This window comes from Brevibacillus sp. RS1.1 (assembly GCF_013284365.1).
Taxonomy (GTDB): Bacteria; Bacillota; Bacilli; order Brevibacillales; family Brevibacillaceae; genus Brevibacillus; species Brevibacillus brevis_D.
The window spans coordinates 1-115,343 of sequence record NZ_JABSVA010000005.1 but is presented as its reverse complement, the minus strand read 5'-3'; the positions used below and the strand labels follow the sequence as shown (position 1 = coordinate 115,343).

Here is a 115,343-nt window from a genome sequence, read left to right as displayed (position 1 = left end):
GGAAAGCGTCATGAACTCATCCTTGCAACAAAAGGTGGCCTTACACTTGTCGGCAATGATGTTACCATGGATAATTCACCTGCTTATTTAAAACAAGCCGTTGAAGATAGTTTGAAAAGGCTACAAACAGATTACATAGATTTATTTTATATTCATGCGCCAGATCAGGATACACCAAAAGATGAGGCGGTTGGAGTCTTAAAACGGCTAAAGGACGAAGGTAAAATCAGAGCAATTGGCGTTTCTAACTTCTCACTGGAACAATTGAAAGAAGCGAATAAGGATGGATATGTCGATGTAATACAGGGAAACTACAATTTGCTGCAGCGTGAAGCGGAACAAGAGTTCTTTCCATATACGACAGAAAATAGCATCTCGTTCATTCCATACTTTCCACTAGCATCAGGCTTGCTTGCCGGTAAATACAAGAAGGATATGACATTCAATGATCTACGCAAAAATATGCCGCACTTCCAGGGCGAAAAATTCAAAAAAAATCTAGAAAAGGTAGAGCAGCTCCGTAAAATGGCAAATAAAAAGAATGCCGAAGTTGCCCATGTAGTCCTTGCTTGGTATTTCACACATGATTCAATGGATGTTGTCATTCCCGGAGCGCAAAGAGCAGAGCAAATGCTGGATAATTTAAAAACAGTAGACGTCCACCTGACAGAAGAAGAAATCAACGAAATTGATCGTATTTTTCAATAGGTCTCTGTGGCGAATCTTCGTACTACTGCCCTTTCGTATTAGGAGGTTAGCCAGTTGTTACTGGTTGACCTCCTTAGTTACACAACTTTACCGTTACTTGTGATACGGTTCACCGTACTATTGGCCCCGTTACTTCAACGATCAATTTGGAAAGGTTGACTCAGAAAGTAAGTCTGGTTCAAGCTTCCAAATATTCATTCCCTTTTTCGTCTCAACAAACGACCATTTCGAGTCCATATAATAATTATTGAACGCAAGATTTGACGGGCATGCGGAGAATATCGGGTAACCAATTTGTGATAGTAGATATTTCATGAGATTCTTATGACGATACTGTTCCTCTACGGCAAACTGATAAAGAGAGATTGTGCCGTTTTTCTTTAGGTAGATTCTAGCTGCTGCGATAATGATGTCTTCTCTATTCATAACAACAACAGATCGTCTTTTTACGGCCGCTCGAAGTCCTAATGGGCAAAGAAACTCCTCATTGTACACAGCCTTATTCTCGCGAGTGATATGTTTTGAAAAAAATGACTCAAGTTGTTTCATATCCTCAACCACGGCAAATCTTACGTTCAATTTTTAACCACTTCCCCGAACAGCTTACTTTCCAATCCATACGAAAACATCTCCATCAGGAATTTCCATTACAGCAACATGCTTGGATTTCCCAATCGTTTCCGAGGGCATGGATGAGAGTTTACGTAGAAGTACGCACCATTTCCGATGTAAGATAACATGTATTCTTCCCTCTTTCTAAAAATAATCGTTTTCATATTATAGACTTCGGCGAACCTCTTTTTCTGACAGCTCATATTTGATTTGTTGTTGAAATCTAAAAAAAGAGGTGATTTATACTGCTAACGCCTTCCATCCTACTAATCTGCCCGTTAGCGCAGATCGGCTGCCGATCTATACCAGCAGCCGCGCTTTAGATATTTATTAAACAATTGCCCCTGTTAGTTGAATCCCTTTCATTTGATTTTGCATTGATTTCCGTTAAAAAGTTCATGCATCCCGGAGCGTGAACGCGGTATTTAGTAATGTATATTTCAGTTAAGTCTTCTTTTAAACGTCACTTATTTATTACCGAGCTCTTCCGCCAAACCGATTAGAAGTCCTTCAATTCCACGAATGTAGCAGAGCCGATACGAGTCTTGGTACTGAACCACTTCTCCGACGAGCTGAGCGCCATACTTAGTGAGTCTGGATACCATTTCGTCAATGTCTTCAACGGTGAACATGACGCGCAGATAACCGAGGGCATTTACAGGAGCAGTTCGGTGATCGGATATAGTAGGTGGGGTGAGAAATCGCGAAAGTTCAAGTCGACTGTGGCCATCTGGGGTAACCATCATAGCAATCTCTACACATTGTGAACCCAGCCCGGTTACGCGACCAGCCCATTCACCTTCGACAGTAGCCCGCCCTTCGAGCTTCAAGCCAATCTCCTCGAAGAAAGAGATTGCGTCATCAAGGGATTCTACAACGATGCCAACATTGTCCAATCTTAGTAATTTGTTATTTGCCATTAGTTTTATCTCCTTATGTGTACAAATTTATTCCCTGATCATCTTCATATTTATTCTATCAAGGATTACCAATTACCCCCAAACGATTAACATTACGACGCCTCGTCAGTGAGATTTTTTGAAGCACAATCAGCACAACCTAGCGATTCATTGCTTACGTATAGTAGAATGATACAAAAAAGGGAACAGAAGGTGTAAGCGATGTGCCGAAACATCAAAACCTTATTCAACTTCGACCCACCCGCGACAGAAGATGAGATTCAAGCAGCAGCCCTGCAATTCGTGCGAAAGCTCTCGGGCTTCAACACGCCTTCGAAGGCCAATGAAGAGGCTTTTCATCGTGCGGTCCAAGAGGTCTCCATTGTTGCGAAAAATCTCCTGGATTCGCTCGTGACGAATGCAGACCCACGCAATCGAGAAGTCGAAATCGAGCGAGCTCGCGCAAGAAACGCCAAACGGTTTGGCATGACAGAGTAGTGAGACGATAAAGATGAACAGTCTAGTTAACGGGCAGGCCTTCAGGGTAACTGCCTATTTTTGTTTACTATATCAGAAATTTCAGTATCTTATCATCTCCTTATGAGACGATTTATCATTTCGTTACTATGTCTCTCTCCTGCAAATTATATTATCGTAGAGTGCAAAGGGGAGAGGATCATCATGGAAAAGGTGAACGTCGCACAACATTTATCACGCTTGCAAGATTCCTGGAGCTCTCTGGTTGTCGGAGAGATGAATGATACGTCTATTAAGCTAGAGAAGCTGCAAGGTGAGTATCCTTGGCAACAAAATGACCAAAAAGATGAACTGCTGTTTGTCGTCAAAGGCAGACTGCTGCTGATGTATCACGAGCGTAATATATGGGTGGAAGCCGGAGAGTTTATCGTTGTGCCAAAGGGAGTGTCCTACAAGCTGTTTATCCCGAATGGCGATTGTCATCTACTGGCGATTGAACCGAAAAAATTTGCTGCTCTCAAGCACTGCTCCTAAGACGATCAACATAGAAAATCGAGCGCTATTCGTTTGTGGATAGCGATGATATAGAGCTGTCAATCGACCGGTCACTTTCGTTGGCTGGACATTTGGCGGCTTTTTTGCTATTAATATATGTTCAGAAAAGTGTTGACTTATGCGTAATTTGTACTGTAATAAATACTGATGATAGCTCCAACTCTTTTCGAGGTGATGAATGTTGGACGACGGCATATATGTATTGATTAAAAAGGGAGACCCCGAACAGCTTCAAAAGCGTCAGTTTCTACATAAGGAAGAGTGTACGATTGGGAGACGGGGCAATCAATTACAACCAGACATTGCTTTTTCCAGTCCGTATATATCCAGAAGGCATGCAGTGATAAGGAAAATCAATAACCAATATTCGATTTCTGATTTGCAAAGCAAGCATGGGACAGAAGTAAACGGAATGCCGATACAGCAAGCACCCCATTTTCTTTATCATGGTGATCATATTACGCTGGCCAAAGGCGTGGTCGAAATGATATTTTTCGCAGAGGGTAGCGAGATGGATGTGACGCGGGAGTTCTCATTCCCTTTGATGAATCCAAAAGAAACCACCTCCACTTCCGGCTTGGTCATCAATCTGGAACGCAGGGAAATCCGTCTCGATGGCGCAAGAATCCATTTGACCGGAAAAGATATGGACTTGCTCATGCTTTTGTACCAACGTGCGAATCAGGCGGTCAGCTATGAGGAAATCATGGTACTCGTCTGGCCAGAGCGGTTGCTGAATACGGTAAGCAGCGTTCCCGATGTTGGACGAGCCGAGATCAACGCGCTCGTTTATCGCTTGCGTAAGCGGCTGGGCAGATATGGCGAGAATGTCACCACGATCCCGCGCTTTGGTTACATGTGGGAAGAATAGTAGGCAGTACGGCAGACACAGGATTCATTTCCTGTGTTTTTTTGCATTTGATGTAACTATCTGACACTTATCATCGTACTATGAGAATAGTCTCATCCTGCCATCATCTTTTTTCCATATATTATGGTATCTGACTGTAATATCGTGTGGTAGGGAAGGTGAATGACTAGTGAAAAAGACATGGATAGTATTTTGGGCGGTTTTTGTCGTTGTTCTTTCGGGGTTTTTCTATCTTTTCTGGGACTTTTGGAAGGACACCACGCAGTCGGATGGTGAGAGGGCAAAGGCCGCATTCACAGCGTATACGACAAAATGGAAAGAACAGAAGTTCTCTGACATGTACGAGCAGCTTTCTTTACATACAAAAAAGACTATCAGCAAAGAAGAATTCGTTTCCCGTTACCAAAACATTTACGGAGGAGTAGAGGCCAAAGCGATTGTGGTCGAGCCGATGTACAATGGCGACGTCATGCCAGGTGAGGATGGACAGATCAACTTTCATTATCGGCTGACGATGGAAACCTTCGTCGAACCGATTTCTTTTACAGGGAAAGCAACGCTTGTCAAAGAAACGCAGAACGACTTGGAGGACTGGTACATTCATTGGAATCCTACTTTTATTTTTCCCGAAATGAAAGAAGGGGACAAAGTAAGAGCCAATACGGTGTATCCCAGACGAGGTGAAATCACGGATCGGGCAGGGCGTCCCTTGGCAACAGAGCGTGTCGTGATAGATATCGGGATAAATCCGGGAGAATGGAACCAGACGTCACAAACCGGGAAAATGGTGGTCAGCAAGCTCTTGCAAATTCCGTTGGATGACCTCACCTCGAAGGTCCAGGCTACGACAAGCAAGTCGGCCAAGTTTATCCGGATCGCTACGCTGCCGCAGGACGATGCACGCATCAAACAATTAGAAAAAACAGAAGGGCTCCAATTGCACAAAAAGAAAGTCCGCTACTATCCCTATCAGGACGCGACGGCCCATCTGGTTGGCTATGTAGGAGCGATCAACCAGGAAGAGTACGAGAAGCGAAAGGATCAGGGCTATAAAACGTCCGATGTGATTGGAAAATCAGGACTGGAACAGATTTTTGAGGAGAAGCTAAGAGGGAGTGCAGGTGGGCGTATCGTCATTACGGATGCAGATGGAACGGAAAAAAAGACCGTGGTGGAACGCTTGGCCAAGCATGGACAGCCACTGGCATTAACCATAGATGCAGAAGTACAGCAGACAATTTACCAGGAGCTGAAAAACGAAGCAGGGACGGCTACGGCCATCTCACCAAAGACAGGAGAAATACTGGCCCTCGTCAATTCCCCGTCCTTTGATCCGAATCCGTTTGTGCTTGGGATGTCGGCTACAGAATGGAAGCAACTGAATGAAAACCCGCAAAAGCCGCTTCTCAATCGATTCGCGCGCGGGTTTGCGCCGGGCTCCACCTTCAAACCGATTACGGCAGCGATTGGCCTTGGGACAGGAGCCATTACCCCTGCGGATAGTATCCACCTCCGCGGACTGCATTGGCAAAAGGATGTGTCCTGGGGTGGATACGAGGTAACGCGGGTCAGCGATTACGGGGGACCTGTCAATTTGGAAAAAGCATTGGTTTACTCCGACAATATTTATTTTGCGAAAGCGGCGCTCTCCATTGGGGAGGAGCCATTCGTGAAAAAGAGCGAGTTGTTTGGATTCCATGAAGCACTTCCGATTCCATATCCACTAGAAAAGTCGAAGCTGTATAACGACGGTTTCAAAAACGAGATTCAATTGGCAGACTCCGGTTACGGTCAGGGCGAGGTAACGATGACGCCGCTTCACCTCGCGTTGGTGTACAGCGCTTTTGCAAATGACGGGAATATCGTGAATCCATCTCTGTTGCAGGGAGACAAAAAAGATGGGTATTGGAAGACGAATGTCATACCTGCCGATGTGGCGAGCACGGTGAAGCAGCATTTGATACAGGTTATGGAAGACCCGCGCGGTACCGGTCGAGGAGCACGCGTGCCTGGTATTCGCATGGCGGGTAAGACTGGAACAGCTGAGCTGAAACAGAAAAAAGGCGAGCTAGGGTTGGAAAACGGATGGTTCGCCGTTTTTAATGTAGATGATCCGCGTTTGCTGGTTACCATGATGATAGAGGATGTCCGTGGTCGGGGTGGCAGTCATGTACTCGATGCCCGTATCAAACGGATCTTCACGAAGGCACTGAAAAATTAGGGAGAGCAAGTATGAAAGAAGCAAAAAACGATCGTGTGAAACGACTGCAAATCGTATATATCGTTGTATTTCTGATGTTTGTGGGTATCATTTTGAGATTGGCGCAAATTCAAATCCAGCAAGGGAGCATTTATGCAAATGAGCTGGCAGACAGATCGTACAAAAAAGATTACATTCCCGCTATGCGAGGAAACATTTATGACCGCAACGGATATGTCATTGCCGAAAGTCGGCCTTCTCATCTCGCCGTCTTTCGTGAACAAGAGATCATGGAGAAAAAAGCGTACTTTGACCTGGTGGAAAAGCTGGAGAAAATACTGAGTCTCGAAAAGGCCACACTGTTAAAAAAGATGGATGTCGGCTATGCCTATGAGAATGGCAAGTACGTGGAAGCGGCACGACAATTGCCGCGCTATTTGGAGAAAGAGCTGAAGGTGGATTTGACGGCTAAAGAAATCGCGGTACTCGGTGAGCATCGTGGCGATCTGCCGGGGATTGAGGTAGTGACAAAACCGATCCGAAAATACGATCCGAAGCAAATCTCTGTACAGGCGGTTGGATATGTCCGGCCCTTTCATATTGCTGAAAATGTGAAGCTCGCCTCCTACAAGGATGAGAGTACGCGGTATTTGCCGAACCAGTTAGTCGGGCTCGATGGGATTGAGCTGTCTTACGAAAACGAGCTTCGCGGGAGCAACGGTTACCGGATGTATGAGGTCGCAGCAAATCAGACGGTTGTGAAGCAAGTGGAGGAAGTTCCATCCGTCCCGGGCAATCATGTGTATCTCACCATTGATCAGCGGGTACAGCTAGGTATCCGGGATTCGATCCGAGAGTTTCTTCCGAAGCTGCGTGCAACCATCCCTGAGGCGAGGGGGGCAAAGGGAGCATATGTCGTGGCAGTCGAGGTTAAGACAGGCAAGGTCGTCGCGATGGTCAGCTATCCTGAATACGATCCAAACGTATGGATTGAGGGACCGGATCAAAAAATGTATGACCAAATTAAGCTTGCGGTGACGAATGGAACCATTCGGGAAGCCCCATACAATACAGCGCCATTAAAGGGCGAGGCGGCCATCGAGGAGGGCTACAAGCACCCGGGTTCAATTGTGCCATCTGGGTCTGTCATCAAGCCGATTACGGTATTGCTCGGTTTGCAGGAAGGCATTATTACTCCCTCCGATCGTTGGAATGATGGAGGTGTGTATCACTATGGACGTGGTACGGATCGGATTAAGAATGACAGTTCCAAAGCGCATGGCATGATTACCCCAGCGATTTCCCTGCAAAAGTCATCGAATACATATATGGCGAGAATCGGAGAGGAGCTGTCCCGTCGAAAAGGAAAAGAGTCAGCGTCCGTCCTGCAATCGTACTATCATGCGTTCGGATTAGGCGTTCAGACTGGTGTAGATTTGCCGAATGAAAACAAGGGGAAAGAAGACTATTTAGTGATGAATGAAAACTACGGTCCACTAGCATCGATGGTGCAGGCTTCCTTCGGACAGCAAGTTCGGGCGACGACGATGCAATTGGCACAGTATGCGGCTACACTTGCGAATAAAGGTGTACGTTTGCAGCCGCAGATGGTAGATAAGATCACAGACGCAAAAGGAAACCTGGTGAAAACGTACACGTCAAAAACCATGAGCACCTTTCCTCACCCAGATAAATATTGGGATGTCTTGGAGCAAGGCATGGTGATGGTGACGAAACCGGGGGGAACAGCAGTCCGCGCGTATGCGGGAATGCCGTTTCAGGTAGCAGCAAAAACAGGTACATCTGAACAAGACATTTATGTACCAGTGACGGTGACAGATGAGAAAACAGGACAGAAAAAGACAAAGTGGAAAATGCACGCCCGCATTACGAATGGTGTCAGCATTTCGTATGGGCCTGTCGACGATCCGGTCCTGGCAGTAGCCGTAATCGTTCCTGAGGGTGGTTATGGGGGAAGATCGGCCGCGATCATTTCACGTTCCGTGTACGAAGTGTATGACAAGCATATCGGATTGAAATAGCAAGTTGTTCGAAGTGATTCTGCCGAGGATCTACTTCGGACAGCTTCGTTTAGCCATTTGACAGATTAGGGGGATGATTATGGCAGGGGTGGAGATAAACGATTTATTAAGATTCGTTATGATTACTTTTATCATAAGTTTAGTCGTTATTTCCGTTGCTTTATTGCTTCAAAAGAAAAAAGGTAATCTTGTCAATGGATTCACACTGAGCATGATTTCAGCAATTTCAGTAACCGTTTCTGGAACGAATCTTATGATGATGGGTTATATAGCTGATGAATTGAACCTAGGTGGAGACGATATGTCTACCTATATGTTTTTCATCATTGTAGGGTTAAACATCCTTAATTTCCTTCTTTACTTAAAAAAAGAATGAGAGGTTCGGAAAAACTCGCATCGTAGGTGATACGAAGTTTTTCCGTTTTTTTTATTTCGACTCTGCTTTTTGCAAAAAGCGGCGGATGACTTGCACGTATTCGTCTGTCTCTTCCAGATAGCCGACATGCGAGCTGTTTTCAAAGACATGGAGCTCGGCGTTTGGCACCAGAGACTGATAATAACCAGTCGATTCAGGCGTCGCTTCATCATAGCGGCCGCAAACGAACAGGGAAGGGATGTTGATTTGATGCAGCTGGGGTGTGTAGTCGAATGTTTTCAGATTCCCTGTTGGGCAAAACTCAGACGGTCCCCACATCGTCATGTACACTTCTTTATTCGCTTTTGGACGGCTTTCTGTCATAACGGTTGGCATTGGATCAAGGCGGCACACATGGCGCTTGTAGTATTCCTTCATAGCATCCTGATATTCTTGTGAATCAGTTGTACCCTGCTCCTCGTGTGTGGCGATGGTTTGTTGCACATCTACTGGCAATTGCTCGATTAAACGATCTGCGTCCTGTTTCCAACGCTCTGCGCTCAGGCATGGACTGGAGAAGATGATGCTCTGTACCCCCTCCGGCTTGGCATCCACCAAATAAGCTGCTGCCAGCATCGTGCCCCACGAATGCCCCAGGATGTGTACCTCTTTTAAGTCAAGGGCTTGTCTGATGCAAGCGAGCTCCTCCACAAAGCGTTCGGTTTTCCAAAGAGTCAGATCTGTCGGGCGATCGGAATTGCCTGACCCCAGCTGATCGTAGAAAATGACGGGTCTGTCGTCGCCTAAGACATGAAGCGTTGATTTGAGCGGATCATGCGTATTGCCAGGTCCGCCATGAAGGACGATCAGAGGTGTTTTCTCCCCTTCGCCGACACGACTGTACCATACTCTGCCGCCAGGAACTTCAATATAGCCTTCTTGCATACTCATCGATAATGCCTCCACTTCAGGTTCATACTGATCTCTCTTCCTTTCAATATAGCATATGGAATTGTTTTTACACTTTTTTTAGAATTGGTTTAGAGCATGTTTAGACCCACTATTTATCATCACTGGTATAGGAAGCGATGACAGTTGCTTTCGATGAGACTAGGAGGGATCAGCATGCGAAAAAAATGGTTGGGTATCGGCTTGTCTGTTGGGATCACAGGAGCATTGATTTGGGGATACGGGGCTTCAGCGAGTGCGGATAGCACGACGATGAGCGTGTATAAATCAGCCCTGCAACAAACGAAGGAAGCGAAGAGCATGACGGCCCACGCGCAGCTAGCACTCACAGACAACGGAACGAAGCTGCTCACACTCGAGGGAGTTGCAAAGATCGATCATAACCAGCACATCGGGAATGTCGATGCGACTATTACAGACACACTGGGCGAGAAAAGCGTGCAAGCCTTTCTGGAAAAGGATCAAGTTGTGGTTAAAAAAGGGGATAGTAACATTTATCGGGTCATGGAAAAAATGGATAGAAGACCCCAATCAGAAAATGACGCCAATAACAAACGCGGAGCAATGATGCATAAGCTGCTTACTACGGTATTCGGCGATCTCGGAAAAAACGCGACCGTTGAAAATCTACCGGATGGAGGCAAGCGTACGTCGCTTCAGCTCTCCGAAGAGCAAATTCCGGCATTTATCCAGGCAGCCGGACCTATTCTTTACGATAAGCTCGTCGAACATAGTCAAGAAGCGTCTTCCTCTGAGAACGGGCTATCTGTGAAGCTTCCCCGCTTGCAAGAGGATTTCCAAGTGGACCAAGTATTGCTGAACGCCAAGATCGATGGGAAAAATCAAATCGAGAAGCAATCTGCGGTGGTACACCTTTCGGGAACGGACGCGTCTGGAAAAGAGCACAAGCTCCAGCTTTCTTTGGATATCCGCCTGTCCGATTTGGGTACGACCACACCTGATCGCATCGATCTTACCGGCAAGCAAGTCGAGAAGGTTTCCCGCGAGGACATGAAGAACAAATGGAGAAAAGACTGGACGAAGCATTCCGATTCCGAGTAAACCATGACTGCAAGGGGGTAATGAAACATGTCGATCAAAACAAGACTTTTGCTCTCCTATATTGCCATGATAATCATCCCCCTTGTTTTGTTTGGATTGGTGGCATCGGGATTGGCGAATTACTTTTGGGGGGAACGAGAAGCAGGCAAACCGTTCCTTCGTGATTCGCTCAATAAACGAGACGAGTTGTTTGCTGGCGTCACATTCATGGCTAAATACGCGCCCAATCAATTGACGAACCAGAAGCTGCTAACAGAGACGGATGCGGAGCTACAAGCAGTTGGCGGAGCATTGATTCTGACCAAGGACGAGCATGTGCTATTTGTTTCCCCGTCGATTGATAGCGCTGACGTGCCTGATTATTTGCAGGATCAGCCGGATCAGGGGCGCATGCATAGCTGGAAGCAGTTTAAACAGGACGGCTACACGTTTGATACGTACGAGTTCACTTTTGCTGATCAGAGGAAAGGAAAGCTCTACTTCCTTGCGAATTCTTTCCCCTTTATGCAGACAGGCATTTATTTTTTTAGCGCATTGATTCTCAGTCTTCTAACGATTGTGGCGCTGACGAACGGTGTATTAACGTTTCTTGTTTCACGCAGTATCATTCGACCTTTGTACGCTTTAAAGCAGGCAGCGAACGAAATCAAAGAAGGCAATCTGGAGCGTCCTGTTCAACTCCATCGCAAAGATGAGCTGGGAGAGCTGGGAGAAGCATTTGAAGAGATGCGCAGTAGATTGTATGATTCTATCCATTTGCAGCTTCAGTATGAAGAAAATCGTAAACAATTGATTTCGAGTATCTCCCATGATCTGAAAACACCCATCACAGGAATTAAAGCATGTGTGGAAGCGGTGCAGGAAGGGATTGCGGATACGGAAGCGAAGCGAGAAAAATATATGAAGATGATTGCTATCAAATCAGAGCAGATGGACCGTCTGATTGATGAGCTGTTTTTATTCTCGAGACTGGATTTGAATAAGCTTCCCTTTCACTTTGAAGAAGTCGATATGCGAGCCTATATGGCACAGTTTGCCGAAGAGCTACGACTAGACCCGCGAATGCACGGCGTATCTATTCGCTATGACGAGCATAATGAAAGTCCAATTCCAGTCATGGCTGATCGGGAAAAACTCCATCGCGTGCTCATGAATATCGTGGACAATAGCTTGAAGTACTTGAACAAGGACGAGAAGCTGATTCGATTGGAAGTGGAGGAAGCCAGCGGTGAAGTGCTCGTTGTGATCTCCGACAATGGAACAGGGATTGCAAAAGAAGCAATGCCCCATATTTTTGACCGCTTTTATCGGGCGGACCCTGCACGTAATTCGGCCATGGGAGGCAGCGGTCTTGGACTCGCCATCGTCAAACAAATTGTGGAGGGGCACGGTGGTCGTGTATGGGTGGAGAGTGAGAGCGGACGGGGAACCCGTATTTGTTTTACCTTGCCAGATATCAAGAGAGTCGGGGGTAACACGGAATGAAGCACATTTTAATCATTGAAGATGACACGGTGATTGCAGAGGTGCAAAAGGATTACTTGGAGGCAAACGGCTACTCGGTCGATGTTGCTACTTCCGGCGATTGGGGTTTGCAAAAGGCATTGCAAGAGGAGTATGACCTCCTGATTCTAGACCTGATGCTCCCCATCGTGGATGGCTTCGAAATCTGCAAGCAAGTCCGGAAAGTCAAAAATATTCCGATCCTGCTCGTCTCTGCGAAAAAGGAAGACATCGACAAGATACGTGGCCTGGGTCTAGGCGCCGACGATCATATCAGCAAGCCTTTTAGTTTGGGAGAACTGGTAGCGAGGGTCAAAGCCCATTTGGCCCGTTACGACCGTCTTGTTTCCGATTCCAAACCGCATACGGCAAAAGAGGAGATCAGGCTTCGTGGGATTCGCATCGACAAGCTGGCGAGGAGAGTTTATATCAATGGAAATGAAGTAGCTTTCACTTCCAAGGAATACGACCTCCTGCTCTTTTTGATAACCCACCCCAACTGGGTATTTAGCAAAACGGAGCTGTTTGAAAAAATTTGGGGTCTCGATTCGTATGGGGATATCGCGACGGTGACCGTGCATATTAGCAAGCTGCGGGAAAAAATAGAAAGTGATCCGGCTAAGCCGCAATACATCGAGACGGTGTGGGGTGTCGGTTATCGCTTTTTACTATAGTGGGAGAAGAAATGAGGCATACATAAACACTTGGGTATTTCGTACCAAGTGTTTATTCTGTTTCCCATAAATCGACAAACTTAGGTAAAATAAATGGCAGATGTCGAATAGTGTGTAGGAATGCGAGCTAAGGGAGACACAGAGTATGGAGAGAAAAATCAAAATCCTCGGAACAGGGAAATACTTGCCGACTCGGCGAGTGACAGCAGCAGAACTGGAAGAAAAGCTGGGACTTGCGGCTGGATGGGTAGAGAAAAAATCCGGGGTAAGCGTCAGACATTTTGTGACGAATGAAACGGCAGCACAGATGGGAGCCATCGCTGCTAGGCGTGCTATGGAAGCGGCGGGACTTTCCCTTCACGAGATCGATTGTATCGTGTGTGCAAGCGGGACGGCGCAGCAGGAAATCCCATGCACGGCTGCTTTGATTCAAGAAGAGCTTCAACTAAGCAAATCAGGCATTCCCTGCTTTGATATAAATGCGACATGCCTCAGCTTCGTCACTGCGCTGGATGTAATGTCGTGCCAGATGGCGGTTGGTATTTACGAGCGAGTCTTGATCATTTCATCAGAGATATCCTCCGCAGGTTTGAATTGGGAGCAAAAAGAGAGCTGTGTGCTGTTCGGAGATGGGGCGGCGGCTGTTGTCATCGGCAGGACGCCAGAAACAGAAAGCTCCCGCATCTTGGGTTCAAGCATGAAAACCTACAGTGAAGGCGCGCACTATTCCGAAATAAGGGGTGGCGGCACGCTGATCCACCCGAGACAATTTGCACAAGGAAGAGAAGCAGACTTTGCATTTGATATGGACGGACGGAAAATTTTTCGCCTGACCTCGCAGTTAATTACCGGATTCGTGGATCGTTTGCTGTCGTCAGCCTCCGTAACCAAGGAGCAAATCCGTACTGTCATTCCTCATCAGGCCAGTGGGATGGCGATGCGGATCATGGCAGGCAAGCTCGGATTTAGCGACCAGCAAATGGTGAACATTCTGGCGGATCATGGAAATGTCATCGCAGCTTCGATTCCGATGGCGCTGCATGAAGCGATTGGGCAAAATCGGGTACAGCGAGGAGATCACCTGATGCTGTTGGGCACATCTGCTGGCTTGTCTCTCGGAGGAATTGTGCTTGAATACTAAACAATCAGTCTTGCTGACAGGAGGACGAGCTCCAGCTACGTTAGAGCTGGCGCGCTTGCTGGGTTCTGCGGGACATCGAGTGATTGTAGCGGAGAGTGCGCGGCGACATCTTTGCCAGCACTCTCGTTATGTAGAGCGCTCCTACCAAGTGCCTCCACCCCGACAGCAGCCCGATGCTTATATCGAAAAGCTGTGTGAAATCATGCAGCGTGAGGGTATCGATCTGTTGATCCCGACTTGCGAGGAGATCTTTTACGTATCGCAGGGGCGGGATCAATTGCTTGACTATGGTGAAGTGCTAGTGGAAGGAATCGAGGTATTGCGTTCGTTGCACGACAAATGGCTTTTTTCCGAAATGGCGCGCGAGGTGGGAGCACTGGTCCCACATACGGTTCGGGTACAATCTTCGGCTCAATTGCGGGAGGCCATGCTGCAAGCAGGAGGACCTGTGGTGCTGAAGCCCGTCTATTCTCGCTTCGCAGCTCATGTACAAATCGTGGCTGACCCGTTATCTGCGGCAGGACAGTCCTCACTGCCCGAACCGACAGTTGGGCAACCATGGCTAGTCCAACAGTTTATAAAAGGGAAACAAGTGTGCAGCTACGCGGTTGCTCTGGATGGACAGCTCACTTTGTACGCCGATTACGAAACAACACATACAGCAGGGCAGGGTGCCTCGATTTACTTTGCCTATTCAGACCATCCACAGGTAAGAGATTTTGTTAGTCGCTTTGTGCAACGGCATACGTTTCGTGGACAAATCGCATTTGATTTCATTGAGAATGAGCAGGGAGAACTGTATGTAATTGAGTGCAATCCACGCCTGACAAGCGGTGTGCATTTGTTTACAGGACAGCACGACGCGGCTACTGCCTATTTTTCTGATCGGGGAAAAACCGTTTTTCCTGCTGGAAAACAAGTTTGCATGCTAGGGATGGCGATGCTGACATACGGCCTTGCTGGCATGACGAATGGAGAGAAGGCAAAACGTTGGGTGAGCGACCTGCTTTCTGCAAGGGATGTTCTGTTTAGGTGGGATGATCCACGACCTTTTTTTGATCAGTTCTCCATGCTGGCAGATTTGGCTTGGCAGAGCTTTCGAACGGGAAAAAGCATGATTGCTTGCAGTACGAGCGATATCGAATGGAACGGAGAAGAGGCGTAAGGACGTGAGGAAGAAATGAACAAGCGAGTTCTAGTAACAGGGGCGACGGGGTTTCTCGGACAGAAGCTGGCTACACGACTGCATGAGATGGGCTATGACGTAACAGCGCAAGGACGAGACGAGCGAATCGGCCAGCTATTGCAGGAGCGAGGCATTCGATTCCTTCGGACAGACCTAAGAGACAGAGAAGCCATGGTGAAGGCTTGCCGCGATCAGGATATCGTGCATCACGCTGCTGCTTTTTCCTCCCCGTGGGGAACGTACCGTGACATGTACGAGACGAATGTGACAGGAACCATTCATGTCATCGAGGGCTGCAAGCTGCACGGCATCCAGCGTCTTGTCCATGTATCGACGCCAAGTATTTATTTTGCTTTTGACGACAAGCTGGGAATCCGCGAAGATGAACCGATGCCCGTTCGGTTTGCCAATACATACGCACAAACGAAATACCAGGCGGAGCTGGAAGTCGACAAGGCGTTTCTTGCAGGACTACCGACGATCACGATTCGTCCGCGGGCCTTGTTTGGCCCAGGAGACAATGCAATCCTTCCCAGGTTGATCCGCGCCAATGAAAAGAAATTCGTTCCGCTGATCGACGGAGGCAAGGCGATCATTGATTTGACGTATGTGGAAAATGTCGTGGACGCGCTGATCTTGTGTATGGATTCTCCAGCGCACACATTGGGACAGGCTTACAACATTACAAATGGGGAGCCCGTGACGATGATCGAGGTGTTGTCAGATGTATTTCGGCGCTTGGGGGTTCCGCTGAAAACGCGCGAGCTGCCATATTGGAAGGCGTATGCCGCGGCTTGGGTGCTGGAGACACTCTCCAAGACCGTTTTGGGCTATCGCGAGCCGGTTTTGACACGTTACTCGGTCGGTGTGCTCGCCAAATCACAAACCTTGGATATCTCAAAGGCGAAGCGCGATCTGGGCTATGAACCGCGGGTGAGCATTGCCCAAGGCATCGAGACCTTTACAGAATGGTGGAGGACACAGGATGGACGTTAAACTGACGCTGATGGACACGGGCTACTGCCAGCAGCTCGAAATGTTTTCACGAAAGGGCGGCCGGATGAAAAACATTCCGTTTCACGCCATCGCAGGGCTTATCGAGCATCCCGTCCACGGCTTGCTGCTCTTTGATACGGGCTATTCACAGCGCTTTTTTGAAGCCACGAGCAAGCTTCCTTATTCGCTGTACGGCAAAATAACGCCCGTATTCTCAAAGGCACATGAGAGTATTGCTGAGCAGCTCGCAGCACGCGGAATCCGAACGACAGACATAGCGGGTATTCTCATTTCCCATTTTCATGCGGATCATATCGGCGGTTTGCGTGATTTTCCGCATGCGCGACTATACTGCTTCGAGAGTGCCTACAATCACGTGAAGGGAAAGACGGGTTGGACGGCGCTGCGGGAGGCGTACTTGCCTGATTTGATGCCTGACGATTTCGAAGAACGGGTGACTTTCATTGATCGAGGAGAGCTTGTGGCATTGCCTGAAGCTTACGCGCCATACACGGAAGGCTACGATTTGTTTGCCGATCAGAGTCTGTACATCGTCGATCTGAACGGACATGCAATCGGGCAATTTGGTGTGTTCCTGCGTGATCGGGATCATGGGGATGTATTTTTGTGCGCGGATGCTGCCTGGTCGAGTGAGGCCTATCGCGGCAACCTGTTGCCTCATCCGCTGGCTATGTTGATCATGGCGGATCGACAGGCGTATCGCGAGCATTTGCACAGGCTGCATGTGCTATCCCGCCAACGTCCCGACCTGAATATCATGCCGACACACTGCGGGGAAGTCTGGCAGGCCAGCAGAGGAGCGTTCACATGGAGATCATGACGATCTTGAAGCAGTATGCAAAAACGAAGTGGCTTGCTCGTCGGTTTTCCTCGCGTGAGCAGCTGGTGAAATGGCAAGAAGCGCAGGTCAGAGCAATGTTGACGCGCATTTTGCCAGCCTCTCCTTTTTACCGAAAGAGATTGGGAACGCCAGAACGCTGGAGACAGATGGAGCCAATCGATAAAAAGAGCATGATGGACCATTTTGACGAGCTGAATACGTATGGGATCAAGAAGGAAGAAGCATTTGCGATTGCACTGAAAGCAGAAACGACACGCGATTTCACTCCCCAATTAAATGGCGTGACCGTAGGCTTGTCTTCTGGGACATCTGGCAATCGCGGGCTTTTTCTCGTGGGACCGCAGGAGCAGGCGAAATGGGCAGGGGTGATTTTGGCGAAAGCATTGCCTGGTCAGCTATGGTCGACGCATCGGATTGCTTTTTTCTTGCGAGCGAATAGCAACCTGTATACAGCGGTCAACAGGCGTCGCATTCAATTCTCGTTCTTCGATTTGCAAATACCGCTCGATCAGCACCTTGAACATCTGAATCAGTATCAGCCGACGGTGTTGGTTGCGCCAGCCTCGATGTTGAGAATGCTCGCGACTGCCCAGCGTCAGGGGAAATTGCGGATATCTCCAATCAAGGTAATCTCGGTGGCAGAAGTGCTGGACCCGTTGGATCAAACGTACATCGCAGAAGTGTTCGGGCAAATCGTGCATCAAATTTATCAATGCACAGAAGGTCTGCTTGCGGCGAGCTGCTCACACGGGACGTTGCATGTCAATGAAGACCTCGTGGTGGTGGAAAAGGAATATCTCGATGAGAAAAAGGAGCGATTCTTTCCGATCATCACAGACTTTTCCCGGATGACACAGCCGATTATCCGTTATCGATTGAACGACATTTTGACGGAAAAGCGCACACCATGTCCATGCGGCTCGGTGTTTATGGCGCTGGAATCGATTGAGGGCAGGGCAGATGATTTGTTTGTTTTTCGCCATGAAAACGAAGCGCGTTGGATATCGGTCTTCCCTGATTTCATCCGGCGTGCCGTCATTACCTCGTCTGATGCGATTGAAGAGTATACGGTACGGCAGCTAAGCTACGAGCAAGTTGAGGTAGCACTGCTCATGAAGGATGGGGAAGGTCCTTCCATGCGTGAGCAGGAACGAGTACGCCAAAGTCTTGAGCGAATCATTGCCGATCAGCAAGGACAATTGCCTGCGATTGTGTTTGCACCGTACGAGTTGAATCTTGGTACGAAAAAATTGCGGCGGGTAGAGAGGATGTTTGTTCCAGGTGAGCAGGCCATTGATTGAATGGTATGAAGGGACTTCGGCGGGGCAAATCCCTTGGGAACAAGCGCAGGATGCCGACTACATCAAAAGCTACTTGTTGCCCATGATGACGGAACAACCATCCCGCTATGTACAAAATGTACAGACGCGGATGGATGCACTCCGTGTAGGTGATCGGATCATGCCCATAACGGTGAACGATAACGAGTACGACAATTCGTATGTCAGTTCGGTGTTTACCCATTACGTGACGTATGCGAAGGAAGAGCTAGGCATGCTCGATTCAGCGGTGCTGAGGCAGGCACTGTCGACTGTACTTACAGGGCTTGGACGCTGGATGAAAAAAAGCCAATGCAACAAAATGGTTATCGTCAACAACTGGCTGTTATCGACGAATCTGTATCATGATGTGCGTGCAGATGAAGTGAAGGACATTACGGAAAGCTGCATCCAAAAGTTCCCTAGTCACATCATCGCGTTTCGATCTGTTTGCCGCAGGCTGTACCCGGATTTTCACAAGGGGCTCGTAGAGAAGGGCTATCTCATGGTCCCCAGCCGCTACGTCTACCTCTTTCATCCCGACTGGCCCGCACAGGGCAAGTGGCGGGTCCGCAATACGCTCAACCGCGATCGAAAAATGCTTGCCAAATCCGGCTACCGCATTCTACATCATGAGGAGCTGGGAGAACAGCATGTCGAGCGAATCGTTGCTTTATACAACGCGCTGTATCTGGATAAATACTCCCAGCATAATCCACAGTTTTCAGTGGAGTTCGTCCGATTGGCGATGCAAAAGAGGACATTGACCCTCATCGGCTTGGAAAAAGACGGACAGCTGGACGGCATTCTTGGCTATTTTGAACGAAATGGTGTGATGACGACACCGCTATTCGGCTATGATACGACGCTCCCCAAAGAGACCGGGCTGTATCGGATGCTGTCGTGCCTCTTGGTACAAGAAGCACAGAGCAAGGGCATTCTGCTCCATCAAAGTGCGGGTGTAGGTGCATTCAAAGCGGACAGGGGAGCCGAGGGAGAACCGGAATTTACAGCGGTGTATGTCAAGCATTTGCCGTTTTATCGTCGAGCGGTCTGGAAGGTGCTCGCTGTCTTGCTGAATCAAATCGGGATCAAGCTGGTGGAGAAGTACAGACTGTAAATCTTTTGCACACTTCGATCCTCATCGAACTAACCGTCAGGTACACTGCATGTAAGAAGAAGCAAGTAGCTTGCCTGAAACGGGGGAACAACGCCATGAATCGAATTTTGTTCGGGATACTTGTCGTCGTGACGACATCATTGATGGGTTCGTCTTTTGCGGTAGGAAAGATTGGATTGACCTATTTTTCACCATTGCTGCTGGTAGGACTGCGTTTTACGCTGGCAGGACTGATCATGGGAGCGTGGGTATGGAAAAAGCCGCTCCCGAAGTCGGCGGGTGACTGGTGGAAGCTGTGTTTGATCGGATTTTTGCAGACAGCTGCCGTCATGGGATGTATCTTTTTGAGTCTGCGTACGATCACAGCGGGTGAATCCTCGATCCTGACGTTTATGAACCCACTGCTTGTGGTCATATGGGGCACGTTGTTTCTCGGAATATCCTATCGACTGACGCAATGGATGGGGGTTCTGGTTGGACTGGTAGGGGTGTTCATCACGCTTGGCTTCCATCTGCAATGGGAGACGGGAACGCTGTTTGGGATCGGGTCCGCTCTTGCGTGGTCAATGGCTACGATTCTCGTTAAAAGGTGGGGAGTCCGCTTCAATGTGTGGGTGCTGACAGCTTATCAGATGCTGTTCGGAGGAATTCTACTCCTCGTGATGGGGGTCACGCTGGAAACGCCGAAGCTGATTGTGACGCCGACCGCTGTGTTCGTCGTCGTATGGCTTGCGATCATGGCTTCCATTGTGCAGTTCGCGACGTGGTTTTACTTGCTGAATCACGGAGACCCGGGCCGGACGAGTGCTTTTTTGTTCCTCGCTCCGTTCTTCGGTGTTTTGTCAGGGTGGGTGTTGCTGGGTGAGGTCGTGCAATGGCATGTGTATGTGGGAGGGTTGTTGATTTTCGCAGGGATTTTCCTGGTGAACTGGACGTTTGCCCCACGCAGGCAAGTCAGTGAAAAAGCACAGCTGGCAGAGTAGCTAGCTGTGCTTTTTGCATTCATCTACTTGCAGTCCGAACTCGGTCATAAAACCAGAGCTGCCTAACGGCGTGACACGGACGGCCCTCCCTCCTGGCACTCGCTCGATCCAGCCAAGCTCAAAAAATCGGTTGGTGAGTGAGGCTCCGAGGCTACCTGCCAAGTGATGGCGACGCTCGCTCCAATCCAAACACGGACGGGCAAAGCGACGTCTGCTCTTTGGCTTGACCACAAGGTCTACGCCGAGTGATTGCAGCTTGGTTTTTCCCGCTTCACTGAGCACGTAGTCTTGATCGGATGCCTCGATCAACTGCATCTCCAGCATTTTCTGCGTCAGGGCAACGCCTACTTCACCAGCGAGATGGTCGTAGCAGGTACGCGCATAGCGGATGGCTCGCAATTGGTCAGACTCGCGCAAGGAACGAACCGGCTTTGGTGCTGCGATCGTCATTAACGATTCCAGAGCATGGGCGACATCAGGGCTGGCTAGGCGATAGTAGCGATGTCGACCGTGTGACTCGCTGACCAAAAGACCGCCTTCCACCAGCTTTGCCAAATGCGTGCTTGCCGTTTGGGGGGTAACCTTTGCGTTTCGTGCGAGTTCACTGGCGGGGAGTGCCTTGCCGTTCATTAGGCTGATCAGGATGGAGACGCGGGATGGTTCTCCTATGAGGGACGCGACCTCTATAATATTTGGGCTGGTACTCATCAGACAGCGGACCTCCTCCATCATTTTTTATCTTCTATCAATGACTCTAGCAGAATCTTACAGCTAAAAAAACTAAAGATGTTCGCATAAAGCTATTGTAAAATGTATCCAAACATGAAATGGGGGAGAGCCACATGGAGACTAAGCAATGGCGAGTAGGAATTTTTTTGTTTGACGATGTGGAGGTATTGGATTTTGCAGGTCCGTTTGAAGTATTCTCGGTGACATCTATGGAAAATGACAGCCATACACCTTTTCGTGTAGAAACGGTATCGGAAAAGGGGAACATGATTCAAGCGCTGAATGGTCTGAAGGTTCAACCAGATTACAGCTTTGCCAATATGCCTGCTTTTGATATTCTCATCATTCCTGGTGGAATAGGTGCGAGGGAGCGAGAAGTACATAATGAGCAGGTGATCCAATGGATTCGTCAGCAAATGCAGCAGGTGGAGCTGATGGCCTCTGTCTGCACAGGAGCCTTTTTGCTTGCAAAAGCAGGCTTATTATCGGGCAAAAAGGCAACGACTCATTGGGCCAGTCTCGATCGAATGGAAAAGGAATTTCCAGAAGTCGTTGTGCAAAAAGGAGTAAAATTCGTGGATGAAGGAAATATCGTGACATCTGCTGGGATCTCAGCGGGTATCAATATGTCCTTTCACATTATCAAACGATTAGTAGGTGCGGAAGTGGCAGAACAGACTGCCAAGATAATGGAATATGATATTGTCCTCTAAAAGGAAGCGGCAGTCCATCCCTTTTGATACAGACAAAGGATGGACTGCTGCTGTCTAACAGCTATACGATTTACTTCGCGGTAATGCTTTCACCTTGACGCGGATTCCATCCGTTCTCCCACTGCACGCGAATGGATTTGCTCTGGAACAAATCTTTGCCGTCAGAGACCTGATAATGCAGATGAGGCTCGCTGGAATTGCCAGAGTTGCCGCATAGCCCAAGCAAATCCCCTTTCTCCACACGATCGCCAACCTTTACCTTTGCGGAGCCTTCCTTCAAATGGGCGAAGTAGCTGAATTCCCCATTGCCATGATCGAGGATGACGACGTTGCCAGCGGGCTCTTGTGCGTTCATCGTTCCGACAGGGATATTATCCTTGAGATCATGGACGACATGTACGACAGTTCCTGCCTGCGGTGCGTGTATTTCTTGCCCGAATGCGAAATAGCTCTCGTTTTTCGCAGGGTCCCCCTTGTAGGATAATCCGTCTTTGACCTGAATCAGATCGTATGCATAGCGTTGGCTCTCCACCTCGTAGTGATAGTTTGAAAGGACATTCTGACCTCCCCAAAACACATACCACTCACCTGTAAACGGTGCGCTATACGCCAGCTTTGTCAAAGCATTGTCGGTGTCAGGGTAGCTTTGCAGCGGCTTTAATAAAACACCCGTAATGATCCCTTTTTCATCCGTCGTAAGGACAAGGCCCCGTTTGGCGTCCTGATCCACCCAGGTACCATAATAGCTGCCGTTTACGGACGTGTGGGAATGCTGATTCCACGACTTCACCCCCGAGCTAAAAGCAGTATACCCTTCTACAAACTGTGTTTTTGAAACCTGCTGTTTGAATGACGGGCTTGTTTGCTCATATACCTCCCCTATTTTTCCGTGAAGGAGAGCTTGCACAATCGGCTCAGCTTGATCCGTCATCGTCTTTGCACCTTCTTTTTTCTTTGTGAGGGATTCAGTAGTAGAGGGGATTGCGGTTGCCTCTGATTGCGCAGCACATCCTGTCAAAAGAATTGCTCCTACAAGTGAAATCCAAACTTTTTTCATGTCGCCACTCCTCTCTTGTTCTAAGCGCTCGTTTCATTATAGAAAGCCACTCTTATCGGACATGAAACGCTGGCTTACAGGATGCTTAAATCTGTCGCGGCAAAATTATGATTCCGTTAAGGTTGTTGCGGACGCGCGCCGACACTACGCATGATAAAATGGAGGATAACGCAAAAGCGCAAAAGGAGCGAAGTGATCGTGAAAGATGCAGCTATCCTTCTTGTGGACGATGAGCAAGCGATTCTCCAATTGCTTGAGACCGTACTTCACAAAGAAGGATTCCACTCGATCGACAAGGTGAAAACATCCGAGGAGGCGCTTTGTGCATGCGAACGAAAAAGCTATGACCTGATCGTTCTGGACGTAACACTTCCGAACATGAGTGGCATAGAAGCTTGCCCATTCATCCGCCGTCTGACGGATGCGCCGATTCTGTTCTTGAGTGCGAGAGATACCGATTTTGACAAGCTAACCGGATTTGCCGTTGGCGGGGATGATTACGTGACGAAGCCGTTTAACCCGATGGAAATCGTTGCACGCATCAAGGCATTGCTTCGCCGTACACGCAAAACGAACGCGGCCGTACCGACAGCACCCGTTCAAGGGGTCTATGATTTTGGGCGGTTTCAAGTCCATGAAGCAGCAGGGGAGCTCTGTGTGGAAGGGAAAGTCATTCCTTGTCCGTCCCTTGTTTTTCAACTGTTGCTATTTTTGTGCAAAAATCCGAATCGGATATTTTCGAAAAGTGAGCTGTACGAACGAGTATGGGGCGTGAATAGCTTACGTGACGACAACACCATCATGGTACATATCCATCGGATTCGGGAGCGCATCGAGCCCGATCCAGCGCAGCCAGAGTTTTTGGTGAACGTCAGGGGACTCGGGTACAAAATGGTGAAAAAGGGCCTTCCTTATGAATATTAAGAGCAGAATTGCGCTCCATCTGGTCATGTGGTTGGTGCTGGTTGGTCTCATTCTCTTTGTGCTAGCCGGGTTTACGTTATATTGGACGCTTGAAGAAATGTCAAAAGTACAGTCCACACGTGAATTTGAGAGCGTCGGCTTGCAGAGGCTGATTCAGACCATAGAAGTAGAGGGAGAGGATATCCGCTTTGACCCGAAGCTGTTGGAGAAGGTGCGAGATAGCGGAGGGTGGCTTCAGCGGATTGATGAAAAGGGGTATGTCACCGATTCTTTTTTTACCCCGCCTGACGTACCCAGCTACTACGGTCCTGGCCAATTAACGGCTTATTGGCTCCGGAAAAGCCCGTTCCCCTATCGGTTATCGTTATGGATACAGGAAAAAGACGGCGTGGTTCACACCTTGCTGTATGGGATGACGAACCGCGATGATGACTTCTTGCAACAGGTGATCGAGGAGGCTGCTCATAAAAATAACGAGATCCTGCTTCCTCCAAGCATCCAAAATCAATTGAAGAGGAAAGCGGGCTGGGTACAGCTCCTAGATCCGAAAGGGGGAGAGCTGGCTTCCTTTAATAAGCCTGCAAAAGCAATCAAGGATTTCACCGTGGAAGAACTGGCGCTGCGCTCGATATACCCGGATCGCTACGGAGCAACAATCGTATCGCATTATGATCAAAAAAGCGGCCAAACCTGGGTACTCAGTTATCCGTTGCCAGGAACGACTCCCGGGGAAGAACCGCTTTTGACACCGGAAAGTAAGGCCCTATTTATCGGGATGGGCATGTTGCTCTTGTCGGCGATGCTCGTCTTCGGGATTGTGTCCTACTTGTTCGGACAGCGATTTGGCGCACCGATTGTTCACGTATTACGGTGGTTGACCTTTCTGCGTGGGGGGCAGTACGAGGAGCCTGCCAATGCGGATGGTGTTCCGCTCAGCCAAGACAAGCGAGGGAAGAGAAAGCGCAAATACCGTATCTACCAAGATGTAATCGATTCGATGGACTCCTTGTCGCAAACGCTTAACCGCAACGAAAAGCTTCGTCATGAAACGGAGCAATTGAGAAATGAGTGGATCGCTGGCGTTTCCCATGATCTGAAAACGCCGCTGTCCTCTGTCAAAGGGTACGCGCATCTATTAGGGAATGCCGAGTATACGTGGACGGCAGAAGAAGTACATACCTTCGCCAAAATTATTTTGGACAAGTCAGCGTATATGGAAGACTTGATCAACGATTTGGCGTTGACGTATCGATTGAGGAACGGACAAGGTGCTCCTACGGTCGAGCTCGTTGAATTGAATGGTTGTACAGCTGAAGCCATTACGGAAGCAGCAAAACATCCGTTGTACCCGGAAGGCTGCATCCGGTTTACCCCCTCGCCCGAGCCTGTTTATATGCTGGTCTACAAGCCTTGGTTTCAGCGTATCGTGGATAATCTGGTTGCCAATGCCTTGATTCACAACGAGAGCGGTACGATTGTGTCCATCCGCGTACAAGCAGTCGGGTCAGCTACAGCTTTGCTTATTTTTAGCGACAATGGCAGCGGGATGGATGAAGAAACAGCAGATCGACTATTTGAGAGGTATTATCGTGGCACAGACACCGAGTCACGCACGGAAGGCTCTGGCCTAGGGATGGTCATTACAAAGGCATTAGTGGAAGCGTTTGGTGGTTCAATCGAGGTGAAAACAGCTGTCGGGCAAGGGACGACGATTTCGATTACGTGGGAAGCGGAGCAACCGCCACGGGTTTAAATAGGCTGATAGGGAGAGGAAAAGGCTGCGTTTGCGAGGTCAGGGGTGACCAGCAAAGGCAGCCTTTTTTGTTTCAGCGATGATTCTTACACCTTAAACTGTTGAATCGATTCATGCAGCTCGTCCGCCATTTTTGACAAGGAAGCAGCAGAGGACGAGATTTCCTCCATAGAGGCTAATTGTTGTTCAGCGGCAGCGGAAATGTTTTGTGTTCCGAAAGCCGTTGTCTCCGCAGTGGTCGCAATCGCTTCAACGGAATGGACGGCTTGCTCTGCTCCGGTTGTCATGTGATGAGTGGCAGTGGTAACTTGCTGAATCTGACGTGCTACTTCTGTCGTTCCAGACAAGATTTCCTGGAAGGCCTTGCTGGCTTCATGTACGACTTCGATTCCAGCCGAAACCTCAGATGTCGTCGTCTGCATTACGTATACAGCTTTGTTCGTATCGACCTGAATCGCGCTAATAAGGTCTTTAATTTGCTGGGTAGATTTTGCTGATTGCTCAGCCAAGATACGTACTTCATTGGCGACGACAGCAAATCCACGTCCATGCTCTCCAGCACGGGCCGCTTCGATCGCAGCATTTAGCGCCAACAGGTTCGTTTGTTCGGCAATCGAGGTGATGACCTCTACAATATTGCTGATTTCTGAAGAGCGGTGACCAAGCATTTTGATTGATTCTGCCAGCTCTTGGACAGTTGTGTTGATAGAATTCATTTGAGCGATGGCACCGACAATTGCTTCATTGCCGTTTGAGACCAGCATGTTCGTTGTATCGACTGTCAGAGAGACTTGTTCGGAGCTGGACGCAATTTGTTGAAGACTCGAGGACATGTCGTTGATCGTCTTGACCGTTCCATCGATCGTTTTGGACTGATCCTCTGCCCCGATGGCGATCTCTTGCATCGTGACGGCAATTTGCTCAGTTGCCTTGCTCGTCTGTTCTGCACTCGCCGTCAACTCCTCAGAGGTAGAAGCGACATGCAGAGAGCTGGTGCGGACACGAGAGATGAGCTCGCGCAAATTCTCTGTCATATGGGTCACGTCATGGACCAATTGTCCGATTTCATCACGGTTTTTTACGACGATGTCTTTCCCGGACAGATCACCACCGGCAATTTCTTTTACGCGCTCGGCAACCAGGGCAATAGGTCTGGAAATGAACCCGGAGGCATACCACGAGACGACGAATCCGACGATCAAGGAGATTCCCAGCACGAGCAGCAAATCAGACAGTACACTTTCAGCAGCGGCATTGAAGTCTTCCATGTAGCTGCTTGCGCTTACGATCCATCCCCAGTGAGGGTCTTGCTTGGAATAGGCAATTTTCGGATAGAGAACATCTGGCTCCACTGGCTTCGACCACTGATAGTATGTAAAGCCGCCACCTTCCTGACCGCGCTTAATCATTTCTTGGGTAAAAAAGATACCGTCAGAATCTTTTGCATCCCATTGATTTTTCCCCTCAATGGAAGGAGAGGCCAGCATGACACCTTTCTCATCCAGAACGAACATGTATCCACTGGCACCGGAATCGACATTTTTGTTAATCGAGCGGGTTCCATCCGACTGTTTGGGGCCGAGGATATGAAGTTTTACTTGCTCTTGTGCATCTTCTTTGCTGATTTTTCCAGCTTCGACCTGTTTCTGGAGAACATCAATCATTTCAATCGTCAAGTTCACGTTATTTTTTAAGATACGGCTGCCCAAGTCGTCCAAGCTGTAGCTCGCAGAATAATAGCCCTGAATTCCGATGTTAAGGCAAGGAAGTGCCAATAACAGGAGACATAACAGGACGAGCTTAGTTCGCAGAGAGCTTGAACGGGAGAACTTGGCTGTTTTCATAAAGAACACCTCGTTGATCCATAGTATTTTATCTAGAAAAGAAAACACCAAGATGATTGCCCCTAGACTTACGTCAATTATCGACAATCTGAAAACGTTTTTATAGAGGATTTTTAAAAAATCAACAAAAAAATTAGATTAGGAAATAATGCTTCATACATGAGCAGATTCGAAAGCAGTACAGACCGGCAGGAAGTGGTATGATTAGGAAGATAGAACGCTTACGGATGGAGGCTCTCTCATGAAATTTATCGATAATCAAGGGATTACAGATCCGCGCATTAATTTGGCGATAGAAGAGTACGCCCTGAAGCATTTGCCCAACAGTGAAGACTATTTGCTGTTTTATATCAATGAACCCTCTATTATTATCGGAAAAAACCAAAACACTATTGAGGAGATTAATGCGACTTATGTAGAAGAAAACCATATCCACGTCGTTCGCAGACTGTCTGGCGGTGGTGCTGTTTATCACGATCTGGGCAATCTCAACTTCAGTTTTATAACAAATGATGATGGCGAGTCCTTCCACAATTTCCGCAAATTCACGGCTCCTGTGGTACAAGCCTTGAAAACATTAGGGGTAGAAGCAGAGCTGACAGGACGAAATGACATACAGGTCGGGGAACGGAAAATTTCTGGCAACGCACAGTATTCGACCAAAGGACGCATGTTCAGCCACGGCACGCTGCTTTTTGATTCGGAGATGGAAAACGTCGTGTCTGCTCTCAAGGTAAACGCAGAGAAGATCCAGTCCAAAGGGATCAAATCGATTCGCAGCCGTGTCGCCAACATCTCAGAGTTTTTGGAGACGAAGATGACCATTGAAGAGTTCCGTCTGGCGGTTCTCCGTTCGATTTTTGGAGAAGGAGAGATCGAAGAATACAAGCTGACTGAAAAGGACTGGGAGAACATTCACGAGCTTTCCCGTTCCCGTTACCAGACTTGGGAGTGGAACTACGGTAAGTCACCGAAAAGCAATTACCGTCAATCCAAACGTTTCGATATCGGTACCGTGGAGATCCAGCTTGATATTGAAAAGGGCAAAATGAAAGAAGCGAAGATATACGGAGATTTCTTCGGTGTACGTGATATAGCGGAGCTGGAAGCCGTGCTACGAGATACGCCGTACGATCGCTCCTCAATCAGTGAGAGACTCGCCGACATCAATCTGCAGGAGTTTTTCGGGAATCTGGATCAAGCATCTTTTATCGATCTGTTACTCGTCTAAAAAAAGAACGTCAAAAACCTAACTTTTGTTAGGTTTTTTTCACTTTCCCCTCTGATAGCATTAGTTTGCATGATTTTGTCATACAAAAGAAAAAGAGGGGGTATTTACATATGGGCAAACAGCAGCCAAAAGCCAAAACAATCCTAACAGCGGTTGTATCTACGGGTTTTTTGCTTTCTTTTGTCGGCAATGCCTATGCAGCCGTTTCCTATCCGATTAAAGAGATCCAGACAATTGGGACAGCCAGCGCTTCCGTAGCAGAAGAGCAAACGGATAGGGAAGTACGAGAGGCATCAGAGGAAGTAGTAGTAGAAAAGAACCAGTCATGGGAGTCCTTGCTAGAGTCAGAGGGGCACACAGCGACGAATGGTTTTATTGCCTATCGATTGGAGAATGCTCCAGACAAGGCACCTGCTGCAAAGAATTTCCGTTTGACGGCCGCTATAGATGATCGAAATCCTACACGGATCAAAATCATAAATTTTATTTGGCTGGAGAAAGAGCAGCTTGTATTGCTCAGTTTTTCACCGATTCGTGCCACGAAAAAAGAACAGACGGTTTCCCTGCGCTTGCAGTATGACGGTGAAGAAGAAGAATTTGAACCATACGTAATTGCGGAAAAAGGGACAAAAGCAGAGCGGATCGAGCTGGTAGCGGTCGCAGAGGATGCCCAGCTATCTACCAAAGATCGTACGGATAAATCGTTGCCGCTGGTCGCCGTTGCATTCGATGAAAATAACCGTATCGTTACGGGACGGGAGTTGCTCTGGAGCTCTAGCAATAAACGAATTGCGTTCGTCAACATCGAGGGCAAGGTAACAGCCAAGAACGAAGGACTCGTTGAAATTACAGCAAAAATGGACGATGCAGAAGCCGTCTTTGAGATAGCCGTAGATGGAGCCGAGCTGCCTGATTTGCCAGCGCTTTCTGTCAGCGAGACAGTGATAGAAGAAGCAGGGGCAAATGATGGCAGCATCACAGCCAAACAAACGCTCAAGCTATCAAATGGCAAGTTCCTTGGTGAACTATCAGCCGATGATATCGAAGTACATAATCTGCCTGAGGGGCTGGATATTGAGGTCAACCAAGAGAGCGACGACGAGCTCATCATTTTGTTCACGGGACAGGCCAAAAAGCATACCGTCGCGGACACTGTAAAAGAGGTCAGCTTCACGATAGACAAGCGAAACATCAAACGAGCACAGAAAGATGTCGAAAGTGACAGTTTTTCCATCCGTTTCAGAGACCCCGTCATTATGATTCCGTCCCCAATCGATCCTCCACCGATCCCGGCTCTGCTAAAGGCGAAGAGAGCTGTTGAAGAGCTGTTTACGGATGGAAAGAAAGAGGAGCTGCGGGAAGGAACGACCCAGAAACAGATCGATGATGCCAAGAAGCTGGTCGAAGGTCTGGATAATAGCGTGCAGGAAAAGCCAGGTCTGCTAGCCGATATCGAGAAGGCACAGGACCAGTATGACGACTTGCTGCTCGTTGAAGCCAAAAAAGCCGTGCGTGACCTGTTCACCGATGCAAATCAGGCAGCACTAAAACCGGAAGTGACACAAAGCACAATCCATGCAGCGAAGGAAAAGGTAGATAAGCTAAAGGATGGTTCGGAGGCAAAGGTATTGCTGTTGGCAGACATCCAAAAAGCACAGGAGTTATTTGATCAAGGGAATAATCTCCCGGAGGAAGTGAAGCGAGCAGTTGAGGGACTTTTTACAACGAATGATATGATCGAACTAAGGCCCAAGGTCACGCAGGAAATGATCGACGCAGCCTATTCCAAGGTCGAGCTTCTGCGTGAAGGTCCAGAAAAAACACACTGGATGTCCTATGTAGAAAAAGCACAAATGTTGTTCAACAATCCACGCGTAGATCGTTGGCCGGATGCAAAGATCGAGCTGCCAATTGCTCCGACTCAGAACCGTCAAGTTACGATTGGCGACAAATGGGAGCCAGCAATGGACAAAAGGGCATTGAGCGAATATCTTGAGGTATCTGTAAAAAACCAGCCTCTCTCGTACAACTATGACAAGCAGTTAGATCGTTTTGTCATCAATGAAAAGGAGTACATCACCGTCGAGGTCGACGAGTCTTTACTGGAAATGACCCATGGAGAATATGGAGTGACGTTTAAGGCCAAACCAGCGGTTACAGAAGATGACAACTCTTATGCAGTGTTCAAGCTGTATCGCGGCCAAGATTTACTGGATACAGAGGAGATCGGTGTCGGGTTTGATGCTACAAACCCACAATTGTCCCCAGCCGTTACCGAAGAGGGAACAACCTATACATTGTCGGCGTCAGAGCCACTTCGTAATGACCCAAATCCCAATTTGCGGTTGTTATTCTCACCTTCCGGGAATTTTGACGACAAGAGAGAAGTGACGGGGTATGCCAGATTCCAGGTATCAGGAAACACCATTCGCGTGACGTTCCAGGATACGTTCTACAACATGTTCGGGTCTCTCATCACAGAACAGAGCAAGGTTTCCTTTGAGCCAGGCTTCATAAGGGATAAGGCTGGGAACCTCATACAAGGTACAGCAACAGCATCTGTAAAACCCAAGCAATGAGTAAGCCAAAGTCCATCGAGGAGGTACGAACATTGCAACTAGAAGAACTGACTGCTAGCACTGCACGGGCGTATAAATCGTTGGTGCACCCCAAGCACCTGGAGTGGCTGGACCAGATCAACAGTTCATCTGTTTGGGGATTCGGGGCTTCTAACAACAATCAGCCTGCGGGCATCGTTTTGGGGCGATCCGCTGTAAGCGAAGGACAGGCCAAGATCATCGAGCTTGTGGTAGCAGAGGGGCATCAACGACGGGGAATGGGCATGAAGCTGTTGTGGCACGCTGAGCAAAAAATGAGAGAGCAAGGTATCAGCGACGGACAGTTTGCTGGTTTCATCAAAGCACAAGATTTTCCATGGCTCTCCAAAATTGCGATCAGGGAAGGCTGGCAGTTGCCAAAGGTAAAAACCTTTATGTACACACTCGGCTCGATGCGGCTGGGAGAGTGCCAGTGGGTAGAGAGGCTGTCTCTTCCTGAAGGTTTTACCCTCTTTCCGTGGAAAGACCTGACCCCAGCAGAGCGTCTAGAAATTGAGCAAGGTGAAGGGCAATGGTACACGTCGCTTTTGTCGCCATTTTTTGAAGAAGGAAAATTCGATCCCGATTACAGTACAGGCTTGCGTTATCAGGGGAAAGTCATTGGCTGGGTGATCGTACAGCGAATGGCTGGGAATCTGCTTTTATACAAAACGATGTTTGTCCAGGAAAAGTATCAGAAGCAGGCAAGAGGAATTACGCTTTTGATGAAAACCATTGCACAGGCGCAGCCAGCGTTTCCTTTTGGCATTTGCTTTATCGAGCATGACAACGAGCCCATGCTGCGGTTTATGGAAAGAAGATTGGGGCCGACGATTTTGCACCGCAAGCTCTGGATTGAAACGACGAAGGTATTAGTCGGACAATATTCGGATCACTTCTGTTAAACATGTATGCATCACGCAGGGGTAGCGGCGACCATCGATAGAAAAAAGGATAGAGATTCAGGGGCTTCCTGAATTTCTATCCTTCCTTTTTTTAGACTACATGGACGGAACTTTTCTTCCACTCGGCTGTTGCTTGGTGACGGAACGGTATTGGAGTTGCTTTCTTTGGAAGTGGTTGTTCCCGATCAGGGCCAGGATCACGAGCAAGGTGCCGCACAATTCGTAACGACTGATCTCATATCCTTGAAACGCCATCATGGCAAAGGTCGTGATCGGAACCAGGTTGATAAACAAAATGCCGTTGAGCGGAGAGAGCAGCTTAATGCCTGCATTCCAGCTCAAAAGAGCGACAAAGCCGGGTAAAAGAACCATGAACGCCATTTCGTATTTGATGGACATCACCGTTTCGACTGTAGGAACCGGAAGCCATTGAAAGAGTGAGGAAGTCGTGACAATCACGAAATTCACTCCTGTTCCCAAGAGACACGTCAACGTGGAGTAGCGAAGCGTGGACCACGTGTTAAAACGCCCGCCGCCGATCGAGTAGACAACCCAACCCACGACACCGATGAAAATGAAGACCAACGGGATCAAATGCTCACTTGCAGTAGTAAAGAAGGTAAGATTGCCATTGGTAATCACAAGGACAGCGCCGACCAAGGCTACGAGAATCGTCGCCAACGTATAGGACGGCGGCAGCTTTCTAGTAGTAATGGACAAAAGTACAATCGAGATCATCGGCATGAGCACTTCCATAATGGACGCGGCAATCGTGCCTGGCTCTCCCATCAAATCCTGCCCGAGAAATACTCCCATATTGTAGACGGTAAACGCCATTGTTCCAAAAAACAGCAGAGACTTCCCGCGCCCCTCAAAACGAAAAGCAGACAAGCCTTCTTTTGCCCAGAGCAAACCGCACAAAATGACCGTTACGAAAAAATAGCGAAGAAATGAGAAGTAAAATGGATCGATCTCTTGCAGTGCGATGTGCGCAACTGGAAACATCGCCCCCCATGACATACTGGCGACCATGCAGAAAATAGACCCCAAAAGTAGTTGCTTGTTCATTATGCGATTTCTCCCTTTTCCTATGTGTTCAAAAAGACGTCTTTTTGAACTTTCTCTTAGATGCTTAGATGTTGACTTACCACATCATACTGGATAGAAATATGTTAGTATAATGATTGATAATAACTTTATGTATCATTTTCAGTGATGGATGAAAAGAGGGGGAGAAACGTGGAGATCAATGATTTGAAAATATTCCAGATGGTCGCCACATTGGGCAGCGTGAGCAAGACCGCAGCCGAGCTGAGCTACGTTCAGTCGAATGTGACGGCGCGGATTAAGCTGCTGGAAAAAGAGCTGGGGACACCTTTGTTTTATCGCAACAAGCGAGGCATGACCTTGAATACGGAAGGGAAGCGCCTGCTCGAATATTCACGAGAGATCATCGCCAAATTCGAAGAAATGCAAAAGTACTTTCATCGGGCTTCCGAGCCGTCCGGGGTGCTGGAGGTTGGGATGGTCGAGACGATCAATGCCCTTCCGAGGTTGCTATCCTCGTATTGCAGCCAGTATCCGCATGTGGATCTTTCACTGAAGGCGGGCGTGACAGAGCATTTGCTACAAAAAGTATTGGATCTCGCGCTGGATGGAGCGTTCGTGAGTGGACCAATCAACCATCCTTTGATCGAGCAGGAGCAAGTATTTCAAGAGGAGCTGGTGTTGGTAACGAAAAACAGTTCCTTCACCGCCAGTGATATCACAGGGAAAGCTCTTTTGCTCTACAAAAAGGGCTGCGGGTATCGAGAACGGTTAGAGACCTGGATGAAGGTAGAGGGCTTGATTCCGAAAAAAGTGATGGAGTTCGGAACGTTTGAGACCATTATCGGGGGCGTAGCAGCGGGGATCGGTATTACCATTTTGCCGAAGTCGGCCGTACATCACTTGGTCGAGAGCGGAACGGTTCATATTCATCGCATCCCGGAGCCTTATCATGAGGTGACAACCGTTTTTATTCGTAGAAAAGATTCATTTGTAACGAACACGATGCAAGCGTTTCTGGACGAAATCCGTTTGCAAAAAGCGAAAGCGTAACTGCTGCAATTTACTCCTTCCATTGTTCAGAAAAATATGGTAAATTTTATTTCAGAACAAACGTTCTGTATTTCGCTGTGCAGAAGAGGGAGGGAGTAGCTCGATTGATGGACAGGTATACCGAAATTGACGAAGTGATTGCTTATATACATCGGCATTTAGACGAGCCTTTGCCACTTTCTCGATTGGCGAATCATGTTGCGTATAGTCAGTATCATTTTGCGCGAATTTTTAAAGAAAGAATCGGTCTCCCACCTCTTTATTACGTATCGACTATGCGACTCCAAAGAGCAAAGGATTTACTGCTACGCACAAACATGAGTGTTCGGGACATTGGTCTGGAAATTGGTCAGCAGAGTCTGGGTACGTTCTCTACCCGTTTTACGGAGCGTGTCGGGGTATCGCCTAGCGAATTTCGAGAAACGGCTCAGCTAGCGGAAGACCGACTTCGTTCCTTGCAGCAGTTGACAGAGTGGAGGCGGTTACATCCGGCCCCTGAGCGACCGATGACCATTGCAGGGACAATCGAGTCCACAGAGCCTTTTCAAGGCGTCATTTTGATTGGATTGTTTGCCAAGCCGATTCCAGAAGGTCTTCCTTTATACGGAACATTGCTGCCCTCGTTAGGAGATTTTTGTTTTACCAATGTCAAGCCGGGCACGTATTACTTGATGGCGACATCTGTTGCCTGGGGCATGCAGGCGATGGATTTTCTCTTGCCGTACGAGACCTTGCGAACACGTTCCAAGAAACCAATCATTGTCACACCAACTGCGATCGTCCCTCATCAGCAGGTTACTCTTCATGTGCCTCATCCGGACGACCCTCCCATCTTGATTTCTCTTTCTTTGCTCATGAATAGATTCATTCAGGGGCTTCCTTAAATAAGAGAACAAGAATCCCTTATTTTAAAATGGCGGTCGTACGAATCATGGGACTGCACCTACTATCACAATAGTCGAACTTCTTTCCACGAGCAGGATATTGGACGAAAAAGTGAAATGATAACTAGGCGTGAAGATCATGCGCAAAAGAAAGGAAAGCAGGGAAAGAGAATGTCAAAGCCTTACAAAAAAGTTTTTTGGGCAGCCGGTTTTGGCTGGATGTTCGATGCCATGGATGTTGCACTTTTATCTTTTATTATGGTGGCATTACGACAGGAATGGGGTTTGACGGGGGAAGAGGCCGGGTTGCTCGGGACGGGCAATCTCGTCGGGATGGCGATTGGAGCGATTGCAGGTGGCTATTTGGCTGACCGAATTGGCCGCAAGCCAGTGTTTTTGCTAACCCTGATCTTGTTTGGTTTGGCGAGTTTTGCGAGCGCTTTCGCAACAGGCTTTGCGACCATGCTGCTGTTCCGCTTCCTGATGGGACTCGGTCTGGGTGCCGAGCTGCCAGTAGCCTCAACGCTGGTAAACGAGTTTGCGCCACCGGAGAAGCGAGGAAGTACGGTTGTGCTGTTGGAGAGCTTTTGGGCGGTCGGTTGGATCGCGGCAGCCGTCATATCGTATTTCATCATTCCGGACTATGGCTGGCGCGTGGCTGTCATGATCGGGGCGTTGCCCATTGTGTACGCCTGGTTCGCTCGGAGGAGTATTCCTGAATCTCCGCAGTTTCAAAAGCAGGCCGAAAAGATTCCGGTTGGAAAGCTGTTGACGTCTCATCGCACTGAGACGATTACGCTGTGGGTCGTCTGGTTTGCAATTGCGTTCTCGTACTACGGCATGTTTCTATGGATGCCATCTGTATTGGTCGACAAAGGCTTTACAATGATCAAAAGCTTCCAGTACGTACTGATCATGACGTTGGCCCAACTGCCAGGTTATTTCGCGGCAGCCTATCTCGTGGAAAAATGGGGACGGAAATGGACGCTGGCGACCTTCTTGTTTATGACTGGTGTGATGGCGTTCGCTTTTGGACAAAGCAGTGGCACCATGGAACTGTTGGTGACGGGAGCCTTCTTGTCTTTCTTCAATCTGGGTGCTTGGGGTGCTTTGTACGCGTACACGCCGGAAAATTATCCGACACCGCTGCGCGCTACCGGTTCCGGTATGGCATCCGGTGTCGGAAGAATCGGCAGTATTATCGCGCCGTATCTCGTCGGTTACTACTCGTCGCATCATTACAGCTACACGTTCATTTTTAGTATGTTTACCGCGGTGCTGATCGTGGGAGCAATCGTCCTGCTCATATACGGACGAGAAACAAAAGTCCTTGCTAATTCGGGACCTCGTACAGGCCAAGTATAACACGCACCTGCTCTAGGACCTCACGTTTCAGTTCTTGTGGCTCCAGCACTTGAATGTGCGGACCGAAGCTGAGCACTAGCGAGCATGCTGATGCAAGTGTATGAAATTCAACCTCTGCTTCCATCCAGTCGTCTGTTGCGGCTTGGGTGGAAGCTATTTTTATATAACGCTCCTGTTTTACAGCAGGTAACGTTCCTTTTTTAACGAGTAACCGCGCAGGATAACGTGGGAGGCTGGATTTGAAGTCCATTGTGGATTGTTCCCAATAAGAAGCGAGGTCGAAATCACTGGGGCGGACGAAGCCATCATCCAGGAGTTGTGCATCCAATAGTCGTGAAATCCGGTACGTCCGCATGTCCTCGTCCACTTTTGCGACCAAATACCAAATGCTTCGCTTGGCGACGAGTCCGAGCGGGCAGACAATGCGCTCTACGGCCACATCTTCGCGCATGTAACGAATGAACAGCTTGCGGGAGAGCCATACGGCATCTTGAACTGTAGACAAGAACGGAAATGTCTCCGTCGATTCATGCCAGCCAGCCCCATCGATATGAAGGAGCTGACGTACGTGGATAGCATCCTGCTGAACCGTTTTTGGCAGCGCGGATAGCAGCTTGAGAAAAGCAGCTTCATAGTTTTCATGCAGCCCGAGATCATTCAACAAGGCAGCGGGGGACGCTACTAACAGTGATTGCAGCTCATTTATTTTCATTCCGGTCAAATTACTGCGATACCCTTCTGCCAATGCCCAGCCCCCATCTGCACCGCGCAGCGCATAGACGGGAACGCCTGACGCACTCAAAGCCTCCATATCACGATGAACGGTTCGCTCGGACACCTCCAGCCTTTCAGCTAATTGCTTGGAAGTCATACGACCGTGGTTTTGCAAGAGTAACAAAATCGTAAGGAGTCGATCTGCCCGCATAAAAAGCCCTCCTAGAAGTAAGAACAACATTACTTTGATTGTATCGTAACGAATATGACAGCAGTTGTCATATTTACTTTGTTATGCTTCATGTATGAATCGATCAAGGAGGCATGACGAATGAAACCATTACAGGGGAAAGTAGCGGTGGTAGCAGGCGGTACAAGAGGAGCAGGACGGGGGATTGCGGTCAGTCTGGGAGAGGTAGGGGCGACGGTATATGTGACGGGACGCACGGTGCGTGGTCAGCACTCTGATATGGCACGACAGGAGACAATTGAAGAGACAGCAGAGCTCGTGACGGCAAGCGGCGGAAACGGGATCGCTGTGCGAGTCGATCATACGCAGGAACAAGAGGTAAAAGCATTCTTTGAGCGAGTAAAGGTGGAGCAAAATGGACAACTCGATCTTTTGGTCAATGACATCTGGGGTGGAGATCCGTTGACTCACTGGGGGACGCCGTTCTGGGAGCAGCCATTGGCAGACGGGCTATTGATGCAAGAACGCGCTATTCGTACGCATATGATTACCAGTCACTATGCGGTTCCTCTCATGGTCGCACAGAAAAAAGGGCTGATTATCGAGATCACGGACGGAATCGACTATCGGTACCGCGGAAATCTGTACTACAGCTTGGCAAAAATCTCGACGATTCATCTAGCAGTGTCGATGGCAGAGGACCTGCGCCCGCACGGGGTTACCGCGTTGGCTTTAACACCGGGCTTCCTGCGCTCAGAAGCGATGCTCGATCAATTTGGCGTGACAGAAGAGACGTGGAGAGAGGCAGCGAAGCAAGACAAGCACTTCCTCATGTCGGAAACACCGACGTACATCGGTCGAGCAGTGGTTGCGCTGGCTTCGGACCCGGCAGTCGCAGAAAAAACAGGGAAAACGCTCAGTACATGGGGCTTGTCGGACGAGTATTTTTTTACGGATCGAGATGGTAGCCGCCCGCATTGGGGAAATTACGCAGAGGAACAAGGGTTTTACCGCTAGTTTTCAGGGAACATATAAGACGGCTCCTCAGATGCATTCGAGGAGCCGTTTCTTAGATTGCATTCAGTACCTTCTCTTCCGTAATAGAGGGAATCTCGTCTGATACAAACACGTTCTTATACTCGGTGCCTTAATCTGGTGATCGGTGAGGTTTTGAAACATGTTGTCCACGGCTACTTCATACCCATTGGGTGATTTCTTCTGTGGATGAAAAAGTTTTCGATAGCGCAAAACCACTTGAGGAGTGTGTGGACTCCTTCGTCGTGCAAGCAGAGCTGATCGCTAGAAGGAAAGCTGAAAGAGTAATGACACCAAACCATTTTTTCACGGGACTCTCTCCTCACGTTCAGGCAGCTATGCCAACGGCTGCGTATTCTTCTTTTTCCCATACCAGCTTTTCACATTGCCATTCAAAATCAGATGAGTGATCACCCCCGCAATCAAGCCCCAGAAAGCAGCGCCGATTCCGCCAATGGAGATGCCGGAAATCGTGACGAGAAACGTAACCAAGGCGCATTCCCGTTCCTTCGCTTCGCTCATCGCCTGTGCGAGGCTGGAACTGAGCGAGGCAAACAGAGCCAAGCCAGCGATGACAGCAATCAATTCTTTGGGCAAAGCAGCGAACACCGAAGCCATCGTAGCGCCAAACATCCCGAAGAGTAAGTAAAAGCCCCCGCAGGCAATTCCGGCAATGTAGCGCTTGGTATGATCCGGATGAGCTTCTTTTCCCGTGCAAATAGCCGCTGTAATTGCTGCGAGATTAATTCCTGGTGAACCAAAAGGAGCGAGCAAGAGCGACGCGATGCCAGTTGTCGTTACGAGCGGTCCAGCAGGTGTATCGTACCCGTCTGCTTTTAAAACGCTAATTCCTGGAGCGTTCTGCGAGGCAAGCGCGACGATGCACAATGGAATCCCCAAGCCGATGATCGCATCGAGAGAAAACGTCGGCATCGTAAAGACGGGCTGGACGAGGGACATCTGGACATTGTCCATTTGCAAACGCCCCAAAAGAAAAGCGACACCCAAGCCGACGAAAAGCGTAAGCACGACCGCATACCGTGGCGACCAGCGTTTGGCGAACAAATAGCAAAAGATCATCGGCAGAGCCAATGCAGGCAGGTGCTGCATGGAAACAAAGACTTCTACGCCAAAAGACAGGAGAATCCCCGCGAGCATGGCGGTCGTAATCGATTGCGGGACGTATTTCATCAAGACGGAAAATAAACCGGAAGCACCGACGAGCGTAATGACCACGGCCGAAAAAATATACGCGCCAATCGCGTCGGGAAAGGAGTATACCGTCAAGCTGGTGACTAACAGAACGGCCCCCGGAGTCGACCAAGCCGTAATGATCGGGGTACGAAACCAGATGCTGAGCACAATACACGTCAAGCCGCTCCCAATCGAGATGGCCCAAATCCAAGAGGCGAGGACAGCATCGCTGAGTCCTGCACCCTTGGCAGCTTGGAAGACGATCAGCAATGGTCCTGCATAGGAGACCATCGTGGCGATGAGTCCTACAATAACGGCAGATAGAGAGAAGTCAGCAGGGATTTTTTTTAGGGTCGAGAAAGGTTTTTCGGGAACCACGACGTGAATGCCTCCTAGATGCGCCAATGCAGACGTTATGCTTTTTCGTTCAAAATGTAGCGAATCGTCCGTTTGGTGATGTTTAATTTTTTGCTTAAAAGCTGTCTGTTTCCATTCGTTTCGGTCAAGCCCTTTTCGATAATCGTTCGCCCGATCTCGCCTTCGAGCTGTTTAATCCGCTTGATCAAATAATCGAAGTCGATCCCGTTTACAGAGGTGACAAGGCGACTGATCGTATCGACAAAGCGCTCGCATTCGTGATCAATAACGTGCTCGATCCGTTTGGGGACAGTGGGCGACTGCACCTGTATCGTGCGGCTCCGCAAATTCGCTGGCAAATGCTCGGCACGCAGTCGCTCGCATTCGTGCAACGCGATGGTTTGATTGAGTACGTTGATCAGTTGGCGGATATTGCCTGGCCAATCGTAGCGCTGCAAGACCTCAATGGCATCCTGCTCGATTTCACATGGCTCTCCACTGCGTTTTTGCAAGTAGTAGCGCGCGATTGTGGGGATATCCTGAAGGCGTTCGCGAAGAGGAGGAATCGACAGCTTGATCCCTTCCAGACGATACAACAGATCACTGCGGAAACGATTCATCTCGACTTCATGCTCCAAATCGCGGTTGGTAGCAGAAATAAAGCGAATATTGCTCTGACCGATCTGTTCGCCACCGACCCGCATGAACTCTCCCGTCTCCAGCGTCCGCAAGAGCTTCACTTGGATAGAAGGGGGAGCCTCTCCGATCTCATCGAGAAACAGCGTTCCGTTATGTGCCAGCTCGAACAAGCCTTTGCGTGATTTGAGCGCTCCGGTAAAAGCCCCCTTTTCATAGCCGAACAGCTCACTTTCCAGCAAGGATTCCGGGACGGCCCCGCAGTTAAAAGCGACAAAAGGCTGCTGGGCGCGATTGCTTGCTCCGTGGAGAAAACGGGCCATCAGCTCCTTGCCGGTACCCGTTTCGCCCTCAATAAGGACGTGGATCGCCTTTTTTGCTAATTTTTTGGCAATTGCGGTCACATTAGCCATCGGACTGTCAGATGAATACACGATACCATATTGGGCGGCTTCTTGGGATAGGTGATCGCTGTGTTTGCTGGAAGGGGAGAGCACCGCGTCGATGACCTGCTCCAGACTGTCCAGATCGTCGAAAGGCTTTTCCAAGTAATCGCGAGCGCCCCATTGCATCGCTGTCACAGCCGATTTAATCGTACTGAAGCCCGTCATGATCAAGACTTCACAGGCGGGGAATACGGCCTTGATCTGTTTGAGCAGCGTCAACCCGTCGGCATCTGGCAGCTTCAGGTCCACGAGTGCAGCGTGAAAGCCGGTAGAATCCGAGTGAAGCAGCCGTTCCACGTCCTTGCCAGAATTGGCAACGACGATATCGCAGTCCTTTTTCTTGAGAAAATAGGTGAAAAAGGTAGTCACTTCTGTTTCATCATCCACGATCAAAATCCGTTTTTTCTCCATCGTTGTCCTCCTCGTCAGCTAACAGTGGCAAAAGCATCGTAAACTTGCTGTACTCTCCCTCCACACTTTCGGCAAACAGCTTCCCACCGTGTGCTTCTGCAATTCCAAGACTGACGGAAAGCCCGAGACCAGTCCCTTTTGTCCGTTCCTTCGTCGAGAAGAAGGGCTGAAAAATCTGCGAAAGCTGCTCTTCACAAATGCCTGTACCGTTATCGTACACGGATAAGCCTACGTAAGAGCTATTCTCCTCTTGTACGAGGAAGGAACGGATGACGATGTGTGGAGCTTCCTTGCCTGCCACAGCATCCCGTGCATTTAACAGGAGATTGATCACAATTTGCTCAATCTGATGACGACTTCCATGAAACAGCAGAGGAGGCTCGTGCATTTCCCGGGTTATGGTCAAGCCGGAAACAGATAGCTGGTAGCCAATTAGCCCCAGTACGTCCTCTACGACCTCGTCAATAGAGGTAGTGGAAAACAAGTACTCTTCCTGCCGTGAGAAGGTGAGCAGGTTTTGAATGATCTTTTTGCAGCGCACCCCGCATTGATAGATGTCTTTCATCAGAGGAGCCTCTGGTGCATCTGCATCTGTCATCTCGCGCATGAACAATTGAGAGTTTCCGAGGATGGCCGTGAGCGGACTGTTTAGCTCATGGGCAATGCCCGCAGCCATCTCGCCAATCGCAGCCATTTTTGCGGATTGAATCAGTTGGGCTTCGATTTTGATTTTTTCATTCACGTCTTGAAATAGCAGGCTGTTTTCTACGACGACGCCGACATGGCTGGCGACAAGCTGGATCAATTCGGCTTCGTCCCGATCGACTGGCTGCTTTGTTTGGCGTAAGAGTGTCAGAAAACCAAAGGTCTGATTTAATTGGCTGCGCAGTGGAACAGAGGTGGCATGATGCTCAGGCAGCACTTCGGCAATGGTAAGATGAACCTGTTCGGTGAGCACATGGGCTTCTACTGCAATGTTCTGTGTCAGCGTATGGCATTGCCAATCTCCGTCATTCCACGTGGCGAGATAGGAGGAGAGCATGCCTCCTTTCACGATGGTCAGGGCAAAATGCTCGAATATGAGAATTTGCGAGAGCTGGGCGGCGATATAACTAGTTGTTTGTTGCCAGGTGGCGTTGATCTGGATTTGTGTCAGCTGGTTAATGACGGCGAGCTGCTTGTTTTTCTTTTTCATCTCCTCGATCAGATAGACGAGCTCACTGTAATAGCTTTTTCGCGAGGATTGAATCCCGGTCAATTTTTCCAGAATCTCCTGTTTGGTATGCATGGCGCGAACCTCCTACAAGGCTTGGCGAAACAGCGTCGCGACATCGTGGACGGTCATGTCGCGGGGATTGGTCGTCATGCACACGTCGAGTACGGCGAGAGAACTGAGCAGGTCGATTTGCTCTGGATGCAACCCGATGGCCGACAAGGATTGGGGCACATCCAGATCGCTTACCAGCTCCTTGACTGCTTTGAGTGTGAGACGAGAGGCGGCATGTGTGCTTAAGCCCGCCGTGTTTTCACCGAGGCATTCAGCGATTTGCCTGTACTTTTCCGGTGCGGCGATGTAGTTGTACTCGAGTACATGGGGGAGCAGGATGGCATTCACCTCGCCATGCGGAGCGTCGAGGAATCCCCCTAACTGATGGGACATGGCATGCACAGCACCGAGTATGGCGTTGGAAAAAGCGATTCCGGCTTGAAGGCTCGCCATGGCCAGCGCTTGCTTAGCCTCTGTATTGTATTGACTGGCAACAGATGGGCGCAGATGCTGGGCGATGAGACGCATGGCTTGCAGCGAATGCACCTCGGTCAGCGGCGTTGCGGCGAGCGAAATATACGATTCAATGGCATGTGTCAGCACATCTATGCCTGTATTGGCAGTGAGCAGCTTGTCCTTGGTCATCAAGGTTTGCGGGTCGATGATAGCGATATCGGGTATGAGCGATTTGGAGATAATCGTCATTTTCACCTTGCGTGTACTATCCACAATAATGGAAAATTGCGAAACCTCCGAACCAGAGCCGGCTGTCGTCGGTACCATCACCATGGGAGGAAGAGGATGCTGGATATTATCGACGCCTTCGTATTGGACGATACTGCCCTCGTTGGTAGCCAACAGTGCAATTGCCTTGGCTGCATCGATGGCACTGCCACCGCCAACACCGAGAATGGCATTGCACTCCTTGGCTCGATATTCAGCAATACCGGCATGAATCTCGTAATCTTTCGGATTGGCTGTCACGTTGGTCCATAGATGGTAATCGAGCTTTTGCTGCTGCAAGTAAGAGATGATCCGCTCGACCCATCCTGCGTTTGCCACCCCCGGATCACTGACAAGAAAGACGCGAGAAGCTCCCAATCTGCGCAAGCTTTCCCCTACCTGTCCGAGAGAATGGTTTCCGAAAATAATTTCCGGCGTCATGAACTTGGATATTTGCATGCGTTCGCCCCCTTTTTCCACTACGTAGTAATACCGCAGGCAGGGAGGAATACCCTTTTTCGGCCAAAAGGTTGGCAAATGGGCCGTTTTTTCGGCTCATGTGCCGCAATATCGGCTGCATGGAAGAAAGGAAACCGCATAATCACTCGATTTTAAAGCGCTTTCATTTTGGCATACTGCTTGCAATTAATAGGAGGCAGGAAGAACACCTGCCCTTTGCGCACATGCCTGAAGGGGAAAAAAGAGGAGGAAGGTCAAGATGAAAGCAGCAGTAGTCAATGAATTCCATCAAAAGCTGGAAGTAAAGGAAGTCTCCATTCCAGAGGTCGGACACGGTGAGGTTCTGGTAAAAATCAAGACATGTGGTGTCTGCCATACAGACCTGCATGCTGCACATGGGGATTGGCCTGTGAAGCCAAAGCTGCCTTTGATTCCGGGACATGAGGGCGTAGGTGTTGTCGAAAAGCTGGGGGAAGGCGTAACCTCGCTGAAAATTGGTGATCGGGTAGGCATTCCGTGGTTATTCTCCGCTTGCGGCGAATGCGACTACTGCCTGACAGGGTGGGAAACACTGTGCATGCAGCAGTTAAATGGGGGCTATTCCGCAGACGGTGCTTATGCCGAATATTGTGTAGCGCCTGCTGCTTACGTGGCACGCATTCCTGACGAGCTGGGTGATGTGGAAGCAGCGCCGATCCTGTGCGCAGGGGTAACAACGTATAAAGCATTGAAGGTAGCAAATGTGAAGCCGGGTGAATGGGTAGCGATCTACGGCATCGGCGGCTTGGGGCATGTGGCTCTCCAATATGCCAAGGCGATGGGCTACAACGTCGTAGCTGTCGATATTCACAAGGAGAAGCTGGACTTGGCAAAAGAACTAGGGGCAGATGTGACAGTAAACGGCAGTGAAGTAGATCCGGTACAAGCCATTCAAGAGCAGGTGGGCGGTGTCCACGGGGCGATCAGCGTGGCCGTTACCAAGAAGGCGTTTGAACAAGCCTACAAATCAGTTCGACGTGGCGGCTCTCTCGTCGTTGTTGGCTTGCCGAATGCAGAGCTACCCATCCCGATTTTTGACACGGTTCTGAATGGTGTGACGGTGAAAGGCTCCATTGTGGGGACGCGCAAGGATATGCAAGAAGCACTTGATTTTGCAGCATGCGGCAAGGTTCGCGCGATCATCGAGACGCAGCCGCTGGATCAGATTAACGAAGTGTTGGAGCGTTTGGAAAAAGGTCAAATCAATGGTCGGGTTGTTTTGACGATGGAGTAGTTGAGGGATAGGTTGAAGCTGTTGTCGGGCTATGCTTTTCGTAAGCATGGGCTGGGCGACAGCTTTTTATTTGTATGAATGAAAATGGCTTGGTAGTGGTTTCACCCAAATTTGGGTTCATAATATCGGCAATTGCGAATGGGATGATATTGAAAAGTACTTTGCCCCAAATGCTAGAAGGCATATCCTTGAAGGAGAAATTAACGAAAAAGGAAGAGCTGTAGGATGGCATCGTGAGCAATCCCCTCCATAAAGAGAAATGGAACGGAAATGATACAAAAATGGGAAGGTAGGCATTCATCTGGCATTAAAATTGAAATGTGGCTAGACAAAGATGGAAGGATTACTACAGCTTACCCAATTTATGAACCGTAATCTAGGAGGATTCTTATGATACTTTACAAAATTTTTTTCGATGATAAAGCTGATAAACTACGAATCTGCTTACCGGAAAACCTCTCCTTAGTGGAAGAGTATTTGGAGGGACAGGTTAGATCGGAACTCTCAAAAAACTTAATCTTAGATAGGATACAACGAGTTGTTTCAGGGGAAGAAGAAGTATCAGAAGGGACAGGGAATTTATACAGTTCCGAAATACGGAGGGATTATACTCGAATTTATAACTCATACGTTGAGGAACAGCTAGAAGCGGGTATAGACACTGGCGAGGATTTGGAGTCGATCATTGAAACAAAGTATTTTGCAGAGCTCGTTACGATTTGGATGGACGCTCTAAATGAGCATCGACAACAACGTGATTCTACGAAATGATTGAAAGAACGGATAGTATTAAAGAAGATAGAAGTAGATAGCCACAAAAAAGCCGCTTGTTTAGTTAAGCGGCTTTTTCGTAAATACCTTCATGTACGCATAAATATGATTGCTGTTGATCTATACCCATACCAATATTGGGTGTTATGACAGTAAATTATTGATGAGTATAGTTTCATATCAAGTTATTCTTATCAAAATTATGTTTGACATGCTCAACTCGATAGCACAACCTTAAGTCACATTCAATAAACCAATTGCTCGGCTTGCATAAAAACTTTATCCACTCGATTTTGATGAAGCTATGGAAACTTTCCATCTCTTCCCCACTCTAGTAAAAAAGTGTAATCTATTTAAAAATGATTCAAATCGATTATATCATTCGTGGTTTAATGTGCTATCATATCCATAAAAAGGAATCATCAGGAGGGTGTATTTGCTGTGATTTCAGAGGGAAAGACCTTTGGGGGCATATTACGAGTATATCGAAATAGAGCAAACTTAACACTGACTGAGTTATCAGAAAGAACAGGTGTAGCTTCTGGAACCATTAGTAAGATAGAATCCGATGCCTTTACTTTACCAAATATGCAGCATGTAATGAAGCTGGCAAAAGTACTAGATATTCCACTTTATACAGCGATCGTACCCTATTTATATAAAATTAAGCGCGAAGCGACACTTCGGTCTCTATTAGAGGCTGTGATGCAAGAGAAGAATGTGGTTCTTACCAACAAAGTAGCTTTGCAATTGCTAAATTGTCCCAAAAGCAATACATTTCTTTCTTTAGACTATCTGTATCAAAGCGCGGGAATGGAAGGGAATGAAGAACTGCGCTTGGCTCTTTATGACGTGATTTGTGACTACTCACGTGAACACGGAATACCTTTGTATCTGGCAAGATCGCTTTTCCAACGCTACATGATTCGACGTGAAAATCTAAGCCAATTAGATCAAACCTATGTAGAAGGCAAGGAGCTATTACACTACACGTCCTATCTGCATATCAATGAGCGAATTTTGACCTACTATAAATTTTCCTTCCATGCCTTGCGTCTTGGATTCTATTCAGATTGTATTCATCTGTGTAAACAAGGACTTGAAATCGACCATAGTCAGAGTGAGCAAAAAGCAGCAGCGATTCTTGCGATCATCATTTCCTATTTTGAGTTGGAGGACTACACATTAGGGCATTTCTATCTGGAGAGATACGAAATGTTCGATTATCCCGAGGTACATAAACATGCCAGACATATTCGGGGGAAACTATACGGAAAGACAGGGAAATTTGATAAAGCCATTCCGGTATTACAAGAGTGTCTTGCGCAACAAGCACAGGATGAAAAAATTGTGATTGCGAATGATTTGCTAGAGATTTATATCCAGGTAGGAGAAGAAGAGAAAATCCGTGAACTATTTTTGGCAGAAGCATCGATCTTGCCAGAGAATTTAACTACTCCGAATCAATACAATCAAATGGGACTGTATTTCCGAACAAAGGGCACCTTTTACATTCAAAAAAACGAAGCAGACTTAGGAATCGATAGTCTTGTGGAGAGCGTGAATTACTATCGCGCAATCAATGAGATAAAACAAGCAGATAAAAGTCTGAGCGTACTTTTTGAATTCTATGTGTCAGAGAAAAAAAATCTTCCTTTTGGTATACTCCATAAATTGGTAAACGTGTATAATGGAAGTAATCATAGATCCAAACAGGAGGTATAGGTCATGAAGAAATGGATATTGTCTTTGTGTATGTTAACCGCCTTCATTACAATGCCAGTTTTAGTAGAACAACCAGCCAAGCAATCTAATCTGATTATACAATATGGCTGGCCGGAGCCTTGGTAATCATCTTTTTCCTCTAACAGTAGAAACATAAGCAACATACTGAACCATACAATCAATGCCCTCCAATTGGAGGGCATTTCTTATACGCAAAAAGGTGACTTCGGAAGACAACATTTTTACTTGAGTAATTCGTTATAATTAATTATAACTAATTATATGCAGTTATAATTGGTGTGGAGGTAGCGGATGCAGATGGTGACGACGCCGATAGTCAATTCGCAAAAATTATGGATGGTGGTTAAGCGGATGGAGCCTCATTTGATCCGCAATCAAGCCAATATGGAGAAGCTTTTGAAAATGCTCATGATCCACGATGTTTCGAGCGGCGATATCAAAGAGCTTTGGAGCGAGTTCGAAAGCAATGAGACGTATGAAGCGAAGGTCGCTCACGCCATTATTCGTCTGAGCGACCAAATCGAAATGGAACGAAATTGAAATCAAAATGTAAATGACTACCATATGCTTTGTCCCATACGGACTGGCTATGGTAGTTTTTTTATGCTTTCGCACACAATGGGCGCATGTGCCATAGGCTGGTGGTAGCTTTTTTGCTGAGGTGATACACATGAGACGCCCGGATAATCAGCCAGATTTTATCGGTGCCCTCCTAAGTATGTTTCTTGGAGTCGTCCTATCCTTCGAGGCCTATCGTCTGGAGGCATTTTCGACGTCCTTGTACGTAGGAGATCACACGTTGCCTGCAATTCTCGGCTTACTGTTTTTCATGCTCGGAGGTGTGCTGCTGGTCCAATCATTCCGCGTGACGGAGGAAGCCTCTTCGCCAAATCCCGGACCGCTTTTTCCTGGAAAAAGGCTGCGCCTGCTGCTTTGCTTTTTATTCCTGTTGCTGTATGTCTGGCTGCTCGGCGCGATCGGCTACACAATGGCGACGCTCTTTGTCTCCTTTGCATTTTTTATATTGATCGGCAGCTATCGGTGGCGTACGTCCATCGTGTACTCCGTCCTTTTGACAGGGGGGCTGTATGTGGTGTTCATCTACTCGCTGCATATCACGCTGCCTGGAGGCGATTGGTTTTAGAGCAAGCATGATAAGGAGGTGCTGATCATCGAGACGTTCCAATTACTACTGGCTGGTTTTGCTTCAGCCCTCGCGCCGGAGCATCTGCTCATGGCAGCACTCGGTGCTCTTATTGGCACCTTTGTAGGCGTATTGCCCGGTCTCGGTCCCACTTCTGCCATCGCGATTCTGCTTCCGGTGACAGCCGTACTGGAGCCGACACAAGGGATGATCATGCTGGCAGGGATTTATTACGGTGCCATGTACGGCGGTTCGACGACTGCCATTCTGCTCAATATCCCGGGGGAGCTATCGTCAGTCCCCACGTGTTTGGATGGCTATCCGCTCGCGAAAAAAGGGAGAGGTGGGCCGGCATTGGGGATATCCGCACTGGCTTCGTTTGGTGCAGGGGTACTGGGCGTAATCGGCCTCGTTTTTTTCGCTCCGATTCTGGCAGATCAAGCCTTAAAATTCGGACCGCCTGAATACTTTGCGCTGATGATTTTGGCTCTCACGCTGATGGTTAGTCTATCAGGAGGATCATTGGTCAAATCGTTTTTGATGGGGGCATTCGGCTATACGCTCGCTCTAGTTGGACTGGGGCCCTCTTCGGGCATGCCGCGCTTTGATTACGGCGTCCCCGTATTGGTCGGCGGTTTTGACATGATTAGCATCATTATCGGGTTGTTTGCGATTACGGAAGTCCTCAAAGGGATTGATGAAAAACGCACAGCTACCCTGCTTGGCAAGCCAGGGAGTGTCTACCCGAAAAAGGAAGACCTGAGAGTAAGTGCTGGGCCTATGCTGAGGGGCGGGATTATCGGCTTTTTTCTTGGATTGCTGCCAGGCTGTTCGGCTGCGATCACGTCGTTTTTGGCGTACGATATGGAGAAAAAGCTATCGAAGCATCCCGAGAAGTTTGGTCAGGGAGCGATCGAGGGGGTAGCGGCACCAGAGGCAGCGAATAATGCGACGAGCAGTGCGGGCTTCATCCCACTGTTTTCGCTCGGGATTCCTTCCTCACCGCCACTGGCGATTTTGTTGGCAGGCTTGATGATCTATGGATTGACGCCAGGCCCTGTTTTGTTTGAACAAAATGCCAGCTTTGTCTGGACGGTCATCGCTTCGATGTTCGTGGGGAATGCGATGCTTCTCGTGCTCAATCTCCCGATGGTATGGGTGTGGGTCAAATTGACGAGGGTACCGTATGGCATCATGGCTCCAATCATCCTGATGTTCTGCACGATTGGGGCATACAGTGTGCGGAACAGCATGTTTGATGTGTGGGTAGCGTTTTTGTTTGGCGGACTTGGGTATGTTTTCTCCAAATATAAATGGCCCGTTGTTCCGCTGGTGTTGTGTTTCATTTTGGGACCTCTTCTGGAAGAATCCTTCATTCAAACGATGGCGATGGGCGCGGGTGATTTCAGTATTGTTTTGTTTCGGCCTCTATCGTTGACCATCTTGCTGGTAGCTGGAGCACTCTTGATCATCTCTATGATGCTGAACCGCCGGACACAGCAACGGCTGAAAGAAGAGCGGGACAGGGGAGTAGATGTCGTCGCGTAGGGAGGAAGAGTCATTGAAAGGGTATAAACAATGGGCAGCTGTCATCCTGTCGTTACTTTTGGCGGCAGCCGTTAGCGCATGTGGAAATCAAGGTGCAGCCGAGTCGGCTTATCCTTCGAAGCAGGTGGAGTATATCGTGCCGTATTCTGCCGGGGGCGGAGTCGATCTCGTAGCCAGAGCGGCAGCAGATTATTTGAGCAAGGAATGGGGGCAGCCCATCGTCGTCGTCAACAAGGCGGGAGGTGGTGGGGCGGTAGGAGCGGAGTATGCTTTAAAGCAAGCCAAAAACGATGGTTACACAGCGCTTGCTGTCAATGTATCCAATACGACGATGCTCGCTGCCGGGATGAAAACACCGCCGATTACAAACGAGGATCAAGTCTATACAGCCAGAATTGGCAAAGGGACGCTTGCTTTTGCTGTGAAAGCCGACGCATCTTGGAAAGATTTCGCTGAATTTTCCGCGTGGGTTCGTGCGAATCCGGAGCAGTTAACATGGACTTCTGTAGGGCCAGCAGGTTTTTCCGCTTTTGGGGTAGCAGAGTGGTTGGATGTGATTGGGGCTGACTTCGCCCAGACGAGAATGATCGTGACGAAAGGCGCCTCCGACTCCGTCCCGAAAGTCGCTGGAGGGCACGCGATTTTGGCGGTGCATACAGTGGGGGAGATCATGCCGATGCTGAAAGCGGGCAAGGTCAAAATCCTCGCCGTATCCGGTGACACGCGAAGTCCGTTCCTGCCTGACGTTCCTACTGCGGAGGAGCAAGGGATTCAAGGCTTGTCGGTTTTCTGGTGGACGGGAGTGTCTTTTGCCAAAGGAACGCCAGCGTCGATTATCCGCAAGTGGGAAGAAGCGATTGCCAAGATGGAAAAAGACCCAGCCTTTTTGCAAAAGCTGAGTGAAATCCATGTGGAGCCGGCATATGCGGTAAGTGAAGCATTTACGAAGGAAACACAAGCAGAAACGACATACTATTTGGAATTGGCGACCAAGAAGGGCATTCGAAAATAAGGGCGATAAAAGAAAATAGGGAGAATGGCCTGTAGCTGTTCTCCCTTTTCCATCTATCTATTTAGGTATCCGTTTTTCGTACCTGAATTTATAAAAACCATTTGTTGCGTTTGGCTCGGTCTCGCCGACCTTTTTGTAACCGCATTTCTCGTAGAAGTGTTGGTTGCGCACCGCTTCATAGCCAGTATCGAGCGTCCACTTTTTGATGTGTGGATACGCGGCCTCCATGAACTGCATGGTTTGGCTTCCGATACGCAGGTTTTGCTTATCAGGATCGACATAAATGATCCCCAGCTCCAAATGCTCATGGTCGACTGGAATGAGGCAAAAACCGCCGACGATCTGGTCATCCAGCAAGATCGTATAGTAATGGGCCTTTTGCATGAATAAAATATGCTGGTCAGGCTGGTCATGTCCGGCAGGGCCCTCTCCGTACTTTTGGACGTCTTCTGCGAAGCAGCGAGTGGCAATTTGGGTGAGTTGTTCCGCGTTCGCGGGGACAGCCTTTTTGAAAAAAACCATAGGACTCATGAGATCATCTCCAGTTCGTCTGACTACTTCGAAATAGGGTGTATGTATGATTAGTAAAATTCTCCTATATAGCAGACGGATGAACCCACAGAATGGTTACCTACTTATTTTAGGCATGAAGCTTTCTAACGGTCCTCTCTCGAACTAATGTCCGGTTTTTACCCATGTTTTAAACCAGCGAGATAAAGCAATATTCCGGTCACAAATAAAAACAAGCTGGATAAGCACAACTGTCCTTTGCCCGGACACAGCTGTCTCACACCTGTCTGGATTTGAGAAGGTGCAGACTGCTTGTCGCTTCGGAAAAACCACGTGCGACAAGGGGGAGCTCGGTTGGTATCCAACTTGCAGAGCTTTTTTCTGAATGTGGATGCAATAGCAGAGGAAGGGAGAGAATGGCTTGGATATGCGGGAAGTGGTTGCCATTGTAACAGGTGGTGCTTCCGGTTTGGGAGAAGCCGCTGTGAGGAATGTAGTTCAACACGGGGGAAAAGTAGCCATTCTTGATTTGACGGTGGAGAAGGGGCAAGCGCTGGCGAATGAGTTGGGGCGCGAGAATGCTTTGTTCGTGCATACCGATGTTATTAGTGAGGCGAGTGTAAGGGAGGCCATTGATCAGGCTGCTGGCACATTCGGTACGATTCACGCTGTGGTCAACTGTGCGGGGATTGGTTTGGCACAAAAAACGCTGTCGAGAAGCGGTCCACATCCACTGGAATCCTTCAGCAAAGTCATTTCAGTCAATCTGATCGGTACTTTTAATGTTATTCGGTTGGCGGTGGAGCAAATGGTAGGAAACGAGCCGAACCAACAGGGGGAGCGAGGTGTCATCATTAATACCGCATCGGTGGCGGCTTTTGAAGGACAGGTGGGGCAGGTTGCCTATAGCGCCTCCAAAGGCGGAATTGTAAGTATGACCCTGCCGCTAGCAAGAGATCTGGCTTGGTATGGCATACGCGTGATGGCGATTGCTCCAGGGCTATTTGACACGCCGATGTTCGATCAGCTCCCGCGCTCTGAAAAAGCAGCGTTGGGTGCGACTGTTCCTTTTCCCGCTCGCATGGGTGACCCGAAAGAATACGCGATGCTCGTGAACAGCATCCTCACCAATCCGATGTTGAATGGAGAAACGATCCGGCTGGATGGGGCAATCAGAATGGCACCGAAATAGAGGGGACGTGTTGACAGGAAAATAGTTAGGTGCCATACTATATTCATGACAAACCATTCAAACGGAAGAAAACAAGAAGATGCGATCCCATCGCTAGTTCAATCGCAACGCCAGATTGACCGGTATGGACTCGATGTTGATGCACAAGCTATACTCGTCGCCGCCAGGCTGATGGAGGCAGGAGCTAAGCTAGGGCATGCGGCAGAAATACATTTTGCCAGATTCGGCTTATCAACGGGACGATATCGGTTGTTGGCAGACCTTGAAGATAACGGAGGGGAAGTACTGCCGTCACAATTGGCAGAGCATCTGGGTGTAACACGTGCAACTGTTACCGGTCTGATCGACATCCTCGAGCGCGACGGCCTAGTCTCACGACGAGCGAGTGCAAAAGATGGCAGGCAAAAATCGGTCATGTTAACGGAGCTCGGGGCTAGTAAGCTGCGTGAAATGGCGCCTGAGCACTTTGCGAGATTGGAAGCGATGGTCGGATTGCTCAATACTCAGGAGCGCAGCGTGTTTCTCGACCTGCTAGGCCGCGTGACACAAGGCATCTCGGCACTGACAGAAGAATAGTAAGCAGTAAAGCGGGCTAGGCAGCTAGCCCATTTTCATCCTTATATAGTTAGGTTCCTAATTACTTATTCAGAACAAGGGAAAGGAGGTGAAAAACATGCATGATCCTGCAAAATCGGCAGGTGTTTATCCGATCAAGAGGGCAAGTCCCGAGCGGAAATTGTTTATTTTATGGCGAGAGGTCGTCATGGCTTATTTGTCTCCTGCAATCATGGCGAGCATTGGAGGATGGATTACTGCTGACAAAGGGCTGCAAATAGGAGCATTGACCACGATTGGCGGAACATCTGCATTGATTGCCGCACTGCTTGGACGATGGTTACAGAGCCAAGGTATACATAAACGCTGGGTCACCCACACGCCTCATTTGGCGCTGGTAGCGGTTATGGGGATGACAATGGCGGTGATCGGTCTGTTGGCAGCATGGCTAACAACGGAGTTACTCGTCATCGTTGCTCCCGGTGAATCGTTAGCTTGGCTAAGCCGTGTCTGGATCGACTTCCCGCTATCAGCGATAATCGCTAGCACGTTAATCACATGGCGGTGGCGTAGTGCCATCAGCCATGACCAATAAAAATGGAATCAGTTACGGAGGAGAGATAGATAATGATCGTAGTTATGGGAGCGACAGGAACCATAGGACGTGCACTTTTGAAACGATTGATAGAGCTTGGTGTCCCAACTCGGGCATTGAGCAGAACACCGGAAAAACTTCAGATGCTAATAGGAGAGCAGGCAGCATCTACAGTGGAAGTCGCAGCAGTGGAAGCTTCTGACCCTGAATCATTGCGCCGAGCGTTCGCAGGTACGAATCAGCTTTTCCTTTCCCTTTCAAACAGTCCCGATCAGGTCGAGCTGGAAACAGCGATGATTCGCATAGCGACTGAGGCTGGAATCCAACACATTGTGAAAATATCCAGTCCAGCCTACGACGAAAAGGCGCCAGTCGCCGTAGCGAGATGGCACCAGGAAATCGAGAGAACATTATTAGAATCGGGTATGAAAAATACTGTGCTTCGACCGTACGCCTTTATGCAGAATCTGCTCCGTTTCGCACCGACAATTCAGACGCAACATGTTTTCTTCGGTGCGATGGGCGAAACAGCCTGCAACTTTATCGATTGCCGGGATATCGCCGATGTTGCCGCAGAGGCATTGACCCATCCCGAAAAAGCAGGTCGTGTATACACACTGACGGGTTCTGAGGTTTACAGCTATTCGCAAATTGCGAGCAAGCTGTCCGAGCTGCTTGACCGCCCGATAACGTACATCAACAAGGATAGCGAAGCACTCCGACGTGATCTGATGGAGTACGGAAACATGCCGGAGTGGCTCGCCAGTCATGTCGTTGAAATTCAAGCTATGTCAGTAGCGATCCCGGAAAAGCCGACAGACGATGTATGGCGTGTCCTCGGCAGAGAACCTCGCCAGCTGGACGCTTTTCTGCAAGAACATAGTGAAAAATTCCGTTAATCAACAGGGCTATTTTCTAACAGCGAAATTTCTTGGGCTTTCAGAAGAGCTTGAGTGCGATTGGTGACGCCGAGCTTGCCATATATCCGATGCAAATACACCTTGACGGTCCCGAGCGTATTCCCTAGCTCATCGGCGATCATCTTGTTGGATGCTCCTTCGGCCAGCATGGAAAGGATAATCATTTCTTTTCCGGTTAGCGGCTCGATCAAAGGAGCTTTTCTTTTCTCCATTTTCTTAGGGAAAAGAGATAGCAGCTGATTGACGTACGCAGCCGATACGGACGGACCAGGCTGTTGGGATCGTTTTTTCAAGCGTAGCTGGTAATCGTGCAAGAGGTGAGACATCGCCGTACCTTCGTCCAGAAAGCTTCGGACGTAGCAGTTGTTTCCGCCAATCAAGAGTGCTTCGTGGAGGAAAACCAGTGCTTCTTTTTTGTTGCCGCACTGCTGGTGGGCGAGCGCTTGCAGAATGGCGATGTCTACTTGGCTGATCAACAGCTCCTCGCGAATACTGGATGGCTTTAGGATCGTTAAAATACGTAAGGCTTCCTGCTCCTGCTGCTGGGCGAGAAGCAAACGGACATAGGTCAAAACCTCTAATTCTCTCTGAATGCTAGGCTGATTCAAAATGGGAGGGGGAAGCTTGGACAACTCCGTTTTTGCCAAAGCAATGTCCCCTTCCTGGATTGCGATGTGTGCGAGAAATGCTTGTAATGGGTTTAACCAATAAGAACCACCCCAGCTTGTGACCGTCTCCCGTGTCTCTGAAATGATTTTTCGTGCCGCAACAAAATTCCCCTCCACTAGCTTGTGCTTGGCGGAAGTCAACGCATAGGGGACGAGCAGGCCAGGTATTTGTTTTTGAAGTGCGACTAAACGAACTCGCTGAAGATGATCGAGGCTTTCTTCCAGCCTGTTTTCTTCATACAGCCCCTCCGCCAACGCCTGAATGGTGTACAGGTTGATCAAAGAATCCTTCCAGCCATGAGCTTCGAGTATGCTGGAAAAATGCTTGCCGACAGCCTCTGTTTGATCGGACAGCATCCCTTTTAACCCGAATCGCGTACGGCGAATAAACGGCTCAGTCGTGTTGTAATTAAAATGGTAAAACAACGGACTCTCTGGCAACTCGCCACTTAACTGTGAAGAACTGGCAATCCAGCTCTCAAAATCTCCGGTTGCAAACACTAGATTCGCTCGCACAAAAAACAGCCCGCTCAAAAACTGTTGATGCTCCGTCGAGTCTTCCAGGCTCGCAGCGCTTTGCTCCAATTGGGTGAGGGCAAGCTCTGCCCGATCCGTAAAACCGCAAGCAACCAAGAGGAACACATAGATCAGGCGAAAAAGTGGTGAGAAATGGTTTTCGTGATCAGGGATGCTGTCGAGCGTTCTGAGAAAGCTGGAAAACTCGCCGCGTTGGAGCAGTACCGGAATATGTTGCGCAAGGAAGCTTGCAGCCAGTGTATAATCGGCAGCGGCAATCGCATGATCGATCGCTTCGTCCATCATTCCACGCTCCGCATAGCTCTCACTGGCTAGCCGATGCAACTTACGTGCTTCTCCGGGAGCCGTCTGCTCCAATTGACTGCGCAAAAAATCGGCAAACAAGTGATGGTATCGATACCACGTCCCATAATCATCCAGCGGGATTAAAAAAATGTTTTGGCGGTGCAAGCGGGTCAGCATTTGTTGGCACTGGGGCAGGCTGGTCAGAGCTTGGCATACGTGAGCGTCCATTTTCGCCAGCACAGAGGTTTTGAGCAAGAAGCTGCGCTCCTCTTCCGGAAGTCGCATGATTACCTCATGAAACAAATACTCCGAGATATTGCGATGAGAGCCAGTAAATCCGGCGAAAAATTGATCGTGATTCTCCGTATTCACGAGTGAAATAGCTGCGAGCTGCAAGCCGGCGATCCAGCCCTCCGTACTTTTCACCAGCTGTTCAATTTGCGTTTCGGTCAGAGGTAAATCGTGAACCTGCCGGTAAAAGCTATCTGTCTCTTGATAACTGAAAAGAAATTGTCCTGCCTCAATGTGACATACTTCATGGCGTACGTTCCATCTGACTGTAGAAAAAGGCAACGTGTTGCGACTGGCGATGTACAGATGGACGTGACTGGGGACATATTCCAAAAAATAAGCCAAGCTGTTGTGAATCGTCTCATCCGAGATTACGTGATAGTCATCGAGAATGATAGCAAGTGGCTGTGTCGTAGCTGCGAGTTCATTGAGCAGAGAATCGATGAAGGTAAAGATCGAGGTATGACTGGTTGCCTTCATGGCTGGTTCCATTCGCTCGGAGAGTTCAGCGAATCCAGATTCGGACAGCGTAAATACGATGTATCTCCAAAAGCGAATCAGGTCATTATCCATCTCATCGAGTGAGAGCCATACGGTGGAACCGCCGTACTGATGAGCCCATTGACTGAGCAAGGTCGTTTTTCCGTAACCGGCTGGGGCGTACAGTGTGGTTAGTCGGCATTGTAGACCAGCGTCCATTTTTTGCAGCAGTCGGCTCCTGTGAACGCTATTCGACCGAACGGCGGGCATAGCTGTTTTGGTTTTCAGCATAATGGAATGATGGAGCATGTTTATACCGTCCTATGTATTAGAATTTTATGTGTCCATTATACTTGTAATCGGCAAAAATCGACATTTGGAAAAATTAGGAATATTTTGACTTGAGGAGCAGGCCCCAAACCGCCATCTTTTGCATGCCCGTCACTTTTCGGCGAGAAATTTCCACGGAAGCCAGACATGCTTCAACAGGCTTCACATCCCGCCGCTTCTAGAATGGAAGCAAAAAAGAGAAGTGGGCGAAAGAGGCATGAAGATGAGACGATGGAAACACGCTGTAATGGTGGTAGCTACATGGATACTCTGTGTTGCGATGGGAACGGAATCTTCTGGCGCCGTCCAGGCGAGCAGCGAAGGGGAGTTACAGGAGCAGGATTCCATTCAGGTAGCGTTTGTCGGGGATATGATATTCGATAAGAGCGTCGGGAATCAGATCGGACGGTACGGCGTAGATTATCCGTTTCAAAAAACCGCCGATTTTCTCAAGCAGGCAGACCTGACGATTGGCAATCTGGAGACACCAGTCAGTACGCGGGGACGTCCGGAGAAAAAGGAATATACCTATCGTGCGAAGCCAGAGTCGTTGAAGGGGCTCGTGAACGCGGGCATCGACGTGGTCAACCTGGCGAATAATCACTCGCTGGATTACGGAATGGACGCGCTCACTGACACGATGGAGCATCTGAAAAAGGCAAAGATCGGTTACGTGGGGGCAGGGAAAAACGAGGAAGAAGCATTCGCTCCCTACATCCAAACGATCAAGGGAAAACGCGTGGCAATCATCGGGATCAGCCGTGTCCTTCCAAATGAGCGCTGGTATGCGCGAAAAAACAAGCCAGGTCTCGCGCATGCTTACTCGTATGAGCCAATGCTGTCCTATGTAAAAAAGGCAGTGGCAGAGTCAGACATTACGATAGCGGTCATGCACTGGAATCAGGAATATAAGGATTACCCAGAACCATATGCGCGTGAGATGGCGAAAAAGCTGATCGACAGCGGTGTGGATGCCATTGTCGGGTCGCATAGCCATTCGATTATGGGCGTTGAGTTTTATAAAAAGGCGCCGATTTACTACAGTGTAGGGAATTTTGTGTTTACCACCTCGCGCAATCCGAAAGGTCGCGAAGCCATGATGGTCCAACTGACCTTTTCAAAAGACGGGAGCAAGAGCCGCGTAATCCCGGTGAAGCTCACGAACGGTCAGCCTGCTCCGATGGACGAGAAAAACAAACAGCGGATCATCGATAAGCTCAACCGCATTTCCTATGGGGCGAGCATATCCGAAAAAGGGGAAGTAACCGAGTCTAAGCCTCAATAGCGAGTCGTCGCATCATTTCTCTGCGTGTGAAAAAACATTAACTAAGACAGGCGTTTGCCTGTCTTTTTCGACTCCAAAAATAACGTTTTTGACTGAATGGGTTAAGCAAACTGGTAACTTGACTTAGAGTCAACTCAAAGGTGTAAGATTGGACCAAGTCGACAACAGAAGGAGCTCCTCGAAATGAATATTAAAGAAGTTGCGGAAAGAACCGGACTTTCTGCACATACCATTCGATTTTATGAAAGAAGTGGGTTATTTCCTAAAATAAAGAGATCCCAAAATGGAATACGCGAATTTAGGGATTCTGATGTAAACTTTCTTATTTTCATGGCAACTCTCAAAAAAACAGGGATGTCACTTGAAGATATTTCGGAGTTCACAAAAGATGGCTGCATACTTGAACGTTTGGAATCCGGGGAGATGCCCAAAGAACCAGTTAGGAATCGACTTTCGATTCTTATGGATCATCGGAATAAGTTGCTCGAACAACAACGAAATATTGAATTATTTATAAATGCTGTAACTCAAAAAATTTCATTTTATGAGAGTTACATTGAAGGTACAGATAACAATGAAGTGGAGGATTTTAAAGATGGCTGAAATAAGGTATGAAGTCGGTTCACAAGTAATGAATCAGGTTGTCGGAGAATCTGGTGTTCATACTCGCGAGTTTTTGAAAGGAATCGCGCCTGACTTTGAACGTTTTTTAGTTGAATTCCCATTTGGGGACATCTATAGCCGACCAGGCTTGGACTTGAAATCTCGTGAGATTGCGACCGTTGCAGCCTTAACCGCTCTTGGGTACGCAATTCCTCAACTGAAAGTTCATATTAACGGTGCCTTAAATGTTGGATGGACAAAAGAAGAGATCATGGAAATAATGATGCAAATGGCCGTTTATGCTGGTTTCCCCGCCGCTTTAAATGGACTGAATGCAGCTAAGGAAGTTTTTACAGCTAGAAATTTATAAAAGGGGAGTATCAACATGTTAAACCGAAATATTTCTTTTACCTGGATTGGTTTTGGCGGATTTTATATAGAAACATCTGGAAATAAAAAAATACTTATTGATCCATGGATTAAAAACAATCCCTCCTGTCCCGAAACGATTAAAAACATAGAAAAAGTAGATTACATTTTTTTAACACATGCACATCGAGATCATGCTGAAGATGTCGTTTGGCTTGCGCAAAAAACAGGTGCCAGCGTATTGGCAGGCTGGGAACTGGCTTTTATTCTCCAGAAAAAAGGTGTTCAAAATATCGTTGCCATAAATAAAGGTGGAACTCGACAATTTGAAGATATAGCTGTTACTGCTGTACATGCAGACCATTCCTCGGCTTTCGTTGATGGTGATCAGATTCTCTATGGCGGGGAGCCTATGGGGTACGTAATCAAATTCGAAAATGGATACACTGTCTATCACGCTGGGGATACAAACGTATTTGGTGATATGGCTCTAATTGCTGAATTATACGTTCCAGACCTGGCACTATTGCCTATCGGTGATGCTTATACGATGTCCCCCCGAGAGGCTGCTAAGGCAGTCCGCCTGCTAAATATAAAAAATGTTATACCGACACATTTTGGCGTATTTGATTTTTTAACTGGTCGGCCAAGCGAACTCTCTGCTTTGCTTTCTGATGTTAAAGATTTAACAGTTTATGATATAAGTCCTGGTGATACTATTTTTATCAATCACGATAAATGAGAAAGAGAGATAGTATTCAGTTAAGGATGTTATAACGGCAATGACTTTAAACAATCCCTTTGTTGAGAAAGACTATGCAAAGAGTCCGGGGGCTAAATGGGACCTTGAGAAAAAAGTATGGTATATCCCGGATGGGGCATAGTTATGCATATTTGAGGAATGGGCAGAATGGAGGTGTATAACATCACGAAAAGGGAGTGATTGTCAGTGCAAGCTATCACTACGTTTTTCATGTTCCACGGCCAAGCGGAAGAAGCGATGAAGTTTTACACTTCTATTTTTGATCGCTCCGAAATCAAGCAGATCATGCATCACGAGAATGGACAAGTCCTGCACGCTACGTTCACCTTAAAAGACCAGACCTTCATGTGTATCGACAATACGAACGGTGACTATCATGCCTTTACTCCGGCGATTTCGTTGTTTGTGGACTGCGATACGGAGGAAGAGGTTGATCGGGTTTTCGGACAGCTTTCCGCAGATGGACAAGTACTCATGCCGCTCGGGCAATATCCGTTCAGTGAAAAGTTCGGATGGGTTCAAGATCGTTACGGATTATCATGGCAGATTCATTTACCGAAAAGATGATATTGAAAAGCCGGTACACCTCTTGGTAATAAACGCTGCTGTAGTGGGGGGAAGAAGCGAATTTCCAGTCTACGCTTCGGCCTACGCCCCCGCAAGGGGTATGCACTGTCCGCTTCGGAAAAAATGGAGGGAGCGCTTCAAACGTAGAAGTTTCGAGGAGGTCATTCATAAGTGAAGCTTAAATTCCCCTCCATTTTTTCCTACGCTGAGATGGGCTCCAGAGGCGCTTGGACTGGAAATTCGCTTCTTCCTACGTAGCTTTTATTCATTCGTTGAAAGTGGTTCTGAGATGATTTTTTCTAACTGAGTGGATCTTTTTGAAGCTTGCCCTGTGTTAACATGCAAAACGTTTTAAACCTACGAAAGAATCTACAGCTTTCCGGAAGCACTGTCACATGTTTGGAAGGAGACCGCCCGAACGAAGAGAGGATACAGGCGACTGGAAAACATGTGGCAGGGCTTCTCCGACCACAATCGATGGAATACATCTTTTTTTCAACATCATCATCAACTGACGAAAACTACGTAGCCAACGATAAATGCTTCGCACATGTCCAATCCTTTTTTACAGAAATAGAATCGTACATTGATATAATGAAGGTAGGACTGTATAGATAATCAGACAGTGGAGAATAAAGGGGGAAACATGATGGATGAGAAATGGACGCACCTGGTACATAACATGAACCCGTCTGCCAAGCTCCTCCGTGCATGGGAGCTAAAAGGAGGGATTTCTGCACAGGTCACAGCGCTTGAAATGGAGATTCCTGACGGCAAGAAGAAAATAGTAGTCGTCCGCGAGCATGGTCAGGCTGACCTCAAGCGAAATCCGCAGATTGCATCAGATGAATTCAAACTTTTGCAAATACTGAAGTCCGCTGACTTGCCGACTCCAACGCCCTATCATCTCGAAGCATCCAGCGAGATATTTCCCACACCGTGCCTTGTCATCGAATTCATAGAAGGCCAGACAGTCACCAAACCAGCCGACTTATCCAGCTATCTAAAGCAAGCAGCTGAGGTGCTGGTTCGCATCCATTCGGTAGACGCTTCTAGGCTGGCTGGCACTTATTTGCCGAAACAAGAAGAAGCGATAACGGAAAAGCTCTACAAAAGACCTGCGATCCTGGACAAATCATTGGATGAGGGACTCATTCGCGAAGTGCTGGAGTCCGTTTGGCCGCTACGTCAAGCGAATGCAGCATCGCTTTTGCATGGCGATTTCTGGCCGGGAAATACGATGTGGAAGGAAGAGAAGCTGGCTGCAGTTATCGATTGGGAGGACGCTGCGACAGGCGACCCCTTGTCTGATCTCGGCAATGCCAGACTGGAGGTTTTGTGGGCATTTGGAGTGGAGGCCATGAATGATTTTACCCTTTGCTATCAATCTGGCAGCAAGACACTCGATTATACCCAGCTTCCGTATTGGGATTTGGTTGCTGCACTGCGGCCAGCCTCGAATCTATCTGATTGGGGATTGGAAAAGAGTGTGGAGAAAACCATGCGCGAGCGACATTCTCTATTCGTGATGCAGGCATTTGAAAAACTAGGCATTCCGTATAAAAGACATGCCACTTATGAGAGCCTCGAATAATCGGGGCTTTTTTTCTGTGAAAAACGTCTCGACGTTTTTCATAAAGGTGGATGCGACCGCTTGCGGTCAACAAAACGGTCATGACCGTTTTGTTTGGAAAAAAATGTTGACCGTTCAGGTGTAGATACCTATAATCTAATTCATAGTAAACATGTAGGAATTATAAGTTATTATCTTTTGATCCGACCGGACCACCGGAGGAACGGTTTCACTGAGTGAGTGCATATGAAGGAGGATCACCATGAAAAAAAGGCTTTCGCAAATCATTTCAACTTTACTGCTAGGGACGCTCCTGGTCACAGGGTGCAGCTCAGAAGGCAGCGCGCCAGCTACCTCGGCACAAACGGCAGCTCCGTCGGCAGATGCAACAGCACCTGCTGTCAGCAAGGTGCAAGACATAAAGGACGGCATCAATTTGGCTACGGATTTATCCAAGCTACCGGAAGCAGCAGCCAAAAGGACCGATACATTCATTGCGGGACTGACAGAGCCGGGCGGCGTGTTTAACCCGTTTTTTTACCACAACGGCTACGATGGCAACGTCACCTCAGCCATTTTCGAATCACTGGTGGATGTCGATGCGACAGGAAAGCCAGTACCCAAGCTCGCGGAAAAGTGGGATGTATCACCTGACCAGCTTACGTATACGTTCCACCTGAGACCGAATCTGAAATTCAGCGATGGTTCACCGCTGACGGCAGAGGATGTAGCCTTTACACTGACGATTCTGCACGACAAAACGTACGACGGCGAAACGGACATTTTCGTAGCAAGTATCAAGGGTGGGCGAGAATACAAGGAAGGAAAAGCGAACACCATCGAAGGGATCAAGGTGATTGATCCACAGACGCTCCAGATCACGACGGAGAAAGTGAACGCCAAATCTCTCGTCCTGTTAGGCGGGCAGGTGCTCTCCAAAGCGTACTACGGAAAGGAGTACAAACCAGGCAATTTGGAGTATCTCCGCACCTTACACGGCAAGCCATTGGGAGCTGGACCTTATAAATTGGAAGCGTACATTCCTGGTCAAGAAGTCCGCTATCTCGCAAACGAGCACTATTACAAGGGCAAGCCGCAGGTTGAGCACTTTATCTACAAGACGACAGAGGGCGACGCTCTGCAATTCATCCAGACAGGGGAAATGGATTACAACTCCTTTACCGTCAACTCGGATAACATTGAGCAGCTGCAAGAGCTGGGATATGTGAATATCAATCTGTACACATCCAGCGCTTATTCGTACATCAAGTTCAATCATTCCAAGCCATTTTTCAAAGATAAGCGCGTCCGTCAAGCCTTCATTTACGGACTGGATCGCCAAAAGATTCTGGATCTGACCTACCAAGGATACGCGCAAGTCGCCAATGTACCGATCAGCCCTGTTTCCTGGGCCTATACGGAGGACGTTAATCCGTACGCCTACAATCCGGAAAAGGCGAAGCAGCTCCTGGATGAAGCGGGCTGGAAGCCGGGCCCGGACGGAATCCGTGAAAAAGACGGACAAAAGCTGATCGTGCATTACTACACGACAAAAGGAAAGCTGGGAGAAGTTCTGATCCCGATTGCCAAAGAAAACTACAAAGAGATGGGCATCCAGTTTGAAGCAGAAATGATGGACTACAACGCCGTATTGGCACGGACGGAAAAAGGCGATCACGACCTCGCTTCGTTCTCAACCACGATGCTGATCGATCCAGATGACGGTGTAGACGCCTTCTCGACGAAAAAGGGCAAGAGCGGATTTACCGGAACGAATGGCTACTCCAATGCCAAAGTAGACGAATTGCTGGAAGCAGGTCTATCTACGCTGGACATCGAGAAGCGCAAAGCAATCTACAAAGACCTGTACAAAGAGTTGAGCGATGACCCACCGTACATCCTCCTCGGCTACCGCAAAATTTTGTCTGCGCACAACGGCAAGCTCAAGGGCTTGGAGCCGAATCCGTTCACGGGCATTTCGACCAGCCTGCCTGGAATCAAAATCGAGTAACAAGTTCGAGTAACTGACTCACGAATGTTGTGCCCGGCCCTGGGGCTGGGCTTTCTTTTTTCCCCAAGCATGAAAGGAGGCAAACGATGACGTCCTACTTCCTGAAAAGGGTCTTTTACATGGCATTGACGCTCTTCGGCGCATCCATTTTGATTTTTTTCCTGTATGCCCTAACGCCCGGTGATTTCGTCGATACGAGTCTCAAGCTAACAGCCGAACGAAAGCTGGAGCTAAAAGCGATGTACGGGCTGGATAAGCCTGTCGTCGAACGGTATTTCATCTGGATGAAAAACGCCCTCCAAGGCGATTTTGGTTATTCCCTGCAATACCAGCAGCCGGTGATGTCGCTGCTAAACGATTACATCTGGAATTCGTTTTTGCTGGCGATTACCTCCACCTTTTTTACATGGCTGATCGCGATCTCGATCGGAGTTCTGTCTGCTGCAAGGCAGCATTCCTGGTTCGATGCGCTCGTGACGATTGGTGTTTTTGCTGCGATGTCGCTGCCTGTCTTTTTCGTTGGGCTGCTGTTTATTAAGTTGTTTGCCGTCGATGCCAAGCTGTTTCCCGCAGGGGGCATGATGATGATCGGCAGCAAGGAAACAGGGCTCACCTATGCGTGGGACGTGGTTCAGCATATGTTTTTGCCTGTGACGGTGCTAACTTTGCTGAGCGTGGGGACACTGACCCGCTATTTCCGCACGAACATGCTGGAGGTCATTCAACAAGACTTCGTGCGCACGGCCCGGGCAAAAGGGCTGAAGGAAAAAGTCGTTCTGCACAAGCACGCGCTGCGCAATGCGCTCCTGCCTGCCATTACACTGCTAGGCTTTGAGCTGCCAGCTCTGTTTGGTGGGGCGATCATCACGGAAAAAATCTTTAACTGGCCCGGTGTCGGACAGTTGTATATGCAGGCGTTTTCTGTACGGGACTACCCGCTCTTGATGGGCTTTACGATGTTCCTGGCGATTCTCACCGTCATCGGAAACTTATCTGCTGATTTGCTGTACAGAGTGGCCGACCCACGGGTTCGGTTGAAATAGGAGGGAAAAAACGATGGCATCAACGGTAAGTGAAGTAGCGGAGGTGACGAGACCGGAGCAGGTAACGTTGCGTTCTTCCTTGTGGCACGAGGCGTTTTTGCGACTGAAAAAGAAGCGTCTGGCCATGGTAGGACTTGTGTTTTTACTCGTCATGGCAGTGGGATGCTTCATCGGTCCGTTTTTTTCTCCGTATGCATCCGGCAAGATTAATACGGCCTTGATCAACAAGCCGCCAAGCTTCTCCCATTGGCTCGGGACGGACAGCTTGGGCAGAGACATTTTGACGCGATTGATGCAGGCTGGCCGAATCTCATTGACAGTCGGCATTGCTTCCATGGTGCTCTCCGTTTCCATTGGCGCCCTTCTCGGGGCACTGGCTGGCTTTTACCGCGGATGGGTCGATCAAGTAATCATGCGCGTAGCAGATGTGCTCATGACCATTCCCGGTCTGCCGCTCTTGTTTATTATGGGTGCAGTCCTCTCCGAGTGGAAAATCCCGACCGACTACCGCATTTACATCGTCATGGTCATGCTGAGCCTGATCGGCTGGCCCGGCTTGGCACGAATGGTCCGCAGCCAGATGCTCACCCTGCGTGAAAGTGAATTCATGCAAGCAGCAGAAGTACTCGGTCTGCGCGACAGACGCAAGCTGTTCTTCCATTTGCTGCCCAATCTGACACCACTCTTGATTGTCGTTGCCACCTTGAACGTCGGTGGTGCGATCCTGAGCGAATCCGTATTATCGTACTTCGGCCTCGGAGTCGTCCCGCCAACCCCGACATGGGGCAATATGATGGATGCAGCGAATACCTTAATCGATTTTCAGAAAAGACCATGGCTGTGGGTTCCTCCGGGTATTGCTATTTTCGCTACTGTCATCTCGATTAATTTGTTGGGGGATGGATTGCGAGATGCTTTGGACCCGAAGCAGAAGCGTTGATGAGTTTTTGATATCACCCGTGAACCAACTTTCAAAATAAAGCAGCGTAGGGAGAAGTGATTTCCAGTCAAGCGCCTCTGGAGCCCATCCTAGCTTCGGAAAAAATGGCGGGGAATTTCAGCTTTTATTACATACAAAAACGCCTGCGCGTTTTCTGGTTTGAAGCGCTCCCTCCATTTTTTTGAAGCGGACAGTGAGTCCCTCTTGCGGGGCGTAGGCCGAAGCGTAGACTGGAAATCACTTCTCCCTCTCCACTACAGCTCCTTCAAATACACGAAAAGGCAGGTGAGCCAAGCATGAATGCTCTAGTCGAAATCCAAAATGTAAGCACCTACTTCAAGTCCGAACAAGGCGTGGTCAAAGCAGTCGATGCCCTCGATCTGCGTATCCATGAAGGAGAGACCGTATGCATCGTAGGCGAGTCAGGCTGCGGCAAAAGCGCGGCAGCCATGTCATTGATGGGACTAATCCCAGAGGCGGTAGGCAGTATCGTTTCGGGTGAGATATGGTTTGCAGGCCGTGATCTGCGAAAAGTTAGCAAAGAAGAAATGCGCAAGCTCCGCGGCAATGAGCTGGCCATGATTTTTCAAGAGCCGATGTCGTCCCTCAATCCCGTACTGACCATCGGTGAGCAAATCATGGAACCGATCATGGAGCATCAGGGCTTAAGCAAAAAAGTAGCCCAAGCACGAGCCATTGAACTGATCGAGCTAGTCGGAATCCCACGGGCAAAAGAAATCGCAAAATCATACCCCCATGAATTGAGCGGAGGCATGCTGCAACGCATAATGATTGCGATCGCAATATCCTGCAATCCGCGCCTATTAATCGCCGATGAGCCGACGACTGCTTTGGATGTGACCATTCAGGCACAAATTCTCGATCTACTTCGCAAAATCAAGGAGGAAGCCCAAACTGCGATTCTATTTATCACGCATGATCTGGGTGTTGTTGCGGAAATGGCCGATCAAGTGGTCGTGATGTACGCAGGGAAAGTGGTAGAGGTGTCTCCTGTCGTCGAGCTGTTTGAGGAGCCGAAGCATCCGTATACACAAGGCTTGCTCCGCTCCAAGCCTGTGTTGAATCAACGCAGAGCCAAGCTGTATTCCATCCCTGGTCAAGTACCGAATCCGACGACACTTGGTGAAGCCTGCTATTTTCTTGATCGATGCGATCAGTGCTTGGCCATTTGCCGGGTGAAGCAGCCGCCTTTGCGTGATGGGGGAGACGGTAGAAAGGTCGCGTGCTGGCTGTATGAGGAGGAGATCGCCGGTGGAAAATAATTTGCTGGAAGTGCGCCGATTGAAAAAATATTACCCGATTACCGGAGGGCTATTAGGCAGGACGATCGGCCAGATTAAAGCGGTGGATGACGTCAGCTTTTCGATTCAAAAAGGGGAGACGTTCGGGCTGGTCGGTGAATCCGGCAGCGGGAAAAGTACGACAGGTCGCACCATCCTGCGCCTCTTGGAAAAGACAGAGGGAGAAGTCCGCTTCCAGGGTATCGATGTGCACGCTTTAAATCGCCAAGAGCTCCGAGCATTGCGTCCACGGATGCAATATATTTTTCAAGACCCGTACAGCTCGCTGAATCCGCGCGTCCGAATCGGAGAAGCACTGGGAGAAGCGCTGGTTGATCACGGGCTGCTTCCACAAGCGGAGGTCAGGGAAAGAGTCTTAGAGGTCATGGATTTATGTGGATTGGCGCCCTATCATGTTGATCGGTATCCGCATGAGTTCTCGGGAGGTCAGCGTCAACGAATCGGTATCGCACGAGCCATTATGATGAATCCTGATTTTATCGTCGCGGATGAGCCAGTATCTGCTCTGGATGTGTCGATCCAAGCCCAAATCATCAATTTGTTTGCAGAGTTGCAGGAGCAAAGGAAGCTGACGTACTTATTTATTTCCCATGATTTGAGCGTCGTGGAGCATCTGTGCACGAGGATCGGGGTCATGTATTTGGGATCATTGCTGGAGCTGGCATCTCGTGATGAGTTGTTTTTGGAGCCGCTCCATCCGTACACCAAAGCATTGCTCTCCTCTGTGCCGCTCCCGATCCCAAAGTACAAGCGCGAACGCATCGTCCTGCAGGGAGACATGCCAAGTCCGGCGAATCCTCCGGCAGGATGCAAATTCCACACGCGCTGCCCGTATGTGAAAGACATTTGCCGACAGGAAATGCCTGCTTTTCGTGAGGTTAGCACGGACCGATTTGTCGCCTGCCATTTGGTGTAACGGGAATGTACGGGGGAACGAGGCATTGACCGACAGCAGAATCGTATGGTAATATTTTCATATCAAAGTAAATGCATCGGTTTTTATATAATTAGCTGATCGGTCGACCGAAAGCTCCCGCGAGGACAAAGACAACCAAGCTGTCTAGTTGCGCAGGGAGCTTTTCGTCAATCGAAGGAAGAAGGAAAATGAGGTGAGAAAAGCCTCTTGATGCCTAAACTGTTTGACATTGACAGCAGTCGGGATCAAGGGGTATTATCAGACTATAAAACATACTAAGTAGGTAGGAATAATGTGAATTGATTTTGACAAAAGAGGAAGGTGATCCCCGTGGCAAAGAATGAGATTTCCCTAGATGATCTCTTACTTGAGAAAATCGCACGCGCACTGGACGGTCTGGAATACGGCTCCATACATATTGTGGTTCACGATTCACAGGTCGTTCAGATTGAGCGAACGGAAAAATACAGACTCCCGGTGGAAAAGCCTGAGGCAAAGATTTCGCAAGCGCGGACCGGGAAATAGAAGAAAAAGCATGGGAAAAAGAGAGGAGGAAGGACTATGGCAGGCGTTCTTGTGGTTGGAGGAGATCGGGTAGGAGAAATCGAGAGCTTGTTGCAGAACAAAGGGTTCCAGAATGTCTATCACGTATCAGGTCGCAAAAAATCCGATGTGAAGGCGACGATTCCTTCTGATACGGAGCTTGTTCTTGTCTTTATTAACTTCGTGAGTCACAGCTTGAGTAAAAATATAAAGAAGCTGGCGAAGCAAAAGCATGTCCCGATCGTTTTTTGCCGGCGGTCATGTGATGCGGTAGCCATTTATGAACCAGCAATAAGCTAGAGAGGACCGCCCCCATATGCGCGAATGAATAGAAGTATTCAAGGATGAATACTTCTTTTTTGCGTGACAGAGACTATTGGTAGAAACTTGTCGGACCGACTCCGGTAAAAGTATTCCGCAGAGAATAAAACTAACAAAAGAACAACCGAAAACACGAATGGCATAGAATTTGCAGAATATTTATTCAATAATCAGATATCCGACTCAAACAAGGGGGTACAGCATGAAAAGACCAGTTGTCATGACAATTCTCTTCGTTTTGCTTACGGGACTATTTGCAGGCTGTAGCAGCGGCAATACGCCGACTCAAACCACACCAGACAAGCAGCAGCAAACAACGCCAGCACAGCAGGCAAATGTGCAGACTGCGGCAGAGCAGACGTTACACATGAATGCTGCCGAGCCTGAAACACTTGATTCAGGCATGTCCAACGATGTGATTTCTGGTGCCTTCATCCGTTCGCTATACGACGGGCTCGTTCGATTGGACAAGGATGGCAAGCCAGTCCATTCCGTTGCATCCGACATTCAAGTATCGGCGGACAAAAAGGTGTACACCTTTACTTTACGCGACAGCAAATGGAGCAATGGTGACCCGGTTACGGCTCAAGACTTCGCCTTCGGCTGGATGCGCGTGCTCAATCCGAAGACAGCCAGCGGCTCCGCCTACAAGTACTATCCAATCAAAAATGCCCGTGCCTTTTACGAAGGAAAGGCGAAAGCAGAGGATGTCGGCATTAAGGTCGTCAATGACAAGACACTGCAAGTCACCTTGGAAAACCCTACTCCTTACTTCCTGACACTTGCGACCTTCTACTATCCGGTCAATCAAAAGGTGGTAGAAGCCAATCCCGATTGGGCGAAAAAGCCCGATTCCATCGTGACCAATGGGCCGTTCAAGCTGGTGAACTGGCAGCATAAAAACAAAATTGAGCTGGAGAAAAACGAGCACTATTGGGACAAAGACGTCGTGAAGTTTAACGAAATCGAGTTTTCCATGATCGAAGATACGAATACCGAGCTGGAGCTGTTCAATAGCGGCGAGCTGGATTGGGCAGGCGGCCCGATTAGTGGACTACCTGCGGATGCCATTGGACCGTTGCGCGACGAAGGCAAGCTGCAAACCATGAAACGTGCGACTAACTACTATCTCTTGTTCCAGACACAGAAGCCGCCATTTACGAATAGCAAAATCCGCAAAGCATTTGCCTACGCGATCAACCGTAGTGACATTGCTGAAAACATTGGTCAGGCTGGACAGACTCCCTTGATGGGCTTCGTCCCACTTTCCGCTTCTCTAAAGCCGGAGGGATATTTCAAGGATAACGATGTGGAGACGGCGAAACAGTTATTGACAGAAGGAATGAAGGAGATGGGTATCACTAAGCTGCCCGAAATCACCTACCTTTACAATACCTCCGACCTCAACAAGAAGATTGCCGAAGCGTTGCAGGCGCAATGGAAGCAAGCTCTCGGTGTGGACGTCAAGCTGATTAACAAAGAATTGAAGGTCATGTTTGACGATCAGGAGCAAGGGAAGTACATGATTTCCCGAACAGGTTGGACGGGAGATTACAACGACTCCGTCAACTTCCTGGAGCTGATGATGGAGAAGTACAGCTCCAATAACTCTACCTTCTGGTTTAGTGAGAAGTACGTAGAACTGGTGAAAAAGGCGTACGCCGAACCAGATGAGGCCAAACGCAATCAGTATCTGGTTGAAGCGGAGGGCATCCTGATGGAAGAAATGCCGGTCACGGGTGTGTACTCCAGTGTCAATTCATGGGTGCAAAATGAAAAGGTAAAAGGCATCACGGTCGATCCTTTGGGCTACATCGACTTCAAGTGGGGATACAAAGAACAATAGCACTGAAAAGAAATGGCCGATACGAAAATCCATGTGTGGGCCGTTTCGCGAGCGATGGGGGAGGAATTTTCATGACATGGCAGCAAGCAGTAGAAGACGTGCTAAAGGAAGCACCCGGTATTTTTGGAATCGCAGCTATGCATTTGGAAACAGGAGAGACAGCAGGACATCTGGATGAAGAGCTGTTTCAACTGGCGAGTGCATTCAAAATTCCGATCATGGTCACCATGATGCGCGAGGTGGAAGCAGGACGAATCCGTCTCGACCAGCGTGTGACACTGAAATGGGAGGATCGCGTGCCGGGGTCAGGCATTTTGCAAGAGCTGGATGCCGGAGCAGCCTTAACGGTCAAAGACTTGGCGACACTAATGACGATTGTCAGCGATAACTATGCGACGGACCAAATCCTCGAGCTGATCGGCGGCATCGACAAGGTGAATGAGCACATGCATGAGCTGGGTCTTTCGCAGATTCATTTGCGGCATAATTGCTGGGAGCTCCTCAACCACTGTGTAGGTATGAATGAGCCTGCACCTTCGCAGGCGGGGTTCGATGAGTTCATGCGACGGGAAGAGTCAGGCAATTACGAATTGCTCCACGATGTATCGATGCCTACCCGTGACAATAACGTAGCGACACCAGCCGAGCTGAACCGCCTGCTTATCATGATTGCGCGAAAAGAAATTCTCACGGAAGCCTCCTGCGAGCTGATGCTAGACATCATGCGACGTCAGCATTACAACAGTCGTCTGCCGTACTTGTTGCCAGAAGGAACAAAGGTCGCGCATAAGACAGGGACCGTCAATGCAGTCGTCAATGATGCTGGCATCATTTATTTGCCCGAAGAAAAAGGGATGATTGCGATCACTGCCTTATCACGCGATGTGACTGACACAGAAGCCGCAGAACTTACCATCGCCCGTGTTGCAAAGGCCATTTATGAGCAAGCGATAAGTGTACGTACAGCAGATTGAGTTACCATCAAGCGAAAGAGATAAACAAGGGTAGGAATCCGATGGGTTCTTATCCTTTTTCATTTCAATCAGGTAGCCCTTTTGTCTTTGTTTTGCTTTCTATACCCGATCCAAGCCATAATAGAGACAATACATACAGGATGTGATTACGCTTGCAGATCATTGTTTTTGACCTTGAAACGACACTGACTTATCAGAGAGACAAGATTCCAGAAATTATTGAGATCGGAGCGGCAAAAGTCGTACCCGGAAAAAATGGCGTGGAGGTCGACACATTTCAGCGCTATACCTTTCCAGCCATCGAGCGCCGAATCTCAGAGAGAACGCGTAAGTTCATCGGTCTCGATAAAGAGAACATGCCAACCTTTATCCCGTTTCGCCGGGCATTCGCAGAATTTCTGAAGTGGATTGGCAACGATTCTGAATACTACCTGTGCACATGGGGGCAAGACGACAAGCGGCTGATGATCGAGCATTGTGCGCGGTTCGGTTTGGACTTCAACTGGATGCGCAATTACAATGACATCCAGCCGCCAATTAGCCTGCTTTTGGCTGATCGCAAACAGATGAGTCTGAAAGAAGCGATCGACACGGCAGGAATCATCCAGGAGGGCAGGCTGCACTCGGCCTTGGTCGATGCTATCCACACAGCTCATTTGCTGATCAAATACAACAAGACCGTACACTTGAAAGAAAACACACCAGAAGAGAACTACAATTTGTCGAGCTCGTTGTACATTACGTGCCGGTCTTGCAAAAAAAGCAAATACTACACGGCTTTCGGACGAAAAAGCAGAAGGTGCGAGGCTTGCCTGCAACATCGCAAGAAGTTGGAAAAAGCCGCAGAAGCAGCAACTGTCCAGCAGAGCTAGCGGGAGAGAGCGGAGGAGTGCGTAGATGATACGACAAGCACAATCCAATGACAAAGAGTCAATCGTAACGATGATTGGCGAGGGGATGTTTTGGAGGACAGAAGAGATTGTTGATATCGTGGAAAAAGCTACGGTTTTTATCTGGGAGGAAAACGATCAAATCATCGGCTGCGGCACATATGATTTGAACTCCTCTGGAGAAGACGGGACAGCAGAAATATACGTCTATACACGACCAGACCATCGAAAGCGAGGAATCGGCTCCCGGCTGTTCGATCAGCTATGGCTGGACCTGCAACGGCACGAGGAGAAGCCGAGGGCAGTCATGGCCACCTATCGGGTAGATCACGGGCAAGGTGCTGATTTTTTTGCCAAGAGAGGCTTTGCTTCTATCTGGGGACATCATCTGATGAAATACACAGGAGAGATCGGGCCTGCGCCGACACTGGACGTACGAAAATTCTCGGAGTCTGATATGGATATGTACATTCAATCGCAGAGTGACGCCTACTATGAGGTACGCAAAGGCATCGATCTTCAGCCATACCGTTTGGCGGATTATCCTGAGAAAACGATGAACGCATGGAAAAGCTGGCTGCTGGGTGAGATGAGGGAGGACATTTATTTGTTCGAGCATGAGGGAGTATTCGTAGGCTCCTTGATCATCACAGGACATGGCGAAGTCTACGATGTATTCGTAGATCCCGTGCATCAAGGCAAAGGCTACGGCAAAGAGCTTGTCCGCTTTTTTGTGAACCAGACGCTGGAAAAGGGCTTGCAGCCGTATCTCGTCACAGGTACTCACAACGAATCCGCGATAGCGTTGTACGAACGGACAGGCTTCCAGATGGTTCAGACGACCACGACAGCGAAGAGAGACTTCGCATGATCATCATAAAAAAATGCCGCAGGGATTAGACCCAAGCGGCATTTTTCGTTGTGACCGATAATAACTATACTCCAAGCAGGAGCAGGATAATAGACGTCAGACTAAAGCAAACACTGATCAAGCACAGGAAGGTGACGACTTGTTTTGGATTAAGTCCAGAACGCAGCAGGCGATAATGAACCTGACTGGCATCTGCTTGGTAGATCGGCTTTCCTTGCAGGAAGCGCTTGGTCACCACAAACAGATTATCAAAAATCGGCACACCGAGTGCTAAAATCGGAATGAACAAGGAGAGAACAGTTGCCTGCTTAAAAGCACCATCCAACGCGATAACCGCCAAAATAAAGCCGAGGAAGGTCGCGCCTGCATCTCCCATGAAAATTTTGGCCGGCGGTTTGTTGTACCGCAGATAAGCCAAGGCAACACCGATCAGACTGATCGCCATAATCGCAGAGGTGCTTTGTCCTTTTACCAAAGCGACTACGAAGAGAGTGCCTGCGGAGATCGCAGAAAGCCCTCCAGCCAAACCGTCCATGCCATCCGAAAAATTGATGACCGTCGTTACTCCGAAAATCCACAGGATGGTCAGGATGAACTGCAACCATTGCGGGAGCAGTATGTATTCGCCACTCAATGGATTGTAAAAGCCGGAAAAAGTAATACCCGACAAGTAGACAATCACAGCGGCTGATATTTGGACGATCAGCTTGGGCAGGGCGGAAAAATCCTTGCCTTGCGTTTTGTACCAGTCATCAATGGTACCGATAATCAGCAACAGTAGTGAGCCTGACAGAACAGCGATCGTTTGCCCAGTCGATTCTTTCGAGAAGAGCAAAAACGATGCAGCAAAGCCGACAAAAATAGCGTAGCTGGCGGTCAAGGGGATAGGCTCCCGGTGAATTTTTCTTTCCACGTCTTTACGTGGCTTGTCCACAAAATCAAGGCGAAATGCCAATTTAGCCAGAGGCGGAATCAGCACCATAACGATACAAAACGACAGTAAAAACGAAAGAGCGTACGTTATCGTGACCATCTCCTACAGGTAGTGAGCTTTCTATATGCAAAGATACCCGCATACCGTGTTGTTTGACAAGTCTATTATAGGAAGGATTCCAAATTTTGTCGACTCTTGTAATCACGTGAGGGTGAGGTACCAAAAAAAGTTGGTACTTATCTCCAACAGGACGGATCCCTATAATCCTTCGTAGGAGGGATCCAGATGAAATACATGGCATTATGGTTTATTCTGGGAATCGTTTTTTCCATAACACTCGCCGCGAAACAGATCAAGCCTTGGCTGAAATTCGTTATATTCGGTTACTATCTCGTGCTATCTTACCTATTTATCTCTCGTAAAGAAGAGATATATAGTGAATATCATCGGGTGCCCGTGCCAGAGAAGTTCTGGGAAACCAACTCGGATTGGGTGGGACTCATGCTCGGCTTTTATTTTGTCCCATTTCTTCTCATCCTGCTGTTCATCTACTTTTGGCTGTTTCGAAATGCCAACAGTGTGAAGAAACGGTTTCTCATTTCTCTTACCATTGTACCCGCAGCGATTATCTATCTATGCTTGCTGTTTGTTTTCAGTATGTACGGATATCGACCTTGATAAAGGGATGTCAGATTATTTGTAGCCGGCATGATACCGTCCTTAAATTTAAAACATTGGAATAGTTGTACAAGCTACAAGCGGACGGTTAAGAGGCGTCCGTTTTTCTGTTTAAAAAGTTTCCGATGCTGGGTCTATTTTTCGGATCTGCACATATCATGTCTCTATCGCAATAAGAAGGTGACGAGGATGGAGACTCTTCAATGGTTGTATGTGCAGTATGACTTGGAAATGTATGTGCGGGTAGTGGTGAGCGCGATTCTCGGTTTGTTCATCGGGTGGGATCGCTCGCACAGAAACAAGCCTGCCGGGCTGAAAACGTATATGTACGTGTCTGTAGCCTGCACGCTCATCACACTCGTTTCCATTTACAGCACAAAGCTGTACACTGCGCCTGGCAACGGAACGATGATGGACCCGATGCGCTTGGCTGCGCAGATTGTCACAGGTCTTGGGTTTTTGGGAGCAGGCGTCATCTTGAAGGACGGTTTGAAAGTAAAAGGACTGACCTCCGCAGCCATGATCTTTTTCGCTGGAGGGATTGGCATAGGGATCGGTGCTGGATTTTACGGCATTGTGATATTCTCGGTCATTATTTCCTTTGTACTTGCGAGGATCAGTCAGCGTGTGGAGGATGTCCAGCACAAGCGGTTAGGAAAGTGAATCATGGAGAAGCGGTGCATTAGCATCGCTTTTTCGTTTATAAGTGACTCGAGTGGGAGGAAGAAGCGAATTTCCAGTCTGCGCTTCGGCCTCCGCCCTGCAAGGGGGGGAAGACTGTCCGCTTCGGAATAAATGGCGGGAGCGCTTCAAACGTAGAAGTTTCGAGGAAGTATTTCATAAGTGAAGCTTAAATTCCCCGCCATTTATTCCGAAGCTAGGTTGGGCTCCAGAGGCGCTTGGACTGGAAATTCGCTTCTTCCTACGTAGCTATTCGTTCATTCGTTGAAAGTGGTTCTAAGATGTTCTATTTCAACTGAATTGACTTTCACAAGCTTCCTTGCGTTAACTTGCAAAACGTTTTAATAACACGAAGGAATTTACTGCTGTCCGAAAGCCCTGCCACATGTTTGGAAGGAGACCGCCCGAACGAAGAGAGGATATAGGCGACTGGAAAACATGTGGCAGGGCTTCTCCCGACCACAACAGTGTGGTGATCACTTGTTTTCAGATGATATTCCTCTGACAAACGCACGCTATGCTGGAAGGGTAATGATAATCCGGAAAGGACGCGTGTCAGATGAGAGATGAAAGACTAGGGAAAATAGCCGACAACTTAATTTCGTACAGCCTGGATGTGCAAGCTAAGCAGCATATTATGATCATGGTCGTGGATGAAGGAGAAGCGCTGGCAATGGAGTTGGTGAAGCGCCTGTATGCGAAGGGAGCGTATCCTCACCTGCGTTTTGTACGGCCAAAGGTCCAGCGGGAATGGTTGAAAGGGCTAACCGAAGAGCAGCTTGTCCAGACCGTTCAGTTGGAAAAGGACCTGTGGTTTGGCATACAGGGCTATATCGGCATTCATGGCGAGACAAATGACAGTGAGATGAAGGATGTTCCGCAGGAGAAATACCGTCTGTACGCAGAAGCGTATGATTCCATTTTCCATTATGTCGACAATCAAATTACAGGACTACGCATTAACTACCCGACCTCGGCTCTTGCTCAAAAGGCCAACATGACGACAGATGCGTTTGAAGATTTTTATTTCAACGTATGTTCACTCGATTATCGGAAAATGGCCGAAGCGTGCCAGCCGTTGTACGACCTCATGGACAAAACGGACAAGGTACGCATCGTTGGACCAGGGACAGACCTGACGTTTTCGATCAAAGGGATTGGGACGCGGACAGCGGTAGGCAAACGAAACATTCCCGATGGCGAAGTGTACACCTCTCCCGTGCGCGATTCGATTCACGGGACGATCAGCTACAATACGCCCAGCAACTTCAAAGGAACAACGTTTGAAAACGTCCGGTTTACTTTTCGGGAGGGAAAGATTGTCGAGGCGTACGCTAACCATACAGACAAGCTCATCGAAATATTGGACACGGACGAGGGGGCACGCTACATCGGTGAATTCGCCATTGCGTTTAACCCGTACATTTTGCACCCGATGGGGGATACTTTGTTTGATGAAAAAATAGCTGGCAGCTTCCATCTCACACCGGGTCGTGCCTATGATCAGGCGGATAACGGCAACCGCAGCGCGATTCATTGGGACCTGATCTGCATTCAGCGTCCGGAATACGGTGGCGGCGAAATCTGGTTTGACGATGTACTCATTCGAAAAGACGGAAGGTTTGTACATGAAGCGTTGCTGGGGCTGAATCCGGAGCAATTGATTCTGTAGGGGAGGGCGATAATGCCCTCCTCCTTTATTTGAGTTTGAAAACGACTACGCCCGCGATCATGATGCCGATTCCGATGATCTTGTTCAAGGTAATGGGGACCTTTTGCACACCGAACAGGCCGAGTGAATCAATGAGCAGAGCGACGAGCAATTGTGAAATGAGCAGAATCGATACGGCATAAGCAGGCCCGATGGACGTAATGCCTTTCATCACACTAAAAACGATCACTGCCCCGAAAACGCCCCCAAGCAAATACACCTTGTTCACTTCCCCGATGCTTTTCCAATCGCCATCACGAACGTAAAGAAAGATCGAGAACGATACAAGAAAGCCTACGGCATGAACAATTGCATTGGTTTGCCACAATCCGAGCTTTGTACTGGCTTGCGCATTGAACACGCTTTGCAGACAAATAAAAACGCCAGCGAGTAACGAAAAGAGAATGCCTTGCACAATAAGACCTCCTATGTGGTTGATCACTCATAGATGTTTCCGCTTGCAAGCTCACTGATTTTTTCTCGATCCTTGATAATTAGTGCGCTTTTTTTACGTTCGATCACGGATGCTGCACAAAGATTGCGGATGACCCGGTTCAAATGCCGATAGCTCGTACCCAACAGCTCGGCAACCTCTGTTAGCTTCGCCGTCTTTAGCTCCTCGGAAGCCGTCGACCCTGTATCGCTGGACAATGTGGAGAGCAAATAGCTGGCAAAGCGATTTTCAACGGGATACAGCAGGTTCAGGCTGGTGGAGTTCGATGATGTATACAGCTTGTGACTGATTTTATGAAGAATGAATTGCAAAAAAGGCGGGTGGTTCTGGTACTTTTCCTGCAAAACGTGAAAGGGGAGACTAACCACGAGACTTCGATGGACAAACTCAACCGTATTGCGAACCTCGCATTGTGTGACATACTCGACGTCTCCGATAATCGCGAGTGGATTGTTAAAGCGAAGCAACAACGATTTTCCATTAGGAAGCGTCGTGAAAATTTTGATTTTTCCCTTCAGAATGAAGTACATATGGTGAAGCTGATCGCCCTTCGAACAGAGGATATCACCCTTCTCAGCCTGATCCAGGCGCATTTCATGGAGAGTAGCGGCATCAAAAATAGCGGGCAAGGGACTATTTTGCACCAACGTATGCAAAAGGGTGCGGTCGTGAAGTTCTTTCATGTATCAAGCCTCCTGCTCGTTTGCTTGCAGGTTATACCTCTTTAGTAAAAGGCATTTGAGCGCGAAAAAAAAGGACATATGTCTCTTTTTGCATGGAAACACAGAAGACGCGTAGCAGGAATATTCGGATAGATTCGAGAAGTACAATTGTCGAGAGAATAGGAAAGAGAGAAACGAAGGAGTGGTTCACATGGCTTTACCTGTAAGTGAAAGAATCATTGGATTTGTAGGAACGGGTGTCATGGGGAAAAGCATGGCAAACCATTTTCTGCAAGCAGGATATACAGTGCTGGTGTACACGCGGACAAAGGAAAAAGCGGCAGATTTGCTGGCAGCCGGCGCGATTTGGAAGGAACATGTTAGTGAGCTGGCAAAAGAGGCAAACGTCATCATCACTATGGTCGGCTACCCATCTGATGTCGAGGAAGTATATCTCGGCGCAGATGGAATTGTGGCAAATGCGAAGCCGGGCACCTATTTGATCGATATGACGACATCAAAGCCGTCACTGGCGAAACATATTTATGAGGAAGCCAAAAAGCACGAGCTGCATTCCCTGGATGCGCCTGTCTCCGGTGGAGATGTGGGGGCACGTGAAGCGCGACTGACCATCATGGTTGGTGGCGATCAGGAAGTATTTGATGCGATGGAGCCTGTGTTTACGATCATGGGGACAAACGTTGTGTTGCAGGGTGGACCAGGTGCAGGTCAGCATACGAAAATGTGCAACCAGATTTGCATTGCGACGAACATGATCGGTGTGTGTGAAGCGATCGCGTATGCGAAAAAAGCAGGTCTGGACCCAGAGAAAGTGCTGACGAGCATTGGAGCGGGTGCGGCAGGCAGCTGGTCGCTGTCGAATCTGGCGCCGCGCATGATCGCAGGCAACTTTGCCCCTGGCTTCTACGTCAAACATTTTATCAAGGACATGGGGATCGCATTGGAAGCAGCAGAGGAAATGGGGCTGATGACACCAGGACTCGTACTCTCCAAATCGCTTTATGAAGAACTGGCAGCAAACGGCGAGGCAGATAGCGGCACGCAAGCTTTGATCAAATGGTTTGAAGGCAAGTAAAGGCAAAAAGGAGCCCTTTTCACGAGGGGCTCCTTCTCTATGTCCATCATGTTACGTGTTGACTTGTACTTCTCGTGCATCCTTTTGAACAGATTTATTTTTGGTAGGGGGTTGTTCCATTTTCTTCACTTCCAAGATGTCGAGCAAGAAAACAAAGGACGGAATTCCAACAATCAGTCCCCATACTCCAAAGAAATGCTCGGAAAAGATCAAAACGATAAACGTGTAGAAAATCGGCAAGTGAGTCTTCGTTGCCATTAAGCGAGGATTCAACACATAGGCTTCCAGCGCGTGAATCATCATGATGAAGATGAGCAAATAGACGACGGTTGCGATACCACCGACACTGAAGGCGATGGCACTGAGCGGAATCAATGAAATGGCGACACCTGCAACCGGAATGAGTCCCAGTATAAAGACCATGATCGCGAGTCCCAATAGATTCGGAAAGCCCATGATCCATAGACCGATGACGGTGAAGGTCGTATTGAATAAGGCGATCAACAACTGTGTTTCGATTACTTTGCCAAAGGTCAGGATGAATTTTTGACTGAAGTAGGCAATCTCGTTGTATAACCACGATAATTTGCTCGTACGAAATTGAGCAGTAAACGTAACGACATTGTCTTTGCCGAGCAGGAAAAACAGGCTCAAAATAATCGCCAGAAAGACATTGAACCCAACGTTTCTTACCACTGCGAGAAAATCAAGGCTGCCTTGAACGATGCCCTTCATATCTAGCTTCCCAACAACAGACATAAGATAGGGGGCAAACTCATTGTTCTGATTTTGGTGGTACACTTCCTCGATGGAATGGAACAATTGTCCGGTTTGGTGAATCAGAGCCGGAATGGCTTTCATCCCACCCACAACGAGAAAGAACGTCAGCAACATATAGAGAAAAATGAGAATCAGCTTGGGATGGATCGGCACGACTTTGTGTGTGACACGCGTGAGGTATTGATGCAGCCGATTCATTAAATAGGTAACTAAAAAGGTAAGCAAAACCATGTTCAGCATACTTCCCAAGGAGTAAAGCAACAAACAAAACAACGCCAAAATCCCAAATCGTCTTACATCCGGCTTTTGCAAGGCGGCAGCAAAGAAATTCATGGGAACATCCTTTCCAAGTGCTCTTTTCAGCACTCCCATCCGTATACGATGATTATACTGCGTCGGTGTGAACAATTATAGCACGCTTAAAAGCGAGTGGAGGGAAAGAAAAGGTTCCAGTTGCTTGAAAAAGTGCAACGAAACTATTTCGCCCAACGAAGCGTCAAAGGAAGGGAATGTTTGACAAGGGAGGCCAATCACCAATGAACATAAAAACAAAAACCGTGAGTCTGGTTACGGCGGTCGTACTCGGGGCAAGTGTTTGGACTTCTTCTGTCCATGCGGCTACGTTTTCCAAGATTCAGCCGTATACAACAGACTACAAGATCGGTTTTACGGACGGTAACAAGCTAGTCACTCAGGCCATTTATGAAGATTTTGAGCGATCTACCAAAAACATGATCGTAACAAAGGGCGGTAAAAAAGGAATTCTCGACGCGCGGACAGGGAAAGAAATAACTCCCGCGATTTGGGATTATATCGACATTCCGGATTCCAAAAATATTGCGATTGTTCAAAAAGGCGGCTGGTTCCAATATATCGATTTGAAGACGAACAAGCTGTCGACCATGAAGTTTGCTGGGGCGCATCCGTATAATTTATCCAATGAGCAAGGGACAGCGATTATGTTCTCAGGAAAATCATCGATGGTGATCCATGTAGATGGAAAGGTGCTGATTCCGCCAGTTGCAGGCAAGCTGACGATGGTACAGCTCGTTGCTCCTGATCAGACGGAAAATAAAGAGGCGGAGAAAAAGCGTTATTTCGTCGCGACTACTCCCAAAGAGCTCATCATGTACGATCCTGCTTCCGGCAAAAAGCTGTTTGCACTGCAAAAAGCAGAATTGATTCCAAACGAAGGCGGTCCTGACACTGCCTATCTCAAGGTGCGATCCGGTGGAAAAGAAGGCTTGATTGATCGCAATGGCAAGTACGTACTCGAGCCGAAATACAATGCGCTCTATATTTGGAACAATGGATACTTTCAGGTGATCGGCCCCAAGGGACAAGGGCTGTGGAAGGACGGACGGATGCTGGCAGAGCCCATTTACAAAGAAGTCGGGTTCGAGCATAACAATCCGGATTTGTACTACACGGTTTCTGGAGATGTCATCACGTATCATTCCAAGTCCAAAGGTACGTCGCATCCATTGAAAAAAGGAGCCCAGTACTTGCATGGCAGCTACGTGCTGGGACAGGACCCGAAAACGAATCTGTACGGTGTCCTCCAAGTCGGGGGAGAGACGGTCATCCCCTTTGCGTATCCGCGGGCAGAAGGTCCGCCAGCGGCGCGTTTTCTCGTCCGCAGCGATGGGAAAAAAGCGATCCTCCCAAGCTGGGGAAAAGAAGTCAAGGAGCCAGATTTTTGGTTCGACTCGTATGTGACGTTGGGTAGCTACAGCATGCTTAGCATGAAGGACGGAAACAAAATCGGACTTTATTCTGAAGATGAAGGCTTGGTCCTGTCTCCTGTTGAGAATCGAATCATTCGCCACGAGGGAGTAACGGGGGAGGTGCTGGTAACAGAGCCGGATGGAAGGGTGCTGCGATACAGCATCAGTGGGAAACAAATAGAAGCTGTCAATCCCAATACGTTGTCCGATGATTTGACGAAAAAGTATGAGCCGGGAAAAGGCGAGATGATTGTGGACCGCAAGACGAACCAACCAATCAGCAAGCTCTACCAATATGTTTATATGGATTCCGATACCAATGTCATCGTTGCAATGGATCACGATTGGGCGGATCTTTATACCCCTGATGGCAAGCTGTTGACTACGGAGATCAAAGTCGCGGTGTGGAAGTCAGGCAACGACGGACCGCCTCTTACCTTGATCAAAGTTGCTGATTCCGTATACACGATGGGTGTGAGAGCGGGGAATGTCGGAATGGCGATGATCAAGGTCGATGACGGGCAACTCCAGGCCGTGAGCGATTTTGTGTATCGTGATGCAAACCAAATGATAGTACAAAATCAAAAGATCGTGATGACAGCACGATTGGACGGCACGCAGGATGTATGGGCGCAAGAAGGGAACCAGCTCGCGAACAAGCTCACGAGCGCGAAAGGTTTTCACACGGAATCTTATTTTGATCGGGTATTGATTCAGTCAACTACAGGATGGGATGTCTATTCACCACAGTTGCTCCGCTTAAGCACGGGCGATTATCAGTCCATGAAGTATATGCACATATATGATCTCAAGACGGGTGCCATTGCCTACCAGGACAAGAAGACAGGATTGTACGGCCTTATGTCGCTGGAAGGAAAGGTGCTGACAGCGGCCAAATATGAGGCGATTTTGCCAACAAGCAAAGTATTCCCACAAGTGTGGAGCGAGGCAGACGTTCAGACGCCTTATGTATTCACAACCAAAGACCAGTTCGGTTATCTCGATCAAGGTGGGCAAGAGCTGTTTGTGACAAGATTCCTGACGAAAAATCCAGTGGTCTCCTATAGTCCGATCACGTTCCAATCGTTTACGGCCTACTCGGATACAATGCGAGCACGCCCGCTTGAGCTGATCGATTTCGGCAAACCGTATAGCTGGCCAGCTGGAGGCAACAGCGAGAGCCACTTTTTTGCCAATCTGGCGCTTTATTTAAATCTGCCGAAGGATGCAGGCAAGCAGGCGGTACTTGCTGAGCTGGTGTCCAAGGGAATCGTCAAGGCAGATGAGAACCGCTCTGTTATGAGTGACGAGGATATGTTCCGAGTGGCTTATTTCATGGCGACAGGAAAAATAAGTCAAGCGATGACGGCGCCACAGGTGATGGAGTGGGCACAGAAGCGGGGAATTGTGCCGGTACGAGAGGGAATGAGCTACTACATGACCATGAATTTGTACGCGGAGTATCAGCACATTTTGATGACAGAGCTCATGCGTTCCCTGAAAGGAAAAAAAGTCCTCAAGCCAAAGGTGTTAACGACGACTTCACTCAGTGACGCACAACAGCAAATGCTCACAACAGCACTGATCGTGAATGGAAAGCCAGCCAATCAACTGCGAGTGCCGCTCCCACAAGCCGAGTGGCAAAAAGCCATTCAAGGCTTGGTCAACCAGTACAACAAGCAAGCGGCTCAATTGTTGGCGGCCTATGAAGCGAAGCTGTGAGCAGATAAACATACAGGCGCGGGTGTTCATCCTGCGCCTTTTTACGTGCTATTAAAAAAACGGCCAATATTTTACAATTAACCAATAGAAGGCAGCGTGAACGCAAGCCGAGACGGCGCAGGACACAATGAATGAAACAAACGAAATCTGATCGAGCTTGTAAGCGACAAAGAAAAATATCGTAAAGGCAATAAAGGCGATAAATGTACCTTCTTCCAAATAAGCAACTGCCAAATTCATTCCACCTCGATTCAAGAAAGGATACGTACTCATGATGATTACTGTCGAAAAATTAAGCATACAAGATGCAGCCAGCTTGTTTCAATTTGAAGTGCGCAATCGCGCCTTTTTTGAAAAATCGGTTCCCAGCCGGGGGGAAGCTTACTACCAATATGACCATTTTTTATGGGGTCTGCAAGCCTTGCTCGACGAGCAGGAGCAAGGTGTCTCGTTTTTTGGCCTCATCAAAAACAGCCAGGGTGACATCTTGGGCAGAATGAATTTGGTAGATATCGAGAAAGACGAAGGAATCGGACATCTCGGCTATCGAGTCGGGGAAGATACCGCTGGAAAAGGAGTGGCTTCACAGGCACTGAAGCTCTTTTTGGAGGGGCATGCTCCCCACTTGAATGTCAGAATGATCTGTGCGAAAACCACACTGGATAACATCTCCTCGCAAAAAGTGTTGCTGAAAAATGGATTCGAACCCTATGACATGGAGTCGGAAACACCGGATCACTTTCTCCACTATCGCTTGTGCGTTGTTTAAAAAGCTGCTGGCTGAAGGTAGGAAGCTACAGCCAAAAGTCCCCTGCCTGTAAAAGGTAAGGGGACTTTTGGCGTTACGGGGTGTTCAGTAATGGCTCCCACGGACGTCTCGTTCCGAGCATATCCGCGAGATGCTTGTTATCCTTTCGCCTGATTTTTCGTGCCGCAGCACGCTCGTCAGCACCATTGTGCAGGAATACCTCCTCTTCCGTCTCCGGCACGATCTTGGGTACAGGGGTAGGCCGCCCATCCTCGCCAATCGCTACAAACGTGAGAAAGGATGTGGCACAGACGCATCGTACGCCCGTTAGCAAATCTTCCGCAACAATTTTGACGAATACCTCCATCGACGTGTTATGCGTCCATATGACGAAGGCTTCGAGTGCAACCTCATTGTCCACCCGGATTGGCTGCAAAAAGTCGACGGAATCTGTGGAGGCGGTCACAACCGGACCCCGGGCATGCTTCATCGCAGAGATCGATGCAACATCGTCGATATGCGCCATCAGCCTGCCGCCGAACAGCGTATTGTGATTGTTTGTATCCGGGGGCAGCACATGGCTTGCCTTGAACGTGCGCGACTCCCGAACAAAACGTTGAATCGTCATAAAGGTAGCTCCCTTCTTTCTTGCAATCAGATTATGAATGATGAAAATCTTCTCTTCTTTTCATTGTTCCACAAAAAAATGGATCTATTCTTCTTCAGTGGAGTAAGGCGGCGAATTTTATCAAAGGCTATGGACGGGATAAGGTATGCAAGAGGAGGTTTTCTGGTTTGGGGGACTATGTGCAGTATTTCAATAATCTGGTTGCCTCGATCAATGATATTCCGAACAAGCTGATGAGCGTTGTATCTGTGATTCATGCACCTATTCAGCATTTGACGAACACATTGATTGTCACAAACATCCTGTTGGGTCTACTTGTACTGACCTCCATTGCGAATGTGTATATGCTTTGGCGAAACGGCAAAAAGAGACACTGATGCTGTTGCCACGAATGTCATTTGCCGCTATACTTGTGGAGTAGTTTCTGGATAATAATGTAACGGTTGTTGCTACGACCGTCTCTATATCGAAATGGTATGCACGTAAAAACAGCGGAAAGGAGGGTATCCACATGAAAAAAAGATCATTACTGTCTTTGCCAAAAGGCATTGGATACTCCACCGCTGTTTTCTTTGATCTGGCTCAATCACGGGAGAAGTATGTCCAAAAACGGATATAGCGACCATCCTTTGATGTAGTGGGATTCATCAGGATACAGTGGAAAAACGCCACAGGTCGCTTCCTGTGGTTTTCTTTTTAGGGCACCGCAGGATTTTCTGTGGTGTTTTTTTTATTTCGAAAAAGGGAGATGGATTGTATGCAAGGAATCGGCGAGAACATTTACGTAAGACTGGTACAAGAATCGGATGCACAGAGCCTCTTGGCGCTTGAATTGAGAAACAGAGACTTCTTTCAAAACTTCACAGGGACGAGAGAAGAGGCGTTTTACACGCTGGAAGGACAAATCGACAGGATCAAGAGCGCGATGGCATTAAAAGAAGAAGACAGAGGATATGCTTTTGTCATCGCAAAAAAAGGACAGGATGAAATCATTGGGGAAGTCATCCTTTCAGAGGTCGTAAGAGTTAATCTGCAAAGCTGCTGGATCGGCTACTTCCTGGACAAAGAGCATAATGGAAAAGGCTACATGACGGAAGCCGTAAAGCTCGTCGTTGACTATGCCTTCGATACATTAGGTCTTCACCGTTTGGAAGCAGGAGTGATGCCGCATAATATAGGCTCGATCAAAGTGCTGCTAAAAGCTGGTTTCCACAAGGAAGGGATTGCCAAGAAAAACGTAAAAATTAATGGACGGTGGGAAGATCACCAAACACTGGCGATCGTCAAAGAAGAACAAACCGACCAGGTGAAGCCCAAGGTTCAGCGCAAAAATCCTAGTACAGTTGCTCCGCCTATGGGACCCTATACACATCTGACGGTCGTTCCAAAAGGAGCCGATTTGCTCATACTTTCTGGGCAGGTAGGAATGGACCTTCACGGAGAGCTGCCGACAAATATGAAAGAACAAGTAGAAAACACGCTACAGAACATACTGCGCAATTTTGAAAGTGAGTCCGTTACTTCGGACCATATCATCAAAATCAATATATGGGCAACCGAGCAAATGGATTGGAAGCATTTTAATCAAGTGTGGGAGAAGTTCCATGGGGGGATACCGCCAGCGATGACCATGTCTTACGTCCCGTCATTGGCAGTCCCTTCGCTCAAAGTGGAGATAGAAGCTTGGGCAGCGAAATGGTAGGAAGGAAATAGAGGAGAAAGAAAAGGGTGAGGCTTTTTGCTTCATCCTTTTTTCTGTAACTTTTTTCTAGCAAATACGTCACTATTTTCAGGAGATAGAATGATCGTGACATTATTGCTGTTTGAGAGCAAAAGATGTCAAAACATGAAGGAAAATGCGGACGAATCGAGAAGTTCTTTCTATTAGCGGATTTTCCAAAAATAAGAGAAAAACAGAGGGGAACGAGGAACTTGCTTTTACGAGTAAATGTCAGCTTGCTAGCTGTTTTCTTCCTGATTTTGCTGATGCCTCTGTCCATTGCGCGAGCAGCCACCCATGTAGAAGTGGCGGTCGATCAGTTAAATATTCGAAGCGAGCCAGGTACGACTACCCAGATCGTTGCAACACTCAAAAAAGCGACGCGATTGCCAATCACCAAACAGCAAAAAGATTGGACACAGGTAAAGCTGCCGAACGGCAATACCGGATGGATCAATAATAAGTATGTGAAAATGATAGAAGTTCCACAGATCAAATATGTCAAAAGCAATGTAGACATGCTGAATGTTCGGGCAGAACCAAATGCCACAGCACAAATTTTGCAGATCATCGACAAAAACGGTGTGTTTTTGCAAATGAGAAAGCAAGGGGAATGGGCACAAATTAAGCTGTCGGATCAAAAGAACGGCTGGGTGAAAGCTAGTTTCTTGACGGAGACAACGGCACCACCACCACCAAAACCACCCCAGGTACCAGTACAAATCCCAGACACGACAACGATTCCGGCACCACCACCTCCCCCTCCTGTACTCCCATCCAATACAGGGAGTGGATTTGGGCAAGGGACAATCGTATTAACCGAAGGCTATGAAGTTTATGCACAGCCAGATATTCTTGGTACCGTCATTGGTGAAATCCATGGCGGGATGACAATCAATCATTACGGATATGCAAATGGCTGGTACACCATCAACTTTAACGGGACCAATGCCTATATCTTCAAACCAATGGAACAGACTGGGGTCGTTCAGCCACCGTCGAGTCCAACACCGGGGGCACCAGCGACTTTGCCAACAACACCGCCTCCCTCTGTACAAGAACTACAGATTCGCGTCAAAAACCCTGATTCTAACATCCGTAACGGTCCCACAACCGATCATGCCATTATCGGAACCGTTCAACCCGGACAAGTATTCCCGGTTGTGCAAACCGTAGGAGACTGGTACCTCATCAGGCTGGCAGACAATTCAACCGCCTACATCGCGGGATGGATCGTAGATAAGATTCAACCAGCGGGTACTCTGCCACCGACAGGAGCAACGTACGAGTACAACAGTGGGATGATTGGAAACGAGAAAGTGTATATCTATCACACCCATAATCGTGAGTCATGGCGAAATGTTGCACGGAACCAACAAGGGAGCTCGGTAGATGATCCCGAGATTAACATCACGCTTGTTGGAAAAAGGCTGGGCGAGCTGTTGCAAGCAAGAGGTATTTCGGCAATGGCGAGCCAAGACGATTTCGCTCAGAGATTGAGGGAACAAAATAAAAGCTACTCGATGTCTTATACCGAGTCGTACAAGGCGGTAGCGGCAGCGGCTGCAACCAGTCCACACTTGCAGTACATATTCGATATTCATCGGGACAGTGATGAGCCACGCAGCAAGGTAGCGATCACGATCAATGGCAAAACCTATTCCCGGATGCTGTTTGTAATCGGAACAGCGAACCCGAACCATCTGGCGAACAAAAAGCTGGCAGAAGAGCTGAACGCCCGTCTGGAAGCCTCTTATCCCGGTTTGTCGCGGGGGATTATCCTGAAAGGTTCAAACCAAGGGAACGGGGTGTACAATCAGTCCATTTCAGAGGGAGCCCTGCTTTTGGAATTCGGTGGTACGAACAACACCTTGGAAGAAGGCTATAATACAGCAGAAGCATTTGCCGAAGTCTTTGGGAATTACCTAATCGAATCTCAAATCGCATTCAAATAAACGGTATTGACCGTTTATTTGAAGACCGTAAGCGGTCACATTCTGTTTTATGAAAAACATCGAGATGTTTTTCACAGATCAAGTAGCACGATTCTTTTCGCCACACGCGAGAGAATCGTGTTTTTTTCCAGGAGGATCATTACTATGGCTACGCATCAAGAACACATCCAATCTAACAATAATAGTCGCGGTCATCTTCAAGGTGACTGTGAAAGCTGCTTTGGCTTGTGCTGTGTGGCATTGCCTTTTGCTGCTTCCTCTGACTTTGCTATCAATAAAGACGCAGGCAAGCCCTGTAGTAACTTACAGGCAGACTTCCGGTGTGGTGTTCACACAAAGCTGAGAGACATCGGCTTTCGCGGTTGTACGGTCTACGATTGTTTTGGAGCAGGTCAAAAGGTGTCTCAAGTCACTTATGGCGGCCAAGATTGGCGTAAAGAACCCGGATTAGCGAAACAAATGTACGAAGTATTTCCGATCGTGTGGCAGCTTCATGAGCTGCTCTGGTATATGACGGAGGCGTTGACCAAGGAAGCTGCCCAGTCCCTCCATCCCGCATTGCAGGAAGCTTTGGAGGAGACACAGCGCTTGACGGATCAGAGTCCCGAGGCCATCCTGAAGCTGGACGTCGCTCTTCATCGAGCAAAAGTTAACGAACTATTGCTACGGACAAGTGAACTGGTACGCAAGGACGCTGTTGCCAAGTACAAAGGGGGCAAGCAAGGAAAGTCCTACGGTCGAGGCGCTGATCTCATCGGTGCCAAGCTCAAAGGCGCTGATTTACGAGGAGCCCAATTGCGCGGCGCTTATCTGATTGCTGCTGATCTGAGAGGAGCAGATTTGCGGGGAGCTGACCTCATTGGTGCAGATTTTCGCGATACAGATGTAAGCGGAGCGAACTTGACGGAGACGTTGTTTCTCACGCAGGTTCAGCTCAACGCGGCGAAGGGCGATGTAAGCACCAAGCTGCCACCATCGTTCACGCGTCCACCGCATTGGGCTAAATAATCAACCAAAAGCAGGATGTCATTCGTTGACAGCCTGCTTTTTTTCCGTCATTTGTTTACCTCCAAGATCAGATGCATTTTACGAGTGTGGATTTAAATGCAGGCCGATTATTTCTATTGTTTCGACTACCGCTACTCTTTTCGGGCCTTCCATAAAATATCCGATCACGCCAAGCTCCATTCTTTTTGTGTGGACCTCTTTACGCATATGGGGGAAAAGGATCCACATGCGTGCAGTTCCTTCTGTAGGAACAGGGCTTGTGTTATCTAAAATGATTTCTCCGTGATCATCCTCAAATTCAGGATGGATGGCAAAGATGCCTGTTATGCTTATGTCATCTCCCTCGTAAGAAAAATCACTTCGATAGCCTTGAAACGGTGTCGACTTTCTCCCGCCTTCATTTTCCGAGTAAAATCGATACTTCACCCGAAAATCAGCGGGGTGTCTCCTTATTTCTTTATAGGGTATCCACACGTTATTTCCTCCGATCCTTGAAAAACGTTGTTAATACATTTCTACTTTTGCCGTATTAACTATCGTGAGGCTCACAATCAAACAAATTGCGCAATTTGTTTATTCCATCCAGAAGGGAGGGGAAGTAGTTGGAGATTGCCCCAGTGAACACAGGCATCTGCCAAACAGAAGAACACGAAAAGCAAGCGGAAGGCATGTCGACCGAAACTTTTACCCACATTTATGGGGCGTACTATAAGCGCGTTTACAAATATATTTGCTATCGTATCAATAATCACTACACAGCGGAAGAAATATGCAGTCATGTGTTTGAAATGGTGATTTCAAAATATAGTAGCTTCTCGCCGGATAAATCAAACTTTGAGGTCTGGTTGTTTGCGATCGCTAGAAACGCGGTGACAGATTACTTCCGCTCACAGAAAAAAAGAATGAGCTTTTCATTGGATTCGATTCTGAATCTGGTCTTGCCGAAGTCGTCACCGGAGGACATCGTGATCCGCGACGACAATCATCAAGCCTTATTTCAAGCACTGGCGAAGCTGAGTGACAAGGAGCGCAATATCATCGCCATGAAGTATGCGGCTGGTCTTAAAAACGCAGAAATCGCAGAACTGCTTGGTGTGAGTGGTTCAAATATTGGCGTCGTGCTCTACAGATGCTTGAAAAAGCTGCAAATGGAATTGCAAAAAGGGGGCTTCCGTTATGAAGAGTAAGCATAATCTCGACGATTTTCGTGAACTCACCGACTTGCTTACTGATCTGGAATTAGATGACGCCACTCCAAAAGTCAACATATACAATCGGTTGAAATTCAAATTGGAATCAGGAAACATACAACTACATGAAAAGGACGGGATTTATATGAAAATGAATAAATGGAAAGCCGCCACAGTTAGTGCTGTTGCTGTTGTTTGCCTTTTAGGTGCATTCTCGACTACATCGTTTGCCCAAGGAATGCTCCAGACGATCTTGGCACGCTTTCAGGTCGGGAACATGGAAATTACCCAATACGATAAAGAGCTGCCTTCTACACAGTCCAATACCCAAGGAAGCAATACACCTATAGAACTAAAGGAACACCCAAAGATGACATTGGAAGAAGCACGCGCAGCTAGCAAAATGGACTTTCCCGCACCGACATGGATGCCAGAGCATTATTCCTATTACAACACCCTCATTCAAGCCGAGGGTATGGTAGAAGTTCAGTATGAAAAAGAGGAAGAGTTTATTTCCTTCTTGATTTCAAAGGGTGGCGAAAACGGCATCAGCACGACAGAGGGTGTCAAGATCGAAACCATTGGCGGGAAAAAGGTGTATTTCGCCAACGGGATCGTGATTTGGGAGCATGAAGAATTCACGGTTGAGCTGTACCATCAGAAGGACCTTGATACTGCGACTCTTGGCAACATCATCAAATCCTTCACTATCAAAAAATAAGCAGTTATTACTTAACCACGTACCGAGGCACACCGACTTCGATTGCTTTTCGAGGTCGGTGATCGTCTGGGTATTCCACTCAAGATGGGCCTAGTACAGGGCCCATTTTTCTATGTGCCGTCACAGAGTGTTAGAAATCATGTAACGAATCGGACACCCTCTAGGGCCAAAAGTCCTGCTACAATTACACATGACCGGAGATATACAGGGTAAACCAAAAACTCTCTCATGAAGATGAATGCGAAAAGGGGGTTACAGGAGAGAGAATTATTTGTGAATTTTTTCACATATATTTGTGATATTTTTCACAAAGTCGTAATAAATGCAGGTTTCCCCACTGGTATTTATTCCGGTACATAAAGGCCAAAACGCGAATGGAAAGGGATCTTGTACATGGACATAGTGGATTTGGGACGACTTCAATTTGCGATAACAACAATCTTTCATTTTGTTTTTGTGCCGATTTCCATCGGGCTGTCCTTATTGGTAGCCATTATGGAAACGATGTATGTGGTAAAAAAGAATGATTTGTACAAAAAAATGGCCAAGTTTTGGGGGACCTTTTTGCTCATCAATTTTGCTGTCGGGATTGTGACAGGGATTATGCAGGAGTTCCAATTTGGGATGAACTGGTCTGATTTCTCACGATTCGTCGGTGACGTATTTGGGACACCACTAGCGATTGAGGCCCTCTTAGCATTTTTCCTCGAATCGACTTTTATTGGACTATGGGTGTTTGGTTGGGATCGTTTGTCCAAAGGTGTGCATCTCGCATGTATTTGGCTCGTATCCATCGGAACGATTCTTTCGGCTCTTTGGATTCTGGCAGCCAACTCGTTCATGCAGCAGCCAGTTGGCTTCGCTATCAATAACGGACGTGCAGAGATGGTCGATTTCTTTGCTCTTCTTACCAATGGACAATTACTATATGAATTCCCGCATACCGTATTTGCGGCAATTGCGACAGGTGCCTTCCTAGTAGCAGGTATCAGTGCTTGGAAGCTGTTGAAAAAACAAGATGTTACATTCTTTGTGCAATCTTTCAAAATCGCGATCGTGGTCGCATTGATTTCCTCGCTCGCTATTGCTCAATTCGGTCATGGTCAGGCACAGTATTTGGTTGCTACCCAACCGATGAAAATGGCAGCGAGTGAAGGGCTGTGGAAAACAAGCGCTGATCCAGCTCCCTGGACGGTTTTTGCAACGATTGATCCAGAAAAACAAGAAAACGGCTTTGAAATAAAAATTCCTTACTTGCTTAGCGTTCTGACGTACAACTCGCTTTCAGGTTCTGTACCGGGCATGCTGGAATTGCAGGCAGAGTATGAGAAAACCTACGGTCCAGGAAACTACATCCCACCCGTTCGGACGACCTTCTGGAGCTTCCGCATCATGGTGGCGGGCGGTAGTGCGATGATTTTACTGGCTTTGTACGGGGCATATCTCGCTTTACGCAAAAAGCTGGAACAGCCAAATAAGCGATTCATGCAGCTGATGGTTGCGGGTATCTCGTTGCCATTCATCGCAAACTCAGCGGGGTGGATCATGACGGAGGTAGGTCGTCAGCCATGGACGGTATTTGGGCTGTTGCGTGTTGAAGATTCGGTTTCCCCAAGCATTAGCACAGGAGCGGTATGGTTCTCTCTCATCGCCTTCACGACGATTTATCTCATCCTGCTGTGCCTCTTGGCTTATCTGTTTGCTCGTGTGGCCAAAAAAGGACCGGAATTGGATGGTCATGAGGAAGTAGAGGATTTGCAGCTTCAGGATCCATTTGATCGTGTAAGGAGTGAACGTTATGGAGCTTAATGAACTGTGGTTCCTGCTCATTGCCGTACTGTTTACCGGATTTTTCTTTCTCGAAGGCTTCGACTTTGGGGTCGGCATGGCGACGCGCCTGCTATCACGAAATGATTTGCAAACCCGGGTTCTGATCAATACGATTGGCCCGTTCTGGGATGCCAATGAAGTGTGGCTGATTACAGCCGCTGGTGCGATGTTTGCAGCGTTTCCGGAGTGGTATTCCACGATGTTTAGCGGATATTATCTCGTGCTTACGCTGATTCTGCTTGCGTTGATTGGGCGAGGGGTAGCATTTGAATTTAGAGGCAAAGGGAAAGGTGAGGCTTGGAAAAAGACGTGGGACGCAGCGATTCTGATTGGTAGCTTTGTCCCGCCGATGTTGTTCGGAATGGTGTTTGCCAGCTTGGTGAAGGGTGTGCCGATTGATCAGAATATGGAAATGAGTGCGAGCTTCTCTGATATTGTGAATGGATACTCGTTGTGGGCAGGTGTGACAGTTACAGGACTATGCTTGTTGCACGGTCTGAACTTTATCTCGCTGCGCACTGTGGGCGAGCTGCGTGAAAAATCACGTGTACTGGCAGCAAAGCTGTTACCGATGCAGGCGGTTCTCATGGCAGTGCTTGTAGGGTGGACATTCATGGTAACCGATCTGTTTGAGCGGCAGGGTGTTTTGTTGACAGTAGCTGTACTCTTAGGTGTTATCGCTTTTGTACTGGCTCGTCACTACTTGAGACAAGGCAGGGAAGGCTGGGCTTTCGGGATGACAGGTGCGATGATCCTGTTGACGTTCGTCTCGATGTTTATCGGTTTGTTCCCACGGGTGATGGTCAGCACGATTGATAGTGCGTTTGATTTGACCCTTTATAATGCTGCTTCGAGTCCATACACGTTAAAAGCAATGACCATTGTTGCAGCAGTGCTTTTACCGTTTGTGCTAGCCTATCAGGCTTGGAGCTACTTCGTTTTCCACAAACGAGTCACTGAAAAGGATCATTTGGAGTACTAATGGACAAGGAATTGTTCCGCTTACAAGGAATCCGACCGGTTATGCTGCTGCTAGCCGGTCTTTCCCTCCTGCAAAGTGCGGCGATTATCGGTCAGGCCCTGTTTTTGGCGAAGTCGATTGCGATCTTATTTGAAGGGCAAACGGTTCAGATGGCGTATCAGCCGCTTGCCCTGTTTTTGGTCCTGATAGTCGCTCGTCATACCATCGTTTGGCTACAAAAGAAAGTCGCTGGCCGTTTTGCAGAAGCTGCCAGTGAGTCTTTGCAAGGGCGCGTTTTATCCCGATTGTTCGAGCGTGGTCCACGTTTTGCAGCCAGTGAAGGAAGCGGAAAGCTTGTTACGCTTGTCCTGGAAGGGGTAGATCGTGTACGTACCTACCTGGAGTTGTCTGTTCCGCGTACGCTGGATATGGTTTTTGTTACGTTTCCGCTTCTGGCATTTGTCTACAGGCAAGATGTGATTTCTGGACTGATCCTGATGGTAACGATGCCTGTTCTCATCGGATTTTTTATCGTTCTTGGTCTGGCGGCGCGTAAACAGGCAGACAAACAATGGCGATCGTATCGAATGCTTTCCCATCATTTTACCGATTCGCTTCGCGGGCTTGCGACGCTCCGGTTTTTGGGACGCAGCAAAGACCACGGGGAGACTGTCGGAAGAGTGAGCGATCAATATCGATCCGCTACGATGCGAACGTTGCGTGTGGCCTTCTTGTCTTCTTTGGCACTCGACTTTTTCAGCATGCTGTCAGTTGCGTTTGTGGCGGTTGGTCTTGGGTTACGGCTGATTGAAGGGAACGTTGGCTTTGAAACGGCATTGGTCATCCTGATTCTTGCACCAGAATACTTTTTGCCAGTACGGATGCTTGGATCGGATTATCACGCTTCATTGGATGGCAAGGAAGCGCTGGGGACTATTCGTACCATTATCGATAGGGCCGCTACAGATGAACATAAGGCGGAAACACAAGTAACGGATAGTCAGACGTCTCTGACAGGTGTATGGAATGGAACGATCACCTTGTCCGATATTCGTGTCGTCGGTGAGGATGGCAGACAGGTACTGGGTGAGGTATCCACGGAATTGGGCAGCAATACGAGAAGAGTGGGCATTGTAGGGGCGAGCGGAGCAGGAAAATCAACCCTTCTCGGAGTGTTAGGCGGCTTTTCTCAACCCGAAGCTGGCGTGATACAAGTAAATAGTCAACCCATTTCGGGGGATGCGAAGCAGGAGTGGCAGCGGCAAATCGCTTACATTCCACAGCATCCGTATTTATTCAATCAATCGTTGGCGGATAACATTCGCTTCTATGAACCGGATTCGACGCAGGAACAGGTGGAGCAGGTGATTCGTGATGTTGGTCTGGGAGAGCTGATGGACAGCTTGCCAAATGGCTGTGACGAAATCATTGGCGAAGGGGGACGCACGTTAAGTGGCGGACAGGCACAGCGCGTTGCATTAGGACGTGCGCTGCTTGGCAACCGACCAGTGATTTTACTCGACGAGCCGACCGCTCACTTGGATATTGAAACGGAATGGGAGCTCAAACAGACCATGTTGTCGGTGTTGGGGGACAGGCGCGTATTTTTGGCCACACATCGCTTACATTGGATGCGAGACATGGATTGGATTTGGGTAATGGACCAGGGACGACTGGTAGAAACGGGTACCTATGAACAGCTCATTGCACAAAAAAGCGTATTTTATCGGTTGTTGACAGCTAGTGCCAAGGGGGAGAAAGGATGAAGGAAGCGCGAGAAGGCAATCAGGGGTGGTTTCTTCCATACTTTCGCCAATTTTTCTGGCAGCTTGCCGCAGCGGCTTTGCTGGGAACCTTGGCAGTGGCATGTGCGAGTGCTTTGCTGTATACGTCCGGGTATTTGATTTCCCGCTCCGCACTCAAGCCCGAAAACGTCTTAATGGTCTATGTTCCCATCGTACTTGTCCGGGCTTTTGGCTTTAGTAAAGCAGTCATTCAGTACCTGGAGCGTTTGGTTGGACATGATGCAGCTTTGCGTGTATTGTCGCGCATGCGTGTGCGTTTGTACCAGGCCATCGAGCCGCAAGATCAGCTCCTCCGCACTCGTTTTCGTACGGGCGATCTGCTTGGTGTACTAGCGAATGACATCGAGCAACTACAAAATGTTTATCTGCGCTTTGTGCTACCAGCCGTCTCGGCGGTGCTCCTCTACGGTGCAGGGATTGTGGCACTGGGAAGAATGGACGGGATGTTCGCGCTGCTGATGGCGTTGTACTGTGGTTTTCTGCTGTTTGTTGCACCCGCAGTAGTCTTGTGGTCATCCATTGCCAAGAGTCGTCGATTCAAGCAGAAGAGACAGGCTGCATATCGGGAGTTGACTGATGCTGTTTTTGGCATGAGTGATTGGATTCTTAGTGGTCGTACCCAGCAGTTTCTCCAGTTATTTTCGAAACGGCAAAAGACAGCTGCCCAGATCGAAAACGGCATCCGACGAGGAGAATGGCGAGTACAGTGGATGTCGCAGTGTGCAATCGGTGGAGCGATTGTCTTACTGGTCATCTGGGCGGGTGGACTTGCCGGTGCGAATCAGATTCCTGTTACGTTGATTGCTGCGATTGGGCTGGTCGCATTTCCGTTGATGGATGCGTTTGCCCGTATTTCTGATGCAGTTGTGCGAATGCCAGAATACAAGGAGTCTCTGGAGCGGCTTCGGGAGATCGAGGGCGGTCGTCCCTTTGTGGAAGCGCAGAAGGAAAAGGTGGCAGATCAAGCAGGGGGCATTTTGAAGCTCGATCATGTTTGTTTTCGCTACCCGCAGGCCAGCAGTTGGAGTGTGCAGGACGTGTCTTTTGAGGTGGCTCAAGGGGGCAAAATTGCGTTGCTCGGCCGCAGCGGAGCTGGTAAATCGACGATACTGAACTTGATTCGAGGGGCCTTACAGCCGGAAGCAGGTCAGGTGACTGTAAATGGACAGCCTGTCCAGTCAGAAGAGGCTTCTGCTTGTTTGTTTTCCGTGTTGAATCAGCAGCCGTATTTGTTTGACACAACCGTAGCAAATAACATTAGGCTTGGTCGACCCGATGCCTCCGATGAAGAGGTTCGTGCCGTGACAGATCAAGTCGGTCTGGATCAGCTGATTGAATCCCTACCAGACGGTTATCAAACACGGATGCAGGAAACCGGTCTGCGCTTCTCTGGGGGAGAGAGGCAACGTATTGCCCTTGCCCGGAGTTTGCTGCAAAACAAGCCAATTGTTCTCCTGGATGAACCGACGGTGGGATTAGATCCGTTGACTGAACGCGATTTGATGGCAACGATCTTCCGTGTCTTGCAAGGAAAAACATTGATTTGGGTGACGCACCACTTGAGCGGGTTAGAGCAAATGGACGAGATCATTTTTATGGAGCAGGGATTCATCTCGATGCGAGGGACACATGAGGAGTTGTATCAGGACAATCCAAGGTATCGCAACCTGTATACAATGGACTGTCCGTTGGTGCCCATGTTGGGAAAATGAGAAGAGGAAGGGAGGCTGTTCCGGAGAGGGACAGCTTTTTTCTTTTAAGATAGGGCCTCGCTGGTTACACCCCGGTAGTAATGAGTGTGCCCGTCATCATAAGTGGTTTGCCCAGAAAACTCGTGGTAATGGCTTCCATCTGGCAATGGGATAGGCGGACCCGTCCAGCCCCTGTAGTGATGCACATGTCCATCATTAAAAGTAGTGGTACCTTCATAGTAATGGACGTGTCGATCTCTCATTCCTTCTGGGGGCGATGTTCTGCCACGGATTCGGTGACGATGACGATCCGAAATGCTCGTCAGTGTGTCATACCCATGAAAATGCCCGGGTCGATCTGCAAATCGAATAAAGCGTAATGAATGAGAGTGCTGAGAGCTCATCAAGAAACGCCCCTTTGCATGCATTTATCACTAGTAGATGCGTTTGTCAGCCGTTTCGAAACGGGCATTCGTCTATTGGGAAAAGGAAAGAGAGCCCTCCTCAGTGGAAAAGGCTCTCTCACGTCTGATTAAAACAGTTTTTTTCCCATGATATGATCGAGTGGAATCACGCCAATGACTCTACTATCATCGCTATTGTTACGATTGTCCCCCATCACAAACACATGGTTTTCTGGTATGACGATTTTGGCGTCAGGTAAGTCGACCATTTTTTCTTTTATGTACGGCTCGTTTAATGGCTGTCCATTCCGATACAGGCTCTCGTTTCTAAACTCCAACGTATCGCCAGGTTTTCCGATGACTCGTTTTACCCAGAATGTTTTGGCTTCGCTTTTCCCCATGGCAAGCATGAGTAGAGGATTTTCAAGGATGTCATCTTTTAACGTACGATCTCGGTTTACACGGCTGTCGATCACGACAATATCGTTGTACTCAGGGAGATAAGAGAATGTGTGGGACAATTTCGACACATAGATGCGTTCGTCGTTTTGCAAAGTGGGCTCCATCGATTGTCCATTCACTTTAAAAGGTTGGAGGACAAATACGTTAACCAGCATTGCGAGTGAAAGGGAGATGCCCAATGTTTTGGTCCAGCCCCATATTTCTTTTGCGCTTTTCAAATCAGACCGCATCCTTCCCCGTGAAAGATTTACTTTAGTGTGGCTACTGATTAGTACGTGAAACGGTGCTTTTGGGTTACATTAATGAAAAAGAGAAGCTTGTGAAACAGCGCCAAATCCAAATGCTTTCAGCATGTGAACGACCTACTTTTTTGGATATTTTAAACGATAATGACGAGTGGTCATAACATTAGAGCTTTTTAACAAAAGTAACCCGGTCATTTCCTTTTCCATCATAATTAGAAGTCACATCGATCCCATCCACGCTCTTATCTCCTTTTTCAACGACAAAACCTAGCTTCGTGTGGAAGGAGATTGAGCCTTTATTAACAGGGGAGGTAATGCATCGAATCGTATTACATCCTTTTTGTTCTACGGTTTGAAAGAAATGATGGTATAATTCGCGTCCCCAGCCATCTTTTCGCTTGTCCGGATGTACCCCGACGAAGTGAATATAAGCTTCGCCAGGCAACGTCTGGGACAAGAAGCCGATGAGGAACGCGATGACTTCTCCCTTCTCTTCAACAATAAAGCTCGTTGACTGGAAATGGATAAAAAACAGCTTGGGTAACATATCAGACATTTGTCGCCCACCCCACCAATCGTTAAGGACGGTAATAACTTTGAGGTAGTCTTGCTCTTGTATATTTCGGATTTGCATCATGCGTGCCTCCTTATCAACATGCCTTACTGTGACAAGTCCTTCTGCTCGGGCAATTTTTCCCAGAATACAATGATTAGCGTTGCGATAGGGCCGAGGAATAAAGAGAGAAAAAACCAATTAAGACCGCTACGATTTTTTCCTTGAGCGAGTCCAGCGTTGATGAGGGCCAACGTACCCCAACCAACAACATATTGATCTTTCATTTGCGAATCAGCCTCCATTGTTGAAATATTGCTCTTATTATATAGAGTTGCTAAGAGTTTTACAAAATGTGTAAGAAAAAAGTGAAAATAGCCACTCGAAAACGAGGGCCACTGAGAGGAACTGGTCCGGGAACCGAAGGGGGTCCTGAACCATTGCATCAGGCGTTTTGATAACTCGGTTATTTATACAAAATATCATCCCGGAGTGATCCTACTTTGCCGAGAGCATCGGCAATATCCTCTTCGCTGACACCAAAGTGAGCTAAGGCATCACGCAAATGCTTAACGATGGCATCAAAATGAATGGGTTGCAGATTCATCCCTTCGTGAACCTTTGCCATGGACTGTCCAGTGTATTGATTCGGACCACCGAGGGCATAGCTGATGAACTTAGTTTGGTGTCTACGTTGTTTTTCCATATCCGTGTTTTTGAAAAAGTGATTCACGGTGTCATCAGCTAAAACTAAATCATAAAAGTAGTCTACTACTTTTGCGACCGTATCCTCCCCACCGTATTTCTCGTAAAATGTACTCATCATTTGCCTCCTTAGGACGGTTGCTTCCCTTATATATTCCACCATGGATGGAAAGTTATTAAGAAAAGCCCGCAAGCTGATGCCGATTGCATTTCGACGTCAGCCTGTGGACTAGATACCTGCCATGTGCGCTTTGTTTTAGCCAATTTTCCTGATTACTTTCGAATTTCCACCTGAACTGACAATGATCCATCCTTCAGGAACAGGCGAGGCTTGCATTACCTCAATCTGCGTTCCGTTAGGAGCACCATTGACATTTCTGATCACATTCGATCCTCCAAATGCTCGAACCATGACCCATCCGACTGGAATAGGCGAGGCGAGCATCACCTCTATCTCCGTACCATAAGAAGCACCGTTCACATTCTTGATGACATTCGATCCTCTAAAGGCTCGAACCATGACCCATCCGCTGGGGATAGGCGAAGCTAGCAGCACCTCTACCTCCGTGCCATAAGAAGCACCGTTCACATTCCTGATCAGGTTCTGCGTTCCTAACGTTCTAACGATAACCCATCCGGCTGGAATAGGTGAGGTAAGCGACACCCAGAATTCTTCACCATACGTGGCTGCTTTTTCCTGTGGAGCGAGCGCCGCCCCTTGGACTTGTGTGGCAAGAGAGGGTACTACGACGACTGAACTTAATGACAGGATTATAAGTGCTTTTTTAAACATGGGCATCAACCTTTCCGAAATGGTTCAGTATAATTCTGAAAATGCCAATTTATTACATCTTATACAATTATCATTCTGATTACTTTAAGAGATATTGTCGAATGGTAGGCAAAGTTGACGATGGGTTGAACAGCCACGAGAAAAGCAAAAGACCCTCTCATCGGTTGAGAGGGTTGAGGTAAAGGTAGACTGTCCGCGTGCGGAGCGTAATGGAGAGCATTCTTATTTCATAAAGCTTAAAGCGACGCCAATGGAATAAGGTACAAGCCATAAAATCCATACGATCAAGCTAAATTTATGGAACTGCTTGATTTGATGTTCTTTCTTTTTCCAAAGGACGACACAGGCCCACACGGTATGGAAAAACATCAAGATCAGAGCGATCAACCCAGTAATGCCATGCAAATTTAAACTGGAGTTCTCAGCAAGTAGTTTCATAAACGTAGTTCCGATCGTATCGAATGCTAAGCCAAGACCAAAAAAGATAAGGTGTTTTAACTTTAGCTCTCCTGAACGTTTTTCGCTCCATACCCCAATCGTATAGGCAATGAGAGCAAGATTTATAAAAATCACAGCTGCTACTAACACGTAAGATCATCTCCTGTTCATTTCTTCTGACTACGCTTGTAAGTGTAATCGTTGAACATGAACACAAGATGAACGACAGTGTAAATGGAGGTACCGATGCCCCTCAAATGAGGAGCACCAGTACTGCAAAGCTAGTTGTCTAGGTGCGATGGACCATCTGCATGAAACAAGTGTCTCAAGATCGCTTGACTCACTTCGGTCACTGGTTCAAAAACAAAAGCAACCAGATGTTCATGTGGCTCCAGATAGTAATTCCTGTAGCCGAGCTGAATCAACTCCCGATTGAGTCGCGCTGCATCTTCGAAACTTGCATAGAAATACAGTTGCTTGGTCATGGTAATCACCTCCTTCCGCACTAAAACGTAGCAGAAGGAGTAGAATCTCACCAACGATCATGATCTTGATTTCCAATTAGAAAAGGAAAAAACCCTTATTTACAATAAGGGTTCTGGTGTACTCATCGTACGACGCTCATCGAGAGCACTGCTCCACTTAACCATGATTCCGCAAAAGCGTGTTGGCTCCCCGATTTATTCGAGAATACCCAAATGCCAACGTTAAAGGTGTACTGGTGCCCGGGAGACATTGCGAAGCTGAGGCTTGGTGGATTGGTCACATCAACGTAACCGGATGATTCGTAGTGACCGCCACCGTTTCCATGTACACTTTCGCTGAACAGTTTCCCACTCGCACTGTTGACCAGTTGCCCGTCCTTCAGTACGGTCAGCTCTGTGCCTGCCTCAACCATAACACTATCCGCAGATTCAATGCTAGACAGGTGCCACTTGGGCACAAAACGTCGAGAGGCGTATCCAGTTGCGGACACTTCGCGATCTGTGGAGAGCATTATGCCAAAACCCGCATGTGCCGCTATGAAGCCTGGGGCACCTATTCCACCTTCTCCTGATACAGCTCCTGATCTGGCGATTAAACCGACTTCACCTGTTTCGTTATTGAGATTCTGGAAAGTGGGAGGACTTCCATCTGGGAGAAACCAGCTCCATGTGAAATCAAAAGGGGGGACAATAGCCAGCGTCCGAATGTGGGCAGTATCAGGAATGTTCAGGTCTATAGACTGTAGGTTAGATGGATCACCTTGTGCATAGACCCTTGTCTGTACTTTCGACTTCGATGTATCAGTGGCAAGGGTTTGTTCAATTTTCTTTTCGAAGCTTGCGATGAGTGTGGCAATAGAGCGCTCAGCGGCCTGACGTAGTTCGGGTTGCGTCACATTTTCACGAAATGAAATATGCGCATTCGGAGGCAGGCCATTAACGGACATGCGATGTTTCTCAGTCGTGTGAATCTCCTCCTATTTATCAATCAGCTAAAATGTATCGTTACCATAAAGGAGGAACACGATACCGAGTCAGACCGACATTATATTTGCGGATTTGAAAATAACCACACAGAAAACTTATGATCATACTGCGGAGGGACCATTCTTTTACACAACACCTGATTGGTTAAAAGCAAGTCTTTTTTACGATTTGGTTGAGGAAGTAACTACTTTGAATCCGAAGAAAAAATAAGAAAAACCCTTAATAAATAAGGGTTTTCCTTTTTCATAGTCTGTTCGCTTTACCGATTATCCACTTTTTCTGGATACATATCATGATTCATCATCCGATGGCTCGCCATCTCCTCGTACTTCGTCCCAGGTTTCCCGTAGTTGCAATACGGATCGATCGAGATGCCGCCGCGCGGAGTGAACTTGCCCCATACCTCGATATAGCGCGGGTCCATCAGCTTGATCAAATCGTTCATGATAACATTGACGCAATCCTCGTGAAAATCACCGTGATTACGGAAGCTGAACAAATATAGCTTGAGCGACTTGCTCTCTACCATTTTGATATCAGGAATGTAGCTGATATAAATCGTCGCAAAGTCTGGTTGTCCGGTAATCGGGCACAGGCTGGTGAATTCCGGGCAGTTGAATTTTACGAAATAATCGCGGTACGGATGCTTGTTGTCAAAAGACTCCAATACGCTCGGATCATAGGAGTAGTTGTACGTTGTCCCTTGATTTCCCAAAAGAGTGAGGGAGGATAAATCGCGTTCTTGTTGGTGTGCCATATGAGTACAGTCCTCTTTTCTTCATGAAAGTAAAATATCGTTTAAACGCCTCGTTTATTACCCCAGACAAGCGCATGTAGTTGGGGAAGAACCTTCGCGTCATTCATGTCAGCTGTCGCCATCGCTTGATCGATCAGCCATTCAAAGCTCTCCAAAAGCTTATCCCGAAGCGAAGGCGTATCAGCGTCAGTCAGATCGCTGTTTCCTGGCTGCAAGTAAAAGGGAACCCCTGGAAAGCGCTGATGGATGGTTCGTGCATAGGCAAAATCGGCGTCGTCGAAAACAACCACTTTCAGACTAAGTCCTGGATGCTTTTGATCCAGGAGCTCGTGCACAATTCGATCAAGCGCTTGAAAATCTGTTTGCATCCCGGAACTAGGCGGCTTAGGAGATAGAGTAATATCGTCAATCAGTGGAAGCCACGCTTGCCACTTGCTGCCTTGTGTTTCGACTGCTGTGCGAATGCCATGCTCCTTCAAAAGGGCGATTAAGTCACCGATGCCAGCCAAAAGCGCAGGATTTCCCCCGGAGATCGTGACATGAGAAAAACGGTCCCCGCCTAAGCGAGTGAGCTCCTCCCAGACAGCCTCGGGCGACATTTGCCGGATTTCATCACGGGCAGATCCATCCCACGTAAAAGCGGAGTCACACCAGTTGCAACGATAGTCACAGCCAGCGGTTCGCACAAACATCGTTTTTTGTCCGATAACCATTCCTTCGCCCTGAATGGTAGGGCCGAATATTTCCAAGACCGGGATCATTCCATCATCCACTCCCGTCTTGCCTCGGCATAGCTGGTCGGTGTCTCGAACAGGCGAACGAACTCCACCCGAGCGCCGTCGTAGCGGTCGCGGTAGGCATCTGACTGCAATTGCTTTTCCATCTCTTCGAAAATCCACACGACCATGTTTTCGGCAGTGGTATTCATCGGAGGGAGCATTTCATTCAGATAGCGATGATCCAAATAAATTTCGATGTGCTCTTTCCAGATTTGCTTGATGTCACCGAAATCGATCACGAGTCCGATCTCGTCCGGAAAGCCACTGATGCCAAAGACAACCGTGTACGTATGGCCGTGGAGGTTTTTGCACTTTCCTTCATAAGCGTGTAGATGATGTGCAGCGTCAAAAGTAAATTCCTTGCTTACCAAAATGCGTTTGTTATGGTAGCGAAGCTGTGATTTTTGAATATGGGTACCCAGGGCCTGCATGCGATCGACGATACGAAAATCAAAGTTCGCGCTCATCAGGCTTTTTCTCCAGGTTGATTTTTCTCAGAAAGATACGTGTCCAGTCCGGCTTTTCGCAGGTGGCAGGCAGGGCAATCGCCGCAGCCATCTCCTTTGATGCCGTTATAGCAGGTGAGGGTATTTTCGCGAATATAGGTGAAGGCACCCAGATCGTCCGCCAGTTTCCATGTCTGTGCTTTGTTCAGCCACATGAGCGGCGTATGAATCACAAACGGATAGTCCATCGACAAATTCAATGTCACGTTGAGTGATTTGATAAAGGCGTCACGGCAGTCGGGATAACCGCTAAAATCCGTTTCGCATACACCAGTAATCAAGTGACGTGCTCCTCGTTGCTTGGCGAAAACGCCCGCAAAGGAAAGGAACAACAAGTTGCGTCCGTCGACGAACGTGGATGGCAATTGGCCTTCTTCCTGGGTAATGTCGATATCTGTGCGGGTGAGTGCATTGGGCGCGAGCTGGTTTAACAGGCTCATGTCCAATACGGAGTTTTTGACGCCGAGTTCTGCGGCAATTTGCTGGGCGCACTCGATTTCCAGCTTGTGTCGCTGACCGTAGTCAAATGTGAGGGTTTCTACTTCGCCGAATTGCTCTTTCGCCCAAAACAGGCAGGTAGTGCTGTCCTGACCTCCGCTAAAGACAACAACGGCTTTTTCCTTTTTCATCATTGCTCTCCATCTCCTCTTAATTGAATGGGAAGAAAGAGAGTTCTTGAACTTTCCTGCAAAAAAACAATAACAATACCAAAGAAAGGTACTGTTATCCAGCTTAGTTTTTTATAGAGGGAGTTCGCGAACCTCTCCCGTGCAGATGCACGGATTTCTTATTTGTGGAACCCAAGTGGGTGCCTTGAGACATTATACAACAATCACCGCAAAAGTGGGGGGATTATCGCTTGGAAAAAGATTGACGGATGGAGGTGCTACTGCTAGTGTTTTTTCATAATCGATCAACATGGAGTGGAGTTGGTGATTTTGATAAGAGACGTCCCTTTAGTAGAAGAATATCGCGGTGGTATTCTGGAGAACGTACATAACGGCATCGTGTGCGGCGTGAATGAAAAAGGAGAGGTGGCTTATCGGGTAGGAGATGTGAATCATATCACCTTATTGCGCTCCGCAGCTAAGCCCTTTCAAGCCATTCCGATTGCCAAACGTAAAATTGATGAAAAATTCGGACTGAATAACGGAGAAGCAGCACTTTTTGCAGCCTCACATCGTGGAGAAGTCTATCATATAGAACGCTTGGAGTCGATTTTACAAAAGACCGGCATTCAGGAAAACGAATTGCTTACGTGCCCGACTTATCCGCTCAACGAGGAGCCGAAGTTTGCTTGCTTGTCCCAAGGCATAGAAAAGCGCAGGCTCTTTCATAACTGTGCGGGAAAGCATTTGGGGTACTTGGCGCTGTCAAAGGATCAAGGATATTCCACTCATGATTACTACAAGGCAGAGCATCCAGCGCAACAAGAGGCCTTGGAGGTGTTTGCCAGCCTTGCTGATTATCCAAGAGAGCAGGTCCAGCTAAGCGTCGACGGTTGTGGCTTCCCGGTTTTTGCGTTGCCGCTCAAGAACCTGGCGATTGCTTATCTAAAGCTCGCGTGCCCGGATCTGATCGAGGATCAGAAGACGCGTGAGGCAGTAGAGAGAGTGACAGGCTGGATGACGAGCAGTCCCGAGATCATTGCCAGTCACAACTTCATCTGTACAGCCCTTTTGATGGATGAAAATATAATCGCCAAAGGCGGAGCGATGGGCGTATACGGCTTTGCTTTGAAAAAGGAGAGACTCAGCTTCTCGCTTAAGGTACTGAATGGCTCTGAATTCGTATGGCCGCTTATAATCGCGTCGATCTTGGAGCAGATTCAGTATGATAATCAGGAAACCATCGACCGACTGCATGCGCTGGCGCCAAAAGCTATTAAAAACGACAATCAGCTGGTGGTTGGGGAGAAACGACCAGTTTTTGTCTTGAACAAATGCTAAAAATGGAGGCGAAGTATCATGCTAGTGGAAGTGATTGCGACTTCCGTTGAGGATGCAAAACGTGCGGAGCAGGGCGGAGCTGATAGGCTGGAGCTCATCTCGGGAATTTTGGAGGGAGGCATTACTCCGAGCTGGGGATTGATTGAGGCAGTGGTCAAGGCGGTTTCCATCCCGGTAAACGTCATGGTGCGACCGCATAGCCAATCGTTTTGCTATACAGCAGAAGAACTTTCTGTCATGCGGCAGGATGTACGAATTATCCGTGAGCTTGGGGCAGCAGGTGTCGTAATTGGCATGCTGACTCCGGAAAATAGGCTTGATCAGCGGGGGATGGAGCAGGTGCTTGGTGAATCAGGTTCATTACATGTGACATTCCACCGTGCGTTTGATAATGCCGTGGATCAAATGGAAGCAGCACGTATTCTCCTGGAATATCCCCAGGTTCGTACGATTCTAACTTCTGGGGGCAAAAGAACGGCCATCGAGGGCGCTGATTGCATCGGGGAGCTCGTCAAGCTGACAGAGAACACACAGCTCGCGATTTTGGCAGGAAGCGGATTGTCACTAGCTAACGTGGGAGACCTCGTGAAACGTACGGGTGTCAAAGAGGTTCATTTTGGATCGGCAGTACGAGAGGAAGGACAGGCTCTCCGATACGTTGATGCAGAGCGAGTGGCAGCGATCAAACAACTACTGTAAGCATAAAACAAGCCGACACCTTACTTCTGGAGGGTAGCCGGCTTGTTGTTCATTTGCTTCCGTATCCAGTAACCGACGAGAAGAATCAACGGATACAAGAACCCTATTGTTAAATCAAAGAATGGCCAGTACGTATACGTTTCGTATAAAAAAGCTTGGTTTGGAACGATGATAATCGCGATGGCGACAAATAAGATGCAAATGGGCAAGGTGAGCGACTGATGCTCCTTTAAATGGAGAAGCTGCTTTATCCCTACACAGAAACCATACATATACAGTACGACTTTGAAATAAATGGAGACAAACCACATGAGAGCCATCATTGCTTCCTGCCTTTGAAAGAACTCTCCTACATGGACTCGTTTGGCGAGGGAGTAGCTAGGAAACGTCTCACGGGAAACCAATTCTGGGCCGAGCACCAAAAGCGATAAGAAGATGACGGCAAGCAGACAAACGCCACCGTATATCGCTCCTCGCAAAAATGCAGATGTGAGCTTTTGTTTTGCATCGAGAAGTGGAGTCATCATGAGGAAAATAACCAGCTCTGAGAAGGGAAAAGCGGTCACGGAAAATACTCCTCTTATAACGGGCTTCATGCCATTTTCCAAGAAGGGGAGAAGGTTCACGAATTGGAACTGAGGGGTTAACAATAGAAAAAACGAAACGAACGTAAGGACAAACCAGAGGAAAAAGATTTCGCTGGTCCGTGCAAAAGCTTCAAGGCCTAAACGAACAGCGTATATGGCACAGGCAACAAGTAAAAACATGACAGCTTGGATAGGTGTTGCTTTCATAATGTGCGTAGTCATGAAATCGCCAATTGTTCGTATATAGACTGCGCCATTGATTAACACGGCCCCCATAAAGAGGATGGAAAAGACTGTCCCGAGCCAACGTCCAAATATGAGCTTGTTCTTTTCAATCAGCGTTTGTTCGGGGTAGATGCGACCAACTAGACAAAACAAGTATACGATGGCTAGCCCCAAGGCCATGCCGATCAAGCCTGATAGCCATCCATCGTGACCCGCTTCAGTCGCAGGTACAGAAGGTAAGATCAAGATGGAATCTCCTATGGTGATGAATGTTACGAGGATGACAAATTGGCGGCTGCCAATTTTATCGGAGTTCTGCATGATGCCTCACCTTGTCCGTAGGTTTATCTTACGTATTATTTCCAAGTTTAGGATGGATAAACGAATGGTAAGCGGGTACGGTCTCTTGTTTGATTTGTTTTCGGAATAGTATGATAATCAGTGGACAACAAAAAACTACGAGCAACGGGAGAAGGGAAGAAAAGCTGTGGAGCTGGAAAAAAGGTTGTCGGCTATTATCGGACAAGCGGAGGGGACTTGGGGCGTCGTTGTGGAGGAACAGGGCTCAGCGAAAGAAACCCGTTTTGAACATGTACCGGACGAGCTGTTTATTGCGGAGAGCGTCATCAAAGTGCCGATCATGGCTGCCGTTTTCGCGGCAAGTGAGCAGGGGCATTTTCGTTTGGATGATCAGCTTGTTCTACGCCAAGAGGATCTGGTAGGGGGATCGGGGATTTTGTACGCGCTATCCCCAGGCTTGAGGCTCACGATTCGCGACTTGGTGACCCTCATGATTATTCAGAGCGACAATACGGCGACAAATATGCTGATTGATTTGGTAGGAAAAGATCAGATTGATCAGACCATGATTGATTTGGGAATGCACCAAAGCTGTTATTCACGCAAACTCATGATTTATCCACTCGATATCACAGAAAACAATAAGATAACCGCTGGGGATGTTGCGAGTATGCTAGGTCATTTGGCAACGGGCAGTTTTCTGTCTCAGCGTGCCTGCAAAGAGATGATCGCCATTATGAAAAAGCAGCAAGTCCGTAATGGTCTGCCGTCCCAATTGCCAAATGAGGAAGAATCCAATTATCCTGGATGGGAACTGCCGTGTAAATCCGGCTGGGATACCGGCAGACAGCATGATGTAGGCTTGCTATATACGAACAATCGCTGCTTTTCGATTACGGCCTTATCCAAAGATGTAACCGCTCAATCTGCTCTGAACACACTGGGATTACTGGGAAGAGCTGTGTATGACTACGCTATTTTGGCTGTCGATAATTAGATCGGCAGCTTTTTTTAATTGTTGATGGACAGAACTTGTTTGGAAACCTTATCGATCTCTTGCAATTCCGACGAGGTCAAAGAAAAGCGCATAGCTTTGACATTTTCCTCCGCATGATGGACCTTGGACGCGCCTGGAATCGCAAAGACCGTTTCGCCATGAGCGTGAATCAACCAGTTCAAGGCAATTTGTGTAGCGGATGCATCGTATTTACGTGCAAGCTCCTCCAAGACTGTGATGAGCGGCTGGGACTTTTTTAGCCCGGTGGAACGAAAGGGTGATGTCCATTTTCGGGGTCCTGTAATGGACTGAGCAAGGGCTGGATTTTTATGAAACTTGCCGCTTAGAATCCCTTGCTCAAGCGGAGAATAGGCGATAATGGCAATGCCTAACTCTTTTGCCGTATCCAGAATCCCGTTCTGTTCGATTCTCCTGTCCAGTAGGCTGTATTTCACTTGATTGGAGATGAGACGCAGGCCGTGCTCGCGCAAAACGCGATCGGCTTCCCGCATGTTTTTGGCGGTGCGAAATACAGGCCACCATTTTGTCGCAATATGAGCAGAATCAGCTAGTGTCCCGGCGTCTTTAAGGGCTTTTGCCAGCATCTGTTCTGATTGACCTTTGCCGTATACTTCTGCGGTATCAAACCAGTTAATGCCCCCATGCAAACTCGTCTGCACAATTTTTAAAACATCGTCAGGTCCAATGACAGGCCAAAACTTCCCCACTATTCCTTGTCCATTGCTAAACTGCCAGCAGCCGAGACCTAGTGGAGAAAGCATCAGGTCTGAGCTCCCCAATTTACGCAAGACAGACGTTTCGAGTGCTCCCAAGCCACTTCACCTACTCCCGTTCAATTATTGGTTTAAAATGCTTTCTTCCAATACAGCATACTTGTCGCCGTATTCCTTAATGATATGCTTTTCGCCCCATAAGCAGAGCGAATCGAGAATACTTTTCAAGGTCCAGCCGTACTCGCTGAGCTCATACTCTACTTTTGGCGGAACTTGATTGTAAATGATCCTGCTGATGATACCATCCTCTTCAAGCTCTCTAAGTTGCTGTGTCAGCATCTTCTGCGTAATACCTGGCATCAGTCGTTTCAACTCACTTGTACGTTTTTTTCCGTGAGTCAGGTGACACAAAATAACGCATTTCCATTTACCGCCGATGACCTCAAGTGTAGCTTCCACTGATATGTTATACTTCTTTTTCACTGTTGATTTCCTCCTAAACGATAGGTACTTATTAGTGCCTATCACACAAAAAAGTGCGTACTTTTTCTTTTCGTTAGTTTATCTCATAATAACACTTGTCAAACGACATGAAGCACATTAGGTGACTGGAAACAGTCATACTAACATAGAGTACAAGGATGGAGGAGACAAGTTATGCCAAAACATTTGCAAGATACAACTACACTGTACAACGGAGTAAAAATGCCTTGGATGGGTCTGGGTGTTTTTAAAGTAGAGGAAGGTCAGGAGCTCGAGCTAGCTGTAAAAAACGCAATCAAGCATGGCTACCGCAGTATCGACACAGCCGCTATTTATAACAACGAAGAGGGTGTTGGCCGTGGAATCCGTGCAGGTTTGCAGGAAGCGGGCCTCACTCGGGAAGATCTTTTTGTTACCTCGAAAGTATGGAATGCGGATTTAGGATATGAGTCCACGTTGCAAGCATATGAAACGAGCCTGAAAAAACTTGGGCTGGAATACTTGGACTTGTACCTCATTCACTGGCCGGTAGAAGGAAAGTTCAAAGAAGCATGGAGAGCATTGGAGACGCTGTACAAAAAAGGATTGGTAAAAGCGATCGGGGTGAGCAATTTCCACGTTCATCATTTAGAAGAGCTGCTTAAAGACGCTGAAATTAAGCCGATGGTCAACCAAGTGGAATTCCATCCGCGCTTGTCCCAAGATGAACTGCGTGCCTACTGCAAGGAGCAAGGGATTCAATTTGAAGCATGGTCTCCGCTTATGCAAGGTCAGCTATTGGACAATCCAGTACTAAAAGGAATTGCAGAAAAACACGGGAAGTCCATTGCCCAAGTCATTATACGCTGGGATTTGCAAAATGGCGTCGTGACCATTCCAAAGTCGACCAAAGAGCATCGAATCGTCGAGAATGCATCCGTATTTGATTTTGAACTATCGAAAGAAGACATGGAAATGATTCATTCCCTGAATCAAAATCACCGTGTTGGTCCAGACCCAGATAACTTTGATTTTTAATAGCTGACAGCAAACAAAAAACTCCTGATGATTTCAGGAGTTTTTTTGCGTTGAGGAAAAGGAATAGGAATCAAATGACTTCTGGCAACTGAATGTCGTCCATCGTTACCACACATTCAAATTGATTGGGCGAGTCGTGGTGAACATGCTCCTTGAAAATACCCATTTTCACGAAAAAGCGCAGGCTGGTGTAAACGGTTGAGAGTGTGATGTTTGGCATCTCGTTTTTCAAAGCGTGATAAATGTCTTTGGCTGTATAGAATTTCCGAGTAGTAAGCATAAGAAGGAGTACGGCTCTTCTTTGGATGGTTAATCTTTTTCCTAGATGCTTGACTTGTTGTGTGACACTGACAATATGATCGTCCATTACAGGTCACCCCGTTCTTATATTATAATAATTACTATATGATAATTATCCTTTTTATTTTGTGTGCAGTCAACTTTTTCTTTCCGTATCTTATCCGGCTCATGGCTTGCGTGTGCATGTTTCTGGGGGATGCGTAAATCTTACATAAGAGGGATGAGGAAAAAGGGGTTTTCTTTTCCACCAAAACATGGTAGTGTATGTGCGGATTTTGCTTACGTGATAATGTCAGGAGTGGGACCATGTGGCACGAAAAAGACGAACCGCAATCCAGATGAACAGTCCACAGCGAAAAGTACTCGAATACGGCATGCTGGTTCTTGGATCGCTAGTATTGGCAACTAGCTTCAATCTGTTTTTGAATCCAAACCAAATTGCTTCTGGAGGCGTTTCTGGGCTATCGACGATTTTACACAACTTGTTTGGTTTTTCTCCAGCGGTGGTACAATGGGCAATGAATATTCCTTTGTTTCTATTAGGATTCAAATTTCTCGATCGGCAATACAGTATGAAGGCGGCGGTTGGCTCCATTGTTCTCCCTTTGTGTGTTATGCTGACCAGTCACCTGCAGCCGTTAACCACGAATCTTCTGCTTGCAAGTATTTATGGAGGAATCGGGGTTGGGCTTGGGATTGGTATCGTGTTTCGGGGGAGAGGATCGACGGGCGGTTTTTCAATTGCAACGCAAATCCTCCACAAATATTCAGGAATTAGCTTGGGTGCATGTGTAGCTGTGTTTGATGGACTAGTGATCTTGTTTGCAGGGATTGTATTCGATCCGGAAAAAGCATTGTATGCACTTATCGCATTGTTTGTGACCAGCAAGACGATTGATATTGTTCAGATGGGCTGGAATACCTCCAAAGTCGCTTATATCATTTCGAATGAAACAGATACACTGAGAGAAACCATCTTGTACGATTTGGACCGCGGTGTCACTTTGCTGGATGGTGCAGGTGGATATACTGGAGACGCGCGTAAGGTGCTCATGGCAGTTGTCAGCCAAAGTGAAGTGAGCAAGCTGAAAATCATGGTGCGTTCGGTGGATCCCGATGCATTCATTATTTTGTGCCCTGCTCAGGAAGTTTTAGGAGAGGGCTTTCGAGCGGGATAATATTATAGAAGAAAAGAGCGGTGGGGAGTAATTCCACTGCTCTTTTTTCATTCGATTTTTATTATGAATGAAATTATTTTAGATTTTCTATTGCATTTAAAATTTATACGTGCTATATTAAATCTCGTGAGCGGGACACACACGAAACGCACACAACGAAAAACAAATCAAATGCCGGTGTAGCTCAATTGGTAGAGCACCTGACTTGTAATCAGGGGGTTGTGGGTTCAAGTCCTATCGCCGGCACCACTACCTAATCTGTAGTTGGGAAACGAAATGGAGCGCTTGATAGCGCA

Annotated in this window: 117 protein-coding genes, 1 tRNA gene and 1 riboswitch (1 of these 119 running past the window's edge); of the genes, 79 read left to right on the top strand and 39 right to left on the bottom strand. The window is 48.1% G+C overall.

The window, feature by feature from the left end; translation table 11 throughout:
- Positions 1 to 708: the 3' portion of an aldo/keto reductase gene (locus tag HP570_RS17680; RefSeq protein WP_173626589.1), read on the top strand. It extends 225 nt beyond the left edge of the window; 708 of the gene's 933 nt are visible here — the last part of the coding sequence; its start codon lies off the left edge, out of view; it ends in the stop codon at positions 706 to 708.
- A gap of 141 nt (positions 709 to 849) precedes the next feature.
- Here HP570_RS17680 and HP570_RS17675 read toward each other — a convergent pair whose 3' ends face one another.
- Both HP570_RS17675 and HP570_RS17670 read right to left on the bottom strand, forming a co-directional pair.
- On the bottom strand, positions 850 to 1,287 hold the full coding sequence (locus tag HP570_RS17675; protein WP_173605133.1) for an N-acetyltransferase: 438 nt from the start codon (positions 1,285 to 1,287) through the stop codon (positions 850 to 852).
- A 500-nt stretch (positions 1,288 to 1,787) separates the two neighbouring features.
- Positions 1,788 to 2,240: a VOC family protein gene (locus HP570_RS17670; RefSeq protein ID WP_173626588.1), complete on the bottom strand. Its 453-nt coding sequence runs from the start codon at positions 2,238 to 2,240 to the stop codon at positions 1,788 to 1,790.
- Positions 2,241 to 2,441: 201 nt separating this feature from the next.
- Between HP570_RS17670 and HP570_RS17665 the strand changes: the two genes are divergently transcribed.
- The 6 genes from HP570_RS17665 (at position 2,442) to HP570_RS17640 (ending at position 8,740) form a co-directional block, all read left to right on the top strand.
- Positions 2,442 to 2,717 carry a DUF2277 domain-containing protein gene (locus HP570_RS17665; RefSeq protein ID WP_173626587.1) on the top strand — a complete coding sequence of 92 codons (276 nt, stop codon included), beginning with the start codon at positions 2,442 to 2,444 and terminating at the stop codon, positions 2,715 to 2,717.
- 183 nt (positions 2,718 to 2,900) lie between these two features.
- Positions 2,901 to 3,230 (top strand): cupin domain-containing protein, encoded by a 330-nt coding sequence (locus HP570_RS17660; protein ID WP_173626586.1) that lies wholly within the window; start codon positions 2,901 to 2,903, stop codon positions 3,228 to 3,230.
- A 199-nt stretch (positions 3,231 to 3,429) separates the two neighbouring features.
- Positions 3,430 to 4,122: an FHA domain-containing protein gene (locus HP570_RS17655; RefSeq protein ID WP_087343143.1), complete on the top strand. Its 693-nt coding sequence runs from the start codon at positions 3,430 to 3,432 to the stop codon at positions 4,120 to 4,122.
- Positions 4,123 to 4,291: 169 nt separating this feature from the next.
- Complete coding sequence (locus HP570_RS17650; protein WP_173626585.1) at positions 4,292 to 6,343, top strand: penicillin-binding transpeptidase domain-containing protein; 2,052 nt, start codon at positions 4,292 to 4,294, stop codon at positions 6,341 to 6,343.
- 11 nt (positions 6,344 to 6,354) lie between these two features.
- Entirely contained in the window at positions 6,355 to 8,364 is a 2,010-nt protein-coding gene (locus tag HP570_RS17645; RefSeq protein WP_173626584.1) for a peptidoglycan D,D-transpeptidase FtsI family protein, read from the top strand.
- Between the two features lie 79 nt (positions 8,365 to 8,443).
- Entirely contained in the window at positions 8,444 to 8,740 is a 297-nt protein-coding gene (locus HP570_RS17640) for a hypothetical protein (protein WP_173626583.1), read from the top strand.
- A 51-nt stretch (positions 8,741 to 8,791) separates the two neighbouring features.
- Here the strand turns inward: HP570_RS17640 and HP570_RS17635 are convergent, their stop codons facing one another.
- Positions 8,792 to 9,670 (bottom strand): proline iminopeptidase-family hydrolase, encoded by an 879-nt coding sequence (locus HP570_RS17635; protein WP_173626582.1) that lies wholly within the window; start codon positions 9,668 to 9,670, stop codon positions 8,792 to 8,794.
- Between the two features lie 174 nt (positions 9,671 to 9,844).
- Here HP570_RS17635 and HP570_RS17630 point away from each other — a divergent pair, with 174 nt between their 5' ends.
- The 10 genes from HP570_RS17630 to HP570_RS17585 all read left to right on the top strand — a co-directional run bounded on the left by HP570_RS17630 (position 9,845) and on the right by HP570_RS17585 (position 20,534).
- Entirely contained in the window at positions 9,845 to 10,750 is a 906-nt protein-coding gene (locus HP570_RS17630; protein ID WP_173626581.1) for a hypothetical protein, read from the top strand.
- Positions 10,751 to 10,777: 27 nt separating this feature from the next.
- Entirely contained in the window at positions 10,778 to 12,235 is a 1,458-nt protein-coding gene (locus HP570_RS17625; protein WP_173626580.1) for a sensor histidine kinase, read from the top strand.
- The gene (locus tag HP570_RS17620; protein WP_173626579.1) at positions 12,232 to 12,927 is read left to right on the top strand and encodes a response regulator transcription factor; all 696 of its coding nucleotides are present in this window, start codon (positions 12,232 to 12,234) and stop codon (positions 12,925 to 12,927) included. Before HP570_RS17625 ends, HP570_RS17620 begins: the two co-directional genes overlap by 4 nt.
- Before the next feature lie 145 nt (positions 12,928 to 13,072).
- On the top strand, positions 13,073 to 14,068 hold the full coding sequence (locus HP570_RS17615; protein ID WP_142497169.1) for a beta-ketoacyl-ACP synthase III: 996 nt from the start codon (positions 13,073 to 13,075) through the stop codon (positions 14,066 to 14,068).
- Complete coding sequence (locus HP570_RS17610; protein ID WP_173626578.1) at positions 14,058 to 15,233, top strand: ATP-grasp domain-containing protein; 1,176 nt, start codon at positions 14,058 to 14,060, stop codon at positions 15,231 to 15,233. The genes HP570_RS17615 and HP570_RS17610 overlap by 11 nt, the downstream gene beginning before the upstream one ends.
- Before the next feature lie 15 nt (positions 15,234 to 15,248).
- Positions 15,249 to 16,250 carry an NAD-dependent epimerase/dehydratase family protein gene (locus tag HP570_RS17605; protein WP_173626577.1) on the top strand — a complete coding sequence of 334 codons (1,002 nt, stop codon included), beginning with the start codon at positions 15,249 to 15,251 and terminating at the stop codon, positions 16,248 to 16,250.
- On the top strand, positions 16,240 to 17,091 hold the full coding sequence (locus tag HP570_RS17600; protein ID WP_173626576.1) for an MBL fold metallo-hydrolase: 852 nt from the start codon (positions 16,240 to 16,242) through the stop codon (positions 17,089 to 17,091). The genes HP570_RS17605 and HP570_RS17600 overlap by 11 nt, the downstream gene beginning before the upstream one ends.
- The gene (locus HP570_RS17595) at positions 17,079 to 18,413 is read left to right on the top strand and encodes a F390 synthetase-related protein (RefSeq protein WP_173626575.1); all 1,335 of its coding nucleotides are present in this window, start codon (positions 17,079 to 17,081) and stop codon (positions 18,411 to 18,413) included. Before HP570_RS17600 ends, HP570_RS17595 begins: the two co-directional genes overlap by 13 nt.
- Positions 18,406 to 19,551 carry a GNAT family N-acetyltransferase gene (locus tag HP570_RS17590; protein ID WP_173626808.1) on the top strand — a complete coding sequence of 382 codons (1,146 nt, stop codon included), beginning with the start codon at positions 18,406 to 18,408 and terminating at the stop codon, positions 19,549 to 19,551. The genes HP570_RS17595 and HP570_RS17590 overlap by 8 nt, the downstream gene beginning before the upstream one ends.
- A gap of 95 nt (positions 19,552 to 19,646) precedes the next feature.
- Positions 19,647 to 20,534, top strand: a complete 888-nt coding sequence (locus HP570_RS17585) for a DMT family transporter (RefSeq protein WP_173626574.1) — start codon at positions 19,647 to 19,649, stop codon at positions 20,532 to 20,534.
- Here the strand turns inward: HP570_RS17585 and HP570_RS17580 are convergent, their stop codons facing one another.
- Positions 20,535 to 21,242: an ArsR/SmtB family transcription factor gene (locus HP570_RS17580; protein ID WP_173626573.1), complete on the bottom strand. Its 708-nt coding sequence runs from the start codon at positions 21,240 to 21,242 to the stop codon at positions 20,535 to 20,537. It abuts the gene before it with no gap.
- A gap of 134 nt (positions 21,243 to 21,376) precedes the next feature.
- Here HP570_RS17580 and HP570_RS17575 point away from each other — a divergent pair, with 134 nt between their 5' ends.
- Complete coding sequence (locus HP570_RS17575) at positions 21,377 to 21,976, top strand: DJ-1/PfpI family protein (RefSeq protein WP_173626572.1); 600 nt, start codon at positions 21,377 to 21,379, stop codon at positions 21,974 to 21,976.
- A gap of 70 nt (positions 21,977 to 22,046) precedes the next feature.
- Here the strand turns inward: HP570_RS17575 and HP570_RS17570 are convergent, their stop codons facing one another.
- Positions 22,047 to 23,033: a M23 family metallopeptidase gene (locus HP570_RS17570; protein ID WP_173626571.1), complete on the bottom strand. Its 987-nt coding sequence runs from the start codon at positions 23,031 to 23,033 to the stop codon at positions 22,047 to 22,049.
- Between the two features lie 198 nt (positions 23,034 to 23,231).
- Between HP570_RS17570 and HP570_RS17565 the strand changes: the two genes are divergently transcribed.
- Positions 23,232 to 23,957, top strand: a complete 726-nt coding sequence (locus HP570_RS17565) for a response regulator transcription factor (protein ID WP_142497178.1) — start codon at positions 23,232 to 23,234, stop codon at positions 23,955 to 23,957.
- Positions 23,947 to 25,710 carry a sensor histidine kinase gene (locus HP570_RS17560; RefSeq protein WP_173626570.1) on the top strand — a complete coding sequence of 588 codons (1,764 nt, stop codon included), beginning with the start codon at positions 23,947 to 23,949 and terminating at the stop codon, positions 25,708 to 25,710. Before HP570_RS17565 ends, HP570_RS17560 begins: the two co-directional genes overlap by 11 nt.
- A gap of 86 nt (positions 25,711 to 25,796) precedes the next feature.
- Here the strand turns inward: HP570_RS17560 and HP570_RS17555 are convergent, their stop codons facing one another.
- A complete protein-coding gene (locus HP570_RS17555) occupies positions 25,797 to 27,554 on the bottom strand; it encodes a methyl-accepting chemotaxis protein (RefSeq protein ID WP_173626569.1) in 1,758 nt (585 codons plus the stop codon).
- Positions 27,555 to 27,795: 241 nt separating this feature from the next.
- Between HP570_RS17555 and lplA the strand changes: the two genes are divergently transcribed.
- The 3 genes from lplA (at position 27,796) to HP570_RS17540 (ending at position 32,287) form a co-directional block, all read left to right on the top strand.
- A complete protein-coding gene (gene lplA, locus HP570_RS17550) occupies positions 27,796 to 28,785 on the top strand; it encodes a lipoate--protein ligase (RefSeq protein ID WP_173605113.1) in 990 nt (329 codons plus the stop codon).
- Between the two features lie 110 nt (positions 28,786 to 28,895).
- Entirely contained in the window at positions 28,896 to 31,364 is a 2,469-nt protein-coding gene (locus HP570_RS17545; protein ID WP_173626568.1) for a toxin Cry1Ac domain D-VI-related protein, read from the top strand.
- Between the two features lie 32 nt (positions 31,365 to 31,396).
- Entirely contained in the window at positions 31,397 to 32,287 is an 891-nt protein-coding gene (locus HP570_RS17540; RefSeq protein ID WP_173626567.1) for a GNAT family N-acetyltransferase, read from the top strand.
- Between the two features lie 96 nt (positions 32,288 to 32,383).
- On the opposite strand, the gene HP570_RS17535 is transcribed toward HP570_RS17540, so the two are convergent.
- Positions 32,384 to 33,355 carry a DMT family transporter gene (locus HP570_RS17535; RefSeq protein ID WP_015892899.1) on the bottom strand — a complete coding sequence of 324 codons (972 nt, stop codon included), beginning with the start codon at positions 33,353 to 33,355 and terminating at the stop codon, positions 32,384 to 32,386.
- 171 nt (positions 33,356 to 33,526) lie between these two features.
- On the opposite strand from HP570_RS17535, the gene HP570_RS17530 reads away from it, so the two are divergent.
- The 3 genes from HP570_RS17530 to HP570_RS17520 all read left to right on the top strand — a co-directional run bounded on the left by HP570_RS17530 (position 33,527) and on the right by HP570_RS17520 (position 36,636).
- The gene (locus HP570_RS17530) at positions 33,527 to 34,387 is read left to right on the top strand and encodes a LysR family transcriptional regulator (RefSeq protein ID WP_015892898.1); all 861 of its coding nucleotides are present in this window, start codon (positions 33,527 to 33,529) and stop codon (positions 34,385 to 34,387) included.
- Between the two features lie 107 nt (positions 34,388 to 34,494).
- A complete protein-coding gene (locus tag HP570_RS17525; protein WP_173605108.1) occupies positions 34,495 to 35,271 on the top strand; it encodes a helix-turn-helix domain-containing protein in 777 nt (258 codons plus the stop codon).
- Positions 35,272 to 35,442: 171 nt separating this feature from the next.
- Positions 35,443 to 36,636: an MFS transporter gene (locus HP570_RS17520; protein WP_173626566.1), complete on the top strand. Its 1,194-nt coding sequence runs from the start codon at positions 35,443 to 35,445 to the stop codon at positions 36,634 to 36,636.
- Here the strand turns inward: HP570_RS17520 and HP570_RS17515 are convergent.
- Positions 36,605 to 37,561, bottom strand: a complete 957-nt coding sequence (locus HP570_RS17515) for a helix-turn-helix transcriptional regulator (protein ID WP_173626565.1) — start codon at positions 37,559 to 37,561, stop codon at positions 36,605 to 36,607. The two genes, HP570_RS17520 and HP570_RS17515, sit on opposite strands and share 32 nt — an antisense overlap.
- Before the next feature lie 120 nt (positions 37,562 to 37,681).
- Here HP570_RS17515 and HP570_RS17510 point away from each other — a divergent pair, with 120 nt between their 5' ends.
- Positions 37,682 to 38,557 (top strand): SDR family oxidoreductase, encoded by an 876-nt coding sequence (locus HP570_RS17510; RefSeq protein WP_173626564.1) that lies wholly within the window; start codon positions 37,682 to 37,684, stop codon positions 38,555 to 38,557.
- Between the two features lie 178 nt (positions 38,558 to 38,735).
- Here the strand turns inward: HP570_RS17510 and HP570_RS17505 are convergent, their stop codons facing one another.
- Genes HP570_RS17505 through HP570_RS17485 form a run of 5 tightly spaced genes read right to left on the bottom strand, consistent with a single transcriptional unit; the run spans position 38,736 to position 44,068 of the window.
- Complete coding sequence (locus tag HP570_RS17505; protein ID WP_173626563.1) at positions 38,736 to 38,885, bottom strand: hypothetical protein; 150 nt, start codon at positions 38,883 to 38,885, stop codon at positions 38,736 to 38,738.
- A gap of 26 nt (positions 38,886 to 38,911) precedes the next feature.
- On the bottom strand, positions 38,912 to 40,147 hold the full coding sequence (locus HP570_RS17500; RefSeq protein ID WP_173626562.1) for a benzoate/H(+) symporter BenE family transporter: 1,236 nt from the start codon (positions 40,145 to 40,147) through the stop codon (positions 38,912 to 38,914).
- 35 nt (positions 40,148 to 40,182) lie between these two features.
- On the bottom strand, positions 40,183 to 41,619 hold the full coding sequence (locus tag HP570_RS17495) for a sigma-54-dependent transcriptional regulator (protein ID WP_173626561.1): 1,437 nt from the start codon (positions 41,617 to 41,619) through the stop codon (positions 40,183 to 40,185).
- Positions 41,588 to 42,907, bottom strand: a complete 1,320-nt coding sequence (locus HP570_RS17490; RefSeq protein WP_173626560.1) for a sensor histidine kinase — start codon at positions 42,905 to 42,907, stop codon at positions 41,588 to 41,590. Before HP570_RS17490 ends, HP570_RS17495 begins: the two co-directional genes overlap by 32 nt.
- Before the next feature lie 12 nt (positions 42,908 to 42,919).
- The gene (locus HP570_RS17485; RefSeq protein WP_173626559.1) at positions 42,920 to 44,068 is read right to left on the bottom strand and encodes an iron-containing alcohol dehydrogenase; all 1,149 of its coding nucleotides are present in this window, start codon (positions 44,066 to 44,068) and stop codon (positions 42,920 to 42,922) included.
- A 259-nt stretch (positions 44,069 to 44,327) separates the two neighbouring features.
- Between HP570_RS17485 and adhP the strand changes: the two genes are divergently transcribed.
- The 8 genes from adhP (at position 44,328) to HP570_RS17450 (ending at position 51,562) form a co-directional block, all read left to right on the top strand.
- Entirely contained in the window at positions 44,328 to 45,341 is a 1,014-nt protein-coding gene (gene adhP, locus HP570_RS17480) for an alcohol dehydrogenase AdhP (RefSeq protein ID WP_173626558.1), read from the top strand.
- Between the two features lie 390 nt (positions 45,342 to 45,731).
- Positions 45,732 to 46,112: a hypothetical protein gene (locus HP570_RS17475; RefSeq protein WP_173626557.1), complete on the top strand. Its 381-nt coding sequence runs from the start codon at positions 45,732 to 45,734 to the stop codon at positions 46,110 to 46,112.
- 441 nt (positions 46,113 to 46,553) lie between these two features.
- Positions 46,554 to 47,837, top strand: coding sequence for a helix-turn-helix domain-containing protein (locus HP570_RS17470; protein WP_015892886.1), 1,284 nt, complete (start codon positions 46,554 to 46,556; stop codon positions 47,835 to 47,837).
- Between the two features lie 3 nt (positions 47,838 to 47,840).
- A complete protein-coding gene (locus HP570_RS29810; protein ID WP_016742160.1) occupies positions 47,841 to 47,963 on the top strand; it encodes a hypothetical protein in 123 nt (40 codons plus the stop codon).
- Between the two features lie 186 nt (positions 47,964 to 48,149).
- The gene (locus HP570_RS17465) at positions 48,150 to 48,398 is read left to right on the top strand and encodes an HD domain-containing protein (protein WP_173626556.1); all 249 of its coding nucleotides are present in this window, start codon (positions 48,150 to 48,152) and stop codon (positions 48,396 to 48,398) included.
- A gap of 130 nt (positions 48,399 to 48,528) precedes the next feature.
- Entirely contained in the window at positions 48,529 to 49,002 is a 474-nt protein-coding gene (locus HP570_RS17460) for a tripartite tricarboxylate transporter TctB family protein (RefSeq protein ID WP_064201488.1), read from the top strand.
- Between the two features lie 18 nt (positions 49,003 to 49,020).
- Positions 49,021 to 50,550, top strand: a complete 1,530-nt coding sequence (locus HP570_RS17455) for a tripartite tricarboxylate transporter permease (RefSeq protein WP_173626555.1) — start codon at positions 49,021 to 49,023, stop codon at positions 50,548 to 50,550.
- Positions 50,537 to 51,562, top strand: coding sequence for a Bug family tripartite tricarboxylate transporter substrate binding protein (locus HP570_RS17450; RefSeq protein WP_173626554.1), 1,026 nt, complete (start codon positions 50,537 to 50,539; stop codon positions 51,560 to 51,562). Before HP570_RS17455 ends, HP570_RS17450 begins: the two co-directional genes overlap by 14 nt.
- A 57-nt stretch (positions 51,563 to 51,619) precedes the next feature.
- On the opposite strand, the gene HP570_RS17445 is transcribed toward HP570_RS17450, so the two are convergent.
- The gene (locus HP570_RS17445) at positions 51,620 to 52,093 is read right to left on the bottom strand and encodes a GNAT family N-acetyltransferase (RefSeq protein WP_015892881.1); all 474 of its coding nucleotides are present in this window, start codon (positions 52,091 to 52,093) and stop codon (positions 51,620 to 51,622) included.
- A gap of 400 nt (positions 52,094 to 52,493) precedes the next feature.
- Here HP570_RS17445 and HP570_RS17440 point away from each other — a divergent pair, with 400 nt between their 5' ends.
- From HP570_RS17440 to HP570_RS17425, 4 genes are all read left to right on the top strand, one after another.
- Positions 52,494 to 53,264 (top strand): 3-hydroxyacyl-CoA dehydrogenase, encoded by a 771-nt coding sequence (locus HP570_RS17440; RefSeq protein ID WP_015892880.1) that lies wholly within the window; start codon positions 52,494 to 52,496, stop codon positions 53,262 to 53,264.
- 45 nt (positions 53,265 to 53,309) lie between these two features.
- Positions 53,310 to 53,840: a MarR family winged helix-turn-helix transcriptional regulator gene (locus tag HP570_RS17435; RefSeq protein WP_015892879.1), complete on the top strand. Its 531-nt coding sequence runs from the start codon at positions 53,310 to 53,312 to the stop codon at positions 53,838 to 53,840.
- 97 nt (positions 53,841 to 53,937) lie between these two features.
- The gene (locus tag HP570_RS17430) at positions 53,938 to 54,414 is read left to right on the top strand and encodes a hypothetical protein (RefSeq protein WP_173626553.1); all 477 of its coding nucleotides are present in this window, start codon (positions 53,938 to 53,940) and stop codon (positions 54,412 to 54,414) included.
- A 32-nt stretch (positions 54,415 to 54,446) separates the two neighbouring features.
- A complete protein-coding gene (locus tag HP570_RS17425) occupies positions 54,447 to 55,313 on the top strand; it encodes an SDR family oxidoreductase (protein ID WP_173626552.1) in 867 nt (288 codons plus the stop codon).
- Here the strand turns inward: HP570_RS17425 and HP570_RS17420 are convergent.
- On the bottom strand, positions 55,310 to 57,904 hold the full coding sequence (locus tag HP570_RS17420; protein WP_173626551.1) for a winged helix-turn-helix domain-containing protein: 2,595 nt from the start codon (positions 57,902 to 57,904) through the stop codon (positions 55,310 to 55,312). The genes HP570_RS17425 and HP570_RS17420 overlap by 4 nt on opposite strands.
- 238 nt (positions 57,905 to 58,142) lie before the next feature.
- Here HP570_RS17420 and HP570_RS17415 point away from each other — a divergent pair, with 238 nt between their 5' ends.
- The 18 genes from HP570_RS17415 (at position 58,143) to HP570_RS17335 (ending at position 74,762) form a co-directional block, all read left to right on the top strand.
- On the top strand, positions 58,143 to 59,210 hold the full coding sequence (locus HP570_RS17415) for a CapA family protein (protein ID WP_173626550.1): 1,068 nt from the start codon (positions 58,143 to 58,145) through the stop codon (positions 59,208 to 59,210).
- A gap of 183 nt (positions 59,211 to 59,393) precedes the next feature.
- The gene (locus HP570_RS17410; RefSeq protein ID WP_173605085.1) at positions 59,394 to 59,813 is read left to right on the top strand and encodes a MerR family transcriptional regulator; all 420 of its coding nucleotides are present in this window, start codon (positions 59,394 to 59,396) and stop codon (positions 59,811 to 59,813) included.
- A complete protein-coding gene (locus tag HP570_RS17405; protein ID WP_015892873.1) occupies positions 59,806 to 60,183 on the top strand; it encodes a carboxymuconolactone decarboxylase family protein in 378 nt (125 codons plus the stop codon). Before HP570_RS17410 ends, HP570_RS17405 begins: the two co-directional genes overlap by 8 nt.
- 15 nt (positions 60,184 to 60,198) lie before the next feature.
- Positions 60,199 to 60,924: a metal-dependent hydrolase gene (locus HP570_RS17400; RefSeq protein ID WP_172141087.1), complete on the top strand. Its 726-nt coding sequence runs from the start codon at positions 60,199 to 60,201 to the stop codon at positions 60,922 to 60,924.
- 40 nt (positions 60,925 to 60,964) lie between these two features.
- On the top strand, positions 60,965 to 61,066 hold the full coding sequence (locus tag HP570_RS30070) for a DUF5710 domain-containing protein (RefSeq protein WP_375138859.1): 102 nt from the start codon (positions 60,965 to 60,967) through the stop codon (positions 61,064 to 61,066).
- A gap of 59 nt (positions 61,067 to 61,125) precedes the next feature.
- Positions 61,126 to 61,512: a VOC family protein gene (locus HP570_RS17395; protein WP_173626549.1), complete on the top strand. Its 387-nt coding sequence runs from the start codon at positions 61,126 to 61,128 to the stop codon at positions 61,510 to 61,512.
- 646 nt (positions 61,513 to 62,158) lie between these two features.
- Positions 62,159 to 63,106, top strand: a complete 948-nt coding sequence (locus tag HP570_RS17390) for a phosphotransferase family protein (RefSeq protein ID WP_254495352.1) — start codon at positions 62,159 to 62,161, stop codon at positions 63,104 to 63,106.
- 241 nt (positions 63,107 to 63,347) lie between these two features.
- Entirely contained in the window at positions 63,348 to 65,096 is a 1,749-nt protein-coding gene (locus HP570_RS17385; RefSeq protein WP_173626548.1) for an ABC transporter substrate-binding protein, read from the top strand.
- A gap of 86 nt (positions 65,097 to 65,182) precedes the next feature.
- Positions 65,183 to 66,139: an ABC transporter permease gene (locus tag HP570_RS17380; protein ID WP_015892865.1), complete on the top strand. Its 957-nt coding sequence runs from the start codon at positions 65,183 to 65,185 to the stop codon at positions 66,137 to 66,139.
- Positions 66,140 to 66,152: 13 nt separating this feature from the next.
- Positions 66,153 to 67,079: an oligopeptide ABC transporter permease gene (opp4C, locus tag HP570_RS17375; protein ID WP_173626547.1), complete on the top strand. Its 927-nt coding sequence runs from the start codon at positions 66,153 to 66,155 to the stop codon at positions 67,077 to 67,079.
- A 296-nt stretch (positions 67,080 to 67,375) separates the two neighbouring features.
- Positions 67,376 to 68,362 carry an ABC transporter ATP-binding protein gene (locus HP570_RS17370; RefSeq protein WP_173626546.1) on the top strand — a complete coding sequence of 329 codons (987 nt, stop codon included), beginning with the start codon at positions 67,376 to 67,378 and terminating at the stop codon, positions 68,360 to 68,362.
- The gene (locus HP570_RS17365; protein ID WP_309139203.1) at positions 68,352 to 69,317 is read left to right on the top strand and encodes an ABC transporter ATP-binding protein; all 966 of its coding nucleotides are present in this window, start codon (positions 68,352 to 68,354) and stop codon (positions 69,315 to 69,317) included. The genes HP570_RS17370 and HP570_RS17365 overlap by 11 nt, the downstream gene beginning before the upstream one ends.
- Before the next feature lie 330 nt (positions 69,318 to 69,647).
- Entirely contained in the window at positions 69,648 to 69,842 is a 195-nt protein-coding gene (locus tag HP570_RS17360; RefSeq protein WP_016740347.1) for a YezD family protein, read from the top strand.
- Between the two features lie 36 nt (positions 69,843 to 69,878).
- Complete coding sequence (locus tag HP570_RS17355) at positions 69,879 to 70,160, top strand: DUF2325 domain-containing protein (RefSeq protein ID WP_015892860.1); 282 nt, start codon at positions 69,879 to 69,881, stop codon at positions 70,158 to 70,160.
- A 223-nt stretch (positions 70,161 to 70,383) separates the two neighbouring features.
- The gene (locus HP570_RS17350; RefSeq protein WP_173626544.1) at positions 70,384 to 72,027 is read left to right on the top strand and encodes a peptide ABC transporter substrate-binding protein; all 1,644 of its coding nucleotides are present in this window, start codon (positions 70,384 to 70,386) and stop codon (positions 72,025 to 72,027) included.
- A gap of 71 nt (positions 72,028 to 72,098) precedes the next feature.
- Entirely contained in the window at positions 72,099 to 73,001 is a 903-nt protein-coding gene (locus HP570_RS17345) for a serine hydrolase (RefSeq protein WP_173626543.1), read from the top strand.
- A gap of 152 nt (positions 73,002 to 73,153) precedes the next feature.
- Positions 73,154 to 73,873, top strand: coding sequence for a 3'-5' exonuclease (locus HP570_RS17340; protein ID WP_173605076.1), 720 nt, complete (start codon positions 73,154 to 73,156; stop codon positions 73,871 to 73,873).
- A gap of 25 nt (positions 73,874 to 73,898) precedes the next feature.
- Positions 73,899 to 74,762 (top strand): GNAT family N-acetyltransferase, encoded by an 864-nt coding sequence (locus tag HP570_RS17335; protein ID WP_173626542.1) that lies wholly within the window; start codon positions 73,899 to 73,901, stop codon positions 74,760 to 74,762.
- Positions 74,763 to 74,826: 64 nt separating this feature from the next.
- Here HP570_RS17335 and HP570_RS17330 read toward each other — a convergent pair whose 3' ends face one another.
- Positions 74,827 to 75,795: an MraY family glycosyltransferase gene (locus tag HP570_RS17330; RefSeq protein WP_015892855.1), complete on the bottom strand. Its 969-nt coding sequence runs from the start codon at positions 75,793 to 75,795 to the stop codon at positions 74,827 to 74,829.
- A 186-nt stretch (positions 75,796 to 75,981) separates the two neighbouring features.
- On the opposite strand from HP570_RS17330, the gene HP570_RS17325 reads away from it, so the two are divergent.
- The 3 genes from HP570_RS17325 (at position 75,982) to HP570_RS17315 (ending at position 78,727) form a co-directional block, all read left to right on the top strand.
- A complete protein-coding gene (locus HP570_RS17325) occupies positions 75,982 to 76,374 on the top strand; it encodes a hypothetical protein (protein WP_173626541.1) in 393 nt (130 codons plus the stop codon).
- Positions 76,375 to 76,563: 189 nt separating this feature from the next.
- On the top strand, positions 76,564 to 77,037 hold the full coding sequence (locus tag HP570_RS17320; protein WP_173626540.1) for an MgtC/SapB family protein: 474 nt from the start codon (positions 76,564 to 76,566) through the stop codon (positions 77,035 to 77,037).
- A 577-nt stretch (positions 77,038 to 77,614) separates the two neighbouring features.
- Positions 77,615 to 78,727: an aminopeptidase gene (locus tag HP570_RS17315; RefSeq protein ID WP_173626539.1), complete on the top strand. Its 1,113-nt coding sequence runs from the start codon at positions 77,615 to 77,617 to the stop codon at positions 78,725 to 78,727.
- 25 nt (positions 78,728 to 78,752) lie between these two features.
- On the opposite strand, the gene HP570_RS17310 is transcribed toward HP570_RS17315, so the two are convergent.
- Both HP570_RS17310 and HP570_RS17305 read right to left on the bottom strand, forming a co-directional pair.
- Positions 78,753 to 79,181 carry a DMT family transporter gene (locus HP570_RS17310; protein WP_015892851.1) on the bottom strand — a complete coding sequence of 143 codons (429 nt, stop codon included), beginning with the start codon at positions 79,179 to 79,181 and terminating at the stop codon, positions 78,753 to 78,755.
- Between the two features lie 23 nt (positions 79,182 to 79,204).
- On the bottom strand, positions 79,205 to 79,903 hold the full coding sequence (locus HP570_RS17305) for a cyclic nucleotide-binding domain-containing protein (protein ID WP_173626538.1): 699 nt from the start codon (positions 79,901 to 79,903) through the stop codon (positions 79,205 to 79,207).
- Between the two features lie 190 nt (positions 79,904 to 80,093).
- On the opposite strand from HP570_RS17305, the gene HP570_RS17300 reads away from it, so the two are divergent.
- Positions 80,094 to 80,978, top strand: coding sequence for an NAD(P)-dependent oxidoreductase (locus tag HP570_RS17300; RefSeq protein WP_173626537.1), 885 nt, complete (start codon positions 80,094 to 80,096; stop codon positions 80,976 to 80,978).
- Positions 80,979 to 81,029: 51 nt separating this feature from the next.
- Here the strand turns inward: HP570_RS17300 and HP570_RS17295 are convergent, their stop codons facing one another.
- On the bottom strand, positions 81,030 to 82,091 hold the full coding sequence (locus HP570_RS17295; RefSeq protein ID WP_173626536.1) for an AI-2E family transporter: 1,062 nt from the start codon (positions 82,089 to 82,091) through the stop codon (positions 81,030 to 81,032).
- Between the two features lie 203 nt (positions 82,092 to 82,294).
- On the opposite strand from HP570_RS17295, the gene HP570_RS17290 reads away from it, so the two are divergent.
- Positions 82,295 to 85,207, top strand: coding sequence for a WG repeat-containing protein (locus HP570_RS17290; protein WP_173626535.1), 2,913 nt, complete (start codon positions 82,295 to 82,297; stop codon positions 85,205 to 85,207).
- Between the two features lie 51 nt (positions 85,208 to 85,258).
- Here HP570_RS17290 and HP570_RS17285 read toward each other — a convergent pair whose 3' ends face one another.
- Entirely contained in the window at positions 85,259 to 85,447 is a 189-nt protein-coding gene (locus tag HP570_RS17285) for a hypothetical protein (RefSeq protein ID WP_254495351.1), read from the bottom strand.
- Between the two features lie 31 nt (positions 85,448 to 85,478).
- Between HP570_RS17285 and HP570_RS17280 the strand changes: the two genes are divergently transcribed.
- On the top strand, positions 85,479 to 85,976 hold the full coding sequence (locus tag HP570_RS17280; RefSeq protein WP_173626533.1) for a GNAT family N-acetyltransferase: 498 nt from the start codon (positions 85,479 to 85,481) through the stop codon (positions 85,974 to 85,976).
- Positions 85,977 to 86,049: 73 nt separating this feature from the next.
- Here HP570_RS17280 and HP570_RS17275 read toward each other — a convergent pair whose 3' ends face one another.
- The gene (locus HP570_RS17275; protein ID WP_016740332.1) at positions 86,050 to 86,583 is read right to left on the bottom strand and encodes an acyl-CoA thioesterase; all 534 of its coding nucleotides are present in this window, start codon (positions 86,581 to 86,583) and stop codon (positions 86,050 to 86,052) included.
- Between the two features lie 167 nt (positions 86,584 to 86,750).
- On the opposite strand from HP570_RS17275, the gene HP570_RS17270 reads away from it, so the two are divergent.
- The 4 genes from HP570_RS17270 (at position 86,751) to HP570_RS17255 (ending at position 91,266) form a co-directional block, all read left to right on the top strand.
- Positions 86,751 to 86,960: a hypothetical protein gene (locus tag HP570_RS17270; RefSeq protein WP_041749598.1), complete on the top strand. Its 210-nt coding sequence runs from the start codon at positions 86,751 to 86,753 to the stop codon at positions 86,958 to 86,960.
- Positions 86,961 to 87,340: 380 nt separating this feature from the next.
- Entirely contained in the window at positions 87,341 to 88,285 is a 945-nt protein-coding gene (locus HP570_RS17265) for a GNAT family N-acetyltransferase (RefSeq protein WP_173626532.1), read from the top strand.
- Between the two features lie 230 nt (positions 88,286 to 88,515).
- Positions 88,516 to 90,258: a stage II sporulation protein P gene (gene spoIIP / locus HP570_RS17260; protein ID WP_173626531.1), complete on the top strand. Its 1,743-nt coding sequence runs from the start codon at positions 88,516 to 88,518 to the stop codon at positions 90,256 to 90,258.
- A gap of 144 nt (positions 90,259 to 90,402) precedes the next feature.
- A complete protein-coding gene (locus HP570_RS17255) occupies positions 90,403 to 91,266 on the top strand; it encodes a pentapeptide repeat-containing protein (protein ID WP_173626530.1) in 864 nt (287 codons plus the stop codon).
- A gap of 78 nt (positions 91,267 to 91,344) precedes the next feature.
- Here the strand turns inward: HP570_RS17255 and HP570_RS17250 are convergent, their stop codons facing one another.
- Complete coding sequence (locus HP570_RS17250) at positions 91,345 to 91,740, bottom strand: hypothetical protein (protein WP_173626529.1); 396 nt, start codon at positions 91,738 to 91,740, stop codon at positions 91,345 to 91,347.
- Between the two features lie 128 nt (positions 91,741 to 91,868).
- On the opposite strand from HP570_RS17250, the gene HP570_RS17245 reads away from it, so the two are divergent.
- The 6 genes from HP570_RS17245 to cydC all read left to right on the top strand — a co-directional run bounded on the left by HP570_RS17245 (position 91,869) and on the right by cydC (position 99,485).
- Positions 91,869 to 92,453, top strand: coding sequence for a sigma-70 family RNA polymerase sigma factor (locus tag HP570_RS17245; RefSeq protein WP_173626528.1), 585 nt, complete (start codon positions 91,869 to 91,871; stop codon positions 92,451 to 92,453).
- The gene (locus HP570_RS17240) at positions 92,443 to 93,177 is read left to right on the top strand and encodes a hypothetical protein (protein ID WP_173626527.1); all 735 of its coding nucleotides are present in this window, start codon (positions 92,443 to 92,445) and stop codon (positions 93,175 to 93,177) included. Before HP570_RS17245 ends, HP570_RS17240 begins: the two co-directional genes overlap by 11 nt.
- A 393-nt stretch (positions 93,178 to 93,570) precedes the next feature.
- The gene (locus HP570_RS17235) at positions 93,571 to 94,986 is read left to right on the top strand and encodes a cytochrome ubiquinol oxidase subunit I (RefSeq protein WP_015892836.1); all 1,416 of its coding nucleotides are present in this window, start codon (positions 93,571 to 93,573) and stop codon (positions 94,984 to 94,986) included.
- Positions 94,976 to 95,989 (top strand): cytochrome d ubiquinol oxidase subunit II, encoded by a 1,014-nt coding sequence (gene cydB, locus HP570_RS17230; protein ID WP_173626526.1) that lies wholly within the window; start codon positions 94,976 to 94,978, stop codon positions 95,987 to 95,989. The genes HP570_RS17235 and cydB overlap by 11 nt, the downstream gene beginning before the upstream one ends.
- The gene (cydD, locus tag HP570_RS17225) at positions 95,989 to 97,734 is read left to right on the top strand and encodes a thiol reductant ABC exporter subunit CydD (protein ID WP_173626525.1); all 1,746 of its coding nucleotides are present in this window, start codon (positions 95,989 to 95,991) and stop codon (positions 97,732 to 97,734) included. Before cydB ends, cydD begins: the two co-directional genes overlap by 1 nt.
- On the top strand, positions 97,731 to 99,485 hold the full coding sequence (cydC, locus tag HP570_RS17220) for a thiol reductant ABC exporter subunit CydC (protein ID WP_173626524.1): 1,755 nt from the start codon (positions 97,731 to 97,733) through the stop codon (positions 99,483 to 99,485). Before cydD ends, cydC begins: the two co-directional genes overlap by 4 nt.
- A 44-nt stretch (positions 99,486 to 99,529) precedes the next feature.
- Here the strand turns inward: cydC and HP570_RS17215 are convergent, their stop codons facing one another.
- The 13 genes from HP570_RS17215 to queC all read right to left on the bottom strand — a co-directional run bounded on the left by HP570_RS17215 (position 99,530) and on the right by queC (position 107,207).
- Positions 99,530 to 99,868: a YmaF family protein gene (locus HP570_RS17215; RefSeq protein WP_015892832.1), complete on the bottom strand. Its 339-nt coding sequence runs from the start codon at positions 99,866 to 99,868 to the stop codon at positions 99,530 to 99,532.
- 128 nt (positions 99,869 to 99,996) lie between these two features.
- The gene (gene lepB, locus HP570_RS17210; protein WP_173626523.1) at positions 99,997 to 100,560 is read right to left on the bottom strand and encodes a signal peptidase I; all 564 of its coding nucleotides are present in this window, start codon (positions 100,558 to 100,560) and stop codon (positions 99,997 to 99,999) included.
- 178 nt (positions 100,561 to 100,738) lie between these two features.
- Entirely contained in the window at positions 100,739 to 101,209 is a 471-nt protein-coding gene (locus HP570_RS17205; protein ID WP_015892830.1) for a GNAT family N-acetyltransferase, read from the bottom strand.
- A gap of 26 nt (positions 101,210 to 101,235) precedes the next feature.
- Entirely contained in the window at positions 101,236 to 101,415 is a 180-nt protein-coding gene (locus HP570_RS17200) for a hypothetical protein (RefSeq protein ID WP_142497237.1), read from the bottom strand.
- Positions 101,416 to 101,594: 179 nt separating this feature from the next.
- The gene (locus tag HP570_RS17195) at positions 101,595 to 101,951 is read right to left on the bottom strand and encodes a group I truncated hemoglobin (RefSeq protein WP_173626522.1); all 357 of its coding nucleotides are present in this window, start codon (positions 101,949 to 101,951) and stop codon (positions 101,595 to 101,597) included.
- Positions 101,952 to 102,089: 138 nt separating this feature from the next.
- Complete coding sequence (locus tag HP570_RS17190; RefSeq protein ID WP_064203121.1) at positions 102,090 to 102,626, bottom strand: hypothetical protein; 537 nt, start codon at positions 102,624 to 102,626, stop codon at positions 102,090 to 102,092.
- Positions 102,627 to 102,848: 222 nt separating this feature from the next.
- A complete protein-coding gene (locus HP570_RS17185; RefSeq protein ID WP_015892826.1) occupies positions 102,849 to 103,214 on the bottom strand; it encodes an HsmA family protein in 366 nt (121 codons plus the stop codon).
- A gap of 131 nt (positions 103,215 to 103,345) precedes the next feature.
- Positions 103,346 to 103,549 (bottom strand): hypothetical protein, encoded by a 204-nt coding sequence (locus HP570_RS17180; protein ID WP_041749594.1) that lies wholly within the window; start codon positions 103,547 to 103,549, stop codon positions 103,346 to 103,348.
- Positions 103,550 to 103,671: 122 nt separating this feature from the next.
- On the bottom strand, positions 103,672 to 104,496 hold the full coding sequence (locus tag HP570_RS17175) for a hypothetical protein (RefSeq protein WP_173626521.1): 825 nt from the start codon (positions 104,494 to 104,496) through the stop codon (positions 103,672 to 103,674).
- A 299-nt stretch (positions 104,497 to 104,795) separates the two neighbouring features.
- Positions 104,796 to 105,293: a preQ(1) synthase gene (queF, locus tag HP570_RS17170; protein ID WP_007729714.1), complete on the bottom strand. Its 498-nt coding sequence runs from the start codon at positions 105,291 to 105,293 to the stop codon at positions 104,796 to 104,798.
- Between the two features lie 41 nt (positions 105,294 to 105,334).
- The gene (gene queE / locus HP570_RS17165) at positions 105,335 to 106,054 is read right to left on the bottom strand and encodes a 7-carboxy-7-deazaguanine synthase QueE (protein ID WP_173626520.1); all 720 of its coding nucleotides are present in this window, start codon (positions 106,052 to 106,054) and stop codon (positions 105,335 to 105,337) included.
- Positions 106,051 to 106,539 carry a 6-carboxytetrahydropterin synthase QueD gene (queD, locus tag HP570_RS17160; protein ID WP_173626519.1) on the bottom strand — a complete coding sequence of 163 codons (489 nt, stop codon included), beginning with the start codon at positions 106,537 to 106,539 and terminating at the stop codon, positions 106,051 to 106,053. Before queD ends, queE begins: the two co-directional genes overlap by 4 nt.
- Positions 106,539 to 107,207, bottom strand: coding sequence for a 7-cyano-7-deazaguanine synthase QueC (queC, locus tag HP570_RS17155; RefSeq protein ID WP_087349349.1), 669 nt, complete (start codon positions 107,205 to 107,207; stop codon positions 106,539 to 106,541). Before queC ends, queD begins: the two co-directional genes overlap by 1 nt.
- A 97-nt stretch (positions 107,208 to 107,304) precedes the next feature.
- Positions 107,305 to 107,348, bottom strand: a riboswitch (PreQ1 riboswitch).
- A 153-nt stretch (positions 107,349 to 107,501) separates the two neighbouring features.
- On the opposite strand from queC, the gene HP570_RS17150 reads away from it, so the two are divergent.
- Positions 107,502 to 108,527 (top strand): asparaginase, encoded by a 1,026-nt coding sequence (locus HP570_RS17150; RefSeq protein ID WP_173626518.1) that lies wholly within the window; start codon positions 107,502 to 107,504, stop codon positions 108,525 to 108,527.
- An 18-nt stretch (positions 108,528 to 108,545) separates the two neighbouring features.
- Positions 108,546 to 109,226 (top strand): copper homeostasis protein CutC, encoded by a 681-nt coding sequence (locus tag HP570_RS17145; protein ID WP_173626517.1) that lies wholly within the window; start codon positions 108,546 to 108,548, stop codon positions 109,224 to 109,226.
- Positions 109,227 to 109,246: 20 nt separating this feature from the next.
- Here the strand turns inward: HP570_RS17145 and HP570_RS17140 are convergent, their stop codons facing one another.
- The gene (locus HP570_RS17140) at positions 109,247 to 110,359 is read right to left on the bottom strand and encodes a GerAB/ArcD/ProY family transporter (protein WP_015892819.1); all 1,113 of its coding nucleotides are present in this window, start codon (positions 110,357 to 110,359) and stop codon (positions 109,247 to 109,249) included.
- Positions 110,360 to 110,525: 166 nt separating this feature from the next.
- Here HP570_RS17140 and HP570_RS17135 point away from each other — a divergent pair, with 166 nt between their 5' ends.
- Complete coding sequence (locus HP570_RS17135) at positions 110,526 to 111,335, top strand: serine hydrolase (RefSeq protein WP_173626516.1); 810 nt, start codon at positions 110,526 to 110,528, stop codon at positions 111,333 to 111,335.
- Positions 111,336 to 111,349: 14 nt separating this feature from the next.
- Here HP570_RS17135 and HP570_RS17130 read toward each other — a convergent pair whose 3' ends face one another.
- Positions 111,350 to 112,117, bottom strand: a complete 768-nt coding sequence (locus HP570_RS17130) for an aldo/keto reductase (protein ID WP_173626806.1) — start codon at positions 112,115 to 112,117, stop codon at positions 111,350 to 111,352.
- A gap of 75 nt (positions 112,118 to 112,192) precedes the next feature.
- Positions 112,193 to 112,552: a winged helix-turn-helix transcriptional regulator gene (locus HP570_RS17125; RefSeq protein ID WP_016741407.1), complete on the bottom strand. Its 360-nt coding sequence runs from the start codon at positions 112,550 to 112,552 to the stop codon at positions 112,193 to 112,195.
- Between the two features lie 174 nt (positions 112,553 to 112,726).
- Here HP570_RS17125 and HP570_RS17120 point away from each other — a divergent pair, with 174 nt between their 5' ends.
- Positions 112,727 to 113,569, top strand: coding sequence for an aldo/keto reductase (locus tag HP570_RS17120; protein WP_173626515.1), 843 nt, complete (start codon positions 112,727 to 112,729; stop codon positions 113,567 to 113,569).
- Between the two features lie 70 nt (positions 113,570 to 113,639).
- Here HP570_RS17120 and HP570_RS17115 read toward each other — a convergent pair whose 3' ends face one another.
- Positions 113,640 to 113,936, bottom strand: coding sequence for a Fur family transcriptional regulator (locus HP570_RS17115; protein ID WP_064203129.1), 297 nt, complete (start codon positions 113,934 to 113,936; stop codon positions 113,640 to 113,642).
- A 241-nt stretch (positions 113,937 to 114,177) separates the two neighbouring features.
- Here HP570_RS17115 and HP570_RS17110 point away from each other — a divergent pair, with 241 nt between their 5' ends.
- Together HP570_RS17110 and HP570_RS17105 are read left to right on the top strand one after the other, a co-directional pair.
- Positions 114,178 to 115,047: a YitT family protein gene (locus tag HP570_RS17110; RefSeq protein WP_015892813.1), complete on the top strand. Its 870-nt coding sequence runs from the start codon at positions 114,178 to 114,180 to the stop codon at positions 115,045 to 115,047.
- Positions 115,048 to 115,220: 173 nt separating this feature from the next.
- Positions 115,221 to 115,296: transfer RNA gene (locus HP570_RS17105), tRNA-Thr, on the top strand.
- The last annotated feature ends 47 nt before the right edge of the window (positions 115,297 to 115,343 follow it).

Bases quoted from the DNA above. Each gene is read 5' to 3' on its own strand.
- HP570_RS17515 (WP_173626565.1), bottom strand. From the start codon at position 37,561: ATGCGGGCAGATCGACTCCTTACGATTTTGTTACTCTTGCAAAACCAC.
- HP570_RS17235 (WP_015892836.1), top strand. From the start codon at position 93,571: ATGGACATAGTGGATTTGGGACGACTTCAATTTGCGATAACAACAATC.
- HP570_RS30070 (WP_375138859.1), top strand. From the start codon at position 60,965: ATGACTTTAAACAATCCCTTTGTTGAGAAAGACTATGCAAAGAGTCCG.
- lplA (WP_173605113.1), top strand. From the start codon at position 27,796: ATGAAATTTATCGATAATCAAGGGATTACAGATCCGCGCATTAATTTG.
- HP570_RS17640 (WP_173626583.1), top strand. From the start codon at position 8,444: ATGGCAGGGGTGGAGATAAACGATTTATTAAGATTCGTTATGATTACT.
- HP570_RS17325 (WP_173626541.1), top strand. From the start codon at position 75,982: ATGAAATACATGGCATTATGGTTTATTCTGGGAATCGTTTTTTCCATA.
- HP570_RS17585 (WP_173626574.1), top strand. From the start codon at position 19,647: ATGAATCGAATTTTGTTCGGGATACTTGTCGTCGTGACGACATCATTG.
- HP570_RS17180 (WP_041749594.1), bottom strand. From the start codon at position 103,549: ATGACCAAGCAACTGTATTTCTATGCAAGTTTCGAAGATGCAGCGCGA.
- HP570_RS17120 (WP_173626515.1), top strand. From the start codon at position 112,727: ATGCCAAAACATTTGCAAGATACAACTACACTGTACAACGGAGTAAAA.
- HP570_RS17380 (WP_015892865.1), top strand. From the start codon at position 65,183: ATGACGTCCTACTTCCTGAAAAGGGTCTTTTACATGGCATTGACGCTC.
- HP570_RS17205 (WP_015892830.1), bottom strand. From the start codon at position 101,209: ATGCAAATCCGAAATATACAAGAGCAAGACTACCTCAAAGTTATTACC.
- HP570_RS17400 (WP_172141087.1), top strand. From the start codon at position 60,199: ATGTTAAACCGAAATATTTCTTTTACCTGGATTGGTTTTGGCGGATTT.
- HP570_RS17615 (WP_142497169.1), top strand. From the start codon at position 13,073: ATGGAGAGAAAAATCAAAATCCTCGGAACAGGGAAATACTTGCCGACT.
- HP570_RS17255 (WP_173626530.1), top strand. From the start codon at position 90,403: ATGGCTACGCATCAAGAACACATCCAATCTAACAATAATAGTCGCGGT.
- HP570_RS17115 (WP_064203129.1), bottom strand. From the start codon at position 113,936: ATGGACGATCATATTGTCAGTGTCACACAACAAGTCAAGCATCTAGGA.
- HP570_RS17285 (WP_254495351.1), bottom strand. From the start codon at position 85,447: ATGAATTTGGCAGTTGCTTATTTGGAAGAAGGTACATTTATCGCCTTT.
- HP570_RS17215 (WP_015892832.1), bottom strand. From the start codon at position 99,868: ATGAGCTCTCAGCACTCTCATTCATTACGCTTTATTCGATTTGCAGAT.
- HP570_RS17630 (WP_173626581.1), top strand. From the start codon at position 9,845: ATGCGAAAAAAATGGTTGGGTATCGGCTTGTCTGTTGGGATCACAGGA.
- HP570_RS17300 (WP_173626537.1), top strand. From the start codon at position 80,094: ATGGCTTTACCTGTAAGTGAAAGAATCATTGGATTTGTAGGAACGGGT.
- HP570_RS17315 (WP_173626539.1), top strand. From the start codon at position 77,615: ATGAGAGATGAAAGACTAGGGAAAATAGCCGACAACTTAATTTCGTAC.
- HP570_RS17475 (WP_173626557.1), top strand. From the start codon at position 45,732: ATGATACTTTACAAAATTTTTTTCGATGATAAAGCTGATAAACTACGA.
- HP570_RS17240 (WP_173626527.1), top strand. From the start codon at position 92,443: ATGAAGAGTAAGCATAATCTCGACGATTTTCGTGAACTCACCGACTTG.
- HP570_RS17190 (WP_064203121.1), bottom strand. From the start codon at position 102,626: ATGTTTAAAAAAGCACTTATAATCCTGTCATTAAGTTCAGTCGTCGTA.
- HP570_RS17280 (WP_173626533.1), top strand. From the start codon at position 85,479: ATGATGATTACTGTCGAAAAATTAAGCATACAAGATGCAGCCAGCTTG.
- HP570_RS17555 (WP_173626569.1), bottom strand. From the start codon at position 27,554: ATGAAAACAGCCAAGTTCTCCCGTTCAAGCTCTCTGCGAACTAAGCTC.
- HP570_RS17445 (WP_015892881.1), bottom strand. From the start codon at position 52,093: ATGAGTCCTATGGTTTTTTTCAAAAAGGCTGTCCCCGCGAACGCGGAA.
- HP570_RS17495 (WP_173626561.1), bottom strand. From the start codon at position 41,619: ATGGAGAAAAAACGGATTTTGATCGTGGATGATGAAACAGAAGTGACT.
- HP570_RS17560 (WP_173626570.1), top strand. From the start codon at position 23,947: ATGAATATTAAGAGCAGAATTGCGCTCCATCTGGTCATGTGGTTGGTG.
- HP570_RS17430 (WP_173626553.1), top strand. From the start codon at position 53,938: ATGCATGATCCTGCAAAATCGGCAGGTGTTTATCCGATCAAGAGGGCA.
- queC (WP_087349349.1), bottom strand. From the start codon at position 107,207: ATGAAAAAGGAAAAAGCCGTTGTTGTCTTTAGCGGAGGTCAGGACAGC.
- HP570_RS17175 (WP_173626521.1), bottom strand. From the start codon at position 104,496: ATGTCCGTTAATGGCCTGCCTCCGAATGCGCATATTTCATTTCGTGAA.
- HP570_RS17525 (WP_173605108.1), top strand. From the start codon at position 34,495: ATGGACAGGTATACCGAAATTGACGAAGTGATTGCTTATATACATCGG.
- HP570_RS17645 (WP_173626584.1), top strand. From the start codon at position 6,355: ATGAAAGAAGCAAAAAACGATCGTGTGAAACGACTGCAAATCGTATAT.
- HP570_RS17265 (WP_173626532.1), top strand. From the start codon at position 87,341: ATGCAAGGAATCGGCGAGAACATTTACGTAAGACTGGTACAAGAATCG.
- HP570_RS17570 (WP_173626571.1), bottom strand. From the start codon at position 23,033: ATGAAAAAAGTTTGGATTTCACTTGTAGGAGCAATTCTTTTGACAGGA.
- opp4C (WP_173626547.1), top strand. From the start codon at position 66,153: ATGGCATCAACGGTAAGTGAAGTAGCGGAGGTGACGAGACCGGAGCAG.
- HP570_RS17465 (WP_173626556.1), top strand. From the start codon at position 48,150: ATGCAGATGGTGACGACGCCGATAGTCAATTCGCAAAAATTATGGATG.
- HP570_RS17295 (WP_173626536.1), bottom strand. From the start codon at position 82,091: ATGAATTTCTTTGCTGCCGCCTTGCAAAAGCCGGATGTAAGACGATTT.
- HP570_RS17670 (WP_173626588.1), bottom strand. From the start codon at position 2,240: ATGGCAAATAACAAATTACTAAGATTGGACAATGTTGGCATCGTTGTA.
- cydC (WP_173626524.1), top strand. From the start codon at position 97,731: ATGAAGGAAGCGCGAGAAGGCAATCAGGGGTGGTTTCTTCCATACTTT.
- HP570_RS17545 (WP_173626568.1), top strand. From the start codon at position 28,896: ATGGGCAAACAGCAGCCAAAAGCCAAAACAATCCTAACAGCGGTTGTA.
- cydD (WP_173626525.1), top strand. From the start codon at position 95,989: ATGGACAAGGAATTGTTCCGCTTACAAGGAATCCGACCGGTTATGCTG.
- HP570_RS17390 (WP_254495352.1), top strand. From the start codon at position 62,159: ATGATGGATGAGAAATGGACGCACCTGGTACATAACATGAACCCGTCT.
- HP570_RS17200 (WP_142497237.1), bottom strand. From the start codon at position 101,415: ATGAAAGATCAATATGTTGTTGGTTGGGGTACGTTGGCCCTCATCAAC.
- HP570_RS17275 (WP_016740332.1), bottom strand. From the start codon at position 86,583: ATGACGATTCAACGTTTTGTTCGGGAGTCGCGCACGTTCAAGGCAAGC.
- HP570_RS17350 (WP_173626544.1), top strand. From the start codon at position 70,384: ATGAAAAGACCAGTTGTCATGACAATTCTCTTCGTTTTGCTTACGGGA.
- HP570_RS17665 (WP_173626587.1), top strand. From the start codon at position 2,442: ATGTGCCGAAACATCAAAACCTTATTCAACTTCGACCCACCCGCGACA.
- HP570_RS17605 (WP_173626577.1), top strand. From the start codon at position 15,249: ATGAACAAGCGAGTTCTAGTAACAGGGGCGACGGGGTTTCTCGGACAG.
- queE (WP_173626520.1), bottom strand. From the start codon at position 106,054: ATGATCCCGGTCTTGGAAATATTCGGCCCTACCATTCAGGGCGAAGGA.
- HP570_RS17290 (WP_173626535.1), top strand. From the start codon at position 82,295: ATGAACATAAAAACAAAAACCGTGAGTCTGGTTACGGCGGTCGTACTC.
- HP570_RS17520 (WP_173626566.1), top strand. From the start codon at position 35,443: ATGTCAAAGCCTTACAAAAAAGTTTTTTGGGCAGCCGGTTTTGGCTGG.
- HP570_RS17510 (WP_173626564.1), top strand. From the start codon at position 37,682: ATGAAACCATTACAGGGGAAAGTAGCGGTGGTAGCAGGCGGTACAAGA.
- HP570_RS17330 (WP_015892855.1), bottom strand. From the start codon at position 75,795: ATGGTCACGATAACGTACGCTCTTTCGTTTTTACTGTCGTTTTGTATC.
- HP570_RS17485 (WP_173626559.1), bottom strand. From the start codon at position 44,068: ATGCAAATATCCAAGTTCATGACGCCGGAAATTATTTTCGGAAACCAT.
- HP570_RS17575 (WP_173626572.1), top strand. From the start codon at position 21,377: ATGGAGACTAAGCAATGGCGAGTAGGAATTTTTTTGTTTGACGATGTG.
- HP570_RS17620 (WP_173626579.1), top strand. From the start codon at position 12,232: ATGAAGCACATTTTAATCATTGAAGATGACACGGTGATTGCAGAGGTG.
- HP570_RS17635 (WP_173626582.1), bottom strand. From the start codon at position 9,670: ATGAGTATGCAAGAAGGCTATATTGAAGTTCCTGGCGGCAGAGTATGG.
- HP570_RS29810 (WP_016742160.1), top strand. From the start codon at position 47,841: ATGAAGAAATGGATATTGTCTTTGTGTATGTTAACCGCCTTCATTACA.
- HP570_RS17385 (WP_173626548.1), top strand. From the start codon at position 63,348: ATGAAAAAAAGGCTTTCGCAAATCATTTCAACTTTACTGCTAGGGACG.
- HP570_RS17145 (WP_173626517.1), top strand. From the start codon at position 108,546: ATGCTAGTGGAAGTGATTGCGACTTCCGTTGAGGATGCAAAACGTGCG.
- HP570_RS17420 (WP_173626551.1), bottom strand. From the start codon at position 57,904: ATGCTCCATCATTCCATTATGCTGAAAACCAAAACAGCTATGCCCGCC.
- adhP (WP_173626558.1), top strand. From the start codon at position 44,328: ATGAAAGCAGCAGTAGTCAATGAATTCCATCAAAAGCTGGAAGTAAAG.
- HP570_RS17335 (WP_173626542.1), top strand. From the start codon at position 73,899: ATGATACGACAAGCACAATCCAATGACAAAGAGTCAATCGTAACGATG.
- HP570_RS17660 (WP_173626586.1), top strand. From the start codon at position 2,901: ATGGAAAAGGTGAACGTCGCACAACATTTATCACGCTTGCAAGATTCC.
- HP570_RS17600 (WP_173626576.1), top strand. From the start codon at position 16,240: ATGGACGTTAAACTGACGCTGATGGACACGGGCTACTGCCAGCAGCTC.
- HP570_RS17195 (WP_173626522.1), bottom strand. From the start codon at position 101,951: ATGAGTACATTTTACGAGAAATACGGTGGGGAGGATACGGTCGCAAAA.
- HP570_RS17435 (WP_015892879.1), top strand. From the start codon at position 53,310: ATGACAAACCATTCAAACGGAAGAAAACAAGAAGATGCGATCCCATCG.
- HP570_RS17595 (WP_173626575.1), top strand. From the start codon at position 17,079: ATGGAGATCATGACGATCTTGAAGCAGTATGCAAAAACGAAGTGGCTT.
- HP570_RS17405 (WP_015892873.1), top strand. From the start codon at position 59,806: ATGGCTGAAATAAGGTATGAAGTCGGTTCACAAGTAATGAATCAGGTT.
- HP570_RS17410 (WP_173605085.1), top strand. From the start codon at position 59,394: ATGAATATTAAAGAAGTTGCGGAAAGAACCGGACTTTCTGCACATACC.
- HP570_RS17490 (WP_173626560.1), bottom strand. From the start codon at position 42,907: ATGCATACCAAACAGGAGATTCTGGAAAAATTGACCGGGATTCAATCC.
- HP570_RS17355 (WP_015892860.1), top strand. From the start codon at position 69,879: ATGGCAGGCGTTCTTGTGGTTGGAGGAGATCGGGTAGGAGAAATCGAG.
- queD (WP_173626519.1), bottom strand. From the start codon at position 106,539: ATGAGCGCGAACTTTGATTTTCGTATCGTCGATCGCATGCAGGCCCTG.
- HP570_RS17345 (WP_173626543.1), top strand. From the start codon at position 72,099: ATGACATGGCAGCAAGCAGTAGAAGACGTGCTAAAGGAAGCACCCGGT.
- HP570_RS17450 (WP_173626554.1), top strand. From the start codon at position 50,537: ATGTCGTCGCGTAGGGAGGAAGAGTCATTGAAAGGGTATAAACAATGG.
- HP570_RS17655 (WP_087343143.1), top strand. From the start codon at position 3,430: ATGTTGGACGACGGCATATATGTATTGATTAAAAAGGGAGACCCCGAA.
- HP570_RS17305 (WP_173626538.1), bottom strand. From the start codon at position 79,903: ATGAAAGAACTTCACGACCGCACCCTTTTGCATACGTTGGTGCAAAAT.
- HP570_RS17320 (WP_173626540.1), top strand. From the start codon at position 76,564: ATGGAGACTCTTCAATGGTTGTATGTGCAGTATGACTTGGAAATGTAT.
- HP570_RS17580 (WP_173626573.1), bottom strand. From the start codon at position 21,242: ATGAGTACCAGCCCAAATATTATAGAGGTCGCGTCCCTCATAGGAGAA.
- HP570_RS17625 (WP_173626580.1), top strand. From the start codon at position 10,778: ATGTCGATCAAAACAAGACTTTTGCTCTCCTATATTGCCATGATAATC.
- lepB (WP_173626523.1), bottom strand. From the start codon at position 100,560: ATGCGGTCTGATTTGAAAAGCGCAAAAGAAATATGGGGCTGGACCAAA.
- HP570_RS17140 (WP_015892819.1), bottom strand. From the start codon at position 110,359: ATGCAGAACTCCGATAAAATTGGCAGCCGCCAATTTGTCATCCTCGTA.
- HP570_RS17415 (WP_173626550.1), top strand. From the start codon at position 58,143: ATGAAGATGAGACGATGGAAACACGCTGTAATGGTGGTAGCTACATGG.
- HP570_RS17130 (WP_173626806.1), bottom strand. From the start codon at position 112,117: ATGCTTTCTCCACTAGGTCTCGGCTGCTGGCAGTTTAGCAATGGACAA.
- HP570_RS17370 (WP_173626546.1), top strand. From the start codon at position 67,376: ATGAATGCTCTAGTCGAAATCCAAAATGTAAGCACCTACTTCAAGTCC.
- HP570_RS17535 (WP_015892899.1), bottom strand. From the start codon at position 33,355: ATGAACAAGCAACTACTTTTGGGGTCTATTTTCTGCATGGTCGCCAGT.
- cydB (WP_173626526.1), top strand. From the start codon at position 94,976: ATGGAGCTTAATGAACTGTGGTTCCTGCTCATTGCCGTACTGTTTACC.
- queF (WP_007729714.1), bottom strand. From the start codon at position 105,293: ATGGCACACCAACAAGAACGCGATTTATCCTCCCTCACTCTTTTGGGA.
- HP570_RS17425 (WP_173626552.1), top strand. From the start codon at position 54,447: ATGATCGTAGTTATGGGAGCGACAGGAACCATAGGACGTGCACTTTTG.
- HP570_RS17460 (WP_064201488.1), top strand. From the start codon at position 48,529: ATGAGACGCCCGGATAATCAGCCAGATTTTATCGGTGCCCTCCTAAGT.